Source organism: Streptomyces sp. NPDC016459 (assembly GCF_040632845.1).
Taxonomy (GTDB): domain Bacteria; phylum Actinomycetota; class Actinomycetes; order Streptomycetales; family Streptomycetaceae; genus Streptomyces.
In genome coordinates, this window is the sequence record NZ_JBEYCR010000011.1 from 115344 (window position 1) to 209045 (window position 93702).

The window sequence follows — 93702 nt, forward strand, 5'->3', positions numbered from 1 at the left end:
TCCCACCAGGCCGGCTCCCCGGCCGCCACCGCCTCTTCGGCGCCCGCCAGCATCAGATCGGCGACCTGTTCGTACACCTCGGCCCAGGCCTTCTCGGCGTCCGGGGTCCAGGCGGATCCGGCGGCGTGCGCGAACGCGGCGAGCAGACTCGACCTGACGGCGGCGTAGAGCGCGGGGGAGGCGAGGAACTTGCGGTGGTCGCGGCCCAGGCGCCCCAGGTACTCCGCGAGCCCCGGCTCCCCGAGGTGGGACACCACGTGCGCGAGCGCGGCGAAGAGCCGGTCCCGCTGGGGCCGCATGTCCTCGGGGAACAGCTCGCGCATGCCGGGGTTGTGCCAGAAAAGATGCGAGTAGAAGAAGGTGACGGCGTGTTCGGCCCGTCTCTCGACGACCGCGAACGTGCTTCTGAGCATCTGGGGATCCACCGGCACGAATCTAGGGCACGGCCCCCCTTCTTGATCACAGGATCTCCACACACCTCACCGCCGGGGCCGCCCTGTACGGTCGGGGGGTGAGCACCACCCCCGGCCCCGCCCCCGCCTCCTCGCCCGACCGCGCCCCCGCCCCCGAGCTCTTCACCTGGGAGTTCGCCGCCGATCCGTATCCCGCCTACGCCTGGCTGCGGGAGCACGCGCCCGTGCACCGGACGACGCTGCCCAGCGGGGTCGAGGCCTGGCTCGTGACCCGGTACGGGGACGCCCGGCAGGCCCTCGCCGACCAGCGGCTCTCCAAGAACCCGGTGCACCACGCGGAGTCCCCGCACGCGAAGGGCAAGACGGGCATCCCGGGCGAACGCAAGGCCGAGCTGATGACCCATCTGCTCAACATCGACCCGCCCGACCACACCCGGCTGCGGCGCCTCGTGTCGAAGGCCTTCACCCCGCGCCGCGTCGCCGAGTTCACCCCGCGCGTGCAGGAGCTGACCGACCGGCTCATCGACTCCTTCGCGGAGCGGGGCAGCGCGGACCTCATCCACGAGTTCGCCTTCCCGCTGCCGATCTACGCCGTCTGCGACCTGCTCGGCGTCCCCGAGGAGGACCAGGACGACTTCCGGGACTGGGCCGGGATGATGATCCGGCACGGCGGGGGACCCCGGGGCGGGGTCGCCCGGTCGGTGAAGAAGATGCGCGGCTATCTCGCGGAGCTGATCCACCGCAAGCGGCTCGAACCGGGCGACGACCTGATCTCGGGGCTCATCAAGGCGTCCGACCACGGCGAGCACCTCACCGAGAACGAGGCCGCCGCCATGGCCTTCATCCTTCTCTTCGCGGGCTTCGAGACGACCGTCAACCTCATCGGCAACGGCGTGTACCAGCTGCTGCGCCACCCCGAGCAGCGCGAACGACTCCAGGCCTCCCTCGCGGCGGGCGAGACCGGACTTCTGGGGACGGGCGTGGAGGAGCTGCTGCGGTACGACGGGCCGGTAGAGATGGCGACCTGGCGGTACGCGACGGAGCCGCTGACCATCGGCGGGCAGGCGATCCCGGCGGGTGACCCGGTGCTGGTCGTGCTGGCCGCCGCGAACCGGGACCCGGAGCGGTTCACGGCGCCGGACACCCTGGACCTCACGCGGCGCGACAACCAGCACCTCGGGTACGGCCACGGCATCCACTACTGCCTCGGCGCGCCGCTCGCCCGCCTGGAGGGACAGACGGCTCTCGCGACCCTCCTGACGCGCCTCCCGGACCTGCGACTTGCCGCCGATCCGGCCGAACTCCGGTGGCGCGGAGGGCTCATCATGCGTGGATTGCGCACGCTTCCGGTGGAGTTCTCCCCGTCCGTACCGCTCCAGCACACTGACGGCGTATCAGAAATGTGATCTTCGCGTGATCGCGGGGCCATCGACTTGTGACGAGCGTTCGAATACCGCTACGTTCGCCGCACTCTCAGCCGTCACGCGAAAGGCGCTCCTATGCGTTCCGGGAACGGACGACACCGTCGCCCCCGTCAGGCCCCCGCCCTCGTCGTCGCAGCCGGTGTGACCGGCTCCGCCATGGCGCTGCCGCTGCTCGCCACGGGATCCGCCTCCGCGGCCGACGCCGCCACCTGGGACCGCGTCGCCGAGTGCGAGTCCGGTGGCCAGTGGAGCGCCAATTTCGGCAACGGCATGTACGGCGGGCTCCAGTTCACCCAGGACAGCTGGGAGCGGCACGGCGGCCTGGCGTACGCGCCCAGCGCCGACCTGGCCAGCCGGGCCCAGCAGATCGCGGTGGCCGAGAAGGCCCTCGCCAAGGGCTCCGCCGAGTGGGCCACCTGCGCGCCGATCGCCGGTCTGACGAACGACGGCACGGCCCCCGGTGTGAATCCCGGCCCGGCCTCCGTCCCGAAGGCGCCCACGGGGCCGGTCGTCGAGTCGAACAGGACGGCGGGGCTGCCGGGGGCCGCCACGGGTGCCGCGGGGACCTCCGCGACCGCGAAGCCGAGCAGCGGGACGGCCGCGCGCGTCGTACCGGCCACGCCCGGTACGCCCAGCAGGCCCGTCACGCCGTCGGCTCCCGTCTCACCGACCACCCCGGTGAGCCCCTCCGTGCCGACCACCCCGACCGACGCGACCCACCCGGCCGCGCCGACGTCGCCGGGCGCGCCGACCACGCCGGTCACCCCCGGCACCCCTGACGCCTCGGTGACGCCCGGTACGCCCGGTACGTCCGTGATGCCCGATGCGTCGGTGGGTGACGGGTCGTCGGCCACCGTCGGCACCGGCAAGCACCGGGGCGGCGCCGCGCCGGAGGGAAGCGCCAAGGGGGGCACTTCTACCGAATCGGGCAGACATGCCTCATCTGGGAACAAGTTGACCGAAAGCCCTCTCGCCACGACGCCGGTCGGCACGGTGAAGGATTCGGGCGCAACGGACAGTCAGGACACTTCGGACGCGTACACCGTGCGGCCGGGTGACAGCCTGTCCGACATCGCACAGGCGAACGAGCTCCCCGGCGGCTGGACCGCCCTCTACGACGCCAACCGGCGGACGGTCGGTGTCGACCCGGATCTCATCCTCCCTGGTCAGAGCCTCGACCTGACGGAAGGTTCGCCCGCGAACGCCGAATGATTCGGGGGCTTATGTCCCGTTCTGGGTAAGTGAGACATGGGTCTCTTCGCCCCAACTGGCGTGTCACGCCCGCACGGTCGGCTTCCGTCACCCCTCACCTGCACAAATGCCACCCGCCGGAGGGCAAGTAGGGGCGATATTTCCGCAATACGCCTCTTTGAACTTCCGGTGGGTCTGTGTCTACGGTCGTCACTGCTCGCCACCGCGGGCCCCGTCGACCGAAACGCCGAATCCTGCCGTCGGCCGATGGGAACAGTCGTCGCGTAAGCGCCGAAGGCAGGAGTGGGGGACCCAAGGTAAGTGCCGGTCCCGGCCGTTGAGAGACGGCCGGCGAACGGCTTGGGGTGAAGCCGCGTGTCACAGCACGCGGCCGGGCAACTTTCCGGCCCGAACCCGACAGCTCACCTCACAGGCGTCGGTGAGGAGAATCTCCATGCTGTTTTCCGGCAAGGGCAAGCACCGCCGTCCCTCCAAGGCCACCCAGGTCGTCACGCTCGTCGGCGTCACCGGTGTCGCCGTCGCGGCCCCTCTGATGACCGCGGGCACCGCCTCGGCCGCCACGGCCTCCGAGTGGGACCGCGTCGCCCAGTGCGAGTCCGGCGGCAACTGGTCCATCAACACGGGCAACGGCTACTACGGCGGCCTGCAGTTCTCGGCCTCCACGTGGGCCGCGTACGGCGGCACCGCCTACGCCTCGACCGCCAACCAGGCGTCGAAGTCCCAGCAGATCGCCATCGCCGAGAAGGTCCTCGCGGGCCAGGGCAAGGGTGCCTGGCCGAGCTGCGGCGTGGGCCTCTCCAACGCCTCCTACAGCGGCGGCTCCGCCGAGTCCGCCCCGCAGCAGCAGGAGCGGAAGGCCGAGCAGCCGACCACCCGCAGCGAGCAGCGCCAGGCCCCGAAGAAGTCCGCGCAGCAGACCCCGCAGCGCCAGGCCACGCCGAAGGCCGCCACCAAGAAGACCGTCACCACCCCGACCGGCAAGTCGGTCAAGAAGGGTGACGGCGAGTACAAGGTGGAGTCCGGCGACACCCTCGGCACCATCGCCCGGGCGCACGGCGTCCAGGGCGGCTGGAGCAAGCTCTTCGAGCTGAACAAGGACGTCGTCGAGAACGCCGACCTCATCTACCCGGGCCAGCAGCTCCACCTGAAGTGAGCCCGGCGGTCCGCGTGAGTCCGGCGGCTCACGCGGCCCCCACGACCCTCCCGCGGTGACCACCCCGGGCCGGCGCGCCTCCCCCCTGTGCGCGCCGGCCCGGGGTTCCCGTCTTTCCGGAGCACACCGGACATGACGGTTACCGCCCAGTAGATACGGGGTCCTTCGTCCCGGGATGCATGCCCTTGGGTCCTTTTTCGTCCCAGGGGGCGGGCGCCCGGCCGACCGGAGCCCCCGCGCCGGTTAGGCTCTTGTCGCAAGGCCGAGCGACCCCGCACCGACCTTGCGTCACATCCAGCGTCACATCCCAGAAGGAGATGCTCGTGCCGTCCATCGACGTCGTCGTAGCCCGGGAAATCCTGGACTCCCGAGGCAACCCCACGGTCGAGGTCGAGGTCGGCCTCGACGACGGCAGCACCGGTCGTGCTGCTGTTCCGTCCGGCGCCTCCACCGGTGCGTTCGAGGCCGTCGAGCTTCGCGACGGTGACCCCAGCCGCTACCACGGCAAGGGTGTCGAGAAGGCCGTCCTCGCCGTCATCGAGCAGATCGGCCCGGAGCTCGTCGGCTACGACGCCACCGAGCAGCGCCTGATCGACCAGGCCATGTTCGACCTGGACGCCACCGAGAACAAGTCCTCGCTCGGCGCCAACGCTATCCTCGGCGTCTCCCTCGCCGTCGCGCACGCCGCGTCCGAGGCCTCCGACCTCCCGCTCTTCCGCTACCTCGGCGGCCCGAACGCGCACCTGCTGCCCGTTCCGATGATGAACATCCTCAACGGTGGGTCGCACGCCGACTCCAACGTCGACATCCAGGAGTTCATGATCGCCCCGATCGGCGCGGAGTCCTTCTCCGAGGCCCTCCGCTGGGGCGCGGAGGTCTACCACACCCTGAAGAAGGTCCTGAAGACCAAGGGCCTGTCCACCGGTCTCGGCGACGAGGGCGGCTTCGCGCCGAACCTCGAGTCGAACCGCGCCGCCCTCGACCTCATCATCGAGGCCATCAAGGAGGCCGGTTACGAGCCCGGCCGTGACATCGCGCTCGCGCTCGACGTCGCCGCCTCCGAGTTCTACAAGGACGGCTCGTACGCGTTCGAGGGCCAGACCCGCACGGCCGCCGAGATGACGGACTACTACGCCGAGCTGGTCTCCGCGTACCCGCTGGTCTCCATCGAGGACCCGCTGTACGAGGACGACTGGGACGGCTGGAAGACCATCACCTCGCGCCTCGGCGACCAGGTCCAGATCGTCGGCGACGACCTGTTCGTCACCAACCCGGAGCGCCTGGCCCGTGGCATCGAGGAGGGCTCCGCGAACGCCCTCCTGGTCAAGGTCAACCAGATCGGCTCGCTGACCGAGACCCTCGACGCCGTCGAGCTTGCCCAGCGCAACGGCTTCAAGTGCATGATGTCCCACCGCTCCGGCGAGACCGAGGACGTCACCATCGCCGACCTCGCGGTCGCCGTGAACTGCGGGCAGATCAAGACCGGCGCCCCGGCCCGCTCGGACCGCGTCGCCAAGTACAACCAGCTGCTGCGCATCGAGGAGATCCTCGACGACGCCGCGGTCTACGCCGGCCGCAGCGCGTTCCCGCGCTTCAAGGGCTGAGCAGACGCAGCAAGGGCTGAGCCGGCGCGGCAAGAGCTGAGCAGGCGCACCAAGGCAGAGCAGGCACCGTAAGGGCTGATCAGCCACAGCGAGGGCTGACACCCCCGCTCATCCGTACGTCCCCGTACTCGGTCCCGTACCGTGTGCGGGGACGTCCGCGTGAACAGGGGAGGCGACACGACATGGCCGCGAAGGACCGGGACCGGTTCTCGACCGCGACCCGGATCAGGCTGCTCGGCGAGCAGACCGCCGCCCGTGTCTACCGCTCCCAGACCCGCCGCCAGGCGCGCCGCTCCCGGCTCACCGGCCGCGCGGCCTTCCTCGCCCTGGTCGTCTGCTCCCTCGTCGTGGCGCTCGCCTACCCCATGCGGAGCTACGTCTCCCAGCAGGGCGAGATCGCCGAGCAGGAGCGCCGGGCCGCCGAGGCCGCCCGGCGGGTCGAGGAACTGAAGGACGAGAAGGCCCGCCTCCAGGACCCGGCCTACGTCCGCCGCCTCGCCCGCGAGCACCTGCACTACGTGCTGCCCGGCGAGACCGGGTTCACCGTGAACGACCCCGGCGCGGAGCAGAGGCCCCGCGCCGACCAGGGCGCGGCGGACCGCCCCTGGTACGACAACCTCTGGGACGGCGTGGACCGCGCCGACCGCCCGTAAGCCCGTAACGACCTGACGAGCAAGGCAGACATGGAAACGCCCCCTCCGCAGACCGAACGCACCGAGCCCACCGAGGCGGACATCGCCGCCTTCGAGCTCCAGCTCGGCCGGCCGCCCCGCGGCCTGCGCGCCATCGCGCACCGCTGCCCGTGCGGCAACCCGGACGTCGTCGAGACCGCGCCCCGGCTGCCCGACGGCACGCCGTTCCCGACCACGTACTACCTGACCTGCCCCCGGGCGGCCTCGGCCATCGGGACCCTGGAGGCCAACGGGGTCATGAAGGAGATGCAGGCCCGGCTCGCCACCGACCCGGAGCTCGCCGCCGCCTACCGCGCCGCGCACGAGGACTACATCGCCCGCCGTGACGCCATCGAGGTCCTGGAGGGCTTCCCGAGCGCCGGCGGCATGCCGGACCGGGTCAAGTGCCTGCACGTCCTCGTCGGTCACTCGCTGGCCGCGGGCCCCGGTGTGAACCCGTTCGGCGACGAGGCGCTCGCGATGCTGCCGGAGTGGTGGGCGAAGGGCGCGTGCGTCAGCCCGTGCGCCGACAAGGAAGAGGGGAAGGGCGAGTGACCCGGGTCGCCGCGATCGACTGCGGTACGAACTCGATCCGCCTCCTCGTCGCCGACGTCACGGTGCCCGACAGCGCCTCCGGCGCGGGCTCCACGGGTGACCTCGTCGAGCTGGACCGGCGGATGACGATCGTCCGGCTCGGCCAGGGCGTCGACAGGACGGGCCGGCTCGCGCCCGAGGCCCTGGAGCGCACCTTCGCCGCCTGCCGCGAGTACGCCCGGGTCATCGAGGAGCTCGGCGCCGAACGGATCCGCTTCGTCGCCACCTCCGCCTCCCGCGACGCCGAGAACCGCGACGAGTTCGTGAACGGGGTCGTGGAGATCCTCGGCGTCGAGCCCGAGGTCATCACCGGCGACCAGGAGGCCGAGTTCTCCTTCACGGGCGCCACCGGCGAGCTGCACGGCTCGGAGACGTACCTCGTCGTGGACATCGGCGGCGGCTCCACCGAGTTCGTGACCGGCAACCGGCACGTGGAGGCGGCCCGTTCCGTCGACATCGGCTGCGTCCGGCTCACCGAGCGGCACGTCCGGCACGATCCGCCGACCGCCGACGAGGTCGAGGCGATCCGCGCCGATGTCCGGGAGGCGCTCGACCTGGCCGCCGAGACCGTGCCGATCGGCACCGCCGGGACCCTGGTGGGGCTCGCCGGTTCGGTCACCACGGTCGCCGCGATCGCGCTCGGGCTCCCCGAGTACGACTCCGAGAAGATCCACCACGCCCGCGTCTCCGCCGCCCAGGTCGCCGAGGTCACCGAGCGGCTGCTCGCCTCCACGCACGACGAGCGGGCCGCGATCCCCGTCATCCACCCCGGCCGGGTCGACGTGATCATCGCCGGGGCGCTCGTCCTGAGGGAGATCGTGGAGCGCGTCGGAGCCGCCGAGGTCGTGGTCAGCGAGCACGACATCCTCGATGGGATCGCTCTATCCGTCGCATAGCGGAGGGCTATCGAGCCTCCTGACGACACCCCGTCGGGAAAGTTCGTGAAGTTCTTCACAAGGAAAAGGGCCCTGGTGGCGCCCGAGGAGGGCCGTTAGGCCCTCCGAGGGGTAGCCCAGGGCCCTTTCGCAGGCGCGGAGGCCGATTCGCTCGATGTTTCCATCGTGTGAACGCACCCCGTGGTTCAGCGTTAACGGGAGCTCTCCGGGCCAGTTCACAGGGGGTGAACAACGTTCGCCCGCGCACCCCGGTTCCTTTGCAGCACCATGACCTGGATCACGTGGGCCGCGCAGTGTAGCAGAGGTGCCCGAAGAGCTTGTGAAGGGGCGCACGAGCACCCCCCTCTGACGGGGTGGATACTCGATGGCATGAGCACCACGGAGCGTCCCAGGATCCTCGTAGTTGGAGGCGGGTACGTAGGCCTGTACGCAGCTCGGCGCATCCTCAAGAAGATGCGCTACGCGGAGGCGACCGTCACGGTCGTCGACCCGCGGTCGTACATGACCTACCAGCCCTTCCTCCCCGAAGCCGCCGCCGGCAGCATCTCGCCGCGCCACGTCGTCGTCCCGCTGCGACGCGTCGTCCGTGGAGCCGAGGTGCTCACCGGTCGGGTCACCACCATCGACCAGGACCGCAAGGTCGCCACGATCGCGCCGCTCGTCGGCGAGGCGTACGAGCTGCCCTTCGACTACCTCGTCATCGCGATGGGCGCCGTCTCCCGTACCTTCCCGATCCCCGGCCTCGCCGAGCAGGGCATCGGCATGAAGGGCATCGAGGAGGCCATCGGCCTGCGCAACCACGTCCTCGAGCAGCTCGACAAGGCCGACTCGACCACCGACGAGGAGGTCCGCCGCAAGGCGCTGACCTTCGTCTTCGTGGGCGGCGGCTTCGCCGGCGCGGAGACCATCGGCGAGGTCGAGGACCTGGCCCGTGACGCCGCGAAGTACTACCAGAACGTGTCGCGCGAGGACATGCGCTTCGTCCTGGTCGACGCGGCCGACAAGATCCTCCCCGAGGTCGGCCCCAAGCTCGGCCAGTACGGCAAGGAGCACCTGGAGAGCCGCGGGATCGAGATCTACCTCCAGACCTCCATGGACTCCTGCGTCGACGGCCACGTCGTGCTGAAGAACGGCCTCGAGGTCGACTCCAGCACGATCGTGTGGACCGCCGGAGTGAAGCCGAACCCGGCGCTCTCCCGCTTCGGTCTGCCGCTCGGCCCCCGCGGCCACGTGGACTGCAACGAGAAGCTCCAGATCAACGGCCTCGACTACGCGTGGGCCGCGGGCGACAACGCCCAGGTGCCGGACCTGGTCGGCCGCAAGGCCGGCAACCCGAACGCCTGGTGCCCGCCGAACGCCCAGCACGCCCTGCGCCAGGCCAAGGTCCTCGGCGACAACGTGGTGGCCGGCATGCGCGGCTTCCCGCAGAAGGAGTACAGCCACGCCAACAAGGGCGCGGTGGCCGGACTCGGTCTGCACAAGGGTGTCGCGATGATCGTCATGGGCAAGGTGAAGATCAAGCTCAAGGGCCGTCTCGCCTGGTACATGCACCGTGGCTACCACGGCATGGCGATGCCGACCTGGAACCGCAAGATCCGCGTCTTCGCCGACTGGACCCTCGCGATGTTCCTCAAGCGTGAGGTCGTCTCCCTCGGCGCCATCGAGACGCCGCGCGAGGAGTTCTACGAGGCGGCCAAGCCCGCCCCCGCGCCGGCCGCCCCGGTGCAGGAGAAGGCCAAGGCCTCCTAGCGCACCGGCAGTACCGCAACACCCCCGCAAGGGCCGTCCGCCATCCGTGGTGCGGACGGCCCTTCGCGTGTTCCACGGAGGGATTGCGCTGCGGCGGGACTGGAAATACCTACGGACGGTGTTCCCCTGGTGACGATGATGTCCGGGGCACGAGATCACGGAGGTGCACACCATGGGCGACGCCGCGTCGCGGCTTGCGACTCTCGCCGAGGAACTCCTCGGAGGACCGCTCCCGGTCCGACTGCGCGCGTGGGACGGCAGCGAGGCCGGTCCGGTGGGCGGTCCCGTCCTCGTCGTCCGGGACCGCCGCGCCCTGCGGAGGATGACCTGGAAGCCCGGCGAACTGGGCATGGCCCGCGCCTGGGTCGCCGGTGAGCTCGACGTCGAGGGAGACCTGTACGAGTTCCTGGACGGCGTCTCCGGCCTCCTGTGGGCGCGCCCCGACGACACCCGCGGGCTCCTCGACTCCGTACGCGACCCGAGGCTCCGTGCCGCCGCCCGTTCCCTGCTGCGGCTCGTGGGACCGTATCCGCCGCCGCGTCCGCCCGCGGAGGAGATCCGGGGCCGCAGCGGAGGCCGGCACAGCAAGCGCCGCGACAAGCAGGCGATCAGTCACCACTACGACGTGGGCAACGACTTCTACGAGATCGTCCTCGGCCCGTCGATGGTCTACTCGTGCGCGTACTGGGCGTCCGACGGCCCCGACGCGACCCTGGAGGACGCCCAGCGGGACAAGCTGGACCTCATCGCCCGCAAGCTGAACCTCGGGGCCGGCGACCGGCTCCTCGACGTGGGCTGCGGCTGGGGCTCCATGGCCCTGCACGCCGCCCGGGAGTACGGCGCCCGGGTCGTCGGCATCACCCTCTCCCGCGAGCAGGCCGCGTACGCCCGCAAGCGGATCGCCGACGAGGGCCTGACCGACCTGATCGAGATCCGCGTCCAGGACTACCGGGACGTCGACGACGGCCCGTACGACGCGATCTCCTCGATCGGCATGGCCGAGCACGTCGGCGCGGTCCGCTACCGGGAGTACGCGGACACCCTGTACGGGCTCCTGAAGCCCGGTGGGCGGCTCCTCAACCACCAGATCTCCCGGCGCCCCGAGCCCGAGGAGGAGGCGTACGAGATCGACGCCTTCATCGACGCGTACGTCTTCCCCGACGGTGAACTCGCCCCCATGGGCCGCACGCTGAGCACCCTGGAGGACGCCGGCTTCGAGGTCAGGGACGTGGAGGCGATCCGCGAGCACTACGGGCTGACGCTGCGCCGCTGGGTGGCGAACCTGGAGCGGGAGTGGGACCGGGCGGTCCGGCTCGTCTCGCCCGGCCGGGCCAGGGTCTGGCGGCTCTACATGGCGGCCTCCGCCGTCTCCTTCGAGCGCAACCGGATCGGCGTGAACCAGTTCCTCGCCGTGAAGACCCCGGTGTCGGGGAGGAGCGGGACGGCGCTGCGGCCGCGCGTGTGGAACGAGAAGGCCTGACGCACGGGAAGGGCCGGCCTCCCGGGTGGGGAGGCCGGCCCTTCGCCGTTGGTGCGGCGCCTACTCGGCCTTGATGGCGGCCAGCATGTTCAGCCTGGCGGCGCTCCGGGCCGGCCACAGGGAGGCGAGGACGCCGACCAGGGCGGCCAGGACCAGGAAGATCCCGATCCGGTCCCAGGGCAGGACCAGGGCGTAGCCCGGCAGGCTGTTCTTGAAGGTCTCGCCGATGGCCCAGCCGAGGAACGAGCCGAGGCCGATGCCGACGACCGCGCCGAACACCGAGATGACCACGGCCTCCAGACGGACCATCCGCTTCACCCGGCGCCGGTCGAGACCGATCGCCCGCAGCATGCCGATCTCCTGCTGGCGCTCGAAGACGGACATCGCGAGGGTGTTGACGACACCGAGGACGGCGACGATCAGGGCCATCGCGAGCAGGCCGTAGACGATGTTCAGGAGCATGTTGATCTGCCCGCCGAACGCGTCACGGATGTCCTTCTTGTCCATCACGGTGATCGCCGGGTTCTCCCCCAGGGCCTTCGACAGCGCCTTCTCGTGCGCCTCGGACGGACCGCCGTCCGTCGCGACGAAGATCTGCGGCGTGTGGGCCTGCTGCTCGTGCGCGTCGATCACCTTGTGGTCGATCATGACGGGCGAGAGGAACTCGCTGTCCTCGTAGACCGCGCCGACCGTGAGCTTGCCCTTGACCCCGTCGAGGTACTCGACCGGCACGGTGACGCCGACCTTCAGGCCGCGCTTCGTCGCGGTCTTCTCGGCGACGGCGATCTTCCCCTGGCCGAGGGAGGCCAGCGAGCCGTCCACGACCGTGATCTTGAGGACCTTCTCGATGGAACCGGGGGTGACACCGGAGGCGGCGGCGAAGTCGCCCTTGATCTGCAGCGCGCCGGACTGCTGCGGGGAGACCGCCGTGACGCCCGGCGTCTTCTCCAGGGCCGCCAGCGCGTCCTTGCTGAGTCCGTCACCGCTGGCCATGGTGATCATGTAGTCGGCCTTGATCTGGTCGACCGTCATCTTGTCGAGGGCCGTGCCGACGGTCGAGCCGATGACCGAGAGACCGGTGACGAGGGTCAGGCCGATGGCGAGCGCGGAGGCGGTGGCGCCGGTGCGGCGCGGGTTGCGGACCGCGTTCAGGCCGGCGAGCTTGCCGGAGACCCCGAAGGCCTTCACGAAGACCGGACGGATCACGGCGATCACGGGCCGGGACAGGAACGGGATCAGCACGATCACGCCGATGAGGGTGAGGAACGCGCCGCCCGCGATGAGCATCCGGCCGTCGTCGCCGCCCTGACCCGCGCCGAGCACGATGAGCACGGCGCCGAGTGCGGTGACGGCCGCGCCGATCGCGTTCCGTACGACGAGGGACTTGCCGTTGGGGGTCGCGTGCACGCTGTTCATGGCGGCGACCGGGGGGATCTTGGCGGCGCGGCGGCCGGGCAGCCAGGCGGCGAACATGGTGATCAGGACGCCGACGCCGAAGGCCGAGAGGGCCGGGGTGGTCTCCAGGACCAGCGGGCCGTCCGGCACCTTCAGTTCGAAGGCGGCCATCGCGGAGCGGAGACCGACCGCCATGCCGATGCCCAGGAGGTAGCCGACGGCGGAGGCGAGCAGGCCGACCAGACCGGCCTCGGCGAGGACGGAGCGGGTGATCTGCTTGCGCGAGGCACCCACCGCGCGCATCAGCGCCAGTTCCTTGGTGCGCTGGGCGACCAGCATCGTGAAGGTGTTGGAGATCAGGAAGACGCCTACGAAGAGCGCGATGCCCGCGAAGCCCAGCAGCACCTGGTTGAGCGCGCCGAGACCGGCTTCGATGTCCTCGGCCTCCTGGTCGGCGAGGGCCTGGCCGGTCTGCGCGGTGGCCGCCTTCGGGACGACCTTCAGGACCTCGGGGACGAGCTTGTCCGCGTCGGTGCCGGGGGTGGCGGTGATGGTCAGGTCCTGGAAGAACCCGGGCTTCAGGTAGAGCTTCTGGGCCACGGAGGTGTCGAAGAGGACGAGGCTGCCGCCGGCGTTGACGGCGCCGTCCTCGGTCGTGAAGACACCGGAGAGCTCGAACTCCTTCACCGGGCCGTTGGTGGCGACGCGGACGGTGTCGCCGACCTTGTAGCCGCCCTTGTCGGCGGAGGCCTCGTCGAGCGCGATCTGGCCGTCCCGGACCGGCCCGCCGCCCGCGGTGAAGGTGTACGCGCGGTCCTTGCCGTCCTTGCCGGGGGCGAAGTTGGTGCCCTTGTTGGACCAGCCGACGCCGATCAGCTTGCCGTCCTTGTCGGGCACACCGGCGAAGCCGTCGACGCGGGGCGTGACGGAGGCGACCCCGTCGAGCTTCCCGACGCGGTCGACGACCGCCTGGGACAGGCCGGGGGTCTTCTTGGCCTCCTCCTCGCTCGGGTACATGCTGACGGCGACGGCGACGTCGTCGTAGCTCTTCGCGGACTGGCTGCGGAAGGCCTGGGAGAGGGTGTCGGTGAAGACGAGGGTGCCGGAGACGAAGGCCACGCCGAGCATCACGGCGAGGACGGTCATCAGCAGTCTCGCCTTGTGCGCGAGCACGTTGCGCAGGGCGGTACGGAACATGGGTGTGTCCTGAACGGAAGGGGGTGGGACGGAGGTCGGGGCGGGGCCGCGCTACGGCGTCAGCTCGTACGGCCCTTGGCGTCGAAGGCCTTCATGCGGTCGAGGACTCCGTCCGCCGTCGGGTGGAGCATCTCGTCGACGATCCGGCCGTCCGCGAGGAAGATGACTCGGTCCGCGTAGGAGGCGGCCACCGGGTCGTGGGTGACCATGACGACGGTCTGGCCCAGGTCCCGTACCGAGTTGCGCAGGAAGCCGAGGACCTCGGCGCCGGAGCGGGAGTCCAGGTTTCCGGTGGGCTCGTCGCCGAAGATGATCTCGGGGCGGGAGGCGAGGGCGCGGGCGACGGCCACGCGCTGCTGCTGGCCGCCGGAGAGCTCGGTCGGGCGGTGGCTGAGCCGGGCGGAGAGACCGAGCATGTCGATGACCTGCTGGACCCACTGCTTGTCGGGCTTGCGGCCCGCGATGTCCATGGGCAGCGTGATGTTCTCCAGGGCGGTCAGGGTCGGCAGCAGGTTGAAGGCCTGGAAGATGAAGCCGATCTTGTCCCGGCGGAGCTGGGTGAGCTGCTTGTCCTTCAGGGTGGACAGTTCCGTCTCGCCGATCCGGACCGAGCCGGAGGAGAAGGAGTCGAGGCCGGCGACGCAGTGCATGAGCGTCGACTTGCCGGAGCCGGAGGGGCCCATGATCGCGGTGAACTCGCCCTGACGGAAGTCCACGCTGACCCCGTCGAGCGCGACCACCTGGGTCTCGCCCTGTCCGTAGACCTTGGAGAGATCCGTGGCGCGGGCGGCCACCGCGGTGGCGCGGGACACGGTGGGGGTGGTCGTCACGAGGGACTCCTGTCACTGCGGGGCTGTTGCGGGAACCCCTCCATCGTGTCGAGCGTTCCGGGCCCGGTCGTCCGTCCACATGCCCGTTCCCGGGGCAGTCTGGAGTCGCACCGGGGGCCCGGTTCGTCCTCCTGAGGTATGACGGCGCCCCTGAGGAGCGCCCTCGTGGATGCCCTTCCGGACACCCTTGTGGCGGTCTTCGGCCGAGGTGACAGAAGTGCGACGACTTTTCGTCATTCCAGGGGGTACGGCTTTGCGCCTGCGACCCCTGTCACAGTTCGGCGAAAGCGTCCTCACCTGCGCTGACACACCCTCAGGCGCCAATAAAATCAGACAACATCGGGCCCGCGTTCCGCTGAACGAGGGAGGCGCCCCGATAGGCTCATGTGCCAACGCGGAGCTTCGCGACGCCCGGATGGTGGAATGCAGACACGGCGAGCTTAAACCTCGCTGGCCTTCGGGCCGTACCGGTTCAAGTCCGGTTCCGGGCACCACCAGGCCCCAGGCGAGTGCCTGCGGCCCGGCGAGGCTCCTCCTCTCCCTCTTCGCTCCTCGTCACGCGTTTGAAAAGATCCTCCCCGAGCACTAGAGAGTTTCTTTTGCCTACGCATTACCCTTGACGAGAGGCCGCGCTCATGCGGCACGCCATGGAGGAGTGAGATGAGGAGCAGCAACCCGGTCTTCTCGCGACGGGGGTTCAGCCGCGACAACGGCACCGCGGGCTTCGCCGGCCAGCAGCCGCAGGCCGGGGGCCCCGCCGTCGGAACCAACCCGTACGCCGCCGGCAGCCCGGCTGTCGAGGGCGCGACGAACCCGTACGCGACCAACCCGTACGCCCCGCAGGACACGCAGCTCGGCGCGCCGCAGCAGGTCCGCGGCGACGTGATGACGATCGACGACGTCGTGAGCCGTACGGCCATGACGCTCGGCACGGTCGTGCTCACCGCCGTCCTGTCCTGGTTCCTGCTGCCGGTCGACTCGGCAAACCTCGGCAAGTCCTACGGCATCGCCATCGGCGCCGCCCTGGTCGCGCTCGTCCTTGCGCTCGTGCAGTCCTTCAAGCGCAAGGCCTCGCCCGCGCTGATCCTGGGCTACGCGGCCTTCGAGGGTGTCTTCCTCGGAGTGATCTCGGCCGCCGTCTCGACGTACATCGCCGACGGTGTCGTCATGCAGGCGGTCCTGGGCACGATGGCGGTCTTCGCCGGTGTCCTGATCGCCTACAAGATGGGCTGGATCCGCGTCAACCGACGCTTCTACGGCTTCGTGATGGCCGCTGCCATGGGCTTCATGCTGCTCATGGTGGTCAACCTGCTGTTCTCCGTCTTCGGCGGCGGCGACGGCCTCGGCTTCCGTAGCGGTGGCCTCGGCATCCTCTTCGGTGTCATCGGTGTCATCCTGGGCGCCTGCTTCCTCGCCCTCGACTTCAAGCAGGTCGAGGACGGCGTGAACTACGGCGCTCCGCGTGAGGAGGCCTGGCTGGCCGCCTTCGGTCTCACCATGACCCTGGTGTGGATCTACCTGGAGATGCTGCGTCTGCTGTCGATCCTGCAGGGCGACGACTGACGCACCCCCCGACTCGGGGGGGAAGGGCCCGTCCGGCTTCGCGCCGGGCGGGCCCTTCCGCGTGCCCGGCCCCTTCACCGCGTCCGGGCTACCGCGCCGCGTCGAGCAGGGTGCGGGCCGCGGCCTTCGCCTGCGCGGCCGGTTCGGGGGAGCCGGTGATGCCCGCGACGGCCATGGCGCCGTTGGCGAGCAGGGACAGCTGGTCGGCGAGGACGGGCGGGGCGCCGAGGGCGGCCGTCTGCTCGGCGAAGTACGCCCGCAGGGCCTCCTTGTGGTCGCGGGCGACGGCGGCCACCGACGGGGCGACGCCGCCGAGCTCCCCGAAGGTGTTGATGAACGCGCACCCCCGGAAGTCGGGCTCCGCGAACCAGTCGGCCAGCGAGTCGAAGACCGCGAGCGCCCGCTCGTACGGCCCGCCCGCGACCCGCTCGCCGTGTGCGGTGAGGGCGGCGCGGACGGTCTCGTCGCGGCGCCGCAGGACGGCTTCCACCAGGAGGTCCTTCGAGGGGAAGACCTGGTAGAGCCGCTTGAGCGAGACACCGGACGCGGTGCGGATGGCGTCCATGCCGACCGCCTGCACCCCGCGTTCGTCGAAGAGCCGCCCGGCGGTGTCGAGCACCTTCAGCTCGGCGGATTCCGCGTCCATCGTCCGATCACCCCTTGCGTGGAGAACCATCGTTCTCATAGCCTACAGGGCACCGGGAGAACGATCGTTCTCCCGGTCGGAGTCCGCACACCCGAAACGGGGAGCCAGCCATGTCCGCCTTCGCCCAGCGCGCCCGCACCGTCACCGTCGACGGGCTCGACGTCTTCTACCGGGAGGCCGGCGACCCGGCGAACCCCACCCTCGTCCTGCTCCACGGCTTCCCGACCAGCTCGCACATGTACCGGGGTCTGATCGCCGCGCTCGCCGACTCGTACCACCTGATCGCCCCCGACCACATCGGCTTCGGCGTCTCCGCCGCACCCGCCGTCGACGACTTCACGTACAGCTTCGACCGGCTCACCGAGATCACCCTGAAGCTGCTCGACCGGATCGGTGCCGACCGCTTCGCCCTCTACGTCCAGGACTACGGTGCCCCCGTCGGCCTCCGGATCGCCTCCCGGCACCCCGAGCGGATCACCGCGATCGTCAGCCAGAGCGGCAACGCCTACCTGGAGGGCTTCACGCCCTTCTGGGACGTGCTCTTCGCCCACGCCCGGGACCGTGCGACGAACGAGGCAGCCGTACGCGACCTGCTGACCGCGGAGGCCACCCGCTGGCAGTACACCCACGGCGTACCCGCCGACCGCCTCGACCGGATCGCCCCCGAGACCTGGACCCTCGACCAGGCCGGCCTCGACCGGCCCGGCAACAAGGAGATCCAGCTCCAGCTGTTCTGGGACTACCAGTTCAACCTGGACGGCTACCCGGTCTTCCAGGAGTACTTCCGCACCCACCGGCCGCCACTGCTCGCGGTCTGGGGGCGCGGCGACGAGATCTTCGGCCCCGCCGGCGCCGAGGCCTTCGCCCGCGACCTGCCGGACGCCGAGATCCACCTCCTGGACGCCGGGCACTTCGCCCTAGAGACCCACGGCGAGGAGATCGCCGCACTCGTCCGGGACTTCCTCGGCCGGCACGTGGGGTGAGCAGGAGGCGGGGTGGCTCTACGCCGTTCGGCCGTTGGCGAGGGGGCCGGGGCGGCGCGTAGGGTCACGGGGTGCGCGATACGAGTGAACTGACCGCCGCCGTCGAGCGCTTCGCCGACCGGCTGCGGACCGCCCCGCAGAGCCGCCTCCAGCGTGGTGCGGCGGCCCAAGGGCTTGCCCTGGCCCGCGAGCTGGCCGTGCGGGCCCAGCGCGCCGAGGACCCGGAGCGGGAGCCGGTGCTCATGCCCGACGCCGGCGTCTTCACCGTCGCCGACCAGCTCCTCGTCGCCGGGAACGACCTGGCCGAGATCCTGCGAACGGCCCCGGCCGATTCCCGCGAGGGGGAACTGGGCGAGGCCGTGAGGCTGGTACGGGAGGCGGCGGAGCGCTCGGGGCTGTGACTTCCGGAGGGTGCCCTACAGCGAGGCGATGACGCGGTCCGCCAGGATGTAGACGTTCTCCTCGTCCGACTCGCCGTACGAGAAGGTCAGGGCGAAGGCGCCGGAGACGCCCGAGCCGCCGAGCAGCACCGGCGTACGCCCGGTGCGCAGGGCCTCCGCCAGGCGCTCCGCGGTCTCGCGGTGCCCCGGGGTCATGCAGAGCGTCGTACCGTCCGCGAAGACGTACACGTCGAGCGTGCCGAGCGGGCCCGGCCGCACGTCCGTGAGCGCCGTGCGGGTGTCGGCCAGCTCCTCCAGGCGCGCCACCGTCCGCTCGTGGTCGGTGACGACCGGCGTCTGCACCGGCACGAAGTCCGGGTGCGAGGGGTGGCGGCGGCGGGCCGCGGCCAGCTCCGCCGAGTCCTCGGGGTACTCGTCGAAGGCGTCGAACGCGTCGGGGCCGTCGAGCTGGGCCGCCTCCGCCTCCATGGCCTCCAGGGCCATCGCCTCGAGGCCCACGAAGTCGGACTGGCGCGGCACGAAGAAGGAGCCGTCCTCGGCCGGGCCCCCGAGGCCGCCGAGCAGCGACGGGGCGTCGGCCGCGTCCCGGGCCTCCTGCGCGGCCCAGAAGGCGCGGGCCTCCGCGAGCTCGCGCTCGCGTTCCTCGGCCAGCGCGTCCGCGACCGCGGCCCGTATCTCCGCGGCGGGCGTGGCGCGGGCTGCGGGAACGGTGACGGCGCGACCGGCCGCCAGTTCGCTCCGCAGGGCCGTGACCTGCTTGCGGAGACCGTGGACGGCATGCAGGGCGGCAGCGCCCACGGCCGTGGCAGCGGCCGTGGTCAGCAGCAGGGCAAGAGGCATGGTGCTCACTGACGTACTCCCGGTTCCGAGTCGATCCCCCGACTTCCTACCTCAGCTTGTCCTGGGGTGGGGCCCGCTGTCAGTGCATTACGTCACGAATTGGACAGGTATTTCTGCCAGGTGTTTAGTCCCGAAACGGCTCTGACCTGGGAAAACGAACTCCCCCGGGATATAGGTCACATCCTGGGGGAGATTCGGTCACGGCTCGGACGCGGGACGGTTGACCGGCCCGCCGACGGTCAGCTCAGGCGCTCGATGACCATCGCCATGCCCTGGCCGCCGCCGACGCACATGGTCTCCAGGCCGAACTGCTTGTCGTGGAACTGGAGGCTGTTGATCAGCGTGCCGGTGATGCGGGCGCCGGTCATGCCGAAGGGGTGGCCGACGGCGATCGCGCCACCGTTGACGTTCACCTTGTCCAGATCCAGACCCAGCTCCTGGTAGGACGGGATGACCTGGGCCGCGAAGGCCTCGTTGATCTCGGCCAGGTCGATGTCGCCGATGGTCAGGCCGGCGCGCTTGAGGGCCTGCTTCGACGCCTCGACCGGGCCGAGGCCCATGATCTCGGGGGAGAGGCCGGAGACGCCGGTGGAGACGATCCGCGCCAGCGGGGTGAGGCCGAGCTCGCGGGCCTTGGTGTCCGACATGATCACGAGCGCGGCGGCGCCGTCGTTCAGCGGGCAGCAGTTGGCGGCGGTGACCATGCCGTCGGGACGGAACACCGGCTTGAGGCCTTGCACGCCCTCCAGGGTGACGCCGGCGCGCGGGCCGTCGTCCGTGGAGACGACCGTGCCGTCCGGGAGGGTCACCGGAGTGATCTCGCGCTCCCAGAAGCCGTTCTTGATGGCCTGCTCGGCGAGGTTCTGCGACCGTACGCCGAACTCGTCCATCTCGCGGCGGCCGATGCCCTTGACGCGGGCCAGGTTCTCGGCGGTCTGGCCCATCGCGATGTACGCGTCCGGGACGACGCCGTCCTCGCGCGGGTCGTGCCAGGTGGAGCCCTCGGAGGCGGCGACCTCGGCGGTACGGGCCTCGGCCTCGGCGAAGAACGGGTTGCGCGTGTCGGGCAGCGAGTCCGAGTTGCCCTTCACGAAGCGGGACACCATCTCGACGCCGGCCGAGACGAAGACGTCGCCCTCGCCCGCCTTGATCGCGTGCAGCGCCATGCGGGAGGTCTGGAGCGAGGAGGAGCAGTAGCGGGTGACCGTGCAGCCCGGCAGGTGGTCCATGCCCATCTGCACGGCGACGATCCGGCCCAGGTTGTTGCCCTGCTCGCCGCCGGGGAGGCCGCAGCCGAGCATCAGATCGTCGATGTCCCGGGGGTCGAGCTCGGGGACCTTGGCGAGGGCGGCCTGGACGATGGTCGCGGTGAGGTCGTCCGGCCGCAGGTCCTTCAGGGAGCCCTTGAAGGCCCGGCCGATGGGCGAACGGGCGGTCGAGACGATCACGGCTTCGGGCATCACGGCTCCATGAGGGTGCGGTGTGAGCGGACTGAAAGGGAAGTTACCCGTACGTACCGCAGGGGTCACCGCCCAGGCGATGTGACACAGCCCTCTTTTCTAAGCGAGCGCTCAGTCATGGGAGTGTCCGCAGCCGCGGGGACGGCGTCCCGACGGGACCACCGCCCCCCGGCCCGGACGTCACGTCTGGGCGTCCTCGGGCGTCGGCTCCGGGGTCTCCGCCGCGGGCAGGCGCCGCCGCCGACGGTGCTTGAGCAGGGCCCACGGCCCCCGCGCACCCGTCACCTCCGTGCCCGCCTCGCTCGCCGCCTCGGCCGCCGCCTTCGCCACCGGCAGCATGTTCTCCCGCCGGGCCGGCTCGAGGCGGTCGGTCTCCGGCCAGACGCCGAGCACCGCGCACATCGTCGGCAGGACGGCCATCGCCGCCGTCGCGTACCCCTCCGCCGACGGGTGGAAGCTGTCCACCCCGAACATCTCGCGCGGGTTCGCCGCGAACTCGGGGCCGAGGAGGTCGCCCAGCGACACCGTCCGCCCGCCCTGCTCCACCACCACGATCGTCTGCGCCGCCGCGAGGTGCCGCGAGGCCCGCCGGGCCAGCCAGCGCAGCGGCTGGTACACCGGCTCGATGGTCCCCAGGTCCGGGCACGTCCCGACCACCACCTCCGCGCCCGCCGTCCGCAGCCGCCGTACCGCCGACGCCAGGAGCCGTACCGACTCCGTCGGCGGCATGCGATGCGTCACGTCGTTCGCCCCGATCATGATCACGCACACGTCCGGCGGCCCCAGGGGCTGGGCGAGCAGCAGCGACACCTGGCGCTCCAGGTCGTCCGAGCGCGCCCCGGACAGCGCCACGTTCCGCAGCACCACCGGCCGCTCCGCCACCGCCGCGAGTCCCGAGGCGAGCAACGCGCCCGGTGTCTGGCCCGAGCGGCGCACCCCCTGACCCGCCGCCGTGGAATCACCCAGAAGGGCCAGTCGCAGCGGGTCGTCCGTGCCGAACGCGCGCCCGTACAGGCCGTCCGCGCCGGGCGGCAGCGGGGCCGCCCCGCCCCCGCCCACCGTCCGCTTCGCGAGCTGCATCTCGGCCAGCAGGACGCCCGCGGCCGCGACCCCGAGCAGCCCGATGCTCCCGCCGCCGTACGCCGCACCCGCCGCGATCCGCCGCGCCACCCTCGCCCTCGACATGGGGCCGTCACCTCCTTCAAGCCGTTCAGGGTGTAACTGCCCCGTAACCCGCTCCGACTACGCATACGCTGGCCACACCATTACGGAGACCCCGGAGATTACGGTGCAATTCCACGACTCGATGATCAGCCTCGTCGGCAACACCCCGCTGGTGAAGCTCAACAACGTCACAGCGGGCATTCAGGCGACCGTCCTGGCCAAGGTCGAGTACTTCAACCCCGGCGGCTCGGTCAAGGACCGCATCGCGCTGCGGATGATCGAGGCGGCCGAGCAGAGCGGGGCGCTGAAGCCCGGCGGCACCATCGTCGAGCCCACGTCCGGCAACACCGGCGTCGGCCTGGCGATCGTGGCCCAGCAGAAGGGCTACAAGTGCATCTTCGTCTGCCCCGACAAGGTGTCGCTCGACAAGATCAACGTGCTGCGGGCGTACGGCGCCGAGGTCGTCGTCTGCCCCACGGCGGTCGACCCGGAGCACCCGGACTCGTACTACAACGTCTCGGACCGGCTCGTCCGTGAGACGCCCGGCGCCTGGAAGCCCGACCAGTACTCCAACCCGAACAACCCGCGCTCCCACTACGAGACCACCGGGCCCGAGCTCTGGGAGCAGACGGACGGGAGGATCACCCACTTCGTGGCGGGCGTCGGCACCGGCGGCACCATCTCCGGCACCGGCAACTACCTCAAGGAGGTCAGCGGCGGCTCCGTCAAGGTCGTCGGCGCCGACCCGGAGGGCTCCGTCTACTCCGGCGGCTCCGGCCGTCCGTACCTGGTCGAGGGCGTCGGCGAGGACTTCTGGCCGACCGCGTACGACCGGAACGTCACGGACCGGATCGTCGCCGTGTCCGACAAGGACTCGTTCCAGATGACCCGCCGCCTCGCCAAGGAGGAGGGCCTCCTCGTCGGCGGCTCGTGCGGCATGGCCGTCGTCGCCGCCCTGGAGGTCGCCAGGGAGCTCGGCCCGGACGACGTCGTGGTGGTCCTCCTCCCGGACTCGGGCCGCGGGTACATGTCGAAGATCTTCAATGATGAATGGATGGCCGACTACGGCTTCCTGGAGGACACCTCCACCGCCACCGTGGCGGACGTCCTGCGGCACAAGGAGGGCGTCATGCCCTCGCTCGTCCACATGCACCCGGACGAGACCGTCGGGCAGGCCATCGAGGTGCTGCGCGAGTACGGCGTCTCCCAGATGCCCATCGTGAAGCCGGGCGCCGGCCACCCCGACGTCATGGCCGCCGAGGTCGTCGGCTCGGTCGTCGAGCGCGAGCTCCTCGACGCCCTCTTCACCCAGCGGGCCTCCCTGGAGGACCCGCTGGAGCGTCACATGAGCTCGCCGCTGCCGCAGGTCGGCTCCGGTGAGCCCGTCGCCGACCTGATGTCCGTCCTCGGCGAGTCCGCCGACGCGGCGATCGTCCTGGTCGAGGGCAAGCCGACCGGTGTGGTGAGCCGCCAGGACCTGCTGGCCTTCCTGGCCAACGGCGGCACGAAGTAGCTCGTGCGGCCGGCCGCGGAGCCGTTCGCGCAACCGGTACGAGCACGACACGTGGGGGCAGCACGCGCTTAACACGCGTCCGGCACATTGGTGGTTGTCGGCGTCACGGATATCCGGAGCGGCTCCCGGGCCTCCACGGACGCCACGGATGCGGAGACCGGCCCTGACCCGGGCCCGTGTCCCTCGCGGGGACCGCCGTCGTCCCGCCCCCCGGTATCGGGGGTGCGGCGGTCCCCGCGCAACTCCCTCGCGCTGGCCGTCCCGGCACCCGGCTGCATATCCTTATGCAGAGTTTTCGGCGGGTGAATACGGGAGGGGGCGGCATGGGTGACAGCCCGGCCGGTCGGCTGCAGGCGCTCTTCGAAGGGCACCGGCTGACGCCGACACAGCGGCGGATCGCGCACTGCATGGTCCGGCGCGCCGGGGACGTGCCGTTCCTGTCCAGCGTCGAGCTCGCCGAGCTCGCCGGGGTCAGCCAGCCCTCCGTCACCCGGTTCGCCGTCGCCCTCGGCTTCGACGGGTACCCGGCGCTCCGCCGTCACCTCCGCGAGGTCGCGCCCCCCGAGCCCGACGGCGACGACGGGGGCGAGACGCTCAACGAGTACCAGCAGGCCGTCCTCGCCGAGATCGAGAACCTCAAGCACCTCGCCGGGCTCCTCGCCGACCCCGCGCCCGTCGAGCGGGCCGGCCGGCTGCTCGCCCGGTCCCGTCCGCTGCCCGTCCTGGGGCTGCGGGCCGCCTCCTCGCAGGCGCGTGGCTTCGCCTACTTCGCGGCCAAGGTGCACCCCGACGTCCGGCTCCTCGACGAGGGCGGCTCGATGCTCGGCGACCGCGTCGACGCGGCCGTACGGGCCGGTGCCACGGCCCTGCTGTGCTTCGCGCTGCCCCGGCACCCCAGGGAGGTCGTCGAGGCGCTGGAGTACGCGCGGGCGGCCGGGCTCACGGTCGTGACCGTCGCCGAGTCGGCGTTCGCGCCCGTCGCCGCCCACAGCGACCTGCTGATCCCGGCCGCCGTCGGCACCGGGCTCGCCTTCGACACAGCCTGCGCGCCGATGATGCTCGGCCGGGTCCTCCTGGAGGCCATGGCCGACGAACTCCCGGACGCGCAGGCGCGCCTGGAGGAGTTCGACACGAAGGCGGCGGCGCGGGGCCTGTTCGTCGAGTAGCCCCCCCACGCGCGCGCGGGGAGCGGGGTCAGACCTCCAGCTCGTTCTCGATCTTCTTCAGCTGGTGGCGGGCCATCGCCAGGTTCGCCCGGCCCTTGTCGAGGGCCAGGTACAGGAACAGGCCGTTGGTGCCGCGTCCCTTGAGCAGCCGGATCAGGTGGTAGTGCTTGCCGAGGGTGATGAGGATGTCCTCGATCTCGTCGTCGAGGCCCAGCATCTCCATCGCCCGGACCTTCGCCCGGACCACGTCCGTGTTGGCGGCCGCGGCCACGTTCAGGTCCAGCTCCTTGCCGCCGCCGATCGTGCCGAGCGCCATGCCGCTGGTGTAGTCGACGAGGGCCGCGCCGATCGCGCCGTCGATGGAGGCCGCTTCCTTGAGGGAGGTCTCGGTGTTCGCCATGGTGTCGTACTTCTTCCTTCTCGGGTTACGGGTTCGGTTGGTGTGCGGGTCGGTTCAGGTCCCTGCGCTCCAGCGCGCCGTCGACGAGTTCGCCTATCCGGACGCTGGACCTGCGGGCCTCCAGATGGAGCCGCCCCACATTGATGCGGGGCTCGGCGAGCAGCGTCAGGACGGCCGAGGCGCCCGCCGCGTACGTGGCCACGTAGCCGTTGTCGCCGCGTACGAGCAGCTCGCGGAAGCGGCCCTGGCCGGTGGAGTCGGTCAGCCGCTGGCCGACGCCGAGGGCGGCGGCGGTCAGCGCGGCCACGCTCTCCGCCTCGCCGGCCACGGTGTCGTGGGCCAGGACGAGGCCGTCGGCGCTCGCCGCGAGCGCCCCGGTGAGCTGGGGCAGCCGGGCCCGCAGCCGTCTGAGCTCGCCGAGGACCTCGGCTTCTGCCGTCATGAGCTGTTTCCTTTCGGCGCGCAGGCGCAGGGCACGCCTCATCACAGGTGTGCCTCCAGGGCGTCACGGAGCCGGCGCAGCAGGGCGATGTCGGGATCGGCCACCGGCGGCGCCGGGAGGGGGGGTGGTGGCGTGGGGTCGGGGCCGGGGTCGAGCGGTGTCTCGACGAGCCCGGCGGCGGCGAGCCGCCGTACGTCGAGGAGGGTGTGGAAGGCGGGCCGGCCGAGCAGCCGGGCCAGCTCCGCCGGGGTGCGCTCGCCGTCCGCCGCGGCGAGCAGGGCGCGCTGGCGGGCCCCGACGGTCTGGCCGGGGGCGGCGGGGCGGGGCACGACCGGGCCGGTGTCCACGGAGGCGTACGGCCAGACGGCGTCGAGGAGTTCACGGCGGCGTACGGTCTCGCGTTCGACGGCCTCGGCGGAGACCGGCCGCACCGTCCCGAACCAGTGCCCCACCCCGTACCGGAAGCGGGTGGGTCCGCTGGTGGGGGAGAGGGCGAAGAAGGCCGCGTCGAAGACGGCGCCGAGGTGGCAGATCTCCAGCTCGCCGTCGTGGAGCCGGCCGCTGTCGACGAGGAAGCGGCCGACGGCGCGGTGGGCGCCGGCCCGGTCGACGGCCTCGTCCCAGCCTTCGCGGGGCAGGCGTCCGCCGGTGGTGAGGAGGACGTCGACGCCGGGGGAGGCGGGGCTCTCGGCGTGCACGACGCGGCCGTCGACGAGGTAGAGCGTGCCGTGGTCGCGGAGCAGGGCGCCGGTGGCCTTCTCGGCGGCGAGGCGGACCAGCATGGGGGAGACGGGGGTGGCGACGGTGCTCATCCGAGGACCAGCCTTTCGGCGAGGTCGCGGAGGCGGAGCCGGGCCAGGGCGAGGTTGCCGGTGTCGCGGTCGAGCCAGAGGTGCAGGAAGACGCTGCTGTCGAAGGAGGTCTCGACGAAGCGCAGGACGTGGTAGCCGGCGCGGGTGGTGACGATCACGTCCTCGACGGGCGGCCCGTCCTCCGTGCTGTCGGCCGCCGCCACGAACGTGTCGAACTCGGCGGCGGAGCGCGCGAGTTCGGCGGTCTCGGCGGCCGTGGTCTCGTGGTCCCCGACCGGTGAGTCACCCGCCGTCCCGAGGGCGAGCCCGCTGGTCCAGTCGACCAGGGAGGCTCCGCGAGCGCCCGGCAGGGCCATGGCCTCCAGAAGGCACTCGTCGATTCCGGGCACGCGGTTTCCCCTCCCGATGCGGCGTGCGAACGTGTGGCAGTGACGGTGACGTTACTGAACGCAGCGCTCCGGGGGAGGGGTTCTGGCATTTTCCATATGAACATGCCAGCGTCTGGGGAGAATTGTGCCCGGCGGACGGCCGGACCTTGTCAGGTCCGCGACTCCACGGCGTTCGCGATGTCGGACAGGTCCTTCGCGAGCGCCTTGGCGACCGCCTTCGCGCCGAAGCGGGTCATGAGGCGGCCGAGGAGTCCCGGGCGGCGGCCGTGGGCCGGCCGTGCGGAGAATGTCATCCGCAGGGTGGTGGCCCCCGTTCCGTCGGGCGTGAGGGTGAGTTCGGAGACGTAGTGCATGCCGTGCGAGTCCGCGACCGTGACGTACCGGTCGGGCGGCACGCACTCCGTCACGGTCATCTCCTCCGTGGCCTCCTTGCCCAGCATCCGCCGGGTCTCCCGCCAGCGCGTCCCCACCCCGAAGCCGCCCTCGGTGAGCACCTCCACCCGCTCGACGCCCGAGAGGACGCGGGGCATGTCCCGCAGGTCGGTGATCGCCTCCCAGACCCGTCCGGGGGAGGCGTCGACCCGCCGCTCGACGACGACGGAGGTGGTGTCCGTACCGGTTCCAGTCATGGCTTCATCGAAGCCGGGCCGCCGGTCCCCCGCTACCGGAACCGCCCGGTCCGCGCTGTCCGCTGTCCGTGTCCGTGCGCCGTCTCCCGGACCAGCGCGTCCGCGTGGGCGCCGCCCGATTCGGCGACGATCTCCGCGAGCGTCTGGGGCGTCCGTACGGTCGCGAAGGTCACCGCCCCGTCGTCGGCGACCGTGAAGCCGTGGATACCGGGCCGGGGCAGGCTGTTGTACGCGTAGTGGTGGGCGAAGTAGTACGCGCCGGTGTCGGGAACGGCCACCACGTCGCCCGGGTGGAGCAGCGGCAGCTCCCGGTTCACGGCGAGCAGGTCCCCGGCGAAGCAGGCGGGGCCCGCCACGTCCTGGGCGGCGGTCTCCCCGGTGCGGGGGCGGCCTTCGGAGTCGTACGCGAGGACGCGCAGCGGCCAGGACCCGGGGGCGTAGACCGTACGGGTGGCCAGCTGCACGCCCGCGTGGGTGACGGCGATCGGGCGGCCTCCGGCGTTCTTGGTGTACTCCACCCGGGCGAGGATCGTGCCGTGCTTGGCGAGCAGCGAGCGGCCGAACTCGGTCACCAGGCGGTAGCGGCCGTCGAAGAGCCCCGGGACGGTGTCGGCGAGCAGCCCGGCGTACTCCGCGTACGTCGGTGTCTCCTCGTCGGAGTCGAAGTTGACCGGCAGTCCGCCGCCGATGTCGAGGGTGTCGATCCGCTGCTCGCCGGCGGCGCGGTTGATTTCCTCGGCGAGCGCGTAGGCCGCCCCGACCCCTTCGGCCATCAGGGCGAGCGGGACGCCCTGGGAGCCGGTGTGGGTGTGCAGCCGGGTCAGCCACGGCCGGTCGAGGAAGGCCTGGACGACGGCCTCGCGGGCGCCTTCGTCGCGGAGTGCCACGCCGAACTTGGAGGTGGCGGTCGCGGTCGAGAGGGAGCCGATGGAGCCGGGACCGACCTGTGGGTTCACCCGCAGGCCGAGTGGTGAGGAGGTGGGCGCGGAGGCGACGAGGGCGTCGAGGCGGGCCAGCTCCTGGAGGTTGTCGGCGTTGACGGCGATGCCGAGCGCGAGGGCCTGGCGGAGTTCGGCGGGGGTCTTGGCGGGCGAGTCGAGCACGGTGTGGGTGGGCGGGACCCCGGCGGCGCGCGCGAGGGCCAGCTCGCCGGGGCTGGCCACCTCGACGCCGAGCCCGGCCTCGTGGAGCAGGCGCAGGACGGGCACGAGTGGGGCGGCCTTCACGGCGAAGGCGTGCAGCACCCGGGCGTCGGTGACGGCGGCGAACGCGCTGGTCAGGGCGGCGGCGGAGGCGCGGATGCCGGCAGTGTCGAGGAGGGCGACGACGGGTTCGGCGGGGGAGAGGAGTCCTTGATCGACGGAGGCTCGGACGGCGAGATCGCGACGGGAGGAGGCCATGCGGTCCATCCTCGTCGACGGGTTCACCGGCATGGGGGAGGGCGGCCCTGTTGACTACATCTATTCATATCGCCAGGATGTGAATATCTGAACGACATTCGAGGAGGCACCGCCATGTCAGGACCCCGCCCCGTACGGGCCCCGCGCGGTACGGAACTGAGCGCCCTGGGATGGCAGCAGGAGGCCGCCCTCCGGATGCTCCAGAACAACCTCGACCCCGAGGTCGCCGAGCACCCCGACAAGCTCGTCGTCTACGGCGGCACCGGCAAGGCCGCCCGCGACTGGCGCTCCTTCGACGCCATGGTCCGCACCCTGCGCACTCTCAAGCAGGACGAGACGATGCTCGTCCAGTCCGGCCGCCCCGTCGGCGTCATGCAGACCCACGAGTGGGCCCCGCGCGTCCTCATCGCCAACTCCAACCTCGTCGGCGACTGGGCCAACTGGGAGGAGTTCCGGCGCCTGGAGCAGCTCGGACTCACCATGTACGGCCAGATGACGGCCGGGTCCTGGATCTACATCGGCACCCAGGGCATCCTCCAGGGCACCTACGAGACCTTCGCCGCCGTCGCCGCCAAGAAGTTCGGCGGCACCCTCGCCGGCACCATCACGCTGACCGCCGGCCTCGGCGGCATGGGCGGCGCCCAGCCCCTCGCCGTGACGATGAACGACGGCGTCGCGATCTGCGTCGACGTCGACCCGCGCGCCATCGAGCGCCGCATCGAGCACCGCTACCTCGACGTCAGGGCCGACGACCTCGCCCACGCCCTCGCCCTCGCCACCGAGGCCCGCGACGCCCGCCGCCCGCTCTCCATCGGCCTCCTCGGCAACGCCGCCGAGCTGGTCCCGCAGATGCTGGCCGAAGGCGCCCCGATCGACATCGTCACCGACCAGACGAGCGCCCACGACCCGCTCTCCTACCTCCCCGTGGGCGTGGCCTTCGAGGACATGGCCTCCTACGCGGCCAAGGACCCGGCGGGCTTCACCACCCGGGCCCGCGAGTCGATGGCCCGGCACGTCGAGGCCATGGTCGGCTTCATGGACGCGGGCGCCGAGGTCTTCGACTACGGCAACTCGATCCGGGGCGAGGCCCGGCTCGCCGGCTACGACCGCGCGTTCGCCTTCCCCGGCTTCGTCCCCGCCTACATCCGGCCGCTGTTCTGCGAGGGCAAGGGCCCGTTCCGCTGGGCCGCGCTCTCCGGCGAGGCCTCGGACATCCACAAGACCGACAAGGCGATCCTGGAGCTGTTCCCCGAGAACGAGTCCCTGCACCGCTGGATCAAGATGGCCGGCGAGCGCGTCCACTTCCAGGGCCTCCCGGCGCGCATCTGCTGGCTCGGCCAGGGCGAGCGCGACAAGGCGGGCGACATGTTCAACGACATGGTCGGCGACGGCACCCTCGCCGCGCCCCTCGCGATCGGCCGCGACCACCTCGACTGCGGCTCGGTCGCCTCCCCGTACCGCGAGACCGAGGCCATGCTCGACGGCTCCGACGCGATCGCCGACTGGCCGCTCCTCAACGCCATGGTCAACGTCGCCTCCGGCGCCTCATGGGTGTCCCTGCACCACGGCGGCGGCGTCGGCATGGGCCGCTCCATCCACGCCGGCCAGGTCTCGGTGGCGGACGGCACGGCCCTCGCGGGGGAGAAGATCCGCCGCGTCCTGACCAACGACCCGGGCATGGGCGTCATCCGCCACGTCGACGCGGGCTACGACATCGCGGAGCGGGTCGCGGACGAGAAGGGCGTCCGCGTCCCGATGCGCGAGGGCGCCCAGGACGTCGAGGGTGTCTCCGCGTGAGTGCCACCTTCCACGCCATGTGGCGGTCGCTGCGCCCCATCGGCCGCAGCGCCGCCTCCGGCGGCTACCGGCGCTACGCCTGGACGGACGCCGACGCCGACTGCCGGCTCTGGTTCCGGATGCAGGCCGAGGCCCGCCGCCTGGACGTCGAGACCGACCGCAACGGCAACCAGTGGGCCTGGCTCGGCGACCCGACGGTCGGGAACGCGGTGGTCACCGGCTCCCACCTCGACTCCGTCCCCGACGGCGGCGCCTTCGACGGCCCCCTCGGCGTGGTATCCGCCTTCGCCGCGCTCGACGAACTGCGCTCCCGGGGCGTCTCGTTCAAGCGGCCCCTCGCCATCACCAACTTCGGCGACGAGGAAGGCGCCCGCTTCGGCCTCGCCTGCGTCGGCTCCCGCCTCACCGCCGGACGCCTGACGAAGGAGCAGGCGTACGAGCTCCGCGACGCCTCCGGGACCAGCCTCCCGCAGGCCATGGAGGCCGCCGGGTACGACCCGTCCGCCATCGGCCCCGACCCGGAGCGCCTCTCCCGCATCGGCGCGTTCGTCGAACTGCACGTCGAGCAGGGGCGCGCCCTGGACCTGTCCGGTGACGCCGTCGGCATCGCCTCCTCCATCTGGCCGCACGGCCGCTGGCGGTACGACTTCGCCGGCGAGGCCAACCACGCCGGCACCACCCGGCTCGTCGACCGCCGCGACCCGATGCTCAGCTACGCGGAGACGGTCCTCGCCGCCCGCCGCGAGGCCGAAATCGCCGGCGCCGTCGCCACCTTCGGGAAGATCGCGGTCGAGCCGAACGGCGTCAACGCCATCCCGTCCCTGGTCAGGGGCTGGCTCGACGCCCGCGCCGCCGACCAGAGCTCCCTGGACAAGGTCGTCACGGGCATCGAGGCGGAAGCCCGCGCCTACTCGGAGCGCCACGGCATCGACCTCACCGTCGTCCAGGAGTCCTTCACCCCGGTCGTGGACTTCTCGCACGCCCTGCGCGACGAGATGTCCCGGATCCTCGGCGCGTCCGGGAAGGTCCCGGTCCTCGGCACGGGCGCCGGCCACGACGCGGGCATTCTGTCCGAATCGATCCCGACCGCCATGCTGTTCGTACGGAACCCCACCGGCGTCTCGCACTCCCCGGCCGAGTTCGCGGCCGAGGACGACTGCGTGGCCGGGGTCCTCGCACTCGCCGACGTACTGGAGGAGCTGGCGTGCCGCTGACGACGTACTGGCTGGAACACGCCTGGCTCGACACGTACGCCGAACCGGGCGTGGCCCTGGACGTGGACTCCGACGGCCGCATCGCCGCCGTACGCACGGGGGTGGACGCCCCGCCCCCGGGCGCCGTGGTCCTGCGCGGCCTCACCGTCCCCGGCCTCGCCAACGCCCACTCGCACGCCTTCCACCGCGCCCTGCGCGGCACCGTCCAGGTCGGCTCCGGCACCTTCTGGACCTGGCGCGAGGTCATGTACACCGTCGCCCAGCGCCTGACCCCCGACACCTACTTCGCCCTGGCCCGCGCCGTGTACGCGGAGATGGCGCTCGCGGGCATCACCGCCGTCGGCGAGTTCCACTACCTCCACCACGCGCCCGGCGGCGCCCCGTACGCCGACCCCAACGCCATGGGCGAGGCCCTGATCGCCGCCGCCGCCGACGCCGGCATCCGCATCACCCTCCTCGACACCGCCTACCTCTCCTCCGGCTTCGGCGCCGCACCCGAGCACCACCAGCTCCGCTTCACCGACGGCACGGCGGAGGCCTGGGCCGAACGGGCCGAGCGCCTGAAGGACCGCGACGGCGTACGGATCGGAGCGGCGATCCACTCCGTACGGGCGGTCCCGGCGGACCAGCTGGCCACGGTGGCCCGATGGGCGCAGGACCGGCAGGCGCCCCTCCACGTCCACCTGTCGGAGCAGACCGCCGAGAACGACGCCTGCCTCGCGGCCCACGGCATGACCCCCACCCAGCTCCTCGCGGAGCACGGCGTCCTCGGCGCCCGCACCACGGGCGTCCACAACACCCACCTGACGGACGGCGACATCGCCCTCCTCGGCTCGTCGGCCACCGGCACCTGCATGTGCCCGACGACCGAACGCGACCTGGCCGACGGCATCGGCCCGGCGATGGCGCTCCAGCGGGCGGGCTCGCCGCTGTCCCTGGGCAGCGACAGCCACGCCGTCATCGACCTCCTGGAGGAAGCGCGGGCCATGGAGCTGAACGAACGCCTGCGCAGCCGCACCCGCGGCCACTGGACGGCGGCGGCACTGCTCCGCGCGGCCACCGCCGACGGCCACGCGGCCCTCGGCTGGGCGGACGCGGGCACCCTGGAGGCGGGCGCGCTCGCCGACTTCACGACGATCGCCCTGGACAGCGTCAGGACAGCGGGACCGGTACCGCGTCTGGCAGCCGAGACGGCGGTATTCGCCGCGTCGGCCGCGGACGTGCGTCACACGGTCGTGGCCGGACGCCATGTCGTACGGGACGGGGTCCACTCCTCCGTACCGGACGTGGCGCGGGCCCTCGCGGACTCGATCGCCGCCCTGCGCGGCTGAAGGAGACACCCCTCACCATGAACACCGGCCCCGCGGCGATGAACAACCCGGCGGCGACCTCCGCCCCCACCAGCGCGAACAGCGCCGTGGCGAAGACCGCCACCGCCATCGTCAACATCGCCAGTCTCGTCACCAACGACCCCTCCCTCGGTGATGGAACCCCCCTGGGCCTGATCCAGGACGCGGCCGTCGTCATCGACGGCGACCGCATCGTCTGGGTCGGTGAATCCAGCAAAGCACCCGCCACTGACAACCGGGTCGACGCGGGCGGCCGGGCCGTGATCCCCGGCTTCGTCGACTCCCACTCGCACCTCGTCTTCGCGGGCGACCGCACGGCCGAGTTCAGCGCCCGCATGTCCGGCCGGCCGTACCGGGCGGGTGGCATCCGCACCACGGTCGCGGCGACGCGCGCCGCGAGCGACGCGGACCTGGAGCGCAACCTCAGGCGCTACCTCGACGAGGCCCTGCGGCAGGGCACGACCACCTTCGAGACCAAGTCCGGCTACGGCCTGACGGTCGAGGACGAGGCCCGCGCCCTGCGTATCGCGGCCGACCACACCGACGAGGTGACCTACCTCGGCGCGCACATCGTCTCCCCGGACTACGCGGACGACCCGGCGGCGTACGTGGAACTCGTGACGGGCGAGATGCTCGACGCCTGCGCCCCGTACGCCCGCTGGATCGACGTCTTCTGCGAGAAGGGCGCCTTCGACGGCGACCAGGCCCGCGCGATCCTCACCGCCGGCAAGGCGAAGGGCCTCCACCCGCGGGTGCACGCCAACCAGCTCACGTACGGCCCCGGCGTCCAGCTGGCGGTGGAACTGGACGCGGCCAGCGCGGACCACTGCACGCACCTGACGGACGCGGACGTGGACGCCCTGGCGCACTCGTCGACGGTGGCGACCCTCCTGCCGGGTGCGGAGTTCTCCACCCGGGCCCAGTGGCCGAACGCCCGCCGCCTCCTGGACGCGGGTGCGACGGTGGCCCTGTCCACGGACTGCAACCCGGGCTCGTCGTTCACGTCGTCCGTCCCGTTCTGCATCGCGCTCGCGGTACGGGACATGGGCATGACCCCCGACGAAGCGCTCTGGTCCGCCACGGCCGGCGGCGCGGCGGCCCTCCGCCGCACGGACGTGGGCCGCCTGACCGCCGGTGCCCGGGCGGACCTGTCCCTCCTGGACGCCCCGTCCCACGTCCACCTGGCGTACCGGCCGGGGGTGCCGCTGGTGGCGGGGGTGTGGCGCGCGGGCGTACCTGTTGTGTGACGTTCATTCAGAAATAGCTTCCAGCACATTAGTTGACGAAGCACCATGGTGAGTACGGGTACTCATGTGGGCGACCAGTGGTCGCTCGCATGATTCCCCCATGAGAACTCCGAACCGCTTCGCGCAGATCGTCCTGGCCGCCGCGCTGGGCAGCATGGCCCTGACCGCCTGCGGCGGGGCGGACCCGAGCAGGACGTCCGCCGTAGGCGCCACCGTTTCGGAGAAGCCGAAGCCGAAGCCGGAGCCTTCGTCGAGGCGGTCGCTCCCGTCGGACGCCCTGGCGACGCACCCGGACCCGGAGATGCGTTTCCTGGCCCTCTCCTCCCGCGTCCTGGACGGCTGTGTGCCGGGCGGCGTGCCCCAGCCGCCCTCCGTCGGCCCGGAGGACGGGCCCCCGCCGCAGAACACGCCGGACCTGCCGATGCCGGAGGAGCCCGGGGACCTCTCGGTCCCCTCGGGCGCCCCCGAGCCGCCGACGTCCCCGAAGCCGACTCCCACCAGGTCCGGGCCGGTCGAGGAGGTGGCGCTGACCGCCACCGACGAATGCGTCGGTGACGCGCACGCCGAGCGCATCCGCACGGCTTTCGGGAGCGGAGGCCCGGCCGACTACCCGGTGCTGCGGAAGAAGCTGACCGGCCTCGACTACCCGCCGTCACGCGTCCACCGGATGCCGGACCACGCCGGCTCGCCCCGGGCCCGGATCGACCTCCGCTTCATGGGCGGCAACCTGGTTCTGGAGGTCACCGGCACCCGCGACCAGGTGCTCGTCGAGCCGTTCGGCGCCCCCGAGACGGAGGACGTGCGGATCACCGACGTGAAGCGGAAGCCGTAGCCGGACGCGCCCATGCCCCGACCGGGCCCGCCAGGCGGCCGTGCCGACCGCCCCTCGGACAGCACCGCTCCCCGCCCTGTCCGCTCCGCACGGCCTGGTCATGGAAAGACCGAGTATCCCTGTCTCGGAGGGTTCCGGACGGGTACCGTCCTGTCCTGGCAGTACTCAGGGGACCGGGGGGTCGGCAAGGTGAGTGCTTTTCGGGTGCGGATCGTGAGGCCGGGGGAGCTGAGTGAGCGCGAGATCGAGGCGTGGCGGGGCCTGCGGGCCAAGTCCGGCGCGCCCGCCAACCCCTTCATGGAACCGGAGTTCACGCGCGCGGTGGCCGAGGTGCGACCCCGGTCGCGGGTCGCCGTGTGGTGGGAGGGGGACGAGCCGGTCGGCTTCTTCCCCTTCGAGAAGGGGCCGCTGGGGCAGGGCCGTGCCATCGGCTTCGGCGTCTCCGACAGCCAGGGCGCCGTCCTGCGTCCCGGGCTGCGGCCGGACCCTCGGGCGGTGCTTCGCGCCTGCGGGATCACGATGTGGGAGTTCGACAACCTGGAGGCCGGCCAGCCCGTCTTCGCAGGCGCCGTCGAGGAGTCCTTCGCCTCACCCGTGATCGACGTCGGCGAGGGATACGCGGCCTACGAGTCGCTGCTGCGTGCCCAGTCGCCCAAGTTCCTCAGGACCACCCTCGCCAAGGAGCGCCGGCTCGGCCGACAGGCGGACGGCGAGGTGCGGTTCGTCTTCGACGAGCGCGATCCCGCCGCGCTGCGCACCCTCATGGACTGGAAGTCCGCCCAGTACCGCAGGACCGGCCGCGGTGACCGCTTCGCCAAGGAGTGGATCACCACCCTCGTCCGGCGCCTCCACGAGCAGCGCACGCCCGGCTGCTCCGGTGTCCTGTCCGTGCTGTACGTCGGGGAGAGGCCGATCGCCGCGCACTTCGGGCTGCGGTCCGCGACCGTACTGTCCTGCTGGTTCCCCTCGTACGACCCCGAGTTCGCCAGGTACTCGCCCGGCCTCGTGCTGCACCTGCGGATGGCGGAGGCCGCCGCCGCGGCGGGGATCGGGATGCTGGACCTGGGACGCGGTGACGCCGAGTACAAGGACGCGCTGAAGACGGGGGAGCTGACGGTGTACGAGGGGGCCGTCTTCGTCCCGGGAGCACGGGCCGCCGTGCACTGGCTGGGCCGGGAGCCCGCCCGGCGCGTCCACGGCTTCGTCCGCGACCGCCCCGCCCTCGCGGCCCGCGCCCGCGCCGCGCTCAACGGGGTCGCCCGGCTGCGGGGGAACCGTTAGCCCCGACCCGCCGGCGGCCTCCGTGGCCCCCGCGCCCTCCGTCACCCCGGTGGCACCGCCGTCATCCCCGTCGCCCTGCCCACCACCTCCCCCGTCGTCGAACCCGTGCCCGCCTCCGTACCTCCCTGACCTCCCTGGGGGATCCCCGTTGAGCAACCCTCCGCCCCGCGCCGTCTCCGTCGCCGAGCTCGATCTCGCCGCCGGGCCGGACGGGCACGTCCTCTCCCTCCGTCCCGCGCCCGGCGGGCCGGACCTCGTGGACGGTGACGTGTACGCCCTCGTCCGGGTCGACGGGCGCCCCGCCGCCACCGTGCTCGGCGCCGTGGCCGACGGCGAGGACCCCGGCGAGGTGCTCGGCGCGCTCGCCCGTGCGCGGCTCGCGGAGGCCCGGCCCCCCACCGACGCCGAACGCCTCGCCGCCGCCCGGCCCGACCTCCTGGAACGCAAGGGGAAGGGGCTGCCCCCGCCCCGTACGTCCGTCGTCGTCGCGACCCGTGAGCGGCCCGAGCAGCTCGCCCGCGCCCTCGACTCGCTCCTCGCCCAGGACCACCCGGACTTCGAGGTCGTCGTCGTCGACAACGCGCCCCGGACCACGGACACGTACGACCTCGTCAGCCGCGCGTACGCCGACCGCGTCCGGTACGTCCGCGAGGACACCCCCGGTCTCGCCGTCGCCCACAACACCGGGGTCGCCGCCGCCGACGGCGAGGTCCTCGCCTTCACCGACGACGACGTGATCGCCGACCCGCACTGGCTGACCGCGCTCACCGAGCCGTTCGCCGACGATCCCGGTCTCGGCTGCGTCACCGGTCTGATCCTGCCCGCCCGGCTCGCCACCCCCGCCCAGGTCCTCCTCGAATCGCACGGCGGCTTCGCCAAGGGCTTCGCACCCCGCCTGTACGACCCGGCCCGGCCGCCCGCCGACGAACCGCTCTTCCCGTTCACCGCGGGCAGCTTCGGCTCCGGAGCCAACATGGCCTTCCGGGCCGCCGCCCTCCGCAAGGCCGGCGGCTTCGACCCCGCCACCGGCACCGGGACCCCGGCGAAGGGCGGCGACGACCTGTACGCCTTCGTCGCCGTCCTCTCCGCCGGCTTCCGGCTCCGCTACACCGCGCAGGCCCTCGTCTGGCACCACCACCGCGACACCTGGCAGGACCTGCGGAACCAGGCGTACGGCTACGGCGCCGGCCTCACCGCCTACCTCACCGCCACGCTGGTCCGCCGCCCCGCCCTGCTGCCCGCGCTCCTCGCCCGGCTGCCGCGCGGCCTCGCCCGCGCCCGTACGATGACCGCCCAGCGCGGGGAGACGACCCCCGACGGCGGCGTTCCCGGCGAGCACGGCACTCACCACCACCCCTGGCCTCGCAGCCTCTCCCGACTGGAGCGACGCGGCATGCTCTACGGCCCCATCGGATACGCGAAAGCCCGCGTCACGGCACGACGGGGGAGGAACCCCCGATGACGAGCGTCCCCCTCCACACCCGGATACCCGTCCTCCTCTACCACGCCGTGATGGACGACCCCCCGGACTGGATCGCCGAATTCACGGTCACGCCGAAGGAGTTCGCGTCCCAGCTCGACGCGGTCGTCGCCAGCGGCCGGGCGCCCGTCACCGTCGGCACCCTGGCCGCGCACCTCACCTCCGGGGACCCGCTGCCGGACCGGCCCGTCGTCATCACCTTCGACGACGGCTTCGCCGACCTGGCCGGGCCCACGGCCGAGGCGCTCGCGGCCCGGGACCTGCCGTCCACCGCGTACCTCACCACCGGGGCCATCACCCCCGGCCGGCCGTGCCTGCTGCCGCCCGCGCCGATGATGACCCTCGAACAGGCGCCGCGCCTGGAGGAGTACGGGATGGAGGTCGGCGGACACACCGCCACCCACGCGCAGCTCGACACCCTGGCCCCGGGGGCCCTCCGCCGTGAACTGCGCGAGTCCAAGGCGGTCCTCGAGGACACCCTCGGCCACGAGGTCCGGCACCTCGCCTACCCCCACGGCTACAACAGCCCCGCCGTCCGCCGGGCCGCCGCGGCCGCCGGCTACACCTCGGCCGTCGCCGTCCGGCACGCCCTGAGCTCCGGTCGCGACGAGATCTACCGCATCGCCCGGCTCATCGTGCGCCGGACCCACACCACGGCGGACGTGGAGCAGTGGATGGAGGGCCGGGGCGTGAGGACCGCGCCGTACCCGGACTCGCCGTTGACGGTGGGCTGGCGGATGTACCGACGGACGCGCGCGCTGGTGCGCGGGGCGGAGTTCGCCGGGTGACGAAGAACGTGTTCACATCGACGCCGGAGAACGACGTGCCGCCGGAGAACAACATGCCGCCGGAAGGCGAACTGCCGCCGCAGAGCAACGAGCCGACGGAGGGCACCAAGCTGTCGGGAGGCGCCACGCCCTCGGAGGGCACCAAGCTGTCGGGAGGCGCCACGCTCTCGGAGGGCAGAGAGCTGTCGCAAGGCACCCTGCCGTCGCAGTCCTCCCCGCAGCGTCCACCGGCCCCGGAGCGCCAAGCCGGGGAACCGAAGCCCACGGGAGACTCCGGCGCCGCCCCGGCCCCCGTCCGTCGGCCCGGCCCGGCCGCCGCGCTCCGCTCGCCGGCCGCCCTCAACCTGGCGCTCCTCCTCCTCGCCGCCGCCCTCTGGTTCTGGGCGCTGCCCCGCATCGACTTCCGGAGCATCGAGGAGTTCGGACTCCTCGACCGCTTCCCCCTCAGCTTCTACGCCGCTCTCACCGTCCTGACCTGCGGCTTCGTCATCACCCTGCGGCGCGCCGGCACCGCGCCCCTCTGGCCCGCCACCTACTGCGCGGCGATGCTCGTCGCCCTCAAGGCGCCGCCCGCGATCCTCTACGACACCGTCCGCTACGCCTGGGCGTCCAAGCACGACGCGATCATCAGCCGACTGCTCACCGAGGGCACCGTCCACCCCGGGCGCGAGCTGTCCGGCGGCATGTCGGCCTACGACCAGTGGCCCGGGTTCTTCTCCCTCGACGCGGCCCTCGTCCGCGCCTTCGGCGTCGACTCCGCCGCCTCGTTCATCAACTGGGCCCCGGTCGCGCTAGGTCTGCTCACCGTGCCCGTCCTGATCCTCGTCTACCGCACGTTCAGCGACGACTGGCGGCTGGTGTGGACCGGCGTGTGGATCTTCCAGCTGGCGAACTGGGTCGGCCAGGACTACCTGTCCCCGCAGGGATTCTCGTACCTGCTCTACCTCACCGTCTTCGCCGTCGTCGTCCGGCACTTCGTCCTCCCAGGCTCGGCGGGCGCGCTCCGCGACCGCTCCGCGCTCGACCCGGCCGCGGCGTCCGTACCGCCGCCCACGACCACCCGGCAGCGGGCGGTCGCCGTCCTCTTCCTCGTCCCGATCGTCGCCACCATCAACGCCTCGCACCAGCTCACCCCCGTGATGCTGTGCGCGAGCCTCTTCGCCCTCTGTCTCACCCGCCGCTACCGCAACCTGGGGCTCCTCGCCACCACCGGCCTGATCATGCTGGTCTGGAACCTCACCATGGGGCGGGAACTCTTCCTCGACACCCTCGGCACCCTGCGTGAGAAGGCCGGAGACCTCCTCGGGAACTCCCGGCCCGGCTTCGCCGGCGACCCGACGGGCCCCGGTCCGGAGCTCGTCGGCAGTGCGAACGTCCTGATGGTCCTCGCCCTCGGCGGGCTCGCCGTCGCCGCCGTCCTGCTCCGTCGCAGACTGGCCCGCAGCGCCCTGCCGTTGGTCCTCGCCGCCGCCGCGCCCCTCCCGATGTTCGCCGTCAACGACTACGGCGGCGAGATGATCTTCCGTGTCTATCTCTTCGGCCTGCCCGGCTCGGCGTTCTTCGCGGCCGCCGCGCTCGTCCCCGCCGCCGGGGCCGCGAGCCGTGCCGCCGGCGTCGCCCGCCGGACGGCGGCCGTCGCCCTGCCCGTCACCCTCGTCGCCATGCTCGCCGGCTTCCTGCCCTCGTACTACGGCAAGGAGGGCATGCACTACGCGCCCCCCGGCGAGACCGCGCTCACCCGGCGCGCCTTCGACCGGGCGCCCGACGGAGCGCTGATCCTCGCCGCCACCGGCGCCTTCGCCGACGCGTACTACCGCTACGACCAGTTCGAGCGGTGGTTCTTCACCGAGCAGGAGGTCGACGAGAACCTCCGCATGCTGAAGGACCCGGCCGGCTACCTCGCCGGCGGCATCCCGGCTGGCCGCCCTGCTTACGTGATCCTCACGCCCACCCAGGGCGAGGCCGTCATCGGCGAGGGCTACCTCCCGGAAGGCGGCTTCGACACCCTCCGCGCCGCCCTCAAGAGTTCGCCGCTGTTCGGGGTCGTCGAGGAGAACAGGCACGGGCTCGTCCTCCGCTACCGCCCCACGACCGGCGGCTGACGCCGTCTCCGCCCCCACCCCCGCCGACCGTACGCACGAGGAGTAGGTACGCCATGGCCCACCCACGCCTGACCCCGCGAGTCCAGCGCAGAGCCGTCCTCGCGGCCTCCGGATGGGTCGCCCTCGCCGCGACCGCGATCCCGGGCGGCTCGCCGCTGCGCTGGATCCCGGTCCTCGCCTTCGTCGTCCTCGCACCGGGCCTCGCCCTGATGCTCCCGCAGCCCGTCGGTCTGCGGCCCGGCGCCCGGCTGGAGGCCCTGGCGCTCGCCGCGCCCGTGAGTCTCTCCGTGGCCACGATCACCGCGACCGCCCTGTTCCTCACGAAGGCCTTCTCGCTCACCGTCTTCCTCGTCGTGCTCGCCCTCTTCGTGAGCGTCGCCGCCACCCTGCCCGGCGTGCCGCTGCCGGCCGCCACCCGCGGCGCCGTCGAGCGCGCCGGCTCCACCCGCACGTCCCCGTTCTCGTCCCGGTTCCGCATACGAAGGCCCGGGGGAGGGCGATGAGCAGGCGTCACGCCCAGGGTGATGCCCGGACCCGGCTCGCGATCGCGCTGGCCACCGTCGGGGCGCTCACCGTCGGCTTCGGCGTCTGGTCCACCCTCGGAGAGGAGGACGACCGCTGCACCCCCGATGCCTCACTCGTCGCACCGTGCGGGGCCTGGTGGGGCGCGTACATCCCGTACGACGAGGACAGTTCGCTCACCCGGCCGGTGTACGCCTTCGAGAAGAAGATCGGCCGCAGACTCGACCTCGTCTACACGTACCACGACATGTCGGGGAGCAAGGCCGACGGGGAGCTGCTCACTCCGGACGAGCGGGAACTCGGCCGCGAGCGGCTCCTCATGCTGGCGTGGGAGTCGACCGTGTGGACCGAGAAGCACCACGCCGACTGGACCGAGAGACAGCTCGGCTGGAAGAACATCGCTTCGGGGACGTACGACGCCTCGGTCATCGACCCGCAGGCCCTCCGCGTCAAGGAGTACGGCAAGCGGGTCTTCTTCTCCTTCGACCAGGAGGCCGACTTCCGGATCGAGCAGGGCGCCGGCACCCCCGAGGAGTACGTCGCCGCCTACCGCCACGTCCGCGACCGCTTCGAGAGGCTGGGCGTCACCAACGTGGTGTGGGTGTGGACCGTCTCCGGCTGGCTCGGCAACGCCGCCTTGATGAAACGGCTCTACCCCGGCGACGACTACGTCGACTGGATCGGCATGGACCAGTACAACTACTACCTCTGCCACAAGTCGACGGACTGGCTGGACTTCGACCGGAGTCAGCGGCCCGGTTACGACTGGCTCCGGGAGAACATCTCGGCCGACAAGCCCGTCATGCTCGCCGAGTTCTCCACCGCCCCCGACCCGAAGCGGCCCGAGCGGCAGCGTGACTGGTACGCCGCCATCCCCGGGGTCGCGCCGACGCTGCCGAAGGTGAAGGCGTACGTGCACTGGAACCGTGCCGTGCCCGGGCCCGGCTGTGACCTGACGATCGACTCCGGACCCGGCCTCGACGGCTACCGGATCGCCGGCCAGGACCCGTACTTCCGGCAGGCCGTACCGAAAGGCTGAGGCTCAGCCGCCGTCCCGCCGCCGGGCTTTCACCGTCTGCCCGTCGTCAGGCCCCGGAAGGCGCACACCGCCATCGTGCCCCCGGCCAGGCCCAGGAAGAGCGGCAGCGGGGCCGTGGCGAAGGCCTGCTGACCCGCCCAACCCGCCCAGACCAGCACCCACACCACCCCGGCCGTGACCCGCGCGCCCACGCCGACCACCCGCAGCAGCACGGCCGTAGCCAGCAGACTCAGCGCCTGGAGGACGATCGGGGCGACGGCTCTCCCGGCGCCCTCGCCGAGGAGCACGGCGCCGGGGCCGTCCGCCTCGGCGGGCCGCAGGCCGAGCAGGGGCGGTGCGGTGTGCAGGGTGAGGAAGGTGGCGAGCAGGACCGTTCCGCCGAACCAGGGCCGGAACGCGCCGAGTCCGACGGCCGCCCCCTGGAGGGCGACGAGCAGCAGCCCGGCGGCGAGCGTGACGGGCGGGAGCGCGGTCAGCAGACCGGTCCCGGAGAGCCGCTCCACGTCGAGCGACTGGGAGCCGGTGAGCGGCAGCCAGAAGAGGGCGGCCGCGAGCGCGAGCAGCACCCACCGCCAGGCCTCCGACCGGTCCACGCGTACCGTCGGCCGCCTCTCCGGAGCCGGAGCCGGAGCCGGGGCCGGGGTCGGGGCCGTGGGCGCCGACGGGGCGGTGGGGAGCTTCGTCCCGTCCGTCCGTACGGACGGGCCCACCGGCTCCTCCGTACGCGGCCGGGGTACGTACACGGGGATGCCGAACGCCGGCGTCACCGACTCGTGCGCCCCGCGCAGATAGGCGCTCTCCCGCGCCCAGCTCGTGCCGTAGTCGTCCTCCGCGCGCTCCCTGACCCGCGCGGCCCGCTTCGGCTCCTCGGCCGGTGCGTGGCTGTTGAGGGCGGCCCGCAAGCCCGGTATGGACACCAGGGCCATCAGGGTCATCGCCCCGAGCACGGCGTATCCGGCTCCCGCGATGCCGAAGGGTCCCAGGAGGAGCGCCGCGCTGCCGAGCACCAGGACGCACATCGCGCCCTGGAAGGCGGCGAGCACACCCGTACGCCCCTGGACGCGCAGGACACCGATGTACAGCTCGACGGCGACCCGGGGGAGCGCGGCGGCGGCGAGCAGCCGGAGCACGGTCGTGCCCTGCTCGGCGTAGGCGCCGCCGAAGGGCGCGAGGACCAGCGGGGCGAAGACGACGAGGACGAGGACGACGGGGACGAGCAGCAGCGTCATGCGGCGCAGTGCTCCCCGTACTCCCTCGGCGAGGGACTCGGGGCTGTGCGAGGCGTGCGCGGTGAGCGAGGTGGCCATGTTGATGGCCATGAACTCCATCGTGCCGCCGAGGGTGTAGGCCGTGTAGAAGAAGGCGTTGTGGGCGGCGTCGAAGCGGACGGCGACCATCACCGGCAGCAGGTTGATCATGATGAGGCTGAAGAACGCGCCGACGGAGTCGCCGGCCATGAAGCGGCCGATCTCGCGCATGCTGGGCGGTTCGCGGTCGCGGTCGGCGCGTGCCTGGCGGGGGATGAGCCGCCGGAGGACGAGCCAGCCGATCGGCAGCACGGAGAGCGCTATCGCCGCCGACCAGGACACGAAGACGCCGAGCACCGGCAGGGCGGCCGCGAAGAGGATCAGGAGGACCAGCTTGCCGACGGTGAAGACCGCGTTTCCCACGGGCACCCAGATCGCCTGTCTGAGCCCGGTGAGGACGCCGTCCTGGAGGGTGAGCAGGGCCCAGCCGATGCTGGAGGCGGTGAAGAAGAGGCCGGCGGAGAGGGTGCCCAGCGGGGCGTACGAGGGGCCCCACCAGTCCAGGGTGAGCAGGAAGACGCCGCAGGCGACGGCGACCACCACGGTGCTGACCAGGTACAGGCGCACCACGAGCGGCCCGGTGGCGCGGCCGGCCCGGGGCACGTACCGGACGACGGCGCCGGTGAGCGTCGTCGCGGTGAGGGAGGCGAGCATCCGCTGGGCGGCGATGGCGGCGGAGCCCTGCCCGACGGCCTCCTCCGTGTAGTAGTGGGCCGCGACCAACCAGAAGCCGAGCCCGAGGGCGGCGGAGACGCCGGTGGAGATCATCAGGGCGTAGGCGTTGCGGAAGAGGGAGTCGTCGGCGCCGGATCCCGCGCTCCGGGCCGGACCCGCCTCCTCGACCGGGTCCCTCGTGTGGGCGGGAGGCTCCGGTGGCGTGCCCGAGGGTCCCTCGGCCTCCGGACGTTCCGCCCCGCGCAGCCGTACGGTCTCGCTCACCGGGCGCCCTCGGGAGCCGCCGACAGGTGGGACGCGGGGCGGATTCCGGCGGTACGCAGCACCGCGAGGGCCTCGTCCGCGTGGCGCGGGTCCACGGGCAGGGCGTGCCGGGCGAACCAGGCCGCCGGCCCCGGGGCGGCGGAGGGCTCCGTGAACGCCTCGCCCGCGTACCGGTCGAGCGGCGGATCGTAGACGTAGCCGGTGGTGATCCGCTGCCGGGCGAGGGCGACGATCGCGGTGTCCCTTTCCTCGACGAGCAGGGGTACGCGGAACAACGGCTGCGCGACCTCCCGCGGGGCCCCGGGCGTGCCGTACTCGCTGGCCAGGAGTCGGGCGGTGCCGTCCCGGTGGGTGGCGAGGACGTCGTCGAGCCGGGCGAGCTTGCCGGTGGTGCGGCGGAGCCGGCCGGCGCCGGGCCGGAGGCGGTAGTCGTGCATGTCGACCCGTACCCAGGAGTCGAAGGGGTCGAGCGCGGGCGCGGCCGGGAGGGCCCGCGCCAGCTCGTCGGCGCGCAGCGGCATCCGGATCTCCTTCCGCTCATCGAGGCCGAGCAGCCGTACGGTCGCGCGCGCGGCCCGGGCGAGGCGCAGTCCACGCAGGGCGGCCTCGGCGTACGGCCGGGTCAGGTAGGCGAGTTCGGCGGCGGCGCGGGTGGGGTGCAGCAGCGCGTCGCGGGCGGCGGCGAGTTCGCCGCGCAGCGCCGGGTCGGCGAGGGTGAGGAAGCCGCCGGCCTTGGCCGCGGTGTGCTTCGAGAGGCTGAAGACGGAGGCCTCGCCGTACGTGCCGACCGGGCGACCGCCCACCGTCGAGCCGATGGCGTGGGCCGCGTCCTCGATGAGCGGGATCCCCGACCGGTCGCAGCGGGACCGCAGTCCGGGGGCGGGGTCGGGGTTGCCGTACAGATTGGTGGTCAGTACGGCGGACAGGCCCTGCCATACGGAGTCGGGCACCGCGGCCGTGTCGATCGATCCGTCCCGGGGGTCGAGCGGCGCCTGCACGGGGCGCAGTCCGGCGGCGAGGACGACGAAGAAGATGACGTCGTCGTTGACCGGTGACATCAGCACCCGGCCGCCGGGACGGCACCAGTGGCGCAGCGCGAGATAGAGACCGAAGCGGCACGACGGCACGTAGAGGCACTCCCTGCCTGCGAGTCTGCCGCGCATGCGCTCTTCCAGTTCCGCGTACGCAGAAACCATGTGATTCCCCCCTGAACCCCCGGGCTCAATGTGGCCCAATCCGGACGGCTCGTCAACACGGCCCTCCGGTCACGCGGAAGGGCCCGTCCCGGGTCCGAAGACCGTGAACGGGCCCTTTCCGCAGCCATCTTCGCGGCTCGCGGGAGGCGGTGGAGGTCATTCCTCCAGAGTGAGACCGCGGCGGAGCCGGGCGAGGGTGCGGGAGAGCAGGCGGGAGACGTGCATCTGCGAGATGCCGAGCTCCGTACCGATCTCCGACTGGGTCATGCCGGTGACGAAGCGGAGGGAGAGGATCTCCCGCTCACGGTCGGGCAGCGAGGCGATCATGGGCTTCAGCGAGGCGATGTACTCGATCCCGGTGAGGCCGTGGTCCTCGTAGCCCAGCCGGTCGGCGATCGCGGCCTCGCCGCCTCCGCCGTCCTCCTCGGTGGGCTGTGCGTCGAGCGAGGCCGCGGTGTAGGCGTTGCTCGCGGTCATGCCCTCGACGACCTCCTCGCGGGCGATGCCGAGTTCCTCGGCGAGCTCGGCGACCGTCGGGGCGCGGTCGAGGCGCTGGGAGAGCGCGTCACCGGCCCTGGCGAGGTCGAGCCGCAGCTCCTGGAGCCTGCGGGGCACGTGCACGGACCACGAGGTGTCGCGGAAGAAGCGCTTGATCTCGCCGATGATCGTCGGCATCGCGAACGTGGGGAACTCGACGCCGCGGGAGAGTTCGAAGCGGTCGATGGCCTTGATGAGGCCGATGGTGCCGACCTGGACGATGTCCTCCATCGGCTCGCTGCGGGTGCCGAAACGGGAGGCGGCGAACTTTACGAGGGCCAGATTGAGTTCGACGAGGGTATTGCGGACATACGAGTGGTCGTGGGTGCCCTCTTCCAGCTCGGCGAGCCGGGCGAAGAGCTGCTTCGAGAGGGCGCGCGCGTCGACCGGTCCGATCCGGTCGAGCGGCTGCTCGGTGAGCTGCCGCGGAAGCCGGACGGTTGCGAGGGAATGGTTCATGGGGTGGCCGGGTAGGTCGAGGGGGACTGCTGCCGACGGCGCGTCGGGGGTACGCGGGGCGTCGAGCCGGGGTGACATGGGTCTCCTTCAGGGTTCTTCTGCTGCGGTGTGCGGTGCCTCCGAAACCGGTCGTGTCGGGTGTTCTCCTCTAGCCCTATCTGCTCGACGCACAAGGTCGCAAGTGTCGACAATCCGTTATGTACGGGTATGAGGGGGACCCCGTGTGCACGGAGGCGCACCTCGCTTGTAGGGTTCGAGGCACGTCAGTCGGCACCCGCGAGAGCGAAAGAGGCACGGCCATGGACCGCGAGAACATCGGCAGCGCAACGCCCGCGCGGCTGCGGGTGGAAGTCCGGACCGTGGACGAGGAGATCGAACTCCTCGCGCCGGTGGGTGAGCTCGATCACCACACCTCCGAACTGCTGCGCGCGCCGCTGGACGACGCGCTCGAAGCGGGCCGTTCGCGGCTGGTCGTCGACTGCTCGGGCCTGGAGTTCTGCGACTCGACCGGACTCAACGTCCTGCTCGGTGCCCGGCTCGGAGCGGAGGCCGCCGGCGGCGGGGTCCACCTGGTCGGGATGCGGCCCGCGGTGGCCCGGGTGTTCCAGATCACGGGTGCGGACGCCGTCTTCACCGTGCACGAGACGCTCGCCACGGCCCTCCCCGCCTGAGGCCCTGCCCGGCTCCCCGGCCGCGCCCTGCCCGCTAGGCCCGGCCCCGCACCGGCCGAACCCCACCCGCACCACCCGCACCGCCCGTACGTCCTGCCCCCTGTCCCGTCGATCGGTGAGGTGAAGCGCTGATGGACCAAGCTTCCGACGTCCGTACGATCGCCCTCGGCGAGACCAGCGGCACCGTGCCGCTCGCCCGCGACTTCACGCGGACCGCGCTCCGCGAGTGGGGCTGGCTCCCGGCCGCCACCGCCGACCGCAGAGCCGCCGCGGAGGACGTCCTCCTCGTCGTCTCCGAGCTCGTCACCAACGCCTGTCTGCACGCCGACGGCCCCGAGAGCCTCCGCGTCCTGCGCCTGGCCAAGGTCCTGCGCCTCGAAGTCACCGACCGGGGCGCCGGCCAGCCCGCGCCCCGCACCCCGCACCGGTCCGGCCGTCCGGGGGGCCACGGCATGTTCATCGTGCAGCGCCTCTGCCTCGACTGGGGCATCGAGCGCACGCCGGGCGCCCCCGGCAAGACGGTCTGGGCCGAACTCGCCTCACCCGTGTAGGACTTCCACAAGTCCACCCGTAGTCCGGCCGGCTCCGAGGGAGGCAGCCTCGCCGAGACCGGCGCCGGGATGGACGGCACCCTGCGCGCCCCCGCCCCGTCGGCGGCACGGTGATCCTGCTCGGCGCCGGGGTGTTCCCGTTCACCCCGTGGGCGCGGCTCAGGAGATGACGGAGGACGGGAACGGCGAAGGCCGCCGCACCGGATCGGTGCGGCGGCCTTCGGGTGAGCGGGGTGGCGTCAGTGGACGCTGCCCATGAGGCCCTGGACCTTCTTGCGGTACATGTAGATCGCGAAGCCGGCGCCGACGGCGAGCGTCGCCTGCATGGCGATGATCCCGGTCCCGTTCAGGTCCACGCCCGCGATGGAGAGCAGACCGGTGGTGCAGTCACCGGCGGTGACGGCGAGGAACCAGACACCCATCATCTGGGAGGCGTACTTCTTCGGCGCCATCTTCGTGGTGACGGAGAGGCCGACGGGGGAGAGGCACAGTTCACCGATGGTCTGGATCATGTAGATCGAGACGAGCCACATCGGGGAGACCAGGGTGCCGTCGCCCGCCATGCTCATCGGGACGATGAAGACGAAGAAGGACGCGCCGACCAGGACCAGACCCATCGCGAACTTCACGATGGTGTTCGGCTCCTGGTTCTTGCGGGCCAGCCACAGCCACAGCCAGGCGAAGACCGGCGCGAGCGCCATGACGAACATGGGGTTGAGCGCCTGGTACCAGGTGGCCGACGGGTCGAAGCCGAAGAGCGTGCCGGTCTTGTCGTCGGCGAAGAGCGACAGGGTGGAGCCACCCTGGTCGTAGATCATCCAGAAGATGGCGGCGGCCACGAAGAACCAGATGTAGCCGTTCATCCTCGACTGCTCGCCCTTGTCGAGGTCCTTGTCGCGCTTGATGCGGACGAGGACGGCGACCGGGATGATCAGGCCGGCGAGGGTGAGCGGGACGAGCGCCCAGTTCAGGGTGAACAGGTCGAGGCCGACGACGGCGCCGTAGAAGACGGCGGTGAGCACGACGACCAGCGAGGCCTTGACGAGGAGGCCCTTGCGCTCCTCGGCGGAGAGCGGGTTCGGGACGACGCTGCTGGTGGGGCTCAGGCTCTTGGTGAAGGCCAGGAAGCAGGCGAGGCCGAGGCCCATGCCGATGGCGGCGAGGGCGAAGCCCAGGTGCCAGTTGACCTTCTCGCCGACGGTGCCGACGACGAACGGCGCCACGAACGCGCCGAGGTTGATGCCGACGTAGAAGAGGGTGAAGCCACCGTCACGGCGCGGGTCGTCCGGGCCGTCGTAGAGGTGGCCGACCATCGTCGAGATGTTGGCCTTGAGCAGACCGGAGCCGGCGGCGACGAGCGCCAGGCCGACGAAGAACATCGCCTGGCCGGGCAGGGCCAGCGAGGCGTGACCGGCCATGATGACGAAGCCGGCGATCGTGACGGTCTTCCGGGCGCCCCAGACGCGGTCACCGAACCAGCCGCCGGGCATGGCCATGAGGTAGACCATCGACACGTACACGGAGTAGATGGCCGTGGCCGTGGCCGCGGTCATCGCGAGGCCGCCGCCCTGGCTGCCCGTGGCCGCGTCCGCGCCGCCGGAGACCAGGTACAGAACGAGAAGGGCCCTCATGCCGTAGTAGGAGAAACGCTCCCACATCTCGGTGAAGAAGAGGGTGGCCAGGCCGCGGGGGTGGCCGAGGAACGTCTTCTCGGAACCAGGGGTTCCGCTCGAAGCCGTCGTCAGGCTGGACGCCATGTCGATCCTTGCTCTGTCGGGACGCGCGCTTTGTGAGCGTGATGCGCCCGGTGGGGGAGGCCGGCACCGGCGGGGGTGGTCGCACCCCCGTCGGGATCCACGCTCCGGGAGACGCGTCGTCGCGTCCCGGAACCCGGCCCACAGGTCGTTCGCCGTCTTCAAGGTTCGGCGAGGCCGACCTCACGCAGAAAGAGGACCTCGGCCCAGAAAACTGGCCAAAGGTCCCCGATCAACGCAACAGACGTCTCGCCACCATACGCCACGACAGGGCGGGATATGGAAGGACTTGAGAGATGGATCACAGGTGAAAGTGCAACCACATGGTCCCATTCCAAGGTCATGTGCAGGATGGCCACAAGATCTCCAAGGGTCACCCGGTCCCTGTCGATCCCGCCCCGCACCGGGACCCGTGCGGACTACCATCACCCCATGACCCGTGTACTGCTCGCCGAGGACGACGCCTCCATCTCGGAACCGCTGGCCCGCGCCCTGCGGAGAGAGGGGTACGAGGTCGAGGTCCGCGAGGACGGCCCGACCGCCCTCGACGCCGGACTCCAGGGCGGAGTGGACCTGGTCGTGCTCGACCTGGGCCTGCCCGGCATGGACGGCCTGGAGGTCGCCAGACGGCTGCGCGCCGACGGGCACGCCGTCCCGATCCTGGTGCTCACCGCCAGGGCCGACGAGGTCGACACCGTCGTCGGGCTCGACGCGGGCGCCGACGACTACGTCACCAAGCCCTTCCGGCTCGCCGAGCTCCTCGCCCGCGTCCGGGCCCTGCTCCGGCGCGGCTCCAGCGAGCCCGCCGCCGCCCCCTCGACCCACGGCGTCCGCATCGACGTCGAGTCGCACCGCGCCTGGATGGGCGAGGAGGAGCTCCAGCTCACCGCGAAGGAGTTCGACCTGCTCCGGGTGCTGGTCCGGGACGCCGGCCGGGTCGTCACCCGCGACCAGCTGATGCGCGAGGTCTGGGACACCACCTGGTGGTCCTCCACCAAGACCCTCGACATGCACATCTCCTGGCTGCGCAAGAAGCTCGGCGACGACGCGGCGAACCCCCGCTACATCGCCACCGTGCGCGGAGTCGGTTTCCGCTTCGAGAAGAGCTGAGCCACCCCCACGCCATGCGCCGCCGACTGATCAACTCCACGCTCGCCGTGGTGCTCGTCGTCATCTCCGTGTTCGGGGTCTCCCTCGTCATCGTCGAGACCCGCACCATCACCAGCACCGCCCAGGAGCGGGTGGACACCGATGCCGTCCGGCTCGCGTCCATCGTCGACAGCCGGCTCATCGGCGGCGAACCGGTCAACCCCGACATCCTCGCCGAGCAGAGCGGCGCCAAGCGGTTCGCCGAGATCCGCATCCCCGGCCGGCCGTCGATCGAGATCGGCACCCGCCCCACCGGGGACGTCATCCGGGGCCTCGCCGAGGGCGAGCGCGGCGAGACCGTGATCGTCGAGGAGTCCCGCTCCACCGTCACCGCCGAGGTGGGCCGGACCGTGCTGATCATCGGCGCCGTGGCCCTCCTCGCCGTCGTCGCCGCCGTCCTCCTCGCCGTACGGCAGGCGAACAAGCTGACCTCCCCGCTCACGGACCTCGCGGAGACCGCCGAGCGCCTCGGCTCCGGGGACCCGCGCCCCCGGCACAAGCGGTACGGGGTGCCCGAGCTGGACCGGGTCGCGGACGTCCTCGACGCCTCCGCCGAGCGCATCGCCCGGATGCTCACCGCCGAGCGCCGGCTCGCCGCCGACGCCTCCCACCAACTCCGTACGCCCCTCACGGCGCTCTCCATGCGCCTGGAGGAGGTGGCCCTCGCCGACGACCTGCACACGGTCAAGGAGGAGGCGACGATCGCGCTCACCCAGGTCGAGCGGCTCACCGACGTCGTCCAGCGGCTCCTGACCAACTCCAGGGACCCCCGGACCGGCTCCGCCATCGCCTTCGACCTGGACGAGGTCGTCAAACAGCAGATCGAGGAGTGGCGGCCGGCCTACCGCAGCGCGGGACGGGCCATCGTCCACTCGGGCAAGCAGGGGATGCGGGCCGTGGGCACCCCGGGCGCGGTCGCCCAGGTCCTCGCGGCCCTGATCGAGAACTCGCTCATGCACGGCGGCGGCACGGTCGCCCTGCGGACCCGGGTCATCGGCAACCAGTCCGTGATCGAGGTCACCGACGAGGGGCCCGGCGTCCCGGCCGACCTCGGAGCGCGGATCTTCGAGCGGGCCGTCAGCGGCCGCAGCTCCACGGGTATCGGCCTTGCGGTCGCCCGCGACCTCGCCGAGGCGGACGGCGGCCGGCTGGAGCTGCTCAGGGAGCAGCCGCCGGTCTTCGCGCTCTTCCTGAGCCGCGAGGTGAAAAGCGTGTCCGACGAGCCGCGCGACCGGCCTGTACGGTGAAAATGCCTGGTCAGACCCGGTCGGGCTGACGGCGGGTCGCCTGCCGCGGGGGCTGCTCCAAGAACGATTCGGCGGCCTGGACCGCCTCCTTCGCGGGCAGCGCGCGGAAGACCCAGGTGCGGTACGACCAGAAGCGGAACAGCGTGGCGATCCCGATGCCGAGGAACTTGAAGAAGTTGCTCGCCAGCGGGCCGTCCCAGCCGAAGCCGTACGTCGCCGCGTAGAGCACGCCGTTCTCGACGACCATGCCGATCACGCTGAACAGCAGGAACAGCGACATCTCCTTGGTCCGGCCGGACTTGTCCCGGTCGCGGTACGTGAAGTAGCGGAACCCCACGTAGTTGAAGACGATGGCGACGACGGTCGCGATCAGGCTGGCCCGCACCATCGGAATCTCCGTGGTGGCCCGGACCAGGTTGAAGACGGCCAGGTTGACCAGGACGCCGAGACCGCCGACCACCCCGAACTTGGCGACCTCGCGGACGAGCAGGTCGAGTCGCGTGCGCAGCGCGCCGGGTTCACTCATGGTGATGGCTCTGTCCCGTCCGTCCGGGTGACGTCCGGATGACGTCAACCCAACCATGCTAACCAGCCGCCCTGTCACCCGCCCGTGTACCTCGTAAACCCCCAGAAACCCGGCCCTCACCCCTGGGTTTCTTGTGTCAAACCACAGCCGGACGCGTGTTCCCTGATGGTGCGGATACCCTAAGAGGGTGACGTTCCCCGTAGTAGGCATGGTCGGCGGCGGGCAGCTCGCCCGTATGACCCACGAGGCGGGCATCCCCCTCGGCATCAAGTTCAAGCTCCTCAGCGACACCCCGCAGGACTCCGCGGCCCAGGTGGTGAGCGAGGTCGTCATCGGCGACTACCGCGACCTGGACACGCTGCGTGACTTCGCGCGCGGATGTGACGTGATCACCTTCGATCACGAGCACGTCCCCACGGAACACCTGCGGGCCCTCGAAGCGGACGGCATTCCCGTCCGCCCGGGGCCCGACGCGCTGGTGCACGCCCAGGACAAGGGGGTGATGCGCGCCAGGCTCGACGAGATCGGCGCGCCCAGCCCGCGGCACCGCATCGTGGCGGACCCCGAGGACGCGGCGGCCTTCGCCGCCGAGGTCGGCGGCTTCCCGATCATCCTCAAGACCGTGCGCGGCGGCTACGACGGCAAGGGCGTCTGGTTCGTCCGTACGCCGGAGGACGCCCGCGACCCGTTCCTCGCGGGGGTCCCTGTCCTCGCCGAGGAGAAGGTCGACTTCGCGCGCGAACTCGCCGCGAACATCGTCCGCTCCCCGCACGGCCAGGCCGTCGCCTACCCGGTCGTGGAGTCCCGCCAGGTAGACGGCGTCTGCGACACGGTGATCGCGCCCGCGCCCGACCTCGACGACGAGCTGGCCGGCCAGGCGCAGGAGCTGGCGCTGCGGATCGCCAAGGAACTCGGCGTGGTGGGCCATCTGGCCGTCGAGCTGTTCCAGACCACGGACGGCCGCATCCTCGTCAACGAACTGGCGATGCGCCCGCACAACTCCGGCCACTGGACCCAGGACGGGGCGATCACCTCGCAGTTCGCCAACCACGTCCGGGCGGTCCTCGACCTGCCTCTCGGCGATCCGCGCCCGCGCGCGACCTGGACCGTGATGTGCAATGTCCTGGGCGGCGACTACCCGGACATGTACGCGGCGTATCTGCACTGCATGGCCAGGGACCCGCAGCTCAAGATCCACATGTACGGCAAGGACGTGAAGCCCGGCCGCAAGGTGGGGCACGTCAACACCTACGGCGACGACCTGGACGACGTGCTGGAGCGCGCCCGCCACGCCGCCGGCTACCTGCGAGGAACGATCACCGAGTGAGCAGCAACAGCACCTCCCCCGTCGTCGGCATCGCCATGGGATCCGACTCCGACTGGTCCGTCATGGAGGCCGCCGCGCAGGCCCTCGACGAGTTCGAGATCCCCTACGAGGTGAACGTCCTCTCCGCCCACCGGATGCCGCGCGAGATGATCGCGTACGGCGAGCAGGCCGCGGACCGCGGGCTGAAGGCGATCATCGCGGGCGCGGGCGGCGCCGCCCACCTGCCCGGCATGCTCGCGTCCGTCACCCCGCTCCCCGTGATCGGCGTGCCGGTGCCGCTGAAGTACCTCGACGGCATGGACTCGCTGCTCTCCATCGTGCAGATGCCGGCCGGTGTCCCCGTCGCCACGGTCTCCGTCGCCGGCGCCCGCAACGCGGGCCTGCTCGCCGCCCGGATGCTCGCCGCGCACGACCCCGAGCTCCTCACCCGCATGACCGACTTCCTGCAGGACCTGAACGACCAGGCGACCGAGAAGGGCAAGCGGCTGCGGGCCAAGGTCGAGGGCGCCGACTCCTTCGGCTTCGGCGGTTGAGCGCCGCCGACCGCCTGGCGGAGGCGCGGGAGCTGCTGGCTTCCGCGCCCGTCGCCGACGGCCACAACGACCTGCCGTGGGCGCTCCGGAAGCACGCGCGGTACGACCTGGACCGCATGGACATCGCCGAGGACCAGACCGGCGCCCTCCACACCGACCTCGCCCGGCTGCGGGCCGGCGGCGTCGGCGCCCAGTTCTGGTCGGTGTACGTGCCCTGCGGGCTCACCGGGGACGACGCGGTCAGCGCGACCCTGGAGCAGATCGACATCGTCGACCAGCTCCTTGAGCGGTACGCGGACGAGCTGGCCCCCGCCCTGACGGCGGACGACATGGAGACGGCCCGGCGGCAGGGCCGTATCGCCTCACTCAAGGGCGCCGAGGGCGGCCACTCGATCAACAACTCCCTCGCCACCCTGCGCGCCCTGCACACCCTCGGCGTGCGGTACCTGACGCTCACCCACAACGACAACAACGACTGGGCGGACTCGGCCACCGACGAACCCCGCGTCGGCGGGCTCTCCGCCTTCGGCCGCGCGGTCGTCCGCGAGATGAACCGCTCCGGCGTGCTCGTCGACCTCTCGCACGTCGCCGCCACCACCATGCGGGACGCCCTCGACGCCACGGCGGCGCCGGTGATCTTCTCGCACTCCTCGGCCCTGACGGTCTGCCACCACCCGCGCAACGTCCCGGACGACGTCCTGGAGCGGCTGCCCGCCAACGGCGGCGTCGCGATGGCCACCTTCGTGCCGAAGTTCATCCTCCCCGCGGCCGTCGAGTGGACCGCGCGGGCCGACGAGAACCTCCGCGCCCACGGCCTCGACCACCTCGACACCACCCCCGAGGCGATGAGGCTGCACCGCGCCTTCGAGGCGGAGAACCCGCGCCCGGTCGCCACCGCCGCCACCGTCGCCGACCACCTCGACCACATGCGCGAGGCGGCCGGCGTCGACCACATCGGCATCGGCGGCGACTACGACGGAACGGCCTTCACCCCGGCCGGTCTCGACGACGTCGCCGGCTACCCGAACCTGATCGCGGAGCTGCTGCACCGCGGCTGGTCCCACCCCGACCTGGCCAAGCTGACCTGGTCCAACGCGGTCCGCGCCCTCCGTGACGCGGAGGCGGTCTCCCGCGACCTGAAGAGCCGTACGGCCCCGTCGAACGCGACCATCGACATGCTCGACCCCGTCGGCGCACCGTAACCGCCCCGTCACCCGGACGGCTCAGTCCGCCGCGCTCCCGCACGGGGCCGGTGGCACGGTGGACGGTACCGCCCCGCCGCACTCGGCGGGGCGGTACTGCATCGCCCGAGTTCGGAGTCAGACCATGGCGGACCTGCTAGACGACCCTCCCAGCCTCTCCACCGCCGCCGCCGGCGAGGCCGGCGCGGCGGCACTCCCTCCTCGTCGTACTCCGGTGCGCTCAGGCGCGCGGGCGGCCCATCGCCCGGTACGTCCAGCCCGCGGCCCGCCAGCGCTCCGCGTCCAGCGCGTTTCGCCCGTCCAGGAGCACGGGCGCCGCGACCAGGTCCACCAGCTCCGCCGGGTCGAGCTCACGGAACTCGCGCCACTCCGTCAGGTGCAGCACCACGTCCGCCCCGCGCACCGCCTCGCGCGCCGTGTCCGCGTACCCGAGGGTCGGGAAGACGCGCCGGGCGTTGTCCATGCCCTTCGGGTCGTAGACGGTGACCTGGCCGCCCTGGAGGTGTATCTGACCGGCCACGTTCAGCGCGGGGGAGTCACGGACGTCGTCCGAGTCCGGCTTGAAGGTGGCGCCGAGGACGGCGACCCGACGGCCGAGGAAGGAGTTCCCGCCGAGGACCTCCCGCGTCATCTCCACCATCTGGCCGCGCCGCCGCATGTTGATCGAGTCGATCTCGCGGAGGAAGGTCAGCGCCTGGTCGGCGCCCAGCTCGCCGGCGCGGGCCATGAAGGCCCGGATGTCCTTCGGGAGGCAACCGCCGCCGAAGCCGATGCCGGCGCGCAGGAACTTGGCGCCGATCCGGTCGTCGTGGCCGATGGCCTCGGCCAGCTTGGCGACGTCACCGCCCGCGGCCTCGCAGACTTCCGCCATCGCGTTGATGAAGGAGATCTTGGTGGCGAGGAAGGAGTTCGCGGCCGTCTTCACCAGCTCGGCCGTCGGGAAGTCGGTCACCACGAACGGCGAACCCTCGCCGACGGGTACGGCGTACACCTCGCGCAGCGTCTTCTCCGCCCGCTCGCCGCGTACGCCGACGACGATCCGGTCCGGGCGCAGGGTGTCCTGCACGGCGAAGCCCTCCCGCAGGAACTCCGGGTTCCAGGCGAGTTCGACACCCTCCGGCAGCACGCCCGCGAGCCGCTCGGCCGAGCCGACGGGCACGGTCGACTTGCCGACCACCAGGGCCCCTTCGCGTACGACCCCGGCGAGGGAGGTGAAGGCGGCGTCCACGTAGCTCATGTCGCAGGCGTACTCGCCGTGCTTCTGCGGGGTGTTCACGCAGACGAAGTGCACGTCGCCGAAGGCGCCCACCTCCTCCCAGGAGGTGGTGAACCGCAGCCGCCCGCTCGAACCCTCGATGCCGGCCACGTGCTTGGCGAGCAGTTCCTCGAGGCCCGGTTCGTACATCGGGACCCGGCCGGAGGACAGCAGCTCGATCTTCTCGGGGACGACGTCGAGGCCGAGCACCTCGAAGCCCAGTTCCGCCATGGCCGCGGCGTGGGTGGCGCCGAGGTAGCCGGTGCCGATCACGGTGATCTTGAGGGCCATGCGGGTCTCCAGTGACGTCGGGCGGAATGCCTGCCCGAGCATAGTCGTGCCCAGGTCGGGGACCCGGGCACGCCCTCCCCTGGTGCTGCCGCTAGGTCACGGGTTCGACTCGACGGTGACCTTCTCGTCGTTCTGGATCTGCGACACCAGCTGCTTCACCTTCGGCATGTCCCACTTGAGCGAGTTCTGCGGTGCCTTGCCCGAGATCGGGATGTTCATGGACTTGCCGTCGCCGCCGCTGATGCCCTTCATGGCGAAGAACATCTTCCCGAGGTCGTACAGCGACATGTCCTTGTCCACGATCAGCGTGTCCAGGCCGGCGCCGAGCGTCGGGTACAGCGCGAACGGGTTGAGGATCGTGCCCGGCGTCGCCGCCTGGTTGGCGAGTGCGGCGAGGAACTTCTGCTGGTTCTTCGTCCGCTGGAGGTCCGACTGGGCGAAGGCGTACCGGGTGCGGACGAAGGCCAGGGCCTGCTCGCCGTTGAGGGTCTGCTCGCCCGCCTGGAAGTCGGCGCCGGACTTCTTGTCCTTGAAGCCCTTCTCGATGTTCAGGTCGACACCGCCGAGCGCGTCCACGATGTTCGCGAAACCGGCGAAGCCGATCTCCGCGTAGTGGTCGATGCGCAGGCCGGTGTTGAACTCGACGGTCCGTACGAGCAGCTCGGGGCCGTCCATGGCGTACGCCGCGTTCAGCTTGGAGCCGCCACGGGCCGGGAAGGACTTGCCGGACTCGGAGCCGACGAAGTTCGGGATCGTCACCCAGGAGTCGCGGGGGAGCGAGACCATCGTGTTCCCGCTGGAGCACGCCGCGAGGATCATCATCGAGTCGGTCCGCTTGCCCTCGGCGGAGCCCGTGCGGAGCCTCTTCTTCTCCTCGGCGGACATGCCCTCGCGACTGTCGGAGCCGACGATCAGATACGTCGTGCAGTCGCCCTCCGCGGGCCGCTCGATGACCTTGGAGAGGTCGACCTCGTTGCGCATCTGCGAGCCGGCCCAGGCGTACGTGCCGATGCCCCAGGCGAGGACGCCGACGACCAGGACGACCGAGCCGACCTTGATGCGCTTGCGCCAGTCCGGCGCGGGACCCCCCGGGCCACCGGCGCCGGTGCTCGGCGCGTACTGCGGCGGCACGGTGCCTCGGCCGCCGCCCTGCGGACCACCGTAGACCTGGCCCGAGCTGTAGCCCGAGTCGTAGCCCGTGCCCTGGGCCTGCGTGAAGTTCGGGTCGGCCTGGTCGTAACGAGGCGGCTGCTGCGGAACCTGCGGGCGCTGCACACGGCTCATGCGGCGAGGACCCTCGGGGTGGGGGTTCGAGCTGCCGCGGCCGTATCCGCCGTCATCGGGCCAGTCATTCATGCGGACCAGTGTGCCGGGCAGGGCTCAGCGGGCGACAGGGCGGGTGGAGCATCGGGCCCGGGCTGTTGCCAAGCTGATGCAAAGCGGACCGGACGGCGACGGCCCGGAGGCCCCGCATATGGTGGACGGCATGACAGATCAGGGCGATATTCCGGGCAAGCCCACCTCCGCCTCCCGCACCACCCTCAGCCACATCATGACCAGCCACGACACCAACCTCCTCGGCACGGTGCACGGCGGCGTGATCATGAAGCTGGTGGACGACGCGGCGGGCGCCGTCGCGGGCAGGCACTCGGGCGGCCCGGCCGTGACCGCCTCGATGGACGAGATGGTCTTCCTCGAGCCGGTACGGGTCGGGGACCTGCTCCATGTGAAGGCCCAGGTCAACTGGACCGGGCGGTCCTCCATGGAGGTCGGCGTCCGGGTCATGGCCGAGCGCTGGAACGAGTCCACGCCCGCCACCCAGGTCGGCTCCGCCTATCTGGTCTTCGCCGCCGTCGACGCGGACGGCAAGCCGCGGCGGGTCCCGCAGGTCGTCCCCGAGACGGAGCAGGACAAGCGCCGCAACCAGGAGGCCCAGATCCGCCGCACCCACCGCCTGGCCCGCCGCGAGGCCATCAAGGACCTGCGCGAACGCCGAGCGGCGGAGGGCTACGAGGACTGAGGACGAAGGCCCGCGAGGCCGGTCACGGACGCGCCACGGCGGTCACGGACGCACCGCCCCGGTCACGGACGCACCGCCCGGCTCACGGACGCGCCACGGCGGTCACGGACGCACCGCCCGGCTCACGGACGCGCCACGGCGGTCACGGACGCACCGCCCCGGTCACGGACGCACCGTCCCGGTCACGGACGCACCGTCCCGGTCACGGACACACCACCCGGTCCCCCGTCACCGCCTCGAACGGGCCCGCCCGGCCCGCCTCCTCCGCCCGGACCGCCCGCACCCCCCGGTAGTCCGCCCCCACCGTCACCCGCAGCGTCCCGCCCCTCCCCGGCACCGCCTTCAGCTCCGCCCCCGGCAACGCCGCCGCGAGGGTCTTCGCCGAGCGGTCCCAGCGCGGGTCGTACTCCACCAGCGTGCGCGCCCGGTCCTTGCCCGGCGCGGTCATCGGCGTCCGCGTGGTGTCGAAGCCGGTCCCGCGCAGCGCGTCGTCGACCTTGCGGCCGAGCCCGTCCGTCCGGGTCCCGTTGTAGACCTGCACCCGGACCGTGCGCGGCGCCACGTCCACCACCTCGGCCCCGGGGGCCTTGTCCGACGAGGCGGGCTTCGCGGGGGTGAGCGGCCGGTCCTCACGTAGCGCCTGGAACAGCTTCTGCGCCTTCGCCGCGTCCCACTTCACCGTCGAACCGATCCCCTTCACGGGGAAGCTCATGTCACCGATCGGCACGGACACGAACTCCGACGACGCCGGGGTGAAGCCGCGCATCGCCCTGGCGAGGGCGAACAGCTGGTCCGTACCGAAGTCCTCGTCGGCCCGCACCGAGCCCAGCATGGCCGTGGCGACCTCCCGGAACCGCACCGGGTTGATCAGCACCCCGCTGCTGCTGATCCGCTCCACGAGCGCCGCGAGGAAACGCTGCTGCCGCTGCATCCGCCCGATGTCGGCGGCTCCGTCGATGTGCCGGGAGCGCACGTACTGGAGGGCCTGCCCGCCGTCGAGCTCATGGGTGCCGGCCGTCAGGTCGAGCCCGGTGTAGGGGTCCTTCATGGGCCGGGTGGTGCAGATCTGCACGCCGTCGACCGCGTCCACGGTCCGCATGAAGCTGGTGAAGTCGACCTCCAGATAGTGGTCGATCTTGACGCCCGTCATCGACTCGACGGTCCGCACGGTCAGCCCGGGACCGCCCTCGGCGTACGCCGCGTTCAGCTTCACCGGATGCGCCTGGTGCTTCTCGCCGCTGATGAGATCGGTGTGCTCGGGCATCTCCGCGTACGAGTCACGGGGCAGGCTCACCACGCTCGCCCGTTCCCGGTCCTCCGAGATGTGCACGAGCATCACGGTGTCGGTGCAGTGGCAGGGCGCGCCGCCGAGCCGGTACTTCTCCTTCTCCTCGGCGGTGATCCTCTCCCGCCCGTCGGTGCCGACGACGAGGACGTTCATCCCGTGCCCGGCCTGCGGCCGGTTCTTCATGTCCTTGAAGGGGTCGACCCGGCTGATCCCGGTGTTCAGACCGGTCACCACCGCGTGCCCGATCCCGCCGGCCGCGAGGACCGTCACGGACAGCGCCATCGCCATCCGCATCCCCCACCGGGGGCGCCTCCGCCGCCGACGGGCCGGCACGGGGCGGGCGGCGGGCCGGGTACGGGGCGTGCGGGGCGGTGTGGGCACGGACGGACACCTCCGCGGGTGTGACAAGGGGAACCGTGAGCACCGTAGGCCCATACGATCAGCGCAAGGGCCCACCACCCGTGCGGCGCGCACCGCTGTCCCCCATTCGCGGTAACGTGGCGGACGATGAACGCCACGCCCCCCGTCTCCGTGATCATGCCGGTCCTCAACGAGGAGCGGCATCTGCGCACCTCGGTTCGTCACATCCTGGAGCAGGAGTACGCCGGCGAGATGGAGGTGGTGATCGCGCTCGGCCCGTCCACGGACCGGACCGACGAGATCGCCGCCGAACTCGTCCGCGCGGACCCCCGCGTCACGACCGTGCCGAACCCCACGGGCCGTACCCCCGCCGCCCTCAACGCGGCGATCAAGGCCTCACGTCACCCGATCGTGGTGCGCGTCGACGGCCACGGCATGCTGTCCCCGAACTACATCGCCACCGCCGTCCGGCTCCTGGAGGAGACCGGCGCGCAGAACGTCGGCGGTGTCATGCACGCCGAGGGTGAGAACGCCTGGGAGGACGCGGTCGCCGCCGCGATGACGTCGAAGATCGGCGTCGGCAACGCGGCCTTCCACACGGGCGGCGAGGCGGGCCCCGCGGAGACCGTGTACCTGGGCGTCTTCCGGCGCGAGGCGCTCGAACAGCAGGACGGCTACAACGTGGAGTTCATCCGCGCCCAGGACTGGGAGCTGAACTTCCGCATCCGCGAGGCCGGCGGTCTGATCTGGTTCTCGCCGGAGCTGCGCGTCCAGTACCGCCCGCGGCCCAGCGTCCGCGCGCTCGCCAAGCAGTACAAGGACTACGGCCGTTGGCGCCATGTGGTGGCCCGCTACCACCCCGGCTCCATCAACCTGCGCTACCTGGCCCCGCCGACCGCCGTCTGCGCCATCGCCGCGGGCCTGCTCGTGGGCGCCACCCTCACCCCGCTCGGCTTCGTGATCCCGGCCGGCTACCTCGCCGCGATCACGGCCGGCTCGGTCCCGGCGGGCAAGGGCCTGTCGCTCAAGGCCCGCCTCCAGATCCCGGTGGCGCTCGCGACGATGCACATGTCCTGGGGCTACGGCTTCCTGACGAGCCCCCGCTCCCTCGCGAGGAAGGTCATCGCGAGCCGCCGCCCGGCCGTGAGGACCGGCGAGGCCGAGACGGTCTGACCCGCTCCCCGGACACACGCCGACGGCCGGGCCCCTCCACGGGGGTCCGGCCGTCGGCGTCCGCGGTGCGGGGGGTCAGCTCTTGCTCTTCCCGTCCCACCTGTAGACCGAGTAGATGTCCATGCAGGTCGCCTTGTCGTCGGCGCCCTCGGGCAGGTCGCCGGCGACGGCCGTCGGCTTCTTGTACGTGGCGCCCTCGCGCCAGTCGGCGCCGACGACCAGGGTGATGCCCTCCACCTCGGCGTCGGGCCGCACCTTGGTCTCCGGCAGTCCGAGGGCCTTCGCCACGGACACCGCGTTCGCCCGGCCCTGGTCGCCGTCGGCCTTCGGGTACATGACGACCGAGTCCTCGCGGGGCTGCGGCTCCTTGGAGGCCTCCGCCTGCGTGAAGCCCTTGCCCGTCAGGCTCTCGGTGACGGCCTTGGCGCGTCCCTCGACGGGCGCCTCGTTCGTTCCTGCGGTTCCGTTGACGACGGTGACGGCGAAGGAGCCGGGGGCCTCGGCGGTGGCCTTGGGCGTCGCGGGCGTGTCCGGCGTCGGCTTGGTCGCGGCCGGCTTGCCGTTCTTGTCGAAGGCGATGTCGTCACGGAGCATCGCCCACATCTTCTCCGCCGACGAGGTGACCATCTGGAGCTTGTTCCGGTTCTGGGACCACTCGACCGTGGGGACCGTCGCCGTGGTCAGACGGTTCATCTTCACGTTCTTGAGCTGCATCGACAGGTCGAAGAGCTTCTTCACCGACTTCAGTTCGTCGGAGACCTGGAGCGCCTTGGTGGCCGTCTCGGCAAGGCCCGTCAGCTGCCCGGTGTCGCTCCAGGCGTTCTGCTTCTGGAGCTTCTCGACCATGCCGTTGATGTACATGTGCTGGGCCTTGGCCCGGCCCTGGTCGTTGCCGAAGGCGTGCCGGGTACGGAGCCACTGGAGGGCCTGCGTGCCCTGGATCTCCGTGGTGCCCGCGGGCAGCTGCAGGCCCGAGCCGCCCTTCACCCGCCGGGTCGACCTGTCCCAGACGCCGGTCTTCACGCAGACGGGGACGCCGCCGACCTCATCGGCCATCGCCACCACGCCCGCGAAGTCGATCATCATCCAGTGGTCGATGTAGACCCCGGTGATGCTCTCCCAGGTGGTGAGGGTGCAGCCGGGACCGCCGCGCCCCAGCGTCTCGTTGATCGGTTCCGTGGTCGTCGCCCGGTAGATGGAGCCGTCCTCGCCCTTGCACTCCGGGATGGGCACGATCGTGTCGCGCGGGATGGTGACGATGGAGGCGTGCTGCCGGTCGGCGGAGACGTGCAGCAGCATCTGCACGTCGGCGAGGGGCTTCGCCTGACGGAGGTTCTTGCCGCCGCCGAGCGCCACGTTCTTGGCGTCCGCCCGGCTGTCGGAGCCGATCAGGAGGATGTTCAGCGGGGTGTCGCCGAGCGCGTTCGGTGCGGCCTTCTTCACACCGCTGTCGCCGCCCGCGCGCGAGCCGCCGCGGATGTTGCCGTTCAGGTGCTCGTAGTACAGGTATCCGGCGCCGGCCGTGCCGAGTATCAGCACCGACATCGTGATCGCGACCCAGCGCAGCACCTTGCGCTTGCCGGACTTCTTGGCGCGACGGCGTGCGGCGGCGCGGCCACCCGCGCCCGTACCGCCACCCGACCCCGTACCGCCGGTGTCGCCGGCGCCGGTTCCGCGGCGGCGTTCGGCGCGGGTCGACGCGGGCGCGTCGGTCCGGGCCGCGTTCTCCTCGGAAACGTCGTCCCCGGCGCCGGTGACCTCACCGGCGCCGTGCAGGTCGTCGTCCCAGCCGCGTTCACGGGCGCGCGGAACGCGTCCCCGCGTTCCCTCCCCACGCACGCTCTTCTGTCCCACCCCAGGTCCCCTCGTCAGTCAGGAGTGCGCGGAGACCCGGTGTTTCCGGGTCACTTGGCGCACACCTGCTTGTCAGCTTCTACCTTGTCGACGGCCGGCGCCTTCGTCGGACCGTTGATGGGCACCCCCGCGCCCTTGAAGTCGGCGCCGAGGACGAGCGTCATGGGCTCGCGTTCCCCGGCGTCCTGCGTGCCCGGCTTGAGCGCCGTGGCCGCCAGACCCATCATGTCCGCGAGCGCGCGGGCCTGATCGGCCTGGTTCGGTGCGTAGGTGAGCGTGGTCTTCGCCGCCTTCTCGGGGGCGTTGCTCTTGTTGGTGGAGCGGTTCACGCCCTGCTCGTTCTGCAGCCAGTTGATGGTCGACTGGGCCGCGCCCGTGATGCCGCTGCCGTTGTAGACGTCGACGCGCACGTCGGCGGCCGCGGCACGCGGTCCCTGGAGAAGCTTCGCCTGGGCCTGCGCCTGGGCGTCCTTCGCGTCCTGGGTCTTCTTCTTGACCGCGGTGAGCGAGACGTCGGCCTGCAGTGCGGCGAAGAGCTGCGGTGCCTGCGTCGGATGCGGCACCACGGTGATCGGCTTCGGCTCGGCCGGGTTGTCGACGACCGGGAGGGTCGCGAACGAGATGTTCTTCGTGTCGATCCCGGAAAGCTCCTTGCCCAGGTCCTGGAGCTTGGAGAGGGAGCCTATGCCCTTGTCGACGGTGAGCGCGTTCGTCGCCGCCTGGGCGAGGTCGAGGAGCTTGGTGGGGCTGGTGAGCGTCTCGTCCGACTTCATCTGCCGGATCATGGAGCCCAGGAACTGCTGCTGGATCTTGATCCGGTCCAGGTCGCTCTTGTTGCCGAAGCTGGAGCGGGTACGCACGAAGGCGAGGGCCTGCTCCCCCTCGATGACCGACTCGCCGGCCGGCAGCTTCAGGTGCGACTTGGGGTCGTCCACCGCCTTCTCGACGCAGACCTTCACGCCGCCGACGGCCGAGGTCAGCTCCTTCACGGCGTTGAAGTCGACCATCATGAAGTGGTCGACGGTCAGGCCGGTCAGCTCCTTGACCGTGCGCATGGTGCAGCCGGGGTCGCGGCCGTCCTGGCCGAGGCTCACGTTGAACCGGGCCTGCTGCTGGGCGGGGATCGTCAGGATCGACCCGTCGTCCTGCCGGGACTGGCACTCGGGGATCGTCGTCATCAGGTCGCGCGGGATGGAGACCGCCGTGGCGTTGGTGCGGTCCTTGGAGACGTGGAAGAGGATCGTGGTGTCCGCGTGGCCGGGGCTGTTCTTGTCGCCGTAGCCGCCGTTGCCCTCACCGGTCCGCTTGTCGGTGCCGATGATCAGGATGTTGAAGGCCTCGCCCTTGCGGAAGCCCTTGCTCTCCATGCCGACGGTGTCGACGACGTCGATGTTGCCGTCGAGGTCCTTGTAGAGCATGTACGCGCCCGTCGCGCCCCCCACGAGCACCAGGGCCATCGTGCCCCCGGTCCACAGCAGGACCTTCTTCTTGCGGGACGCGCCCTGCTTGCGCTTGCGGCGGCTCGCGGGCGGCTGGGGTGTTCCGCCGCCCGGCTCGGTGACCCTGCGGCGGCGCTGCCCGGGAACAGGTGCCTCGGCGGGGGTGTCGGACGGGGCGGGAGCGGGAACGGTGGATCTACGGGGCCTCGCCGGAGCCTGCTGGGCCGTCGACTGCCCTGCGGAGTGGTCCAGTCGCAGTTCGTAGTTGCCGGTCTGCGGGTTGAGCACCCACTGGTCGGCGGGGTCGATCTCGTCCGCCCGTCCACGGCTGTGCGCGTCCACGGTTACTCGAGTCCTCCGTCGGTGCCACGCGAGGCGCCTTCCCCACCGGGCGCCGCTCTCTCGGTCGTTCGATCCTTGGTGAGTGCGACCACGCGTCGGGGTGCACCGGATCGCGTCACACTATCCGCCCAGTTCAGCGTGGGGCGACGCGCGTGACAAATTCCACCCCCCTTACAACCGGGCAATTTGCTCAAACCTCATCGCTCCCCGCCCTCCCCTTGGTGTGGCCTTTACCCACCCGTCCCCAGGGCCCCTCCGAGGCCCCCCTCCCGCCGGTGCCCACCGTCGGCCCGGTCTCGCGAGCCCCCTAGGAGCACACCCCTTCCGCGGCGTTCCGACCGGTGAACGTCGGGGTCACCGCGGGTGTCGGGGTGTCCGCGTCATCCGGTTTCCCGTCCGTGCCGCCGTCCTGCCCGTCGGGGTCCTTCCCGCCCGGCGTGACCACCACGGGCCGGTCCTCCCGTAGCTGCTTGAAGAGTTGACTCGCCGCCGGCTGTACCAGTTCGTCCCGGTTCGCGTCGTATCTGTACGGGCGGCGGGGGACCGTGAGGAATTGCACCTTCTCCGTCGGTACCGCCCGCATCGACCGCGCCAGGTCGTAGAGGTCCCGCAGCGAGTCGAGCCCCGCGTCGGTGGTGATCGCCCTGGTGGCCGCGTCCAGGACCGGATAGAGCTTCGTCGGGTTGAGCAGCACCCCGTCGCTCTGCACCTTGCTGACCAGGGCGCCGAGGAACTGCTGCTGGCGGTCCATGCGTTCCGTGTCGCTGCCGTTGCCGATGGACTTCCGGGCCCGTACGAAGCCGAGCGCCTGCTCCCCGCGGAGCGTCTGGCGGCCCGCCGGCAGCTTCAGTTTCGCGTCGTGGTCGTCCACCGGCTCCTTGAGGCAGACCTCCACGCCGTCGACCGCGTCCACCATCTTCTTGAAGCCCCGGAAGTCGATCACCATGTGATGGTCCACCCGGATCCCGGTCAGCTTCTCGACGGTACGGATCGTGCACGCCGTACCGCCGAACTCGAACGCCCAGTTGAACTGCGCGGACTGCTCACCGGTCCGGGTCCCGTCACCCTTGGGGCAGCTCGGGATCGTCACCATCAGGTCGCGGGGGAGGGACACGGCGGTCGCGCTCGACTTCCCCGCCGACAGGTGCAGCAGGATCGTCGTGTCGGAGTGCTGGGTCCCCTTGTCCCTGCCGTACTGGCGGTTCCCCTCGCCCGCACGGGTGTCCGAGCCGATCAGCAGGATGTTCCGGGCGGCCGACACGACCGCGGCCGGGCGCTCCTTCTCGTACTTCCGGAGCTCGGCGGCGGCGGTGGTGTCCGTGGTGATGTTGCCGTCGAGCTTCCGGTAGAACCACCAGCCGATCCCGGCCGCGGCCAGCACCACGAACGAGACGCCCAGGGCCGTCCACCGCAGCCAGTGGCGCCGGCGCGGCTCCTCCGGCGCGCCGGGCGCCGTGCCCTCCGCCTGAGGGGTGTCCCCGTCCGCCGGAGGGGGATCCGGTTCGGCGGGCGTGCCCGCGCGGTCCGTCACGTCTCAGTCCGTCCTTCATGGCGTCGGCGGCACGCCGGGCGGCCGCCGGTCGTGGAAGGAGACGGCCGAACCCGACACATGGTTGTACGGAAGGAGTCCACTCCCCCTGGGCCGATCATGTACCGGACGGCGCGCCCGGGCCCGGGGACCCGGCGCGTCGCTGGTCCGAACGGGTGCGTCAGACGGCGGTGACCGTCACCCGCTCGCTCTCCACCCGCTTGGCGAGGGCCTCGGGCGCGAGCTGTTCCGCGTTCCGGCACAGGACCACGGAGCCGCCGGCCGCGAGGGGCGCGTACAGACCCGCCGAAAGACCCTTCCAGTCCCCGTACCCGAGCCCGAAGAGCAGCCGGGCGCCGGGGGCGAGGCCGAGCGCCTCCGCGTCGGCGCGGGCCTGCGCGACGAGCTGGGCGCCGCTGCGCTCCGCACCGTCGACGACGAGCGCCGGGGCCTCCGGATCGACCGGTACGAACGGGGCGAACCGGTCGCCCTGGCTCGGTACCTCGACCGCGTAGTCCGCGTATCCGGCGGGCGCGGCCGGGAAGCGGCGGCCCATCGGGGCGAGCGAGAGCGCGATCCGCTCCCCGGAGCAGGCGAGCCCCGCCTCCAGCGCGTCCGGTCCCGCGACCACGAGGTCCGCGTCGGCCGGGTCGCCGCCGACCTCCGCGGTGACCCCCACGGAGGAGCAGGCGAGCAGCCAGACGGCGGTCTGCCAGTGCGCGGGCAGCAGCAGCGCGAGCCGGTCTCCGGGAGCGGCGGACAGTTCGCCCTGGAGCAGGTTCGCCGTCTTGGCCACCCAATTGGCGAAGGTGGCGACGGACAATTCCACCCGCTCACCGGTGGCGTCGTCGTAGAAGGTGACCAAGGGGCGGGCGGGGTCCGCGGCGAGCGCGGATCGCAGCAGGTCGGCGGGGGTGCGGTCGCTGGCGTTCACGCCGGACAGCGTACGCGCGCCGCCGTGCGGGGGTCCGCCGTACCGGTGACGCCGTCCACCGGTCGGCCGACACGCCGTCAGTTCCCGGGCCCGTTCCCGGCGCGCGGAACGGGGCACGGGTACGCACGATCGGCCCATGCGTGCCTCACTCGCCTCCTCGATCGCCGTCAGCTGTGCGGCGGTCCTCGCCCTGCCGGTCTCCCTCGCCGCGCCCGCGGCGGCCGAGGTCCCCCAGGCGCTCGGGCCGCCCTCGTCGCTCTCCGCGCTGCCACCCGCGCCCGACCTCCACGGCTCCACCCAGTCCCTCCCGCTGGAACCGCTGCCCGACGCGTCCGACCGGTCCCTCGGTGGCGGGGCGGACGGGACGGAGACGCAGGGACTCACCCGGCTCGACGTCCAGCCCTTCTCACTCGTCGGCGTCGTGTGGGACGACCCCACGGCCGCCCTGCACGGCACCGTTCAGGTCCGCACCCGGGCCACCAGCGGCGGCGCCTGGTCGCCGTGGCAGGACGTGGAGACCCACAACGACGACCACGGCGCCGACCCCGACACCGCGGAGGGCGCCGGCCGGGCCCGCAAGGGCTCCACGGCCCCGCTGTGGGTGGGCGACTCGGACGGCGTCGAGATCCGCGTACGAGGGGAGGAGCCGCTCCCCGAGGGCCTGCGCCTGGAACTGGTCGACCCGGGCGAGGGCCCGGCGGAGGCCGCCCCCGAGACCGCTCCGGAGACTCCTCCCGAGGTCACCCCGGTGGGCGTCGCGGCGGCGGCCGCTCCCGACGTCGCCCCCGCGGCGCGTACCGCTGTGGCCGCCCTGGTCCAGGCCGGGCTCGGCGCGGCGGAGGCGGCGGTCAGCGCGGTCAACGCCCAGCTCGCCCCGTACGGCGCGGCCTGGATCCCGGCCCTGTCGAAGGAGGCGACCGCGTTCACGGTCCCGTACGCGCCGTACACGCCGTACATGGAGCCGGCGGAGGCAGGGGAGCCGGCCGAGGTGGTGGAGCCGGCGGAGGCCAAGGAACCGGCCCTGCCCGAGGCCCAGGCCGCCGCCAAGCCGTACATCGGTCCCCGACCCAAGATCATCACGCGCAAGGGCTGGGGCGCGGACGAGAAGATCCGCGAGAAGGGCTTCGTCTACACGAAGAGCATCAAGGCGGCCTTCGTGCACCACAGCGCGACCGGCAACAACTACACCTGCGCCCAGGCACCCTCCGTCCTGCGCGGTATCTACCGCTACCACGTCCTGAGCAGCGGATGGCGGGACTTCGGCTACAACTTCGCCGTCGACAAGTGCGGAAACATCTACGAAGGACGGGCGGGGGGAGTGGCCAAGCCGGTCCTCGGCGCGCACACCCTCGGCTTCAACACCAACAGCATGGGCATCGCCGTCCTCGGCACCTTCAGCAAGACCACTCCGCCGGCCGCCGCGGTGACCGCCGTCGCCCGCCTGACGGCCTGGAAACTCGGTCTGCACGGGGTGAACCCGAAGGGAACGTCGTACCTCGTCTCAGGAGGCGGGAACCTGTACGCGAAGGGCAAGAAGGTCCGGTTCAACGCCATCGCGGGACACCGCGACGGATTCGCGACGGAGTGCCCCGGCGTACGGCTGTACGGCAAGCTCGGGACGGCCCGCACGAGCTCGGCGAAGTACCAGGGGAGGCGCTGATGGGGTCATCGGGGCAACCATCTGCCTAAACTGACCGGTCATATCGCACGGACGACCGACACGGGCGTGCTGACCGACCCCGAACAGGAAGCAGAGACGACAAGGTGACAGAAGCGATCCTCCTGGTCGGTGGCAAGGGAACAAGGCTGCGACCGCTCACGGTCAACACGCCGAAGCCCATGGTCCCGGCAGCGGGCGTCCCCTTCCTGACGCACCAGCTGGCCCGCGCCCGCGCCGCCGGCGTCGAGCACATCGTGCTCGCCACCTCCTACCTGGCCGAGGTCTTCGAGCCGCACTTCGGAGACGGCTCCTCGCTCGGCCTGAGCCTGGAGTACGTCACCGAGGAGGAGCCGCTCGGCACCGGCGGCGCGATACGCAACGTGGCCTCGCGGCTGCACTCCGGCCCCGACGACCCGGTCCTCATCTTCAACGGGGACATCCTCACGGGCCTCGACATCGGGGCGCTCGTCGCCACCCACTCCTCCTCCGGCGCGGACGTCTCCCTCCACCTCACCCGGGTCGAGGACCCGCGCGCCTTCGGCCTGGTGCCCACGGACGCCACCGGCCGCGTCACGGCCTTCCTGGAGAAGCCGCAGACGCCCGAGGAGATCGTCACCGACCAGATCAACGCGGGCGCGTACGTGTTCCGGCGCTCGGTCATCGACACGATCCCCGCGGGCCGCCCGGTCTCGGTCGAGCGCGAGACCTTCCCGGAACTCCTGTCCTCCGGCGCGCACCTCCAGGGCATGGTCGACTCCACGTACTGGCTGGACCTCGGCACCCCGCAGGCCTTCGTCCGCGGCTCCGCCGACCTGGTCCTCGGCCGCGCCCCCTCCCCGGCCGTCCCGGGCCGCTGCGGCGACCGCCTGGTCCTGCCGACGGCCCGGGTCGCCCGGGACGCCAAGCTGACCGGCGGCACGGTCGTCGGCGCGGACGCGGTGGTCGGCGAGGGCGCCCGCGTCACGGGCTCCACGATTCTGGCGGGCGCGGTCGTCGAACCGGGAGCGGTGATCACCGACTCGCTCATAGGGGCGGGCGCCCGCATCGGCGCGCGCTCGGTCCTCACGGGGGCGGTCATCGGCGACGGCGCCCACGTGGGCCCCGACAACGAGCTCCGCGAGGGCGTCCGCATCTGGTGCGACGCCACCCTCCCGGCAGCCACCGTCCGCTTCTCCTCGGACCAGTGACCACACGGGCGCACCGTCGCCCGTCGTGCCCATGCGTCCCGCAGGGCGTGGAGGTCCCCCCGGGAGGGTGGGCACCACACGCGCGCGGCGCCCGTCCCAGGTTCGTCACCCCGAGGACCTGGGGCGACGCAGCACCCGCACCCACTCCGGCCCCGTTACGCTCGTATCCATGGCCGGCCGCTTCCCACCCCCCACCACCCCCACCCGCACCACCGTGCGCGGCGGCCACACCCACGCTCCCGTCGCCGTCACGGACGACACCCCGCTCGACCTGGGCCTCACCCTCGGCCCCCTCCGCCGCGGCCCCGCCGACCCCACCTTCCGGGCCACCCCCGACGGCTCCGTCTGGCGGGCCAGCCGCACCCCGGACGGCCCCGGGACCCTCCGGGTCCGTATCCGCGAGGGACGCGCCGCGGCCGAGGCCTGGGGCCCGGGAGCGCCCTGGCTCCTGGACCGGCTCCCCGGGCTGCTCGGCGCCGAGGACGACCCTGCCGCCTTCGTCCCCCGCCACAAGCTGGTCCTCGCGACCCACCGCCGCCGTCCGGGCCTCCGCCTCACCCGCACCGGCCTGGTCCTGGAGTCGCTGATCCCCTCGGTCCTGGAGCAGAAGGTCACGGCGGACGAGGCGTACCGCTCGTGGCGGGTGCTCGTACGGAAGTACGGCGAGCCCGCGCCGGGACCCGCCCCCGAGGGCATGCACGTGATGCCGGACGCGCGTACGTGGGCGATGATCCCGTCCTGGGAGTGGCACCGCGCGAACGTCGACGGCAAGCGCTCGGCCACCATCGTCCGCGCCGCCCAGGTGGCGGCCCGCCTGGAGGAGGCCGCGCACATGACCCCGCCGGCGGCCCGCGAGCGCCTGGAACTGGTCCCGGGCATCGGCCCCTGGACGAGCGCCGAGACGGTCCAGCGCAGCAACGGCGCACCGGACGAGGTCACCACCGGCGACCTCCACCTGCCCGGCATCGTGGGCTGGGCGCTCGTGGGCGACCGGACCACCGACGACCCGGCGATGCTCGACCTCCTGGCCCCGTACGCGGGCCAGCGCCACCGAGCGGCCCGCCTGATCCTCCTCAGCGGCCGCGTCCCACCCCGCAGGGCCCCACGCATGACCCCCGGCGACATCACGCGGATCTAGAGCCCCTCGTCCGGTTCATGCGGGGCCCGGGGCCGAGCCCCGCACACCCCCGCCCCTCACCGCACCTCGACGAACTCCGCAGCCCCCCGCGCCGCCCGTTCCCTCGGCGCCGCCGCCGGATGGCCGATCGCGACCGCGCCGAGCGGGTCCCACCCGGCCGGCAGGTCGAGGACCTCCCGTACGACGTCCCGGCAGAACATCGTCGAGGACACCCACGCGGAGCCGAGCCGCTCACCCGCGAGCGCCACCAGGAAGTTCTGTACGCCCGCGCCCGCCGCCACCACGAACATCTCGCGTTCGGCCGCGTCCCGGCGCGGGTCGCCGTAGTGGTGGGAGCCGTCCATGACGAGGCAGGGCACCGCCAGGTAGGGCGCGTCGCGCAGGACGTCCCCGCGCCGCACCCGCTTGGCGATGGACTCCTCGGACCTGCCGTCCCGCCGCAGGTCCGCGACCCACGCGTCCCGCATCGCGTCGAGCAGTCGGACCCGGGACGCCGCCGACTCCAGGAGCACGAACCGCCACGGCGTGGTGTGGTGCGGCGCCGGAGCCGTCACGGCCGCGGCGACCGCACGCCGTACCGCACCCGGGTCGACCGGATCCGCGGTGAACTCCCGTACGGTCCGCCGCAGCGTCACCGCCTCACGTACGGCCTCCGACGTACCGAGCCGGAACATGTCGTCGGCCGCGCCGCGCACCAGCGCCCGGGCGCCCGGCTCCTCGTCCCCGGCCACCACGTGCGGCAGGCCCCGGACGACGGCGACGGGAAGACCGGCCGCCTTGCCCTTCACCAGGTCGCCCGCGGCGGCGAGCTCGTCGGCGGTGGCGACCACGGTCGCGCCGAGCGGATTGGCGTACGTGTCGGTCCCGCCGCGCAGGTCGTCGAGGACCCGCACGCCGGCCGCCCCGATCGCCACGTCGGTGAGCCCCGTGCGCCACGGCCGCCCGAAGGTGTCCGTGACGACGACACCCACGTCGACGCCCAGCGCCTCGCGCAGCCCCGAACGGATGCGCCGCGCCGAGGCGTCGGGGTCCTCGGGCAGCAACAGCACCGTCCCGGCGGGGGTGTTGGACGCGTCGACTCCGGCGGCGGCCATGACGAGCCCCTGCCGGTTCTCGACGATCCGCAGGGTCCCGCGCCGCGCCACCACCCGCACGGTCTCGGCGTCGATGGCCTCCTCGCGGTCGTCGGCGGCGATCACCCGCCCCTCGGCCTTGCTCACGATCTTGGAGGTGACGAGCAGGACGTCCCCGTCGACGAGGTCCGGCGAGACGGAGGCGATCAGTTTGGCCAGGTCGTCCCCGGCCGCCACCTCCGGCAGTCCGGGCAGTGCCCAGACCCGGTACGAAGGGGGTACGGGGGTCACCCGCGGACCTCCTCGGCGAGCGCCAGCGCCTCCCGCGCCATCGCGGCGGTCGCCTCGATGCCGGTCATCATCAGCGGGACCGCCCGGCAGCGGATGCCCGCCGTCTCGACCTCCGCGACGGCGCCCGCGTCGACGGTGTCGACGAGCCAGCCGTCGACGAGTTCGGAGCCGTAGTTCCGGGCGACGGCCGCCGCCGTGGATTCCACGCCCACGGCCGCGAGCACCTTGTCGGCCATGCCGCGCACGGGCGCGTCCCCGACGATCGGGGAGAGGCCCACGACGGGTGCCCGGGCGGCGACGATCGCCTCCCGGATCCCGGGCACGGCCAGGATCGTCCCGACGCTGACCACGGGGTTGGACGGCGGGAAGAGGATGACGTCCGCGTCGGCGACGGCCTCCAGGACACCCGGCGCGGGCTTCGCGGTCTCCGCGCCGACCGGCACGACCGCCTTCGCGTCCACGGAGGCGCGCAGCTTCACCCAGTACTCCTGGAAGTGCACCGCGCGCTGCTCGCCGTCGACCTCGATCGCCACGTGCGTCTCGACGCGGTCGTCGGACATGGGCAGGAGGCGTACGCCGGGCTGCCAGCGGGCGCACAGCGCCTCCGTGACGGCGCTCAGCGGGTAGCCCGCGCCGAGCATCTGCGTACGGACGATGTGGGTCGCGAAGTCCCGGTCGCCGAGACCGAACCACTCGGGTCCGACGCCGTACTCCGCGAGCTCCTTCTTCACGGTGAAGGACTCGTCGCGGCGGCCCCAGCCCTGTTCCTCGTCGATGCCACCGCCGAGGGTGTACATCACCGTGTCCAGGTCGGGGCAGACCTTCAGCCCGAAGAGATGGATGTCGTCACCGGTGTTGCCGATGACCGTGATCTCCGCGTCAGGCGCGGCCTGCTTGAGGCCGCGAAGGAAACGGGCACCACCGATGCCGCCGGCCAGAACCACAATGCGCATGCGGAGCAGTCTGTCAGGCGACGGCGACACCGGGGGTGGCCGGGGCGCACTGGCCCTGGAGCGACTCGTGCATCGGCATCTCGGTGAGACCCGGGAAGTAGACGTGCAGGCTGACGGCCGGTTCGAGGGAGTCGTTGACGACCTCGTGGACGTACCCCGGCGCGAACACCCTCTGCGCGCCGGGCGCGAGCGTCCGCGTGCCCCGGTCCGTACGCTCCGTCAGCTCGCCCTCCAGGACGGTCAGTACGCCGGAGGAGACCCCGTGGTCGTGGAGCCCGCTGCCCTGGCCCGGCACCCAGGAGAGCAGCCACACCTCGTAGCCGGGGCCGGTGCGCAGCCGGTGGTACCAGCGGGTGGTGGCGTCGTACTCGACGTACGGGGCCCACTGGGCGCGGTCGTCGGCGATCGAGCGCGCGAGGCCGGCGAACTCGGCCACGGTGACCGGGTGGGGTCGCTCGGGCTGGAGGAGGTGCGGGACCTCGAGGATGTCGCCGGCGATCTGAAGGTCGCTGTCCATGTTCATGGGCGGGGAGGTTCCTCAGCAGAAACAGAAGCGGTGGGGGTCACGAGCCAGAGGTGACGTGAGTGACGCGTGTGACGCGGGGTGACGCTATGAGGAGAAGCTGGAGCTCTACGGCATCAACAGCTGGAACAACAACAGCAACAGCGCGCCTGGACAGCGCGGCGGAACCCACGGCTGTGGGTCGCGGAGAGCGCTGCGGTCGCTGGCATGCCACCAAAGGTGGCCGCCAGGACACCCGACTGTCAACTCAATGCCCGATTTGGGGGCAATCTTTCACCTCTTCTGATTGATGCGCGGGGAGAAAGGTTTGCTCATGCGCCGACCAGGAGAGATGGCGCTTCAGTCGTGCCCGTAAACCCGGCAGCCGTGCTCGTTTGAGGACGGTGCGGCCGTGATCGGACTGTGATCCGGATCGCTTCCATGGCTGGATAGCAACAAGATCCAAGTCCTGGACGTCCTTCCTTCCGGGACCGCGCGGTGCGGCCAGACCGGTGGCATGTGTCACGTTTTTTGGTGATTTGAACACTTTCCGCATACGCTTGGTTCCGCAGAGTGAATACCGGGCCCAATAGCAGATCTCGGCTTGACTCGCACAGAGCACGAACTTGTAATTTCACTCGTGTCGTTCGGCCGGTTTCGCAACGGCAACATCACGGGGACGCACAGAACAGACGAGGGGCGCACATGACCGAGTTGTTCCAGGAACTGCTGGTCGAGGACGCGGACGAGGAACTCGGCTGGCAGGAGCGCGCGCTGTGCGCCCAGACCGATCCCGAGTCCTTCTTTCCCGAGAAGGGTGGCTCGACCCGCGAGGCCAAGAAGGTCTGCCTCGCCTGCGAGGTCCGCTCCGAATGCCTCGAATACGCCTTGCAGAACGACGAGCGCTTCGGCATCTGGGGCGGCCTCTCCGAGCGCGAGCGACGCCGCCTGAAGAAGGCCGCCGTCTGAACGGCGCGAAGTCCGCCGGTGCCCGCGCACCGGGCCGCGCCCACCAGGACACGCGGAACGGTCCGCCCCTGTGACCCATCCACAGGCGGCGGACCGTTCTGCGTGTTCTGTACGAAACCGTTCCCCACCCTCTGTCCACAGGGCGGCGGACCGCTCCGCGTGCAGCCGTTAGTGTGGGCCTCCGTCCGAGACGCTCCCCACGCCCTTCGCGGGCGACCCCGGCCGGAGGGCCCGTAGCTCGATGTCCTCAACTCCTGAGTTTCCGCGACACGTCGTCACCGCCGTGCTCGTCACCCACGACGGCGCCCGCTGGCTGCCGGACGCCCTCGCCGGGCTGCTCGCCCAGGAACGCCCCGTGCAGAACGTGGTGGCCGCCGACACCGGCAGCGCCGACGACTCGGCGCAGCTCCTCGCCGACGCCATCGGCACCGACCGCGTCCTCCACCTCGCGCGCCGCACCGGCTTCGGCACCGCGGTCGAGGAGGCCGCCCGCACCGCGCCCGTGCTCGGACCCGAGGACCTGCCCTACCTGAAGCGCCCCAGCGGCTGGGACCCCGTCAGCCGGACCTGGAACGACGACGCCTACGACCTCCCCGACCTGCCCCACGGCGAACCGGTCCAGTGGCTCTGGCTCCTCCACGACGACTGCGCCCCCGAGCCCGCCGCCCTCGCCGAACTCCTGCGCGTCGCCGACTCCGACGCGCACGCCGCCGTCATCGGACCCAAACTGCGCGGCTGGTACGACAGGAAGCAGCTCCTGGAGACCGGCGTCTCCATCGCCCGCAGCGGCCGCCGCTGGACCGGACTCGACCGCCGCGAGCAGGACCAGGGCCAGCACGACCAGATCCGCTCCGTCCTCTCCGTCTCCACCGCCGGCATGCTGATCCGCCGGGACGTCTTCGAGGAGCTCGGCGGCTTCGACCGGCGCCTCCCCCTCATGCGTGACGACGTCGACCTGTGCTGGCGCGCCCACTCCGCCGGCCACCGCGTCCTCATCGCCCCCGACGCCGTCCTCCGGCACGCCGAGGCCTCCGCCCGCGAGCGCCGCACCGTCGACTGCGCCGGGCGCACCGCCGCCAACCCGCACCGCGTCGACAAGGCCGGCGCCGTCTACACCCTCCTCGCCAACACCCGGGGCGCGGCCCTCCCCTACGTCCTCCTGCGGCTCGTCCTCAGCACCCTGCTCCGCACCCTCGCCTACCTCGTCGGCAAGGTCCCCGGGCAGGCCGTCGACGAGGTCATGGGCCTCCTCGCCACCCTGCTGCGCCCCGAGAAGATCCTCGCCGCCCGCAAACGCCGCAAGAACCCGGCTGTAGCCGCGAGCGAACTCCGCCCGCTGTTCCCGCCGCCCGGCGCCACCGTCCGCGCCGCCGTCGAACAACTCACCGCCGACTTCGGCGGTGACGAGGCCGACTCCGGCGGCTCCCGCCACGGCGTCGTCGAGTCGGGTCCCGGCGGTGACGACGCCGACTACCTGGAGATCGAGCAGTTCGCCCGGCTCAAGAAGATCGCAGCCAGACCCGGCCCGGTCCTCTTCGCCCTCCTGCTCCTCGTCTCCCTCGTCGCCTGCCGCAACCTCCTCGTCGGCGGCTCCCTGGCCGGCGGCGCCCTGCTGCCCGCCCCCGACACCGTCTCCGGCCTCTGGTCCCGGTACGCCGACACCTGGCACGCCCTCGGCACCGGCGGCACGCAGACCGCCCCGCCCTACCTCGCCGTCCTGGCCGCGCTCTCTGCCCTCTTCCTCGGCTCCACCTCCACCGCGCTGACCCTGCTGCTCGTCTGCTCGGTCCCGCTCGCCGGCTTCACCGCGTACTTCGCCTCCCGAGGCATCGTCGAGTCCCGGCTCCTGCGCGCCTGGGGCGCCATCGCCTACGCCTTCCTGCCCGCCGCCACCGGAGCCCTCGCCACCGGCCGGCTCGGCACCGCGGTCCTCGCGATCCTGCTCCCGCTGACGGCCCGCGCCGCCGTCGCCGCCCACGGCCTCAACCGGCCCGACCGGGGCAGCTGGCGCGCCACCTGGGCGTACACCTTCCTGCTCACCTTCACCATCGCCTTCACCCCGGTGGTGTGGCCGCTCGCCGTCCTCCTCGGCCTGGGCATCCTCGTCGTACGCCGCTCGGACATCACGGCGTACGGGCTCCGCTTCCTGGCCGCCGTCGGCACCCCCCTCCTCGTCCTCGCCCCCTGGTCGCTCACCCTCCTCACCGACCCCGCCGCCCTCCTGCGCGAAGCCGGCCGGGACATCCGTACGGGCACGGCCACCGCGCTCGACCTGCTCGGCACCAGCCCGGGCGGCCCCGGCACCACCGGCGGCCTCCTCCTCCTGGGCCTCGTCCTCGCCGCCCTGGCCGGACTGCTCCGCGAGGAGCGCCGGACCGCCGTCCTCGCCGCCTGGACCGCCGCCCTCGCGGGGCTCCTCCTCGCCGTCCTCACCAACGGCGCGGGCGGCACCGGCTGGGCCGGACCCGCCACCCTCGTCTACGGCGCCGCCCTCATCGCCGCCGGAATGATCGGCGCCGAAGGCGGTCGCACCCGCGTCGCCGCCCATGGTTTCGGCTGGCGCCAGCCCGTGGCCGCCCTGATCGCCCTCGCCTGCGCCGTCGGCCCGGCCGTCGCCGCCGGCGGCTGGATGATCGCCGGCGCCGACGGTCCGCTGACCCGCCGCGACCCGGTCCAGGTCCCGGCCTTCGTCGCCGAGGAGAGCGGTACGCGCGACCAGCCCCGCACCCTCGTCCTCGGCGGCAGCTCGCCCGGCGAGGTCGACTACACCCTGGTCCGCGGCTCGGGCGCCCGCCTCGGCGACGCCGAACTCACCGCGGGCGCCGAGGCGGACCCCCGTCTCGACGCCGTCGTCGCGCACCTGGTCGCGGGCTCCGGCGCCGACCAGACCCAGGAGCTCAGCGGCTACGCGATCCGCTACGTCCTCGTACGGGACGGGGCGCCGCGCCAGATGAGCCGCGTCCTCGACTCCACCCCGGGGCTCAGCCGCCTCAGCCAGCTCGACGGCAGCGCCCTCTGGCGCGTGGACCGCGAGATCGCCCGCGTCATGATCGTCCCGCCGGCCGGACCGGCGGAGAAGCCGGCGGACACAGCGAAGACGACGCCGCCGGTCGCCGTCGCCGCGGGACCCGTCGAGGCGCACACGGACATCCCGGCCGGCCCCGCGGGCCGGGTCCTGCGCCTCGCCGACCGCGCCGACGAGGGCTGGACCGCCACCCTCGACGGCAAGGAGCTGACGCGCACCACCGTCGACGGCTGGGCGCAGGGCTTCGAACTCCCCGCCGGGGCCGGCCGCCTCGACGTCACCTACGACCAGCCGCTCACCCGCACCGCGTGGATCTGGACGCAGGCCGGCCTCGCCGTCGTCCTCCTCGTCCTCGCCCTGCCCGGCCGCCGCCGCCAGATCGACGACGACCTGCCCGATGAGGAACTCGCGATCCCCGCCCAGGCGACCGAGGGCGACGGCCGCAGGGCCCGCCGTCTGCGCGCCGCCGCGGAAGCCGAGGCCGAGACCACGGGGACAGGACCCGAGAGCGAATCCGCCGCCGTCCCCGAGCAGCAGGCGTACGAGCACCAGGAATGGGACGGCGGCCACGACCCGGCCCACGCCCGGGCCCAGGAGCAGCCCCAGGCCCAGAACCAGGAGCAGCCCCAGCCCCAGGCGTACGCCGAGCAGGGCTACTACCAGGACTACGCCGCCGACCCGTACCAGCAGCAGCCGTACGCGTACCCCCAGCAGGGCTACGAACAGGGTTACGGCCAGCAGGGTTACGAGCAGCAGCAGTACGACCAGCAGGGGTACGAGCAGCAGCAGTACGAGCAGCCGCAGCAGCAGTACGAGCAGCCGCAGCATCCCGACCAGCAGCAGTACGACCCGTACACCTACGGCTACGGGCACCCCCAGGGCCACGAGACCGAGCAGCGTCCCGACGGGAGCAGCAACCAGTGAAGCGCACGCCCCTCTCCCTCATCGCGGTCGCCACCGGGCTCGCGGCCCTCACCGGCTTCGCGTCCCTCACCGCCCCGGACGGCACCGCCACCCCCGGGGCCAAGGCCCCCACCCGCCTGCCGGTGGAGCGCGCGGGCCTGGTCTGCCCGGCGCCCAGCACCTCCGAGGTGGCCGAGACGCGCTACACCTCGTACACCCCTCCGAGCACGGGTTCGGGCTCGGCGGACGGCACCCCGGGCAAGGGCGGCGGCGAGCAGCCCACCGCCCAGCTGCGGCCCGCCGCGAGCACGACGCCCTCCGGCGGCACCGCCAAGGGCGGCAAGAAGCCCGCGGCCCCCAAGGCCCCGGCCACCGTCACCGCCCCCGGCAAGCCCGTCACCGCCGAGGCGGAAGGCCCCGCCGTGCCCGCTCTCGCCGGCTCGGCGACCGGCACCCTCGCCCCCGGCTGGACCGTCCAGCAGACCACCCTCGTCCCCGCCGGCGGCGCGGGCGGTCTCCTCGGCCTCAGCTGCGGAGCCCCCGACACCGACTTCTGGTTCCCCGCGGCCTCCACCGCCAAGGAGCGCCAGGACTACGTCCACCTCACCAACCCGGACGACGCGGCCGCCGTCGCCGACATCGAGCTGTACGGCCCCGAGGGTCCCCTCAAGTCCCAGTTCACCGACGGCATCCCGGTCCCCGCCCGCTCCACGGTCCCCGTGCTCCTCTCCACCCTCACGGGCGAGGCCGCCAAGCAGGTCGTCACCGTCCACGTCACCACCCGCAGCGGACGGCTCGGCGCTGCCATCGCCGCCGCCGACGACAAGCTCGGCAGCGACTGGATCGCGGCCGCGGCCGACCCGGCGAGCCGCGCCGTACTCCCCGGCATCCCGGCCGACGCCACCTCCGTCCGGCTCGTGGCCTTCGCCCCGGGCACCGACGACGCCGACCTGAAGGTCCAGCTCGTCTCCGCGACCGGCACGATCGTCCCGGCCGGCGCCGGTTCCCTCCACCTGAAGTCCGGGATGACGGCCTCCGTCGACCTCCCGGACCTCACCCGCGGCGAGGGCGGCTCCCTGCTGCTCACCCCGAGCGACCCGAAGAAGCCCACTCCGTTCGTGGCCGCCCTCCGGGTGGTGCGGGGCAAGGGCGACAACACCGAGGTCGCCTTCGTACCGGCGGCCGCGGCGATCTCCGACCGCGCGACGGTCGCCGACAACCGGGCCAAGGCCACGACGCTCTCCCTGACCGCGCCCGACGCCGCCGCCCAGGTCAAGGTCACCGCCTCGGCCGGTTCCGCCGCGGGCACGCCGGTGTCGAGGACGGTCACGGTCAAGGCGGGTACGACGACGACCCTCACGGACCTTGTCCCCGAGGGCCTCAAGGGTTCGTACGCGATCACCGTCGAACCGGTCTCGGGCGGCAGGGTGTACGCGGCCCGGACCCTGGCGCTGCCCCTGGACGGCACACCGATGTTCACGATCCAGACCTTCGCCGACGACCGCGGCACGGTCGAGGTCCCGACAGCACACCAGAACCTCGGGGTGCTGGACTAGGACCTGTCCGGCGGGCCGCTGGTTCGCGACCTGACCGGCAGGCGCTGGACCAGAGCCCGTCCGGCAGGCTGCCATGCCAGAGCCGCTCAGGCAGGCTGCCGGACCAGGACCTGTCCGGCAGGCGCTGGATCAAGGCCTCTCCGGCGGGCCGGTGGATCAAGGCCAGTCGGGACAGCCCTGAGGCTCGCCCCCGGGGGCCCTTGCGCTCTGCTCAGTCCTGCCCGTAGCGCGGATCGACCGACTCGGGGGAGAGCCCGAGGAGTTCCGCGACCTGTTCCACGACCACCTCGTGGATCAGGAGCGCCCGCTCGTCCCGGTTCTTCGACCGGATCTCGACCGGGCGCCGGTAGACGACCACCCGGGCCGGCTCGTTCTTCTCGGCGGGGGCCGAGCCTCCCAGCGGCACCGTCTCGCCCGACACCGGCGGAGGCACCTCCATCACCATGAAGTCGACGTCCGCGAGCTGTGGCCAGCGCCGTTCGAGACGTTCGACCGAGTCGAGCACCAGATCGCGGAAGGTGTCGGCCCGGCTCGTGGAGAGCGGCACCTGCGGCGGGGCGACCGGTCCGCGCATCCCACGGCCGTGCCGGTCGCGGCGGCGCACCCGGGGCTCGGCCGGAGGCTCCGTGGGGCGGTGCGAGGGGCTCGGCGGCACAGGACTGTCCATCACTGACGCAGCGTAACCCTCATCTGTCTCCCCGCACTGTGGCACGTCCTCGCCGCCGTCCCCGGGGCCGCCGCCCCACCCCCGCACCCGATGACGAAACCTGAACATTCCGGCCAATCGTCCGCTCGATTCCCCAGCCCCTCGCGATCGGCCATCTGGCCGTGGTTGACCGGATCTGTACCCCAGACTGTCCGGATCGACTCCCGGCGCCGCCCCTATGCGCCTTCTCCCACGCAGGTCAGAGCGACCACCGCCGCCGACGGCGTGGGGGAGGTCACAGCGCGACACGGGCGAGTGACCTGAGGGCGAGTCGTCGCGGCCCGCTCAAGAGTGCGGTACCGTCCAACGTCGTGAGCCCTGTACGTCGCTGTTCGCGCACCGCGTGCGGCCGCCCTGCCGTCGCGACACTGACGTACGTCTATGCCGACTCGACTGCGGTCCTCGGCCCGCTCGCCACCTACGCCGAGCCCCACTGCTACGACCTGTGCGCCGAGCACAGCGAGCGCCTCACCGCCCCACGCGGGTGGGAGGTCGTGCGGCTCACCGACGGTTCCGCTCCGCCCCGCCCCAGCGGCGACGACCTCGAAGCCCTGGCCAACGCGGTACGGGAGGCGGCCCGCCCCCAGGAGCGCGCGGCCGAGGCGGGCGGCAAGGGCGGCGGAGGCCGTGGCGGCGACCCCATGGAGGTCGGCCGCCGAGGACACCTCCGGGTGCTCCGCTCCCCGGACAACTGAGCCGACGGCCCGGCCCGGACACGGCACCGATCCGGCACCGATCCGGCCCGTATTCGAGCGCAACAGGCCACGGTCCGCTTACCCCTCCGCGCGCCGGGTAGTTTGGGCGTTCCGTACACGTGCCGCACACACGTGCCGAGAAGAATCTCAGGAGGGTGGATCCGTGACTGCCGATCTGTCGCAGATCGTGAAGGCGTACGACGTCCGCGGAGTGGTACCCGACCAGTGGGACGAGGACCTCGCCGAACTCTTCGGCGCCGCCTTCGTACGGGTGACGGACGCGGACGCGATCGTCATCGGCCACGACATGCGCCCCTCGTCGCCCGGCCTTGCCGACGCCTTCGCGCGCGGCGCGGCCCGCCTCGGCGCCGACGTCACCCTGATCGGACTCTGCTCCACCGATCAGCTGTACTTCGCGTCCGGCAGCCTCGGCCTGCCCGGCGCCATGTTCACCGCCTCGCACAACCCGGCCCAGTACAACGGCATCAAGATGTGCCGCGCGGGCGCCGCCCCCGTGGGACAGGACACCGGCCTGGCGGAGATCCGCGAACTGGCCGAGCGCTGGTCGGAGACCGGCGCGCCGGAAGCCGCTGCCACGCCGGGTACGATCTCGCAGCAGGACACCCTGGCGGACTACGCCGCCCACCTGAAGGCCCTCGTCGACCTCACGACGAGCCGCCCCCTCAAGGTGGTCGTCGACGCGGGCAACGGCATGGGCGGCCACACGGTCCCCACCGTCTTCGACGGCCTGCCGCTGGACGTCGTCCCGATGTACTTCGAGCTGGACGGGACGTTCCCGAACCACGAGGCGAACCCGCTCGACCCGAAGAACATCGTCGACCTCCAGGCCCGGGTCCGCGCCGAGGGCGCCGACCTCGGTCTCGCCTTCGACGGCGACGCCGACCGCTGCTTCGTCGTCGACGAACGCGGCGAGCCCGTCTCGCCGTCCGCGATCACGGCCCTCGTGGCCGCCCGCGAACTCGCCAAGCACCCCGGCGGAACGATCATCCACAACCTGATCACCTCCTGGTCGGTGCCCGAGGTCGTCCGCGAGAACGGCGGCGAACCCGTCCGCACCCGCGTCGGCCACTCCTTCATCAAGGAGGAGATGGCGAAGACCGGCGCGATCTTCGGCGGCGAGCACTCCGCGCACTACTACTTCAGGGACTTCTGGAACGCGGACACGGGCATGCTCGCCGCGCTCCACGTCCTGGCGGCCCTCGGCGGCCAGGACGGCACCCTGTCCGACCTGGTGTCGTCGTACGACCGCTACGCCTCCTCGGGCGAGATCAACTCGACCGTCGCGGACCAGGTCGCGAGCGCGGCGAAGGTCAGGGCGACCTACGAGCGCGAGGGCGTGACCCTCGACGAGCTCGACGGCCTCACGGTGACGGCCGCGGACTGGTGGTTCAACCTGCGCGCCTCCAACACCGAACCGCTGCTCCGCCTCAACGTCGAGGCCCGCGACGAGGCCACCATGGTCAAGGTCCGCGACGAGGTCCTCGCCCTGGTCCGGGCCACGGACTGACCCGGCAGGCCGCCGGGGAACGGGGCGCCCCCCGTCCCCCGGCGGTAGGCTGACCTGGCCCGACCCCCGCTTGTTCGAAGGGACACCCCATGCCGCTCGAAGCCGGCCTCCTGGAGATCCTGGCCTGCCCCGCGTGCCACGCTCCGCTGAACGACCGCACGGCGGACGAAACCCCCGAACTCCTCTGCACGAGCCCGGACTGCGGCCTCGCCTACCCGGTCCGCGACAACATCCCGGTCCTCCTGACCGACGAAGCCCGCCGCCCGTCGTAACCCGACCGACCCCGCCGACCCGGCGGCACCACCGAAAGGCGGCACGGCCACCTGACGGCGGCAGGCCCCCGACGGTGGTACGGCCGTCGAACGGCGGCAGGTCCCGACGCGGGCTCTGTCACCGAACGGCAGCAAGGCCCGACGCCGGCACGGCCACCGAACGGCGGCAGGTCCCGACGGCGGTACGGCCCTCAAGGGGCCGTAGCCACTCAAAGGCGGGCAGGGCCACCTGACGGCGGCAGGGCCGACGGCGGGGTACGCGCGGACGGCACGGCCACCCGAGGACGCACGACCACCCTTCGGAGGGTCGCGCCCAACGGTGGTGAGGCCACTCAGGGGGTACCCAGGCGGCTAGGCCCGACGGCGGTACGGCCAGCCGTCGGCGGCCCGCTGATCCGCCTTCGGCACCCGCTTCCCGGCGCCGAAGGCACGGGCCACCAGCAGCCGGCCTGGGCCCCCGAAGCCGGGGTGAGCCACCCCCAGGCCCGGACACCACCGAACGACGGTCCCCGGCCTACCTCCCGACCGGGGAAGGGCCAGCGCCGAAGGCGAACACCCCCCGCCACCCGGGAGGGCCAGCTGCCGAAGGCGCACACCCCCCGCCACCCGGGAGGACCAGCTGCCGAAGGCGAACACCCCTCCTCCCCACCCGGGAGGGTCAGCCGCCGACGGCGAGCACCCCCCACGGGAAGACCCGCACCTCTGCGTTCTCAGCTGCACGGGTGGTGCGGGTGGGAACCGAAAAGCCCGGCCGGAGGCCGGGCGCACCACGAGCCCCCGCACCCACCGGGGCCCCACCCCCAAACCCCTCAGAGCCACCCCGCAGGGGACCGCGCGACGACGACGCGACCGACCGACCGACCGGAGGCACCGCCCCATGCTCGACGAGACCCTCCTCGACGCCCCGGACGACCTGGCCCTGGCCGACCACCGCGGCCTCCTCCGCGCCGCAGCGGAGGCCGGTGCCCGCGTACGGACGGCAGCCCGCCACGCCGCCGAGGCCGGCATCGCGGACCTGCGCCCCGAGGGCCGCCCCCGCGCCGTCCTCGTCGCGGGCCCCGGCACCGTGGCCGCAGGTGTCGCCGACCTGATCGGCGCACTGGCCGGCGCCTCGGCCCCCGTCGTACGTCTCCAGCCGACCGGCGTCGCCCCCGCCGCGGGCGCGCTGCGCTGGGCGCTGCCGGGTTGGGCGGGCTCGGTGGACCTGCTCCTGCTGCCGACGACGGACGGTTCCGAACCGGGCCTGGCGCTCCTCGCCGAGCAGGCGTACCGCCGCGGCATGTCGGTCGTCGCCGTCGCCCCGAGGACCTCACCGCTCGCCGAGGCCGTCAGCGGTTCCCACGGCCTGTTCGTGCCGATGGCGTCCGCACCGAACGAGACCGCCGACGAGTCGGCCGAGACCCTCGCGGCCGGTCCGGGCGCGCTGTGGGCCCTGTTCACCCCGCTGCTCGTGCTCCTGGACCGGGTGGGGCTGGTGGAGGCGTCGCCGGAGACACTGGAGAAGGTGGCCGACCGCCTGGACCGTACGGCCGAGCGCTGCGGCCCGGCCGTCGCCACGTACAGCAACCCGGCGAAGACGCTCGCCGCCGAGCTCGCGGACTCGCTGCCGTTGATCTGGACCGAGGGCACGGCGGCGGGCCCGGCGGGCCGCCGTTTCGCCGCGGTCCTCGCCGAGATCGCCGGACTGGCGGCCCTGGCCGCCGAACTGCCGGAGGCCCTGCCCGCGCACGGGGTCCTGCTCTCAGGTGACTACGCGGCGGGTGCAGACCCCGACGACTTCTTCCGCGACCGGGTCGACGAGCAGCAGGCGCTGCGTGCCAGGGTCGTGCTGCTCAGGGACCGCCCGGCGGAGGGCCTCACCGCGGCGCACGCGGCCCGCGAACTGGCCCTGAGCCACGAGACCGCCGTCAGCGAACTGGAACCGGAGGAGGGCGGCGACCTGGAGACCCTGGCGGAGCTGCTGGCCGTGACCGACTTCGCGGCCGTCTACCTCTCCCTGGCCACCCGAGGCCACACACCGCACTAAAAAGCACCACCCCCGATCCCACCCCCTCACCCCCAACCCCACCCCCCATCCACCACCCCGTCACCCACCCGTCACCCGACACCTGTCACCTGTCTCCCGACACCCCTCACCATCCGTCACCGCCCCGAGGAGCTGGCAGGCACCATGGACCGCCTCGTCAACACCGTTCGCCCCTACGCCTGGGGCTCCACGACGGCCATCCCGGAACTGCTCGGAATCGCCCCGTCCGGCGAGCCCCAGGCCGAGATGTGGATGGGCGCCCACCCCGGCGCGCCCTCCCGCACCGAGCGCGGCTCGCTGAACGAGCTGATCGACGCCGATCCCGTACGCGAGCTGGGACGGCGTTCCGTCGAGAAGTTCGGCCCCCGCCTCCCGTTCCTCCTGAAGGTGCTCGCCGCGGGCGCCCCGCTCTCCCTCCAGGTCCACCCCGACCTGGCGCAGGCACGGGCCGGCCACGCGGCCGAGGAGGCCGCCGGCGTCCCGATCGACGCCCCGCACCGCACGTACAAGGACGCCAACCACAAGCCCGAGCTGATCTGTGCCCTCACGCCCTTCGACGGCCTGTGCGGCTTCCGCGCCCCCGCCGAGGCAGCAGATCTGATCGCCGCGCTGGGCGTCGACTCGCTCAAGCCGTACGTCGACCTCCTCCACGCCCACCCGGAAGAGGCGGCGCTCCGCGAGGTCCTGACGGCCCTGCTGACCGCCGACCCGGAGGAGATGACGCACACGGTGGCCGAGGCGACCGCCGCCGCCGACCGCCTCGGCGGCGCCCACGCGCCGTACGCGAGCCTCGCCCACCACTACCCGAGCGACCCCGGCGTCATCGCCGCGATGCTGCTCAACCGGGTCCGGCTCCAGCCCGGCGAGGCGCTCTACCTCGGCGCGGGCGTGCCGCACGCCTACCTCGACGGCCTCGGCGTCGAGATCATGGCCAACTCCGACAACGTGCTGCGCTGCGGACTCACTCCCAAGCACATCGACGTCCCCGAACTCCTGCGGGTGGTCCGTTTCGAGCCGACCGACCCGACCGTCCTGCGCCCGGAGGCCTCCCCGACGGGCGAGGAGGTCTACGACACCCCGATCGACGAGTTCCGCCTCTCCCGGTTCGCACGGGCCGAGGGCGCGGCCCCGACCGATCTGACCAGCCCCACCCCGCAGATCCTGCTCGCCGTCGCGGGTCGCCCGAAGGCGGGCGACATCACCCTCGGCCCCGGCGAATCCGTCTTCGTGCCGGCAGGCGTACCGGCCGAACTCTCGGGTAGGGGGACGGTCTTCCGCGCCACCGTCGTGGCCTGATGCAACAATGACCGGCCGAACCGCGGCGACAGAGCCGATGCATCGACGAAGGGAAGCCGTACACCCATGAGCGCGTCAGGCGGAACCAAGGCGATCGTGGCGGCGCTCGCCGCCAATCTCGCGATCGCCGTAGCCAAGTTCGTGGCGTTCCTCTTCAGTGGTTCGTCCTCGATGCTCGCGGAGAGCGTCCACTCCCTGGCCGACTCGGGGAACCAGGGCCTGCTGCTCCTCGGCGGCAAGAAGGCCCAGCGGGAGGCGACCCCGCAGCACCCCTTCGGCTACGGCCGCGAGCGGTACATCTACGCCTTCCTCGTCTCCATCGTCCTGTTCTCCGTCGGTGGCATGTTCGCGATCTACGAGGGCTACGAGAAGATCAAGGACCCGCACGAGATCCACGCCTGGTACTGGCCGGTCGGCGTCCTCGTCTTCGCGATCATCGCCGAGACCTTCTCCTTCCGTACGGCCATCAAGGAGTCGAACGCGATCCGTGGCGGGCTCTCCTGGACCCAGTTCGTCCGCCGGGCCAAGGCCCCGGAGCTGCCCGTCGTCCTCCTGGAGGACCTCGGCGCCCTCGTCGGCCTGATCCTGGCCCTCGGTGGTGTCAGCCTGGCGCTCGCCACCGGCGACGGGGTCTGGGACGGCATCGGCACCCTCTGCATCGGCGTCCTGCTCATCGTCATCGCGATCGTCCTGGCCGCCGAGACCAAGTCGCTGCTGCTCGGCGAGTCCGCCGGCATCGAGGACGTCAAGAAGATCGAGGACGCGGTGGTCGACGGCGAGACCGTCACCCGCCTCATCCACATGCGTACGCTCCACCTCGGCCCCGAGGAACTCCTCGTCGCCGCGAAGATCGCCGTTCGCCACGACGAGTCGGCCTCCGAGGTCGCGCACGCGATCAACGCCGCAGAGGAGCGCATCCGCGCCGCCGTCCCGATCGCCCGGGTCATCTACCTGGAGCCCGACATCTACGACGAGACGGCAGCCTCGAACGGCGTGAACCCCGCCAAGCACCCGGGCGGCACGGGTCACTGACCCCCGCCCCACCCGACCCCCGGAACCCACGGTCCCGGGGGTCTCGCGCGTCCGTACGAGCCCCTGGGGGCCGCCCCGTGATCCCGATGCGGACTGTGGCCCACCGCCCCTTCCGGTGTAGATTCGAGACCAGCCAGACGTCGCTGCTGATGGCGGTCGGGCGGTCCGCAGGACCGGCCGAGGGAGAGAGGGCCTCCGACGACGGCACCGTGGAGAACCCGGGCATTCGTGTGCCCTGGGAGCCCCGTGGCGCCCGGCGCCCCAACCGACCCTCGCACCCGACCACACGAGGAGCAGCTCGTCATGACGACCGCCACCCACCAGGACTTCAAGGTCGCCGACCTCTCCCTGGCCGTATTCGGCCGCAAGGAGATCACCCTCGCCGAGCACGAGATGCCCGGCCTGATGTCGATCCGCCGCGAGTACGCCGAGCAGCAGCCGCTCGCCGGCGCCCGCGTCACCGGTTCCCTGCACATGACCGTGCAGACCGCCGTCCTCATCGAGACCCTGGTCGCCCTCGGCGCCGAGGTCCGCTGGGCCTCCTGCAACATCTTCTCCACCCAGGACCACGCCGCCGCGGCCATCGCCGTCGGCCCGAACGGCACCCCGGAGAACCCGCAGGGCGTCCCGGTCTTCGCCTGGAAGGGCGAGACCCTCGAGGAGTACTGGTGGTGCACGGAGCAGGCCCTGACCTGGCCGAACACGCCCACCGGCGGCCCGAACATGATCCTCGACGACGGTGGTGACGCCACCCTCCTCGTCCACAAGGGTGTCGAGTTCGAGAAGGCGGGCTCCGCCCCGGACCCGGCCACCGCGGACAGCGAGGAGTACGCCCACATCCTCCGTCTCCTCAACCGCACCCTCGGCGAGAACCCGCAGAAGTGGACCCAGCTCGCGTCCGAGATCCGCGGCGTGACCGAGGAGACCACCACCGGCGTCCACCGCCTGTACGAGATGCACCAGGCCGGCTCCCTCCTCTTCCCGGCGATCAACGTGAACGACGCCGTGACGAAGTCGAAGTTCGACAACAAGTACGGCTGCCGCCACTCCCTCATCGACGGCATCAACCGCGCCACCGACGTCCTCATCGGCGGCAAGACGGCCGTGGTCTGCGGCTACGGCGACGTCGGCAAGGGCTGCGCCGAGTCCCTCCGCGGCCAGGGTGCTCGCGTCATCGTCACCGAGATCGACCCGATCTGCGCCCTCCAGGCGGCGATGGACGGCTACCAGGTCACGACCCTGGACGAGGTCGTCGAGACCGCCGACATCTTCATCACCACGACCGGCAACAAGGACATCATCATGGCCGGGGACATGGCCAAGATGAAGCACCAGGCCATCGTCGGCAACATCGGCCACTTCGACAACGAGATCGACATGGCCGGCCTCGCCAAGACCCCGGGCATCGTCAAGGACGAGGTCAAGCCGCAGGTCCACACCTGGACCTACCCCGACGGCAAGGTCCTCATCGTCCTGTCGGAAGGCCGCCTCCTCAACCTGGGCAACGCCACCGGCCACCCCTCCTTCGTCATGTCGAACTCCTTCGCGGACCAGACCCTGGCCCAGATCGAGCTCTTCACGAAGCCGCAGGAGTACCCGACCGACGTCTACGTCCTGCCCAAGCACCTGGACGAGAAGGTCGCCCGCCTCCACCTGGACGCGCTCGGCGTCAAGCTGACGACGCTCCGTCCCGAGCAGGCCTCCTACATCGGTGTCGAGGTCGAAGGCCCGTTCAAGCCGGACCACTACCGCTACTGATGCCGCGGCCGGCGGCGCCCGCGCACTGACGCGACGCCGACCGGACACCCGTAGAGGACCAGGCAGGCCCCCCGCACCCCCGTGTCGGGGGGCCTGCCCCGTCCCGCCCCCGCTACCGCTCCTGGAAGCGCCCCCTCCCGAGGACCGACCCATGCCCCGCGGCCGATATTCGCTCCATGACCCGCACGACCACACCCCCCTCGGTGAAGAACACTTCCACTGCGCGCCCGGCCCCTCCGGCTGGCGCTACGTCTCCCAGCTCACCACCCCCTCCGGCGACCACCAGGGCTCCGTCGACCTGGCCGTCGACGAACTGGGCCGCCCCCTCCGCCTCGAAGTCCACGCCGCCGGCTGGCAGGTCCGCGGCGCGGCCCTCGACGGCGTCACCTGGGTCCGCACGGACCCCACCGGAACCCACGCCACCGAAGGCAATGTGCGCGCCCACGCCTTCACCGGCACGTCCCCGGCGTTCCTCGTCGCGCTCACGCGACTCCTGCGTCTCACCCCCGCTTCCCCCGAGACCCGTGTCAGGCTCGTCGCCTTCACGGACCCGGTGCTCGCCCCCCTCACGGTCGACCAGTCCTGGGCCCTGCTGAGAAGTGAAGCGCACGCCACTGACAACGGCCCCCTGATGGTGGACGAATACCAGGTCAGCGCCCTGGACACGGGCGAAAGACACACCGTTCACATCGCCGGGGACGTGGTCCTCGCGGCCCCCGGAATCGAACTCGAAGCCCTGGAAACCCCGCCGTCGGTCTTCCCCTGACGGTCAGGCCGGGGGAGCGAACCCGGTGGCGCGCGCAGTGGTCTCCTCGTCCCCGCCACCCGGTGCGGCAGCGCGCGGAGCAGCGGCCACGGGCGGAACGACAACCGAAGAGCCCTCACCGGACACCCCCGTCCCCTTGCTTCCCCCGCCGGTCGGCCCCGCCGCCGAGGCCACCGTCCGCCGCGCGTCCCGGGCCTGCCGCTCGGCGACCACCCCCGCCAGATACGCCTCGGCCGGAACCCCCGGCGGCGGAGGCGTCCCGGTCCGCGTCACCAACTCGTCGGCCAGCCGCTCCGCGAGCCACCGCCCCACGGCCGGGTCCAGCTCACGCGCCCGCGTGAGGTACTGCCGTATCTCCAACCACAGAGCCTCGGGCACCGCCGAAAGATCCAACCCCGAGAATCGCCCCACCAACCACGGCGGCGGCGGAGGCACGAACTGAACCCGTGCCGCGGGTATCCGCTCCCGCACCACCAGCGTCCCCGCGAAGACGTCACCAAGCCGCCGCCCCCGCTCCGACACCAGCGACGCGACACAGGCGACGACCCCGAACGTCATCAGGATCTCCACGACCCCCATCGCCCCGCGCACCAGCGCGTGCCGGAACCGGATCGGCCCGCCGTCGTCCCGCACCACCCGAAGCCCGCACGCCATCTTCCCCAGCGACCGCCCGTGCGACAGCGTCTCCACCGCGATCGGCGCTCCCACGAGGATCAGCACGAAGGAGGCGATGGACACCGCCATCCCCGCCGCCTCGTCGAGCGACGCGGTGGCGACCGCGAGCCCCAGCGTGATCAGCAGATACACGGCCCACACCACCGCGAGGTCGATGAGCACCGCCAGCGCCCGGCTCGGCAGCCGCGCCGGCTGCAACCCCAGTACGACGGCGTCTCCCGTCACCCACCCGCTCACGGCACCCACCCACCCTTCTCCGACCTTCCCGACCCCACCGAACGCCAGTCTGCCAAGCTGACCCGCAGCGCGCCGCAGCAGTACGGACCCGTCCGCAGCCGATGCCTGGAGCAGCAGCCGATCATGGACCTCGACGTCTACGTCACCGCCCACCGCGCCGAATGGGAGCGCCTCGACCACCTCCTGGGCCGCGGCAGCAAGCTGACCGGCGCCGAGGCCGACGAACTCGTCGCCCTGTACCAGCGCACGGCCACGCACCTCTCGATCGTCCAGTCCACCGCCCCTGACCCGATGCTCACGGCCCGGCTCACCCAGCTCGTGGCGCGCGCCCGTGCCGCCGTCACCGGCACCCGCCGCTCCTCCTGGCGCGACGCGGCCCGATTCCTTACGGCCGGCTTCCCGGCGGCCGTCTACCGCTCCCGGCACTGGTGGATCCCCACCGCCGTCCTCTCCACCCTGCTCGCCGTACTGATCGGCTGGTGGATCGGCACGCACCCGGAGGTCCAGGCTGCGATCGGCGCCCCCGCCGAACTCCGCAAGATGACCCGCCCGGGCGGCCAGTACGAGACGTACTACTCCAGCCACCCGGCGACCTCCTTCGCCGCCCAGGTCTGGACGAACAACGCCCGGGCCGCCGCCATGTGCCTGGTCCTCGGCGCGTTCCTGGGGATCCCGGTGCTGTGGATCCTCTTCCTCAACATGCTGAACGTCGGTGTCGCCATCGGCCTCATGTCGTCCGCCGGCCGCCTCGATGTCTTCCTGGGCCTGATCCTTCCCCACGGCCTGCTCGAACTGACCGCCGTCTTCGTGGCAGCGGGCACGGGCCTCCGCCTCGGCTGGACCGTCATCGACCCGGGCCCCAGAACCCGCCGCGCGGCCCTCGCGGAACGAGGCAGGGCAGCCGTCGGCATGGCGATCGGCCTGGCCCTGGTCCTCTTCGTCTCCGGCCTGATCGAAGGCTTCGTCACCCCGTCCGGACTGCCCACCTGGGCCCGGATCACCATCGGCATCGCCGCCGAGCTGGCCTTCCTCGCCTACGTGTACGTCCTGGGCGGCCGCGCCTCCCGCCTGGGCGAGTCAGGCGACCTGGACGAGCCCGACCGCAGCGCGGAGCTCCCCACCGCCGCCTGATGTGCGTGCGGCCCCACCAACCTGCTAGTGTCCTCCGGTGCCCACAAAAGCTGTTGACACGGCTGGCGTGGGGAGGTAGATTTAAACAGTTGCCTAGAGCTGGACAGCTCGGCAGCAACCAAGTTAAAGTCTCACTCGCTCCGGTCGGGAATTCGATTCCACGGAGTCACTCCGATTCTCATTCGAATCATGAAAGCCACCGATTAGGTCGGCCGAAATGAATCTGATAAAGTCGGAACCGCCGAAAGGCCCCCGGAGTAAAAACAAAAGGGACCGGAAAGCACCGAGGAAATCGGATCGGAAAGATCTGATAGAGTCGGAAACGCAAGACCGAAGGGAAGCCCGGAGGAAAGCCCGAGAGGGT

79 protein-coding genes, 1 tRNA gene and 1 riboswitch (1 of these 81 cut by a window edge) are annotated in these 93702 nt (G+C 72.1%); of the genes, 50 read left to right on the plus strand and 30 right to left on the minus strand.

Features of this window, described 5'->3' with window-relative positions; all coding sequences use genetic code 11:
- A protein-coding gene (locus ABZ567_RS24525; protein ID WP_360793424.1) for a globin domain-containing protein crosses the window boundary here: on the minus strand, positions 1-413 show its 5' end (the start). The gene continues 784 nt to the left of window position 1, outside the view; the window shows 413 of its 1197 coding nt (coding positions 1-413); it begins with the start codon at positions 411-413; the stop codon falls past the left edge of the window.
- Between the two features lie 98 nt (positions 414-511).
- On the opposite strand from ABZ567_RS24525, the gene ABZ567_RS24530 reads away from it, so the two are divergent.
- The 9 genes from ABZ567_RS24530 to ABZ567_RS24570 all read left to right on the plus strand — a co-directional run bounded on the left by ABZ567_RS24530 (position 512) and on the right by ABZ567_RS24570 (position 11196).
- Positions 512-1819: a cytochrome P450 gene (locus ABZ567_RS24530; protein ID WP_360793426.1), complete on the plus strand. Its 1308-nt coding sequence runs from the start codon at positions 512-514 to the stop codon at positions 1817-1819.
- Positions 1820-1912: 93 nt separating this feature from the next.
- A complete protein-coding gene (locus ABZ567_RS24535; RefSeq protein ID WP_360793428.1) occupies positions 1913-3049 on the plus strand; it encodes a transglycosylase family protein in 1137 nt (378 codons plus the stop codon).
- A gap of 258 nt (positions 3050-3307) precedes the next feature.
- Positions 3308-3479: riboswitch (cyclic di-AMP (ydaO/yuaA leader) on the plus strand.
- A 3-nt stretch (positions 3480-3482) separates the two neighbouring features.
- Positions 3483-4202 carry a transglycosylase family protein gene (locus ABZ567_RS24540; RefSeq protein ID WP_360793429.1) on the plus strand — a complete coding sequence of 240 codons (720 nt, stop codon included), beginning with the start codon at positions 3483-3485 and terminating at the stop codon, positions 4200-4202.
- A gap of 323 nt (positions 4203-4525) precedes the next feature.
- Positions 4526-5806: a phosphopyruvate hydratase gene (eno, locus tag ABZ567_RS24545; protein WP_360793431.1), complete on the plus strand. Its 1281-nt coding sequence runs from the start codon at positions 4526-4528 to the stop codon at positions 5804-5806.
- 182 nt (positions 5807-5988) lie between these two features.
- Positions 5989-6459, plus strand: a complete 471-nt coding sequence (locus ABZ567_RS24550; RefSeq protein ID WP_360793433.1) for a septum formation initiator family protein — start codon at positions 5989-5991, stop codon at positions 6457-6459.
- Positions 6460-6489: 30 nt separating this feature from the next.
- Positions 6490-7032, plus strand: coding sequence for a DUF501 domain-containing protein (locus ABZ567_RS24555; protein WP_360793435.1), 543 nt, complete (start codon positions 6490-6492; stop codon positions 7030-7032).
- Positions 7029-7967 (plus strand): Ppx/GppA phosphatase family protein, encoded by a 939-nt coding sequence (locus ABZ567_RS24560; RefSeq protein WP_360793437.1) that lies wholly within the window; start codon positions 7029-7031, stop codon positions 7965-7967. The genes ABZ567_RS24555 and ABZ567_RS24560 overlap by 4 nt, the downstream gene beginning before the upstream one ends.
- 369 nt (positions 7968-8336) lie before the next feature.
- Entirely contained in the window at positions 8337-9716 is a 1380-nt protein-coding gene (locus ABZ567_RS24565; protein WP_360793439.1) for an NAD(P)/FAD-dependent oxidoreductase, read from the plus strand.
- A 172-nt stretch (positions 9717-9888) separates the two neighbouring features.
- Positions 9889-11196, plus strand: a complete 1308-nt coding sequence (locus ABZ567_RS24570; RefSeq protein WP_360793441.1) for a cyclopropane-fatty-acyl-phospholipid synthase family protein — start codon at positions 9889-9891, stop codon at positions 11194-11196.
- 60 nt (positions 11197-11256) lie between these two features.
- On the opposite strand, the gene ABZ567_RS24575 is transcribed toward ABZ567_RS24570, so the two are convergent.
- Complete coding sequence (locus ABZ567_RS24575) at positions 11257-13788, minus strand: FtsX-like permease family protein (RefSeq protein ID WP_360793443.1); 2532 nt, start codon at positions 13786-13788, stop codon at positions 11257-11259.
- 59 nt (positions 13789-13847) lie between these two features.
- Complete coding sequence (locus ABZ567_RS24580; RefSeq protein WP_360793445.1) at positions 13848-14618, minus strand: ABC transporter ATP-binding protein; 771 nt, start codon at positions 14616-14618, stop codon at positions 13848-13850.
- 409 nt (positions 14619-15027) lie between these two features.
- On the opposite strand from ABZ567_RS24580, the gene ABZ567_RS24585 reads away from it, so the two are divergent.
- Positions 15028-15112 (plus strand) — tRNA-Leu (locus ABZ567_RS24585).
- A 166-nt stretch (positions 15113-15278) separates the two neighbouring features.
- Entirely contained in the window at positions 15279-16181 is a 903-nt protein-coding gene (locus ABZ567_RS24590) for a Bax inhibitor-1/YccA family protein (protein WP_360793447.1), read from the plus strand.
- Positions 16182-16269: 88 nt separating this feature from the next.
- Here ABZ567_RS24590 and ABZ567_RS24595 read toward each other — a convergent pair whose 3' ends face one another.
- Positions 16270-16827 (minus strand): TetR/AcrR family transcriptional regulator, encoded by a 558-nt coding sequence (locus ABZ567_RS24595; protein WP_360793449.1) that lies wholly within the window; start codon positions 16825-16827, stop codon positions 16270-16272.
- A 110-nt stretch (positions 16828-16937) separates the two neighbouring features.
- Here ABZ567_RS24595 and ABZ567_RS24600 point away from each other — a divergent pair, with 110 nt between their 5' ends.
- Together ABZ567_RS24600 and ABZ567_RS24605 are read left to right on the plus strand one after the other, a co-directional pair.
- Positions 16938-17810: an alpha/beta hydrolase gene (locus ABZ567_RS24600; RefSeq protein WP_360793451.1), complete on the plus strand. Its 873-nt coding sequence runs from the start codon at positions 16938-16940 to the stop codon at positions 17808-17810.
- Between the two features lie 71 nt (positions 17811-17881).
- A complete protein-coding gene (locus ABZ567_RS24605; protein WP_360793453.1) occupies positions 17882-18211 on the plus strand; it encodes a hypothetical protein in 330 nt (109 codons plus the stop codon).
- 15 nt (positions 18212-18226) lie between these two features.
- On the opposite strand, the gene ABZ567_RS24610 is transcribed toward ABZ567_RS24605, so the two are convergent.
- From ABZ567_RS24610 to ABZ567_RS24620, 3 genes are all read right to left on the minus strand, one after another.
- Positions 18227-19060 (minus strand): hypothetical protein, encoded by an 834-nt coding sequence (locus ABZ567_RS24610; RefSeq protein ID WP_360793455.1) that lies wholly within the window; start codon positions 19058-19060, stop codon positions 18227-18229.
- Between the two features lie 230 nt (positions 19061-19290).
- A complete protein-coding gene (locus ABZ567_RS24615; protein WP_360793457.1) occupies positions 19291-20511 on the minus strand; it encodes an acetyl-CoA C-acetyltransferase in 1221 nt (406 codons plus the stop codon).
- A 180-nt stretch (positions 20512-20691) separates the two neighbouring features.
- Positions 20692-21696, minus strand: coding sequence for an SGNH/GDSL hydrolase family protein (locus ABZ567_RS24620; protein WP_360793459.1), 1005 nt, complete (start codon positions 21694-21696; stop codon positions 20692-20694).
- 103 nt (positions 21697-21799) lie between these two features.
- Here ABZ567_RS24620 and ABZ567_RS24625 point away from each other — a divergent pair, with 103 nt between their 5' ends.
- The gene (locus ABZ567_RS24625; protein WP_360793461.1) at positions 21800-23188 is read left to right on the plus strand and encodes a cystathionine beta-synthase; all 1389 of its coding nucleotides are present in this window, start codon (positions 21800-21802) and stop codon (positions 23186-23188) included.
- 323 nt (positions 23189-23511) lie between these two features.
- Positions 23512-24354 (plus strand): MurR/RpiR family transcriptional regulator, encoded by an 843-nt coding sequence (locus ABZ567_RS24630; RefSeq protein ID WP_360793463.1) that lies wholly within the window; start codon positions 23512-23514, stop codon positions 24352-24354.
- Positions 24355-24382: 28 nt separating this feature from the next.
- Here the strand turns inward: ABZ567_RS24630 and ABZ567_RS24635 are convergent, their stop codons facing one another.
- From ABZ567_RS24635 to ABZ567_RS24660, 6 genes are all read right to left on the minus strand, one after another.
- A complete protein-coding gene (locus ABZ567_RS24635; protein ID WP_360793465.1) occupies positions 24383-24754 on the minus strand; it encodes a hypothetical protein in 372 nt (123 codons plus the stop codon).
- A gap of 25 nt (positions 24755-24779) precedes the next feature.
- Positions 24780-25238, minus strand: a complete 459-nt coding sequence (locus ABZ567_RS24640; protein WP_360793467.1) for a roadblock/LC7 domain-containing protein — start codon at positions 25236-25238, stop codon at positions 24780-24782.
- Positions 25238-26008: a transcriptional regulator gene (locus ABZ567_RS24645; protein ID WP_360793469.1), complete on the minus strand. Its 771-nt coding sequence runs from the start codon at positions 26006-26008 to the stop codon at positions 25238-25240. The genes ABZ567_RS24640 and ABZ567_RS24645 overlap by 1 nt, the downstream gene beginning before the upstream one ends.
- The gene (locus ABZ567_RS24650) at positions 26005-26397 is read right to left on the minus strand and encodes a hypothetical protein (RefSeq protein WP_360793471.1); all 393 of its coding nucleotides are present in this window, start codon (positions 26395-26397) and stop codon (positions 26005-26007) included. The genes ABZ567_RS24645 and ABZ567_RS24650 overlap by 4 nt, the downstream gene beginning before the upstream one ends.
- 149 nt (positions 26398-26546) lie before the next feature.
- Positions 26547-27026, minus strand: coding sequence for an SRPBCC family protein (locus ABZ567_RS24655; protein ID WP_360793473.1), 480 nt, complete (start codon positions 27024-27026; stop codon positions 26547-26549).
- Positions 27027-27058: 32 nt separating this feature from the next.
- Complete coding sequence (locus ABZ567_RS24660) at positions 27059-28435, minus strand: diaminopimelate decarboxylase (protein ID WP_360793577.1); 1377 nt, start codon at positions 28433-28435, stop codon at positions 27059-27061.
- A 105-nt stretch (positions 28436-28540) separates the two neighbouring features.
- Here ABZ567_RS24660 and hutU point away from each other — a divergent pair, with 105 nt between their 5' ends.
- From hutU to ABZ567_RS24715, 11 genes are all read left to right on the plus strand, one after another.
- Positions 28541-30223: a urocanate hydratase gene (gene hutU / locus ABZ567_RS24665; protein WP_360793475.1), complete on the plus strand. Its 1683-nt coding sequence runs from the start codon at positions 28541-28543 to the stop codon at positions 30221-30223.
- Between the two features lie 17 nt (positions 30224-30240).
- Positions 30241-31437, plus strand: coding sequence for an allantoate amidohydrolase (locus ABZ567_RS24670; protein WP_360793579.1), 1197 nt, complete (start codon positions 30241-30243; stop codon positions 31435-31437).
- Positions 31428-32768: a formimidoylglutamate deiminase gene (locus ABZ567_RS24675; protein ID WP_360793477.1), complete on the plus strand. Its 1341-nt coding sequence runs from the start codon at positions 31428-31430 to the stop codon at positions 32766-32768. Before ABZ567_RS24670 ends, ABZ567_RS24675 begins: the two co-directional genes overlap by 10 nt.
- Positions 32769-32785: 17 nt before the next feature.
- Positions 32786-34033 carry an imidazolonepropionase gene (gene hutI / locus ABZ567_RS24680; RefSeq protein ID WP_360793479.1) on the plus strand — a complete coding sequence of 416 codons (1248 nt, stop codon included), beginning with the start codon at positions 32786-32788 and terminating at the stop codon, positions 34031-34033.
- Between the two features lie 100 nt (positions 34034-34133).
- Positions 34134-34865 (plus strand): hypothetical protein, encoded by a 732-nt coding sequence (locus tag ABZ567_RS24685; RefSeq protein WP_360793481.1) that lies wholly within the window; start codon positions 34134-34136, stop codon positions 34863-34865.
- A gap of 204 nt (positions 34866-35069) precedes the next feature.
- Entirely contained in the window at positions 35070-36146 is a 1077-nt protein-coding gene (locus ABZ567_RS24690) for a GNAT family N-acetyltransferase (RefSeq protein WP_360793483.1), read from the plus strand.
- Positions 36147-36294: 148 nt separating this feature from the next.
- Positions 36295-37608 (plus strand): glycosyltransferase, encoded by a 1314-nt coding sequence (locus ABZ567_RS24695; protein ID WP_360793485.1) that lies wholly within the window; start codon positions 36295-36297, stop codon positions 37606-37608.
- Positions 37605-38414, plus strand: a complete 810-nt coding sequence (locus ABZ567_RS24700; protein WP_360793487.1) for a polysaccharide deacetylase family protein — start codon at positions 37605-37607, stop codon at positions 38412-38414. The genes ABZ567_RS24695 and ABZ567_RS24700 overlap by 4 nt, the downstream gene beginning before the upstream one ends.
- Positions 38411-40516 (plus strand): hypothetical protein, encoded by a 2106-nt coding sequence (locus ABZ567_RS24705; protein WP_360793489.1) that lies wholly within the window; start codon positions 38411-38413, stop codon positions 40514-40516. The genes ABZ567_RS24700 and ABZ567_RS24705 overlap by 4 nt, the downstream gene beginning before the upstream one ends.
- A gap of 53 nt (positions 40517-40569) precedes the next feature.
- Entirely contained in the window at positions 40570-41019 is a 450-nt protein-coding gene (locus ABZ567_RS24710; protein ID WP_360793491.1) for a hypothetical protein, read from the plus strand.
- The gene (locus ABZ567_RS24715; RefSeq protein ID WP_360793493.1) at positions 41016-42077 is read left to right on the plus strand and encodes a glycosyl hydrolase; all 1062 of its coding nucleotides are present in this window, start codon (positions 41016-41018) and stop codon (positions 42075-42077) included. Before ABZ567_RS24710 ends, ABZ567_RS24715 begins: the two co-directional genes overlap by 4 nt.
- 29 nt (positions 42078-42106) lie before the next feature.
- On the opposite strand, the gene ABZ567_RS24720 is transcribed toward ABZ567_RS24715, so the two are convergent.
- The 3 genes from ABZ567_RS24720 to ABZ567_RS24730 all read right to left on the minus strand — a co-directional run bounded on the left by ABZ567_RS24720 (position 42107) and on the right by ABZ567_RS24730 (position 46593).
- Complete coding sequence (locus tag ABZ567_RS24720; protein WP_360793495.1) at positions 42107-44323, minus strand: lipopolysaccharide biosynthesis protein; 2217 nt, start codon at positions 44321-44323, stop codon at positions 42107-42109.
- Complete coding sequence (locus tag ABZ567_RS24725; protein WP_360793497.1) at positions 44320-45519, minus strand: DegT/DnrJ/EryC1/StrS family aminotransferase; 1200 nt, start codon at positions 45517-45519, stop codon at positions 44320-44322. The genes ABZ567_RS24720 and ABZ567_RS24725 overlap by 4 nt, the downstream gene beginning before the upstream one ends.
- A 156-nt stretch (positions 45520-45675) precedes the next feature.
- A complete protein-coding gene (locus ABZ567_RS24730; protein WP_360793499.1) occupies positions 45676-46593 on the minus strand; it encodes an RNA polymerase sigma factor SigF in 918 nt (305 codons plus the stop codon).
- A 221-nt stretch (positions 46594-46814) separates the two neighbouring features.
- Between ABZ567_RS24730 and ABZ567_RS24735 the strand changes: the two genes are divergently transcribed.
- Both ABZ567_RS24735 and ABZ567_RS24740 read left to right on the plus strand, forming a co-directional pair.
- A complete protein-coding gene (locus ABZ567_RS24735) occupies positions 46815-47186 on the plus strand; it encodes an STAS domain-containing protein (protein ID WP_360793501.1) in 372 nt (123 codons plus the stop codon).
- Positions 47187-47317: 131 nt separating this feature from the next.
- The gene (locus ABZ567_RS24740) at positions 47318-47737 is read left to right on the plus strand and encodes an ATP-binding protein (RefSeq protein WP_360793503.1); all 420 of its coding nucleotides are present in this window, start codon (positions 47318-47320) and stop codon (positions 47735-47737) included.
- Positions 47738-47976: 239 nt separating this feature from the next.
- On the opposite strand, the gene ABZ567_RS24745 is transcribed toward ABZ567_RS24740, so the two are convergent.
- Positions 47977-49494, minus strand: coding sequence for an oligopeptide:H+ symporter (locus ABZ567_RS24745; RefSeq protein ID WP_360793505.1), 1518 nt, complete (start codon positions 49492-49494; stop codon positions 47977-47979).
- Positions 49495-49923: 429 nt separating this feature from the next.
- Between ABZ567_RS24745 and ABZ567_RS24750 the strand changes: the two genes are divergently transcribed.
- Positions 49924-50601 (plus strand): response regulator transcription factor, encoded by a 678-nt coding sequence (locus ABZ567_RS24750; RefSeq protein ID WP_360793507.1) that lies wholly within the window; start codon positions 49924-49926, stop codon positions 50599-50601.
- A gap of 14 nt (positions 50602-50615) precedes the next feature.
- Positions 50616-51887, plus strand: coding sequence for an ATP-binding protein (locus tag ABZ567_RS24755; RefSeq protein ID WP_360793509.1), 1272 nt, complete (start codon positions 50616-50618; stop codon positions 51885-51887).
- Positions 51888-51897: 10 nt separating this feature from the next.
- Here ABZ567_RS24755 and ABZ567_RS24760 read toward each other — a convergent pair whose 3' ends face one another.
- A complete protein-coding gene (locus ABZ567_RS24760) occupies positions 51898-52413 on the minus strand; it encodes a GtrA family protein (protein WP_360793511.1) in 516 nt (171 codons plus the stop codon).
- Positions 52414-52600: 187 nt separating this feature from the next.
- On the opposite strand from ABZ567_RS24760, the gene ABZ567_RS24765 reads away from it, so the two are divergent.
- From ABZ567_RS24765 to ABZ567_RS24775, 3 genes are read left to right on the plus strand one after another with little or no spacing between them, the layout of a single operon-like run.
- Positions 52601-53740 (plus strand): 5-(carboxyamino)imidazole ribonucleotide synthase, encoded by a 1140-nt coding sequence (locus ABZ567_RS24765; RefSeq protein ID WP_360793513.1) that lies wholly within the window; start codon positions 52601-52603, stop codon positions 53738-53740.
- Positions 53737-54273 carry a 5-(carboxyamino)imidazole ribonucleotide mutase gene (purE, locus tag ABZ567_RS24770; protein ID WP_360793515.1) on the plus strand — a complete coding sequence of 179 codons (537 nt, stop codon included), beginning with the start codon at positions 53737-53739 and terminating at the stop codon, positions 54271-54273. The genes ABZ567_RS24765 and purE overlap by 4 nt, the downstream gene beginning before the upstream one ends.
- Positions 54270-55475: a dipeptidase gene (locus ABZ567_RS24775; protein ID WP_360793517.1), complete on the plus strand. Its 1206-nt coding sequence runs from the start codon at positions 54270-54272 to the stop codon at positions 55473-55475. Before purE ends, ABZ567_RS24775 begins: the two co-directional genes overlap by 4 nt.
- Before the next feature lie 220 nt (positions 55476-55695).
- Here the strand turns inward: ABZ567_RS24775 and ABZ567_RS24780 are convergent, their stop codons facing one another.
- The gene (locus tag ABZ567_RS24780) at positions 55696-57021 is read right to left on the minus strand and encodes a UDP-glucose/GDP-mannose dehydrogenase family protein (RefSeq protein WP_360793518.1); all 1326 of its coding nucleotides are present in this window, start codon (positions 57019-57021) and stop codon (positions 55696-55698) included.
- Between the two features lie 96 nt (positions 57022-57117).
- Positions 57118-58377, minus strand: coding sequence for an LCP family protein (locus ABZ567_RS24785; protein ID WP_360793520.1), 1260 nt, complete (start codon positions 58375-58377; stop codon positions 57118-57120).
- Positions 58378-58495: 118 nt separating this feature from the next.
- Here ABZ567_RS24785 and ABZ567_RS24790 point away from each other — a divergent pair, with 118 nt between their 5' ends.
- Positions 58496-59041 carry an acyl-CoA thioesterase gene (locus ABZ567_RS24790; protein ID WP_360793522.1) on the plus strand — a complete coding sequence of 182 codons (546 nt, stop codon included), beginning with the start codon at positions 58496-58498 and terminating at the stop codon, positions 59039-59041.
- Between the two features lie 202 nt (positions 59042-59243).
- On the opposite strand, the gene ABZ567_RS24795 is transcribed toward ABZ567_RS24790, so the two are convergent.
- Positions 59244-60623, minus strand: a complete 1380-nt coding sequence (locus ABZ567_RS24795; RefSeq protein WP_360793581.1) for an LCP family protein — start codon at positions 60621-60623, stop codon at positions 59244-59246.
- A 213-nt stretch (positions 60624-60836) separates the two neighbouring features.
- Here ABZ567_RS24795 and ABZ567_RS24800 point away from each other — a divergent pair, with 213 nt between their 5' ends.
- Positions 60837-61862 carry a glycosyltransferase family 2 protein gene (locus ABZ567_RS24800; RefSeq protein ID WP_360793524.1) on the plus strand — a complete coding sequence of 342 codons (1026 nt, stop codon included), beginning with the start codon at positions 60837-60839 and terminating at the stop codon, positions 61860-61862.
- A 75-nt stretch (positions 61863-61937) separates the two neighbouring features.
- Here the strand turns inward: ABZ567_RS24800 and ABZ567_RS24805 are convergent, their stop codons facing one another.
- The 4 genes from ABZ567_RS24805 to ABZ567_RS24820 form a co-directional block, all read right to left on the minus strand.
- Positions 61938-63407 (minus strand): LCP family protein, encoded by a 1470-nt coding sequence (locus ABZ567_RS24805; protein ID WP_360793583.1) that lies wholly within the window; start codon positions 63405-63407, stop codon positions 61938-61940.
- A 359-nt stretch (positions 63408-63766) separates the two neighbouring features.
- Complete coding sequence (locus ABZ567_RS24810; protein WP_360793526.1) at positions 63767-65497, minus strand: LCP family protein; 1731 nt, start codon at positions 65495-65497, stop codon at positions 63767-63769.
- 307 nt (positions 65498-65804) lie between these two features.
- Entirely contained in the window at positions 65805-67028 is a 1224-nt protein-coding gene (locus tag ABZ567_RS24815; RefSeq protein WP_360793528.1) for an LCP family protein, read from the minus strand.
- Between the two features lie 178 nt (positions 67029-67206).
- On the minus strand, positions 67207-67959 hold the full coding sequence (locus ABZ567_RS24820) for a TIGR03089 family protein (RefSeq protein ID WP_360793530.1): 753 nt from the start codon (positions 67957-67959) through the stop codon (positions 67207-67209).
- Positions 67960-68095: 136 nt separating this feature from the next.
- Here ABZ567_RS24820 and ABZ567_RS24825 point away from each other — a divergent pair, with 136 nt between their 5' ends.
- From ABZ567_RS24825 to ABZ567_RS24835, 3 genes are all read left to right on the plus strand, one after another.
- Complete coding sequence (locus tag ABZ567_RS24825; RefSeq protein ID WP_360793532.1) at positions 68096-69619, plus strand: N-acetylmuramoyl-L-alanine amidase; 1524 nt, start codon at positions 68096-68098, stop codon at positions 69617-69619.
- Between the two features lie 104 nt (positions 69620-69723).
- Positions 69724-70806 (plus strand): NDP-sugar synthase, encoded by a 1083-nt coding sequence (locus ABZ567_RS24830; RefSeq protein WP_360793534.1) that lies wholly within the window; start codon positions 69724-69726, stop codon positions 70804-70806.
- 169 nt (positions 70807-70975) lie between these two features.
- Positions 70976-71944 carry a DNA-3-methyladenine glycosylase 2 family protein gene (locus ABZ567_RS24835; protein WP_360793536.1) on the plus strand — a complete coding sequence of 323 codons (969 nt, stop codon included), beginning with the start codon at positions 70976-70978 and terminating at the stop codon, positions 71942-71944.
- 56 nt (positions 71945-72000) lie between these two features.
- On the opposite strand, the gene ABZ567_RS24840 is transcribed toward ABZ567_RS24835, so the two are convergent.
- Genes ABZ567_RS24840 through ABZ567_RS24850 form a run of 3 tightly spaced genes read right to left on the minus strand, consistent with a single transcriptional unit; the run spans position 72001 to position 74784 of the window.
- The gene (locus ABZ567_RS24840; protein WP_360793538.1) at positions 72001-73308 is read right to left on the minus strand and encodes a coenzyme F420-0:L-glutamate ligase; all 1308 of its coding nucleotides are present in this window, start codon (positions 73306-73308) and stop codon (positions 72001-72003) included.
- Complete coding sequence (cofD, locus tag ABZ567_RS24845; protein WP_360793540.1) at positions 73305-74261, minus strand: 2-phospho-L-lactate transferase; 957 nt, start codon at positions 74259-74261, stop codon at positions 73305-73307. Before cofD ends, ABZ567_RS24840 begins: the two co-directional genes overlap by 4 nt.
- A 13-nt stretch (positions 74262-74274) precedes the next feature.
- A complete protein-coding gene (locus ABZ567_RS24850; protein WP_360793542.1) occupies positions 74275-74784 on the minus strand; it encodes a cysteine dioxygenase family protein in 510 nt (169 codons plus the stop codon).
- A 684-nt stretch (positions 74785-75468) separates the two neighbouring features.
- On the opposite strand from ABZ567_RS24850, the gene ABZ567_RS24855 reads away from it, so the two are divergent.
- The 3 genes from ABZ567_RS24855 to ABZ567_RS24865 all read left to right on the plus strand — a co-directional run bounded on the left by ABZ567_RS24855 (position 75469) and on the right by ABZ567_RS24865 (position 81216).
- Positions 75469-75732, plus strand: coding sequence for a WhiB family transcriptional regulator (locus ABZ567_RS24855; RefSeq protein WP_015033978.1), 264 nt, complete (start codon positions 75469-75471; stop codon positions 75730-75732).
- 241 nt (positions 75733-75973) lie between these two features.
- Positions 75974-79681, plus strand: a complete 3708-nt coding sequence (locus ABZ567_RS24860; protein WP_360793544.1) for a glycosyltransferase family 2 protein — start codon at positions 75974-75976, stop codon at positions 79679-79681.
- Positions 79678-81216: a DUF5719 family protein gene (locus ABZ567_RS24865; protein WP_360793546.1), complete on the plus strand. Its 1539-nt coding sequence runs from the start codon at positions 79678-79680 to the stop codon at positions 81214-81216. The genes ABZ567_RS24860 and ABZ567_RS24865 overlap by 4 nt, the downstream gene beginning before the upstream one ends.
- Positions 81217-81427: 211 nt before the next feature.
- On the opposite strand, the gene ABZ567_RS24870 is transcribed toward ABZ567_RS24865, so the two are convergent.
- The gene (locus ABZ567_RS24870) at positions 81428-81883 is read right to left on the minus strand and encodes a metallopeptidase family protein (protein ID WP_360793548.1); all 456 of its coding nucleotides are present in this window, start codon (positions 81881-81883) and stop codon (positions 81428-81430) included.
- A 299-nt stretch (positions 81884-82182) separates the two neighbouring features.
- Between ABZ567_RS24870 and ABZ567_RS24875 the strand changes: the two genes are divergently transcribed.
- From ABZ567_RS24875 to ABZ567_RS24910, 8 genes are all read left to right on the plus strand, one after another.
- Complete coding sequence (locus tag ABZ567_RS24875) at positions 82183-82617, plus strand: DUF3499 domain-containing protein (RefSeq protein ID WP_360793585.1); 435 nt, start codon at positions 82183-82185, stop codon at positions 82615-82617.
- A 163-nt stretch (positions 82618-82780) separates the two neighbouring features.
- On the plus strand, positions 82781-84145 hold the full coding sequence (locus tag ABZ567_RS24880) for a phosphomannomutase/phosphoglucomutase (RefSeq protein WP_360793550.1): 1365 nt from the start codon (positions 82781-82783) through the stop codon (positions 84143-84145).
- 89 nt (positions 84146-84234) lie between these two features.
- The gene (locus ABZ567_RS24885; RefSeq protein ID WP_073820091.1) at positions 84235-84417 is read left to right on the plus strand and encodes a Trm112 family protein; all 183 of its coding nucleotides are present in this window, start codon (positions 84235-84237) and stop codon (positions 84415-84417) included.
- An 877-nt stretch (positions 84418-85294) separates the two neighbouring features.
- Positions 85295-86443: an SIS domain-containing protein gene (locus tag ABZ567_RS24890; protein WP_360793553.1), complete on the plus strand. Its 1149-nt coding sequence runs from the start codon at positions 85295-85297 to the stop codon at positions 86441-86443.
- Positions 86444-86587: 144 nt separating this feature from the next.
- Positions 86588-87739, plus strand: coding sequence for a mannose-6-phosphate isomerase, class I (gene manA / locus ABZ567_RS24895; protein WP_360793555.1), 1152 nt, complete (start codon positions 86588-86590; stop codon positions 87737-87739).
- A 66-nt stretch (positions 87740-87805) separates the two neighbouring features.
- Positions 87806-88771 (plus strand): cation diffusion facilitator family transporter, encoded by a 966-nt coding sequence (locus ABZ567_RS24900; RefSeq protein ID WP_360793557.1) that lies wholly within the window; start codon positions 87806-87808, stop codon positions 88769-88771.
- 303 nt (positions 88772-89074) lie between these two features.
- On the plus strand, positions 89075-90529 hold the full coding sequence (gene ahcY, locus ABZ567_RS24905; RefSeq protein WP_360793559.1) for an adenosylhomocysteinase: 1455 nt from the start codon (positions 89075-89077) through the stop codon (positions 90527-90529).
- Between the two features lie 151 nt (positions 90530-90680).
- Positions 90681-91295: a hypothetical protein gene (locus ABZ567_RS24910; protein WP_360793561.1), complete on the plus strand. Its 615-nt coding sequence runs from the start codon at positions 90681-90683 to the stop codon at positions 91293-91295.
- A 3-nt stretch (positions 91296-91298) separates the two neighbouring features.
- Here the strand turns inward: ABZ567_RS24910 and ABZ567_RS24915 are convergent, their stop codons facing one another.
- Positions 91299-92207 carry an RDD family protein gene (locus ABZ567_RS24915; protein ID WP_360793563.1) on the minus strand — a complete coding sequence of 303 codons (909 nt, stop codon included), beginning with the start codon at positions 92205-92207 and terminating at the stop codon, positions 91299-91301.
- Positions 92208-92330: 123 nt separating this feature from the next.
- Here ABZ567_RS24915 and ABZ567_RS24920 point away from each other — a divergent pair, with 123 nt between their 5' ends.
- Positions 92331-93338, plus strand: coding sequence for a stage II sporulation protein M (locus ABZ567_RS24920; protein WP_360793565.1), 1008 nt, complete (start codon positions 92331-92333; stop codon positions 93336-93338).
- Positions 93339-93702: the final 364 nt, after the last annotated feature.

What these genes read in the sequence shown, in the direction of transcription:
- ABZ567_RS24570 (WP_360793441.1), top strand. Translation starts at nt 9,889, where the DNA reads ATGGGCGACGCCGCGTCGCGGCTTGCGACTCTCGCCGAGGAACTCCTC.
- ABZ567_RS24725 (WP_360793497.1), bottom strand. Translation starts at nt 45,519, where the DNA reads ATGGTTTCTGCGTACGCGGAACTGGAAGAGCGCATGCGCGGCAGACTC.
- ABZ567_RS24780 (WP_360793518.1), bottom strand. Translation starts at nt 57,021, where the DNA reads ATGGCCCTCAAGATCACCGTGATCGGCACCGGCTACCTCGGCGCCACC.
- hutI (WP_360793479.1), top strand. Translation starts at nt 32,786, where the DNA reads ATGAACACCGGCCCCGCGGCGATGAACAACCCGGCGGCGACCTCCGCC.
- ABZ567_RS24805 (WP_360793583.1), bottom strand. Translation starts at nt 63,407, where the DNA reads ATGTCGGTGCTGATACTCGGCACGGCCGGCGCCGGATACCTGTACTAC.
- ABZ567_RS24645 (WP_360793469.1), bottom strand. Translation starts at nt 26,008, where the DNA reads ATGAGCACCGTCGCCACCCCCGTCTCCCCCATGCTGGTCCGCCTCGCC.
- ABZ567_RS24555 (WP_360793435.1), top strand. Translation starts at nt 6,490, where the DNA reads ATGGAAACGCCCCCTCCGCAGACCGAACGCACCGAGCCCACCGAGGCG.
- ahcY (WP_360793559.1), top strand. Translation starts at nt 89,075, where the DNA reads ATGACGACCGCCACCCACCAGGACTTCAAGGTCGCCGACCTCTCCCTG.
- ABZ567_RS24785 (WP_360793520.1), bottom strand. Translation starts at nt 58,377, where the DNA reads ATGAATGACTGGCCCGATGACGGCGGATACGGCCGCGGCAGCTCGAAC.
- ABZ567_RS24630 (WP_360793463.1), top strand. Translation starts at nt 23,512, where the DNA reads ATGGGTGACAGCCCGGCCGGTCGGCTGCAGGCGCTCTTCGAAGGGCAC.
- ABZ567_RS24710 (WP_360793491.1), top strand. Translation starts at nt 40,570, where the DNA reads ATGGCCCACCCACGCCTGACCCCGCGAGTCCAGCGCAGAGCCGTCCTC.
- ABZ567_RS24615 (WP_360793457.1), bottom strand. Translation starts at nt 20,511, where the DNA reads ATGCCCGAAGCCGTGATCGTCTCGACCGCCCGTTCGCCCATCGGCCGG.
- ABZ567_RS24920 (WP_360793565.1), top strand. Translation starts at nt 92,331, where the DNA reads ATGGACCTCGACGTCTACGTCACCGCCCACCGCGCCGAATGGGAGCGC.
- ABZ567_RS24735 (WP_360793501.1), top strand. Translation starts at nt 46,815, where the DNA reads ATGGACCGCGAGAACATCGGCAGCGCAACGCCCGCGCGGCTGCGGGTG.
- ABZ567_RS24870 (WP_360793548.1), bottom strand. Translation starts at nt 81,883, where the DNA reads ATGGACAGTCCTGTGCCGCCGAGCCCCTCGCACCGCCCCACGGAGCCT.
- ABZ567_RS24565 (WP_360793439.1), top strand. Translation starts at nt 8,337, where the DNA reads ATGAGCACCACGGAGCGTCCCAGGATCCTCGTAGTTGGAGGCGGGTAC.
- cofD (WP_360793540.1), bottom strand. Translation starts at nt 74,261, where the DNA reads ATGCGCATTGTGGTTCTGGCCGGCGGCATCGGTGGTGCCCGTTTCCTT.
- ABZ567_RS24835 (WP_360793536.1), top strand. Translation starts at nt 70,976, where the DNA reads ATGGCCGGCCGCTTCCCACCCCCCACCACCCCCACCCGCACCACCGTG.
- ABZ567_RS24790 (WP_360793522.1), top strand. Translation starts at nt 58,496, where the DNA reads ATGGTGGACGGCATGACAGATCAGGGCGATATTCCGGGCAAGCCCACC.
- ABZ567_RS24910 (WP_360793561.1), top strand. Translation starts at nt 90,681, where the DNA reads ATGCCCCGCGGCCGATATTCGCTCCATGACCCGCACGACCACACCCCC.
- ABZ567_RS24855 (WP_015033978.1), top strand. Translation starts at nt 75,469, where the DNA reads ATGACCGAGTTGTTCCAGGAACTGCTGGTCGAGGACGCGGACGAGGAA.
- ABZ567_RS24660 (WP_360793577.1), bottom strand. Translation starts at nt 28,435, where the DNA reads ATGGACCGCATGGCCTCCTCCCGTCGCGATCTCGCCGTCCGAGCCTCC.
- ABZ567_RS24795 (WP_360793581.1), bottom strand. Translation starts at nt 60,623, where the DNA reads ATGCGGATGGCGATGGCGCTGTCCGTGACGGTCCTCGCGGCCGGCGGG.
- ABZ567_RS24890 (WP_360793553.1), top strand. Translation starts at nt 85,295, where the DNA reads ATGCTCGACGAGACCCTCCTCGACGCCCCGGACGACCTGGCCCTGGCC.
- ABZ567_RS24575 (WP_360793443.1), bottom strand. Translation starts at nt 13,788, where the DNA reads ATGTTCCGTACCGCCCTGCGCAACGTGCTCGCGCACAAGGCGAGACTG.
- ABZ567_RS24700 (WP_360793487.1), top strand. Translation starts at nt 37,605, where the DNA reads ATGACGAGCGTCCCCCTCCACACCCGGATACCCGTCCTCCTCTACCAC.
- ABZ567_RS24670 (WP_360793579.1), top strand. Translation starts at nt 30,241, where the DNA reads ATGTGGCGGTCGCTGCGCCCCATCGGCCGCAGCGCCGCCTCCGGCGGC.
- ABZ567_RS24640 (WP_360793467.1), bottom strand. Translation starts at nt 25,238, where the DNA reads ATGAGGCGTGCCCTGCGCCTGCGCGCCGAAAGGAAACAGCTCATGACG.
- ABZ567_RS24740 (WP_360793503.1), top strand. Translation starts at nt 47,318, where the DNA reads ATGGACCAAGCTTCCGACGTCCGTACGATCGCCCTCGGCGAGACCAGC.
- ABZ567_RS24550 (WP_360793433.1), top strand. Translation starts at nt 5,989, where the DNA reads ATGGCCGCGAAGGACCGGGACCGGTTCTCGACCGCGACCCGGATCAGG.
- ABZ567_RS24885 (WP_073820091.1), top strand. Translation starts at nt 84,235, where the DNA reads ATGCCGCTCGAAGCCGGCCTCCTGGAGATCCTGGCCTGCCCCGCGTGC.
- ABZ567_RS24900 (WP_360793557.1), top strand. Translation starts at nt 87,806, where the DNA reads ATGAGCGCGTCAGGCGGAACCAAGGCGATCGTGGCGGCGCTCGCCGCC.
- ABZ567_RS24750 (WP_360793507.1), top strand. Translation starts at nt 49,924, where the DNA reads ATGACCCGTGTACTGCTCGCCGAGGACGACGCCTCCATCTCGGAACCG.
- ABZ567_RS24730 (WP_360793499.1), bottom strand. Translation starts at nt 46,593, where the DNA reads ATGTCACCCCGGCTCGACGCCCCGCGTACCCCCGACGCGCCGTCGGCA.
- ABZ567_RS24800 (WP_360793524.1), top strand. Translation starts at nt 60,837, where the DNA reads ATGAACGCCACGCCCCCCGTCTCCGTGATCATGCCGGTCCTCAACGAG.
- ABZ567_RS24540 (WP_360793429.1), top strand. Translation starts at nt 3,483, where the DNA reads ATGCTGTTTTCCGGCAAGGGCAAGCACCGCCGTCCCTCCAAGGCCACC.
- ABZ567_RS24655 (WP_360793473.1), bottom strand. Translation starts at nt 27,026, where the DNA reads ATGACTGGAACCGGTACGGACACCACCTCCGTCGTCGTCGAGCGGCGG.
- ABZ567_RS24715 (WP_360793493.1), top strand. Translation starts at nt 41,016, where the DNA reads ATGAGCAGGCGTCACGCCCAGGGTGATGCCCGGACCCGGCTCGCGATC.
- ABZ567_RS24760 (WP_360793511.1), bottom strand. Translation starts at nt 52,413, where the DNA reads ATGAGTGAACCCGGCGCGCTGCGCACGCGACTCGACCTGCTCGTCCGC.
- ABZ567_RS24860 (WP_360793544.1), top strand. Translation starts at nt 75,974, where the DNA reads ATGTCCTCAACTCCTGAGTTTCCGCGACACGTCGTCACCGCCGTGCTC.
- ABZ567_RS24620 (WP_360793459.1), bottom strand. Translation starts at nt 21,696, where the DNA reads ATGTCGAGGGCGAGGGTGGCGCGGCGGATCGCGGCGGGTGCGGCGTAC.
- ABZ567_RS24825 (WP_360793532.1), top strand. Translation starts at nt 68,096, where the DNA reads ATGCGTGCCTCACTCGCCTCCTCGATCGCCGTCAGCTGTGCGGCGGTC.
- ABZ567_RS24850 (WP_360793542.1), bottom strand. Translation starts at nt 74,784, where the DNA reads ATGAACATGGACAGCGACCTTCAGATCGCCGGCGACATCCTCGAGGTC.
- ABZ567_RS24590 (WP_360793447.1), top strand. Translation starts at nt 15,279, where the DNA reads ATGAGGAGCAGCAACCCGGTCTTCTCGCGACGGGGGTTCAGCCGCGAC.
- ABZ567_RS24600 (WP_360793451.1), top strand. Translation starts at nt 16,938, where the DNA reads ATGTCCGCCTTCGCCCAGCGCGCCCGCACCGTCACCGTCGACGGGCTC.
- ABZ567_RS24595 (WP_360793449.1), bottom strand. Translation starts at nt 16,827, where the DNA reads ATGGACGCGGAATCCGCCGAGCTGAAGGTGCTCGACACCGCCGGGCGG.
- ABZ567_RS24535 (WP_360793428.1), top strand. Translation starts at nt 1,913, where the DNA reads ATGCGTTCCGGGAACGGACGACACCGTCGCCCCCGTCAGGCCCCCGCC.
- ABZ567_RS24635 (WP_360793465.1), bottom strand. Translation starts at nt 24,754, where the DNA reads ATGGCGAACACCGAGACCTCCCTCAAGGAAGCGGCCTCCATCGACGGC.
- ABZ567_RS24685 (WP_360793481.1), top strand. Translation starts at nt 34,134, where the DNA reads ATGAGAACTCCGAACCGCTTCGCGCAGATCGTCCTGGCCGCCGCGCTG.
- ABZ567_RS24755 (WP_360793509.1), top strand. Translation starts at nt 50,616, where the DNA reads ATGCGCCGCCGACTGATCAACTCCACGCTCGCCGTGGTGCTCGTCGTC.
- ABZ567_RS24745 (WP_360793505.1), bottom strand. Translation starts at nt 49,494, where the DNA reads ATGGCGTCCAGCCTGACGACGGCTTCGAGCGGAACCCCTGGTTCCGAG.
- hutU (WP_360793475.1), top strand. Translation starts at nt 28,541, where the DNA reads ATGTCAGGACCCCGCCCCGTACGGGCCCCGCGCGGTACGGAACTGAGC.
- manA (WP_360793555.1), top strand. Translation starts at nt 86,588, where the DNA reads ATGGACCGCCTCGTCAACACCGTTCGCCCCTACGCCTGGGGCTCCACG.